Annotated in this window: 109 protein-coding genes (2 of these 109 running past the window's edge); 77 read left to right on the top strand and 32 right to left on the bottom strand. The window is 42.7% G+C overall.

All coding sequences use genetic code 11. The features are described 5' to 3' along the window. The 4 genes in view from mngB to QRN39_RS01175 are tightly spaced (at most 36 nt apart) and all read right to left on the bottom strand, a layout consistent with a single transcriptional unit that may run on beyond the window. Positions 1–447 carry the 5' end (the start) of a mannosylglycerate hydrolase gene (mngB, locus tag QRN39_RS01190; protein ID WP_284905824.1) on the bottom strand. The gene continues 2,217 nt to the left of window position 1, outside the view, so the window shows 447 of its 2,664 coding nt (coding positions 1–447); the start codon lies at positions 445–447; its stop codon lies beyond the left edge, outside the window. Between the two features lie 28 nt (positions 448–475). After that, complete coding sequence (locus QRN39_RS01185) at positions 476–1,594, bottom strand: PTS fructose transporter subunit IIC (RefSeq protein ID WP_003217114.1); 1,119 nt, start codon at positions 1,592–1,594, stop codon at positions 476–478. Positions 1,595–1,630: 36 nt separating this feature from the next. Then, a complete protein-coding gene (locus tag QRN39_RS01180; protein WP_034620720.1) occupies positions 1,631–1,960 on the bottom strand; it encodes a PTS fructose transporter subunit IIB in 330 nt (109 codons plus the stop codon). Continuing rightward, positions 1,957–2,478, bottom strand: a complete 522-nt coding sequence (locus QRN39_RS01175; RefSeq protein WP_223251400.1) for a PTS sugar transporter subunit IIA — start codon at positions 2,476–2,478, stop codon at positions 1,957–1,959. The genes QRN39_RS01180 and QRN39_RS01175 overlap by 4 nt, the downstream gene beginning before the upstream one ends. 179 nt (positions 2,479–2,657) lie before the next feature. Here QRN39_RS01175 and QRN39_RS01170 point away from each other — a divergent pair, with 179 nt between their 5' ends. Both QRN39_RS01170 and QRN39_RS01165 read left to right on the top strand, forming a co-directional pair. Beyond that, positions 2,658–5,327: a S8 family peptidase gene (locus QRN39_RS01170; protein WP_284905820.1), complete on the top strand. Its 2,670-nt coding sequence runs from the start codon at positions 2,658–2,660 to the stop codon at positions 5,325–5,327. Positions 5,328–5,434: 107 nt separating this feature from the next. Beyond that, positions 5,435–5,917: a hypothetical protein gene (locus QRN39_RS01165; protein ID WP_003217020.1), complete on the top strand. Its 483-nt coding sequence runs from the start codon at positions 5,435–5,437 to the stop codon at positions 5,915–5,917. A gap of 345 nt (positions 5,918–6,262) precedes the next feature. Here QRN39_RS01165 and QRN39_RS01160 read toward each other — a convergent pair whose 3' ends face one another. The 3 genes from QRN39_RS01160 to mmuM form a co-directional block, all read right to left on the bottom strand. After that, a complete protein-coding gene (locus QRN39_RS01160; protein WP_106032901.1) occupies positions 6,263–6,883 on the bottom strand; it encodes a hypothetical protein in 621 nt (206 codons plus the stop codon). Positions 6,884–7,006: 123 nt separating this feature from the next. Beyond that, positions 7,007–8,410, bottom strand: a complete 1,404-nt coding sequence (mmuP, locus tag QRN39_RS01155) for an S-methylmethionine permease (protein WP_050943350.1) — start codon at positions 8,408–8,410, stop codon at positions 7,007–7,009. 46 nt (positions 8,411–8,456) lie between these two features. Then, positions 8,457–9,395, bottom strand: a complete 939-nt coding sequence (gene mmuM, locus QRN39_RS01150) for a homocysteine S-methyltransferase (protein WP_284905816.1) — start codon at positions 9,393–9,395, stop codon at positions 8,457–8,459. A 332-nt stretch (positions 9,396–9,727) separates the two neighbouring features. Here mmuM and QRN39_RS01145 point away from each other — a divergent pair, with 332 nt between their 5' ends. From QRN39_RS01145 to QRN39_RS01130, 4 genes are all read left to right on the top strand, one after another. Next, complete coding sequence (locus QRN39_RS01145; RefSeq protein WP_284905813.1) at positions 9,728–10,558, top strand: YitT family protein; 831 nt, start codon at positions 9,728–9,730, stop codon at positions 10,556–10,558. 97 nt (positions 10,559–10,655) lie between these two features. After that, positions 10,656–10,973 (top strand): PadR family transcriptional regulator, encoded by a 318-nt coding sequence (locus tag QRN39_RS01140; RefSeq protein WP_012008800.1) that lies wholly within the window; start codon positions 10,656–10,658, stop codon positions 10,971–10,973. Beyond that, the gene (locus QRN39_RS01135; RefSeq protein WP_284905811.1) at positions 10,966–11,553 is read left to right on the top strand and encodes a DUF1700 domain-containing protein; all 588 of its coding nucleotides are present in this window, start codon (positions 10,966–10,968) and stop codon (positions 11,551–11,553) included. The genes QRN39_RS01140 and QRN39_RS01135 overlap by 8 nt, the downstream gene beginning before the upstream one ends. Then, positions 11,550–11,720, top strand: a complete 171-nt coding sequence (locus QRN39_RS01130) for a hypothetical protein (protein WP_170966021.1) — start codon at positions 11,550–11,552, stop codon at positions 11,718–11,720. The genes QRN39_RS01135 and QRN39_RS01130 overlap by 4 nt, the downstream gene beginning before the upstream one ends. Before the next feature lie 209 nt (positions 11,721–11,929). Here QRN39_RS01130 and QRN39_RS01125 read toward each other — a convergent pair whose 3' ends face one another. After that, positions 11,930–13,144, bottom strand: coding sequence for a multidrug effflux MFS transporter (locus QRN39_RS01125; protein ID WP_050943343.1), 1,215 nt, complete (start codon positions 13,142–13,144; stop codon positions 11,930–11,932). Positions 13,145–13,357: 213 nt separating this feature from the next. Between QRN39_RS01125 and QRN39_RS01120 the strand changes: the two genes are divergently transcribed. Continuing rightward, complete coding sequence (locus tag QRN39_RS01120; RefSeq protein WP_003217027.1) at positions 13,358–13,906, top strand: GNAT family N-acetyltransferase; 549 nt, start codon at positions 13,358–13,360, stop codon at positions 13,904–13,906. Positions 13,907–13,951: 45 nt separating this feature from the next. Here QRN39_RS01120 and QRN39_RS01115 read toward each other — a convergent pair whose 3' ends face one another. Next, the gene (locus tag QRN39_RS01115; protein WP_226804604.1) at positions 13,952–14,155 is read right to left on the bottom strand and encodes a hypothetical protein; all 204 of its coding nucleotides are present in this window, start codon (positions 14,153–14,155) and stop codon (positions 13,952–13,954) included. A gap of 115 nt (positions 14,156–14,270) precedes the next feature. On the opposite strand from QRN39_RS01115, the gene QRN39_RS01110 reads away from it, so the two are divergent. Further along, positions 14,271–14,810 carry a ribonuclease FAU-1 family protein gene (locus tag QRN39_RS01110; RefSeq protein WP_284905807.1) on the top strand — a complete coding sequence of 180 codons (540 nt, stop codon included), beginning with the start codon at positions 14,271–14,273 and terminating at the stop codon, positions 14,808–14,810. Positions 14,811–14,849: 39 nt separating this feature from the next. Here the strand turns inward: QRN39_RS01110 and QRN39_RS01105 are convergent, their stop codons facing one another. After that, positions 14,850–16,463 carry a S8 family peptidase gene (locus QRN39_RS01105; protein ID WP_284905805.1) on the bottom strand — a complete coding sequence of 538 codons (1,614 nt, stop codon included), beginning with the start codon at positions 16,461–16,463 and terminating at the stop codon, positions 14,850–14,852. Positions 16,464–16,650: 187 nt separating this feature from the next. Between QRN39_RS01105 and QRN39_RS01100 the strand changes: the two genes are divergently transcribed. From QRN39_RS01100 to QRN39_RS01085, 4 genes are all read left to right on the top strand, one after another. After that, positions 16,651–18,132, top strand: a complete 1,482-nt coding sequence (locus QRN39_RS01100) for an amidase (RefSeq protein WP_284905965.1) — start codon at positions 16,651–16,653, stop codon at positions 18,130–18,132. A gap of 37 nt (positions 18,133–18,169) precedes the next feature. Beyond that, on the top strand, positions 18,170–18,733 hold the full coding sequence (locus QRN39_RS01095) for a TetR/AcrR family transcriptional regulator (RefSeq protein ID WP_003217172.1): 564 nt from the start codon (positions 18,170–18,172) through the stop codon (positions 18,731–18,733). Positions 18,734–18,813: 80 nt separating this feature from the next. After that, the gene (locus QRN39_RS01090; RefSeq protein ID WP_284905801.1) at positions 18,814–19,836 is read left to right on the top strand and encodes a quercetin 2,3-dioxygenase; all 1,023 of its coding nucleotides are present in this window, start codon (positions 18,814–18,816) and stop codon (positions 19,834–19,836) included. A 149-nt stretch (positions 19,837–19,985) separates the two neighbouring features. Next, on the top strand, positions 19,986–21,119 hold the full coding sequence (locus QRN39_RS01085; RefSeq protein WP_284905799.1) for a zinc-dependent alcohol dehydrogenase: 1,134 nt from the start codon (positions 19,986–19,988) through the stop codon (positions 21,117–21,119). A gap of 165 nt (positions 21,120–21,284) precedes the next feature. Here QRN39_RS01085 and QRN39_RS01080 read toward each other — a convergent pair whose 3' ends face one another. After that, entirely contained in the window at positions 21,285–21,719 is a 435-nt protein-coding gene (locus QRN39_RS01080; protein ID WP_050943332.1) for a MarR family winged helix-turn-helix transcriptional regulator, read from the bottom strand. A gap of 261 nt (positions 21,720–21,980) precedes the next feature. Here QRN39_RS01080 and QRN39_RS01075 point away from each other — a divergent pair, with 261 nt between their 5' ends. The 4 genes from QRN39_RS01075 to QRN39_RS01060 all read left to right on the top strand — a co-directional run bounded on the left by QRN39_RS01075 (position 21,981) and on the right by QRN39_RS01060 (position 26,574). After that, positions 21,981–23,489, top strand: a complete 1,509-nt coding sequence (locus QRN39_RS01075) for a class I adenylate-forming enzyme family protein (RefSeq protein WP_106032908.1) — start codon at positions 21,981–21,983, stop codon at positions 23,487–23,489. Positions 23,490–23,555: 66 nt separating this feature from the next. Then, positions 23,556–24,938 carry an amino acid permease gene (locus QRN39_RS01070; RefSeq protein ID WP_137055199.1) on the top strand — a complete coding sequence of 461 codons (1,383 nt, stop codon included), beginning with the start codon at positions 23,556–23,558 and terminating at the stop codon, positions 24,936–24,938. Between the two features lie 100 nt (positions 24,939–25,038). After that, positions 25,039–25,404, top strand: coding sequence for a VOC family protein (locus tag QRN39_RS01065; RefSeq protein ID WP_003217104.1), 366 nt, complete (start codon positions 25,039–25,041; stop codon positions 25,402–25,404). Between the two features lie 309 nt (positions 25,405–25,713). Further along, positions 25,714–26,574: an alpha/beta fold hydrolase gene (locus QRN39_RS01060; protein WP_106029660.1), complete on the top strand. Its 861-nt coding sequence runs from the start codon at positions 25,714–25,716 to the stop codon at positions 26,572–26,574. 163 nt (positions 26,575–26,737) lie between these two features. Here the strand turns inward: QRN39_RS01060 and QRN39_RS01055 are convergent, their stop codons facing one another. Together QRN39_RS01055 and QRN39_RS01050 are read right to left on the bottom strand one after the other, a co-directional pair. After that, the gene (locus QRN39_RS01055) at positions 26,738–28,165 is read right to left on the bottom strand and encodes an alanine/glycine:cation symporter family protein (protein ID WP_003216901.1); all 1,428 of its coding nucleotides are present in this window, start codon (positions 28,163–28,165) and stop codon (positions 26,738–26,740) included. A gap of 33 nt (positions 28,166–28,198) precedes the next feature. Then, positions 28,199–29,179 (bottom strand): glutaminase, encoded by a 981-nt coding sequence (locus tag QRN39_RS01050; protein WP_137055201.1) that lies wholly within the window; start codon positions 29,177–29,179, stop codon positions 28,199–28,201. 516 nt (positions 29,180–29,695) lie between these two features. Here QRN39_RS01050 and QRN39_RS01045 point away from each other — a divergent pair. From QRN39_RS01045 to QRN39_RS01035, 3 genes are all read left to right on the top strand, one after another. Next, a complete protein-coding gene (locus QRN39_RS01045) occupies positions 29,696–30,982 on the top strand; it encodes an ATP-binding protein (RefSeq protein ID WP_284905789.1) in 1,287 nt (428 codons plus the stop codon). 4 nt (positions 30,983–30,986) lie between these two features. After that, positions 30,987–31,928 (top strand): response regulator, encoded by a 942-nt coding sequence (locus QRN39_RS01040; protein ID WP_251191177.1) that lies wholly within the window; start codon positions 30,987–30,989, stop codon positions 31,926–31,928. Between the two features lie 191 nt (positions 31,929–32,119). After that, entirely contained in the window at positions 32,120–33,205 is a 1,086-nt protein-coding gene (locus QRN39_RS01035) for an SEC-C metal-binding domain-containing protein (protein WP_284905786.1), read from the top strand. Positions 33,206–33,259: 54 nt separating this feature from the next. Here QRN39_RS01035 and QRN39_RS01030 read toward each other — a convergent pair whose 3' ends face one another. Then, the gene (locus QRN39_RS01030) at positions 33,260–34,300 is read right to left on the bottom strand and encodes a DUF4352 domain-containing protein (RefSeq protein ID WP_058015225.1); all 1,041 of its coding nucleotides are present in this window, start codon (positions 34,298–34,300) and stop codon (positions 33,260–33,262) included. A 396-nt stretch (positions 34,301–34,696) separates the two neighbouring features. Between QRN39_RS01030 and QRN39_RS01025 the strand changes: the two genes are divergently transcribed. Then, entirely contained in the window at positions 34,697–35,626 is a 930-nt protein-coding gene (locus tag QRN39_RS01025; RefSeq protein WP_284905783.1) for an aldo/keto reductase, read from the top strand. 30 nt (positions 35,627–35,656) lie between these two features. Here the strand turns inward: QRN39_RS01025 and QRN39_RS01020 are convergent, their stop codons facing one another. Next, entirely contained in the window at positions 35,657–36,622 is a 966-nt protein-coding gene (locus tag QRN39_RS01020; RefSeq protein ID WP_284905781.1) for a sensor histidine kinase, read from the bottom strand. Between the two features lie 11 nt (positions 36,623–36,633). Then, positions 36,634–37,335: a LytR/AlgR family response regulator transcription factor gene (locus QRN39_RS01015; protein WP_284905778.1), complete on the bottom strand. Its 702-nt coding sequence runs from the start codon at positions 37,333–37,335 to the stop codon at positions 36,634–36,636. Positions 37,336–37,495: 160 nt separating this feature from the next. Here QRN39_RS01015 and QRN39_RS01010 point away from each other — a divergent pair, with 160 nt between their 5' ends. The 3 genes from QRN39_RS01010 (at position 37,496) to QRN39_RS01000 (ending at position 39,895) form a co-directional block, all read left to right on the top strand. Then, complete coding sequence (locus QRN39_RS01010) at positions 37,496–38,236, top strand: ATP-binding cassette domain-containing protein (RefSeq protein ID WP_003217123.1); 741 nt, start codon at positions 37,496–37,498, stop codon at positions 38,234–38,236. After that, on the top strand, positions 38,236–39,411 hold the full coding sequence (locus QRN39_RS01005) for an ABC transporter permease (protein WP_253621887.1): 1,176 nt from the start codon (positions 38,236–38,238) through the stop codon (positions 39,409–39,411). Before QRN39_RS01010 ends, QRN39_RS01005 begins: the two co-directional genes overlap by 1 nt. Before the next feature lie 148 nt (positions 39,412–39,559). After that, the gene (locus QRN39_RS01000) at positions 39,560–39,895 is read left to right on the top strand and encodes a hypothetical protein (RefSeq protein WP_106032914.1); all 336 of its coding nucleotides are present in this window, start codon (positions 39,560–39,562) and stop codon (positions 39,893–39,895) included. 96 nt (positions 39,896–39,991) lie between these two features. On the opposite strand, the gene QRN39_RS00995 is transcribed toward QRN39_RS01000, so the two are convergent. Then, a complete protein-coding gene (locus tag QRN39_RS00995) occupies positions 39,992–41,050 on the bottom strand; it encodes a DUF4352 domain-containing protein (protein WP_003217128.1) in 1,059 nt (352 codons plus the stop codon). 537 nt (positions 41,051–41,587) lie between these two features. Here QRN39_RS00995 and QRN39_RS00990 point away from each other — a divergent pair. Then, a complete protein-coding gene (locus QRN39_RS00990; RefSeq protein ID WP_003217242.1) occupies positions 41,588–42,016 on the top strand; it encodes a cell wall hydrolase in 429 nt (142 codons plus the stop codon). A 119-nt stretch (positions 42,017–42,135) separates the two neighbouring features. Then, a complete protein-coding gene (locus QRN39_RS00985; protein WP_003217170.1) occupies positions 42,136–42,915 on the top strand; it encodes a glucose 1-dehydrogenase in 780 nt (259 codons plus the stop codon). Positions 42,916–42,935: 20 nt separating this feature from the next. Here QRN39_RS00985 and QRN39_RS00980 read toward each other — a convergent pair whose 3' ends face one another. Next, complete coding sequence (locus QRN39_RS00980; RefSeq protein WP_268460058.1) at positions 42,936–43,976, bottom strand: acyltransferase family protein; 1,041 nt, start codon at positions 43,974–43,976, stop codon at positions 42,936–42,938. Positions 43,977–44,195: 219 nt separating this feature from the next. Next, on the bottom strand, positions 44,196–45,188 hold the full coding sequence (locus QRN39_RS00975; protein WP_268460059.1) for an LLM class flavin-dependent oxidoreductase: 993 nt from the start codon (positions 45,186–45,188) through the stop codon (positions 44,196–44,198). 412 nt (positions 45,189–45,600) lie between these two features. Here QRN39_RS00975 and QRN39_RS00970 point away from each other — a divergent pair, with 412 nt between their 5' ends. The 15 genes from QRN39_RS00970 (at position 45,601) to QRN39_RS00900 (ending at position 60,776) form a co-directional block, all read left to right on the top strand. Next, positions 45,601–46,203 carry a TerD family protein gene (locus tag QRN39_RS00970; RefSeq protein WP_044139240.1) on the top strand — a complete coding sequence of 201 codons (603 nt, stop codon included), beginning with the start codon at positions 45,601–45,603 and terminating at the stop codon, positions 46,201–46,203. A 20-nt stretch (positions 46,204–46,223) separates the two neighbouring features. Continuing rightward, on the top strand, positions 46,224–46,805 hold the full coding sequence (locus QRN39_RS00965; RefSeq protein ID WP_003217119.1) for a TerD family protein: 582 nt from the start codon (positions 46,224–46,226) through the stop codon (positions 46,803–46,805). A 42-nt stretch (positions 46,806–46,847) separates the two neighbouring features. After that, entirely contained in the window at positions 46,848–47,426 is a 579-nt protein-coding gene (locus tag QRN39_RS00960) for a TerD family protein (protein ID WP_003216935.1), read from the top strand. A gap of 137 nt (positions 47,427–47,563) precedes the next feature. Beyond that, complete coding sequence (locus QRN39_RS00955) at positions 47,564–48,343, top strand: TerC family protein (RefSeq protein ID WP_012008834.1); 780 nt, start codon at positions 47,564–47,566, stop codon at positions 48,341–48,343. 95 nt (positions 48,344–48,438) lie between these two features. Beyond that, complete coding sequence (locus tag QRN39_RS00950; protein ID WP_284905770.1) at positions 48,439–49,629, top strand: HpcH/HpaI aldolase/citrate lyase family protein; 1,191 nt, start codon at positions 48,439–48,441, stop codon at positions 49,627–49,629. Beyond that, positions 49,619–50,950, top strand: a complete 1,332-nt coding sequence (locus QRN39_RS00945; protein ID WP_284905963.1) for a phosphoribosyltransferase family protein — start codon at positions 49,619–49,621, stop codon at positions 50,948–50,950. Before QRN39_RS00950 ends, QRN39_RS00945 begins: the two co-directional genes overlap by 11 nt. Next, entirely contained in the window at positions 50,943–52,052 is a 1,110-nt protein-coding gene (locus tag QRN39_RS00940; RefSeq protein ID WP_106029646.1) for a cysteine protease StiP family protein, read from the top strand. Before QRN39_RS00945 ends, QRN39_RS00940 begins: the two co-directional genes overlap by 8 nt. Then, positions 52,049–52,864 carry an HAD family hydrolase gene (locus tag QRN39_RS00935; RefSeq protein ID WP_226804615.1) on the top strand — a complete coding sequence of 272 codons (816 nt, stop codon included), beginning with the start codon at positions 52,049–52,051 and terminating at the stop codon, positions 52,862–52,864. The genes QRN39_RS00940 and QRN39_RS00935 overlap by 4 nt, the downstream gene beginning before the upstream one ends. Before the next feature lie 70 nt (positions 52,865–52,934). Continuing rightward, positions 52,935–54,551 carry a YceG family protein gene (locus QRN39_RS00930; protein WP_284905766.1) on the top strand — a complete coding sequence of 539 codons (1,617 nt, stop codon included), beginning with the start codon at positions 52,935–52,937 and terminating at the stop codon, positions 54,549–54,551. 14 nt (positions 54,552–54,565) lie between these two features. Next, positions 54,566–55,660: a toxic anion resistance protein gene (locus QRN39_RS00925; RefSeq protein WP_003217200.1), complete on the top strand. Its 1,095-nt coding sequence runs from the start codon at positions 54,566–54,568 to the stop codon at positions 55,658–55,660. A gap of 400 nt (positions 55,661–56,060) precedes the next feature. After that, positions 56,061–57,329 (top strand): glycine/proline betaine ABC transporter ATP-binding protein OpuAA, encoded by a 1,269-nt coding sequence (gene opuAA, locus QRN39_RS00920; protein WP_003216978.1) that lies wholly within the window; start codon positions 56,061–56,063, stop codon positions 57,327–57,329. 10 nt (positions 57,330–57,339) lie between these two features. Next, positions 57,340–58,185 (top strand): glycine/proline betaine ABC transporter permease subunit OpuAB, encoded by an 846-nt coding sequence (gene opuAB, locus QRN39_RS00915; RefSeq protein WP_284905960.1) that lies wholly within the window; start codon positions 57,340–57,342, stop codon positions 58,183–58,185. Continuing rightward, positions 58,185–59,066, top strand: coding sequence for a glycine betaine ABC transporter substrate-binding protein (locus tag QRN39_RS00910; protein WP_284905763.1), 882 nt, complete (start codon positions 58,185–58,187; stop codon positions 59,064–59,066). The genes opuAB and QRN39_RS00910 overlap by 1 nt, the downstream gene beginning before the upstream one ends. Positions 59,067–59,105: 39 nt before the next feature. Next, on the top strand, positions 59,106–59,930 hold the full coding sequence (locus QRN39_RS00905) for an alpha/beta fold hydrolase (RefSeq protein ID WP_253621883.1): 825 nt from the start codon (positions 59,106–59,108) through the stop codon (positions 59,928–59,930). Between the two features lie 123 nt (positions 59,931–60,053). After that, entirely contained in the window at positions 60,054–60,776 is a 723-nt protein-coding gene (locus QRN39_RS00900; RefSeq protein ID WP_050943293.1) for an SDR family oxidoreductase, read from the top strand. A gap of 47 nt (positions 60,777–60,823) precedes the next feature. Here QRN39_RS00900 and QRN39_RS00895 read toward each other — a convergent pair whose 3' ends face one another. Next, positions 60,824–61,951, bottom strand: a complete 1,128-nt coding sequence (locus tag QRN39_RS00895; RefSeq protein ID WP_106032920.1) for a M20 peptidase aminoacylase family protein — start codon at positions 61,949–61,951, stop codon at positions 60,824–60,826. A gap of 153 nt (positions 61,952–62,104) precedes the next feature. Between QRN39_RS00895 and QRN39_RS00890 the strand changes: the two genes are divergently transcribed. The 3 genes from QRN39_RS00890 to QRN39_RS00880 all read left to right on the top strand — a co-directional run bounded on the left by QRN39_RS00890 (position 62,105) and on the right by QRN39_RS00880 (position 66,361). Next, the gene (locus tag QRN39_RS00890) at positions 62,105–63,535 is read left to right on the top strand and encodes a YfcC family protein (protein ID WP_003217247.1); all 1,431 of its coding nucleotides are present in this window, start codon (positions 62,105–62,107) and stop codon (positions 63,533–63,535) included. A 216-nt stretch (positions 63,536–63,751) separates the two neighbouring features. Next, on the top strand, positions 63,752–64,699 hold the full coding sequence (locus tag QRN39_RS00885; RefSeq protein WP_251191164.1) for an L-lactate dehydrogenase: 948 nt from the start codon (positions 63,752–63,754) through the stop codon (positions 64,697–64,699). Between the two features lie 39 nt (positions 64,700–64,738). After that, positions 64,739–66,361, top strand: coding sequence for an L-lactate permease (locus QRN39_RS00880; protein ID WP_003216990.1), 1,623 nt, complete (start codon positions 64,739–64,741; stop codon positions 66,359–66,361). A 238-nt stretch (positions 66,362–66,599) separates the two neighbouring features. On the opposite strand, the gene QRN39_RS00875 is transcribed toward QRN39_RS00880, so the two are convergent. Next, complete coding sequence (locus QRN39_RS00875; RefSeq protein ID WP_003217004.1) at positions 66,600–67,589, bottom strand: LacI family DNA-binding transcriptional regulator; 990 nt, start codon at positions 67,587–67,589, stop codon at positions 66,600–66,602. A 109-nt stretch (positions 67,590–67,698) separates the two neighbouring features. On the opposite strand from QRN39_RS00875, the gene QRN39_RS00870 reads away from it, so the two are divergent. The 7 genes from QRN39_RS00870 (at position 67,699) to QRN39_RS00840 (ending at position 74,315) form a co-directional block, all read left to right on the top strand. Next, entirely contained in the window at positions 67,699–69,024 is a 1,326-nt protein-coding gene (locus QRN39_RS00870; protein ID WP_251191163.1) for a DegT/DnrJ/EryC1/StrS family aminotransferase, read from the top strand. Further along, positions 68,999–69,865 (top strand): HAD-IIB family hydrolase, encoded by an 867-nt coding sequence (locus tag QRN39_RS00865; RefSeq protein ID WP_284905760.1) that lies wholly within the window; start codon positions 68,999–69,001, stop codon positions 69,863–69,865. The genes QRN39_RS00870 and QRN39_RS00865 overlap by 26 nt, the downstream gene beginning before the upstream one ends. Then, entirely contained in the window at positions 69,862–70,908 is a 1,047-nt protein-coding gene (locus QRN39_RS00860) for a Gfo/Idh/MocA family protein (protein ID WP_050943283.1), read from the top strand. Before QRN39_RS00865 ends, QRN39_RS00860 begins: the two co-directional genes overlap by 4 nt. Positions 70,909–70,962: 54 nt before the next feature. Next, entirely contained in the window at positions 70,963–72,150 is a 1,188-nt protein-coding gene (locus tag QRN39_RS00855) for an MFS transporter (RefSeq protein ID WP_251191161.1), read from the top strand. Positions 72,151–72,262: 112 nt separating this feature from the next. Beyond that, positions 72,263–72,892 (top strand): LysE family translocator, encoded by a 630-nt coding sequence (locus tag QRN39_RS00850; RefSeq protein ID WP_251191160.1) that lies wholly within the window; start codon positions 72,263–72,265, stop codon positions 72,890–72,892. Positions 72,893–72,993: 101 nt separating this feature from the next. Continuing rightward, positions 72,994–73,377: a UPF0715 family protein gene (locus tag QRN39_RS00845; RefSeq protein WP_003216904.1), complete on the top strand. Its 384-nt coding sequence runs from the start codon at positions 72,994–72,996 to the stop codon at positions 73,375–73,377. Positions 73,378–73,556: 179 nt separating this feature from the next. Next, positions 73,557–74,315 (top strand): YqcI/YcgG family protein, encoded by a 759-nt coding sequence (locus tag QRN39_RS00840; protein WP_003216950.1) that lies wholly within the window; start codon positions 73,557–73,559, stop codon positions 74,313–74,315. Here the strand turns inward: QRN39_RS00840 and QRN39_RS00835 are convergent. Beyond that, entirely contained in the window at positions 74,310–75,662 is a 1,353-nt protein-coding gene (locus QRN39_RS00835) for an amino acid permease (protein ID WP_003217176.1), read from the bottom strand. The genes QRN39_RS00840 and QRN39_RS00835 overlap by 6 nt on opposite strands. 79 nt (positions 75,663–75,741) lie before the next feature. Between QRN39_RS00835 and QRN39_RS00830 the strand changes: the two genes are divergently transcribed. From QRN39_RS00830 to QRN39_RS00790, 9 genes are all read left to right on the top strand, one after another. After that, the gene (locus QRN39_RS00830) at positions 75,742–76,338 is read left to right on the top strand and encodes a DUF1989 domain-containing protein (protein ID WP_003217259.1); all 597 of its coding nucleotides are present in this window, start codon (positions 75,742–75,744) and stop codon (positions 76,336–76,338) included. A gap of 194 nt (positions 76,339–76,532) precedes the next feature. Then, complete coding sequence (gene nadE / locus QRN39_RS00825; protein WP_050943271.1) at positions 76,533–77,354, top strand: ammonia-dependent NAD(+) synthetase; 822 nt, start codon at positions 76,533–76,535, stop codon at positions 77,352–77,354. A gap of 320 nt (positions 77,355–77,674) precedes the next feature. Next, positions 77,675–78,532 (top strand): citryl-CoA lyase, encoded by an 858-nt coding sequence (locus QRN39_RS00820; RefSeq protein WP_226804624.1) that lies wholly within the window; start codon positions 77,675–77,677, stop codon positions 78,530–78,532. Continuing rightward, positions 78,529–79,962 carry an aldehyde dehydrogenase family protein gene (locus QRN39_RS00815; protein ID WP_284905753.1) on the top strand — a complete coding sequence of 478 codons (1,434 nt, stop codon included), beginning with the start codon at positions 78,529–78,531 and terminating at the stop codon, positions 79,960–79,962. The genes QRN39_RS00820 and QRN39_RS00815 overlap by 4 nt, the downstream gene beginning before the upstream one ends. Positions 79,963–79,971: 9 nt before the next feature. After that, positions 79,972–80,748 (top strand): type I 3-dehydroquinate dehydratase, encoded by a 777-nt coding sequence (aroD, locus tag QRN39_RS00810; RefSeq protein WP_050943268.1) that lies wholly within the window; start codon positions 79,972–79,974, stop codon positions 80,746–80,748. A 34-nt stretch (positions 80,749–80,782) separates the two neighbouring features. Continuing rightward, positions 80,783–82,543: a thiamine pyrophosphate-binding protein gene (locus QRN39_RS00805; protein ID WP_106032928.1), complete on the top strand. Its 1,761-nt coding sequence runs from the start codon at positions 80,783–80,785 to the stop codon at positions 82,541–82,543. 22 nt (positions 82,544–82,565) lie between these two features. Continuing rightward, positions 82,566–82,946 (top strand): cupin domain-containing protein, encoded by a 381-nt coding sequence (locus QRN39_RS00800; RefSeq protein ID WP_003216877.1) that lies wholly within the window; start codon positions 82,566–82,568, stop codon positions 82,944–82,946. A gap of 124 nt (positions 82,947–83,070) precedes the next feature. Next, complete coding sequence (locus QRN39_RS00795; protein ID WP_284905750.1) at positions 83,071–84,273, top strand: CaiB/BaiF CoA transferase family protein; 1,203 nt, start codon at positions 83,071–83,073, stop codon at positions 84,271–84,273. Positions 84,274–84,318: 45 nt separating this feature from the next. After that, entirely contained in the window at positions 84,319–85,635 is a 1,317-nt protein-coding gene (locus QRN39_RS00790) for an MFS transporter (RefSeq protein WP_106029634.1), read from the top strand. 40 nt (positions 85,636–85,675) lie between these two features. Here QRN39_RS00790 and QRN39_RS00785 read toward each other — a convergent pair whose 3' ends face one another. Next, a complete protein-coding gene (locus QRN39_RS00785; RefSeq protein WP_284905747.1) occupies positions 85,676–87,034 on the bottom strand; it encodes a hypothetical protein in 1,359 nt (452 codons plus the stop codon). A 148-nt stretch (positions 87,035–87,182) separates the two neighbouring features. On the opposite strand from QRN39_RS00785, the gene QRN39_RS00780 reads away from it, so the two are divergent. From QRN39_RS00780 to QRN39_RS00760, 5 genes are all read left to right on the top strand, one after another. Further along, positions 87,183–87,956 (top strand): IclR family transcriptional regulator, encoded by a 774-nt coding sequence (locus QRN39_RS00780; RefSeq protein ID WP_050943261.1) that lies wholly within the window; start codon positions 87,183–87,185, stop codon positions 87,954–87,956. Between the two features lie 85 nt (positions 87,957–88,041). Next, positions 88,042–88,599, top strand: a complete 558-nt coding sequence (locus QRN39_RS00775; RefSeq protein WP_003214270.1) for a shikimate kinase — start codon at positions 88,042–88,044, stop codon at positions 88,597–88,599. Positions 88,600–88,962: 363 nt separating this feature from the next. After that, positions 88,963–89,910, top strand: a complete 948-nt coding sequence (locus QRN39_RS00770; protein ID WP_284905745.1) for a dihydrodipicolinate synthase family protein — start codon at positions 88,963–88,965, stop codon at positions 89,908–89,910. A gap of 77 nt (positions 89,911–89,987) precedes the next feature. After that, the gene (locus QRN39_RS00765) at positions 89,988–90,995 is read left to right on the top strand and encodes a LacI family DNA-binding transcriptional regulator (RefSeq protein WP_003213988.1); all 1,008 of its coding nucleotides are present in this window, start codon (positions 89,988–89,990) and stop codon (positions 90,993–90,995) included. Positions 90,996–91,115: 120 nt separating this feature from the next. Continuing rightward, positions 91,116–92,489: an MFS transporter gene (locus QRN39_RS00760; protein WP_284905744.1), complete on the top strand. Its 1,374-nt coding sequence runs from the start codon at positions 91,116–91,118 to the stop codon at positions 92,487–92,489. 247 nt (positions 92,490–92,736) lie between these two features. On the opposite strand, the gene QRN39_RS00755 is transcribed toward QRN39_RS00760, so the two are convergent. Then, positions 92,737–93,510, bottom strand: a complete 774-nt coding sequence (locus QRN39_RS00755; RefSeq protein ID WP_251191153.1) for a class I SAM-dependent methyltransferase — start codon at positions 93,508–93,510, stop codon at positions 92,737–92,739. 116 nt (positions 93,511–93,626) lie between these two features. Here QRN39_RS00755 and QRN39_RS00750 point away from each other — a divergent pair, with 116 nt between their 5' ends. Continuing rightward, positions 93,627–94,523, top strand: coding sequence for a LysR family transcriptional regulator (locus QRN39_RS00750; protein WP_284905743.1), 897 nt, complete (start codon positions 93,627–93,629; stop codon positions 94,521–94,523). A 45-nt stretch (positions 94,524–94,568) separates the two neighbouring features. Here QRN39_RS00750 and QRN39_RS00745 read toward each other — a convergent pair whose 3' ends face one another. Then, on the bottom strand, positions 94,569–95,354 hold the full coding sequence (locus tag QRN39_RS00745; protein WP_050943252.1) for a carbon-nitrogen family hydrolase: 786 nt from the start codon (positions 95,352–95,354) through the stop codon (positions 94,569–94,571). Positions 95,355–95,589: 235 nt separating this feature from the next. Between QRN39_RS00745 and QRN39_RS00740 the strand changes: the two genes are divergently transcribed. Further along, the gene (locus QRN39_RS00740) at positions 95,590–96,546 is read left to right on the top strand and encodes an acetylxylan esterase (protein WP_284905742.1); all 957 of its coding nucleotides are present in this window, start codon (positions 95,590–95,592) and stop codon (positions 96,544–96,546) included. Positions 96,547–96,580: 34 nt separating this feature from the next. On the opposite strand, the gene QRN39_RS00735 is transcribed toward QRN39_RS00740, so the two are convergent. Continuing rightward, the gene (locus QRN39_RS00735) at positions 96,581–96,895 is read right to left on the bottom strand and encodes a hypothetical protein (protein ID WP_003213913.1); all 315 of its coding nucleotides are present in this window, start codon (positions 96,893–96,895) and stop codon (positions 96,581–96,583) included. A gap of 60 nt (positions 96,896–96,955) precedes the next feature. On the opposite strand from QRN39_RS00735, the gene QRN39_RS00730 reads away from it, so the two are divergent. The 5 genes from QRN39_RS00730 to QRN39_RS00710 all read left to right on the top strand — a co-directional run bounded on the left by QRN39_RS00730 (position 96,956) and on the right by QRN39_RS00710 (position 103,178). Continuing rightward, positions 96,956–97,759: a nucleotidyltransferase domain-containing protein gene (locus QRN39_RS00730; RefSeq protein WP_050943249.1), complete on the top strand. Its 804-nt coding sequence runs from the start codon at positions 96,956–96,958 to the stop codon at positions 97,757–97,759. A gap of 160 nt (positions 97,760–97,919) precedes the next feature. Continuing rightward, on the top strand, positions 97,920–98,837 hold the full coding sequence (locus QRN39_RS00725; RefSeq protein ID WP_050943247.1) for a proline dehydrogenase family protein: 918 nt from the start codon (positions 97,920–97,922) through the stop codon (positions 98,835–98,837). Between the two features lie 23 nt (positions 98,838–98,860). Further along, complete coding sequence (gene pruA, locus QRN39_RS00720) at positions 98,861–100,408, top strand: L-glutamate gamma-semialdehyde dehydrogenase (protein WP_284905741.1); 1,548 nt, start codon at positions 98,861–98,863, stop codon at positions 100,406–100,408. A gap of 125 nt (positions 100,409–100,533) precedes the next feature. Next, the gene (locus QRN39_RS00715; RefSeq protein ID WP_003214110.1) at positions 100,534–101,766 is read left to right on the top strand and encodes a PucR family transcriptional regulator; all 1,233 of its coding nucleotides are present in this window, start codon (positions 100,534–100,536) and stop codon (positions 101,764–101,766) included. A 113-nt stretch (positions 101,767–101,879) separates the two neighbouring features. After that, complete coding sequence (locus QRN39_RS00710; protein WP_050943242.1) at positions 101,880–103,178, top strand: arsenic transporter; 1,299 nt, start codon at positions 101,880–101,882, stop codon at positions 103,176–103,178. A 46-nt stretch (positions 103,179–103,224) separates the two neighbouring features. Here QRN39_RS00710 and QRN39_RS00705 read toward each other — a convergent pair whose 3' ends face one another. Together QRN39_RS00705 and QRN39_RS00700 are read right to left on the bottom strand one after the other, a co-directional pair. Beyond that, complete coding sequence (locus QRN39_RS00705) at positions 103,225–103,902, bottom strand: amino acid ABC transporter permease (RefSeq protein WP_003214368.1); 678 nt, start codon at positions 103,900–103,902, stop codon at positions 103,225–103,227. Positions 103,903–103,914: 12 nt separating this feature from the next. After that, positions 103,915–104,787, bottom strand: a complete 873-nt coding sequence (locus tag QRN39_RS00700; RefSeq protein WP_050943239.1) for a transporter substrate-binding domain-containing protein — start codon at positions 104,785–104,787, stop codon at positions 103,915–103,917. A gap of 179 nt (positions 104,788–104,966) precedes the next feature. On the opposite strand from QRN39_RS00700, the gene QRN39_RS00695 reads away from it, so the two are divergent. Continuing rightward, positions 104,967–105,296: a YckD family protein gene (locus QRN39_RS00695; RefSeq protein WP_050943461.1), complete on the top strand. Its 330-nt coding sequence runs from the start codon at positions 104,967–104,969 to the stop codon at positions 105,294–105,296. A gap of 49 nt (positions 105,297–105,345) precedes the next feature. Here QRN39_RS00695 and QRN39_RS00690 read toward each other — a convergent pair whose 3' ends face one another. Continuing rightward, positions 105,346–106,110, bottom strand: coding sequence for an MBL fold metallo-hydrolase (locus QRN39_RS00690; RefSeq protein WP_253621872.1), 765 nt, complete (start codon positions 106,108–106,110; stop codon positions 105,346–105,348). Between the two features lie 115 nt (positions 106,111–106,225). Here QRN39_RS00690 and QRN39_RS00685 point away from each other — a divergent pair, with 115 nt between their 5' ends. Both QRN39_RS00685 and QRN39_RS00680 read left to right on the top strand, forming a co-directional pair. Further along, positions 106,226–106,642, top strand: coding sequence for an Lrp/AsnC family transcriptional regulator (locus tag QRN39_RS00685; protein WP_003214483.1), 417 nt, complete (start codon positions 106,226–106,228; stop codon positions 106,640–106,642). Between the two features lie 29 nt (positions 106,643–106,671). Next, on the top strand, positions 106,672–107,478 hold the full coding sequence (locus QRN39_RS00680) for an AAC(3) family N-acetyltransferase (RefSeq protein WP_284905734.1): 807 nt from the start codon (positions 106,672–106,674) through the stop codon (positions 107,476–107,478). A 1-nt stretch (position 107,479) separates the two neighbouring features. Here the strand turns inward: QRN39_RS00680 and QRN39_RS00675 are convergent, their stop codons facing one another. The 3 genes from QRN39_RS00675 to QRN39_RS00665 form a co-directional block, all read right to left on the bottom strand. Further along, entirely contained in the window at positions 107,480–107,866 is a 387-nt protein-coding gene (locus QRN39_RS00675; protein ID WP_284905732.1) for a competence protein ComJ, read from the bottom strand. Between the two features lie 120 nt (positions 107,867–107,986). Beyond that, the gene (locus QRN39_RS00670) at positions 107,987–109,684 is read right to left on the bottom strand and encodes a methyl-accepting chemotaxis protein (RefSeq protein WP_284905731.1); all 1,698 of its coding nucleotides are present in this window, start codon (positions 109,682–109,684) and stop codon (positions 107,987–107,989) included. A 126-nt stretch (positions 109,685–109,810) separates the two neighbouring features. Continuing rightward, positions 109,811–110,239 (bottom strand): NucA/NucB deoxyribonuclease domain-containing protein, encoded by a 429-nt coding sequence (locus tag QRN39_RS00665; protein WP_003214307.1) that lies wholly within the window; start codon positions 110,237–110,239, stop codon positions 109,811–109,813. Between the two features lie 367 nt (positions 110,240–110,606). Between QRN39_RS00665 and QRN39_RS00660 the strand changes: the two genes are divergently transcribed. The 3 genes in view from QRN39_RS00660 to QRN39_RS00650 are tightly spaced (each overlapping or abutting the next) and all read left to right on the top strand, a layout consistent with a single transcriptional unit that may run on beyond the window. Next, positions 110,607–112,676, top strand: a complete 2,070-nt coding sequence (locus tag QRN39_RS00660; protein ID WP_050943229.1) for a hydantoinase/oxoprolinase family protein — start codon at positions 110,607–110,609, stop codon at positions 112,674–112,676. Further along, entirely contained in the window at positions 112,666–114,651 is a 1,986-nt protein-coding gene (locus QRN39_RS00655) for a hydantoinase B/oxoprolinase family protein (protein ID WP_212046225.1), read from the top strand. The genes QRN39_RS00660 and QRN39_RS00655 overlap by 11 nt, the downstream gene beginning before the upstream one ends. Then, positions 114,648–115,343 carry the 5' portion of an ABC transporter substrate-binding protein gene (locus QRN39_RS00650; protein ID WP_050943226.1) on the top strand. Its footprint extends 390 nt past the window's final position, so 696 of the gene's 1,086 nt are visible here — the first part of the coding sequence; it begins with the start codon at positions 114,648–114,650; its stop codon lies off the right edge, out of view. Before QRN39_RS00655 ends, QRN39_RS00650 begins: the two co-directional genes overlap by 4 nt.

Genomic DNA, 115,343 nt, shown 5'->3' with positions numbered 1-115,343 from the left:
GCCGCGCCAAAAAGCTGTATCCACAATGCCGAAGCCGCGGTAAATTTGAGGCATTTGTGCGGATTGACCAAAGGAATCAGGGACATAACCGACTTTCATCACATGACCGAACTGCTGACAGCGTTCAATTCCATATTGCAGGTTCCGTACAATGGATTCACCTGAAATGACGAGCTGGTCGGTTTGGGTATACCACGGGCCGATGATGAGACGTTTGGCTGTGACGAGCTTTTTGATTCGATTCTCATCCTCTGGACGCCATTTGAGGTAATCATCCAGTAAGGATGCTTGGGCATCGAGCATGAAGTAATGGAACCTTTCATCTGTTTCAAGAGTGTCTAAAATGTCCATTACGCTTTTCATTAAGTAGATACGGGAGCGGGAGGTGGTGAAATACCATTCCCGGTCCCAGTGAGTATGTGGAATCACATGTACATTAACAGTCATTGAGTAACGACACCTTTCTTTGTTCAAATTATCCTTCTAGCACAAGGTCAAAATCGTCTTCTTCTTTCTGCTTCTGATCATGTTCCGGCGTTTTTGGTTCTTTTTTCTCAGAGAAATTGACAAGCAGGTTGGCGCCAATACCGATGACGAGTGCGCCAGTGAGAGCTCCAATTAAATAAGCCCACCAGTTTCCGACTGAGAAGAAGCCGTATAGCCCGCCAATTGGCGGCATGATGTCATGGACACCTAATAATGCAGCAACCCCGCTTCCAGCAGCACATGCAACAACATTGAGCGGAATCAATTTCAATGGATTGACGAGGGTAAAAGGGATCGCCCCTTCCGTAATACCGATAATGCCCATGACAAGGCCGCCACGTCCTGCTTCTCTAAAGGTTGGAGAGAAATTGCGTTTTCGAATCAATGTCGCAAGCCCGTATCCAAGCGGCGGAATGACAATCGCAATATTGACGAGAATGGCAGGGAGGTAGACGCCTGATAGGAAGAGCGCGTTACCTGCCATCCAAGCAGATTTATTCACTGGTCCGCCAAGGTCAAAGCCAATCATCGCACCTAGAATGAGAGCGAGTGCGAGTGTGCTTGTCCCGTCAGCGACCATGCCTTTGATCCATTCAATTAATGCTGTGTTCAAAGCACCTAATGGCCCGCCCAGCAGAACGGACATGAGAAGTCCAGTTAAGCCAACGGTAATGAGCGGTAAGATGAGCAGAGGAACAAGTCCGGCTGCGGAGCCTTTAATTTGAATTTTTCGTTTCACAAAAAGAGCGACATATCCTGCGAAGAAGCCTGCAATAACGGCACCGATAAATCCAGCATTCGTTGAGCTGGCAAGGGCACCACCGATGAAACCGGCCGAAAGCCCTGATTTATCCGCAATCGAATAGGCGATAAATCCAGCGAGCAGGACGTTCATTAAGCCAATCCCTGTCCAACCAACCTGCTCCATTAAATAGGCGCCGTGCAGTATGCCACCAGCATCCTTATAGGCGTTTAAATCTGAAACACCAAATCCTAATCCGACTAGTTTTGCTAAACCAACGATAAGGGAGGCACCGATGATTACAGGAAGAATATAAGAAATACCGGTCATGAGATGGCCTTCAATGACTTTTAATTTTGCTTTCATTTTGCTTTGCTCCTTTCTATATGGCATTGCTCACGTTTATTGAGATTCAGATTTTTTCTTTTCAACAAGTGCTACAGCTTTTGTGATGATTTGCTCGGCATTTTTTAAGGCGCGTCCGATCTCGACACGTACTGTGGGAATGCCTGAAAAACGTTCCGCATCGTTGATATGCTGATTGGAGGCAATGATACAAAGGTCTGCCTGTCTTGCTTCCTCTGGTGTAATGCCATTCACCTGTCCCATAATTCCTTGCTGCTCGATTTTGATCTCGTGTCCGAGCTGTTTACCCGCATTTTCTAACGCTTTTGCTGCCATTGGTGTATGAGCTAACCCTGCTGGACATGAAGTGACACCGACAATTTTCATTGTGTAATCCCCTCTTTCAATTGTTGTTCAATGACTTCGTAATAATAGTCAGCGGTTTGACCTGGTTGAATCTTTTCGATGAAAGCAGGTTCCATGAGGCTTGTCGCAATGCCTGACAGTAATTTCAGGTGTGTGATGTTTGCTTCTTCTAATGGAACGAGCAGTGTAAATAAATAACTTGTGGGTAAATCGTCAAAGCTTCCCCATTCAATCGGTTGTTCTAACTCTAAAAAAAGAAGTGAAGCCGTTTGTACAGCGGAGCTTTTTGTATGAGGAATGGCGAAGCCTTGCTGAAGTCCTGTTGAGACTTCATCTTCGCGAGTCAACAAATCTGATAATAACCCCGCCTGATCGTTTGTAATCTGAAGGTCTTCAGCTTTCTCGGCAATGTATTGTAAAATCTCATTCTTTGATCGTCCGTCTACTTGTGTGAAAACATGATCTTTTTGGAACAAGCTGATCCCTTCTCTCTTGTTTGTTAAGCGCTTACAAGTTGATTGTAATGTACTTTTCGACATGGTTAAATAGCATCATTTTCCGTTTGAAATGGCAAAAAGTTTATGAAGCTATTCGTCTTGCTGTCTGTATATCTCAAATCCTAGCTTAAAACGAGTTTAATTATGTAAAAAACAGATTCTACTAAATGCATTTCTGTGATATTCTTCCAAGGTATTACAAAAGATAAGGGGGTCTTTTCATGTTCAAAAAGCAGGTCAAATCCTGTGTGATCGTACTCATGGCCATCATTCTCTGTATGGCGGCATTACCTGGATACGAGGCAGCAGCTGCCAGTAAAGGAACAAATGTCAATGAAGCCATTGGGTTAAAAAATGGTGAAGTCATCTCAGGGACATTACAGAATGAAATGGAAGAGTCATGGTACCAAATCACGCCATCAGCACAAGAGGTGGCAAAACATACACATATGAAGATTTCTGTGAAAAGTAAACAAGTATTATCCGTATCGGTCTATCCAAGTAAAGACAGAGCGATGAAGGATGACACTTATTCGAGATATCGTGTGGACACTGCAAGTGGAGAGACAGAGATCGACTTCCCGCATGCATGGGCAGGTCCTTACTTTGTCAAAGTGCTCTATTTAGGGTCGGAGGAAGACAGCCGTGATGAGGAAGAGGATGCGGCTTATACAATCGGGTATAAAGGAGCTAACCTTCCGCCCTCTGAACCCGTTTTCCCTGAAGACGATGAGCCTGGTATCATTATTATTGAGAAAAAGTACGGGCGAGAAATTCTCCAATCGATTCGTACAATCGAAGATAAACGTTTTAATGAAACACCAAATGGTCAGAAGCTGAGCCGTGTGCTCCAAAAAACAAAGCCATTTCTCAAATCGAAGCTCATCAAACAAAAAAATGAGCAGCAAAAGGTATACAATCATCTGCTGACATTAAAGTCACTGCTAAATGACGTAGAGAAAAATGGTGCATTTAGTGGTCATATCGTAACAGAAAAAGAACAACAGGCGATCAGGTCCCTTTTTGATATGCTCAAAGAAGCAAGTCCGGCTTATTTAAAAAAGGAATTAGAAGCCGTCAGTCAAAAAATTGGCATCAATCAGCTTGAAGGAAAATCAGTTGGTTATGTATTAGAGAAACAAAAGCTTGTAAAAGAAGAGAAGGTTAAAACGAATAAGATCATTTTTAAATTAAAGGATGGCCAAACACTTCAATCTGCGAAAAAGAAGATGAAAAGCTATGGCATCCAAGAAAACCGTGTGACATCACAGTCAGTCAGTCCTTTATTTAAAGGAATGTATGTCTATGATGTGCCAGCAGGGCAAGAATCAGCTGGAAAGACTTTAAAAGCAGGCAAAGCTGTCATCAAAAGCACTGCAAGAAAGCTGTCCAGCATGCCGAATGTTGAATTTGCGGAGCCTGTTCAAACCTATCGTGCACTAAGCAATGACGTGCAGTATGGTTACCAGTGGCCGCTGAAAAACAGTGCACAAAACAGCGGAAAAAAAGGCGCTGATGTGAAGTTTGAACAAATGAATACACTGATTGGCACAAGCAAAATGAAGCAAACATTAATTGCAGTTGTGGATACAGGTGTAGACAGCCGTTTGACTGATTTAAGCGGGACTGTTCGTACGGACTTAGGTGCGAATCTCATTGGAAGAAACAAAGATGCGATTGATGACAATGGACACGGTACGCATGTGGCGGGCATCATTGCCGCAAAATCCGATAATCATTACTCAATGGCAGGCCTTAACCAACATACGGGCATCATTCCAGTGAAGGTACTGGATGCCTATGGCTTTGGCGATACAGAGCATATTGCACTTGGAATTAAGCATGCAGTAGATAAAGGCGCAAAGGTCATCAACATGAGCCTTGGCGGCTACTACAGCCGGGTAATTGAATATGCAATGAACTACGCGGCTCAAAGAAATGTACTAGTGGTTGTGGCGAGTGGAAATGATGGCGTTCCAGAAATGGGCTATCCTGCGACATCAAAATACGCAATGGCTATTGGCGCAAGCAACCGTATGGATATTGCTGCTGAATTCTCAAGCTTTGGTAAAGGACTGAGCATGTCTGCACCAGGGTCTGATATTCCAAGCTTAATGCCAGATGGGAATGTCTCATACCTGAGCGGGACATCAATGGCGACACCATATGTGGCCGCGGCAGCAGGATTACTTCTTTCTAAAAATCCAACCTTGAAGCCGAATCAAGTAAGGAATATCTTGCAAAGCACAGCCGATAGCATCTCCTTTACTTCTGTTGATGGAACAGATGACGTTTTCTATGATGAAAACGATGAGCCAATTGTCGATCCGAAAATTCCAGGGATCGATTGGATGACAGGACATGGCAGACTGAATGCATTTGCTGCTTTAAGTGCTGTCGAACTGAACGCATCTGTGAGCAAAGTGGAGGATCAGCATCAAAAGGTGACAGGTAAAGCAAAGGCTGGCGCTGCTATTTCTGTGTATAGAGGCAAAACACTGCTTGGAAAAGGCACAGTAGGCAAAAATGGAACCTTTAGCGTGAAGATCAAGCATCAGAACAAAAACAAAGTCCTTCACATTAAGATTTCAAAAGGAAAGGCCGCTACAACGCTCAAAACAGTCGTCAAAAAAGGCAAAGCACCAGCTAAGCCGAAAGTGGGCAAAGTAACGGTTAAAAGTAAAACGGTCAAAGGGACTGCGGGTGCAGGATTGACCATTAAAGTGAAAAATAAATCAAAGAAAGTCATCAAAACGGTAAAAACAAATAACAAGGGCGCATTTACTGCCCAAATAAAACCGCAAAAAGCCAAAACAGTCTTGTATGTGACCGCTTCTGATGTGAGAAAAAGAGAAAGCAAAGCGGTGAAGGTTGTTGTTGTGAAAAAGTAAGAGGAGAGCTTCCCTTTCTAAAGAAGGGAAGTTTTTTTGCTTGTTACTGGAAAAATACCAATTAATGTCGATAGTAATATAGCAGGAAAAAAAAGGAGGATTTATCGATGAAAAAAATCATGTTTGCTTTCTTTCTATCATTGCTTCTCGTATTCCCAACCTTTGCACATGCAGAGGAAACAGGGGCAGTACCAGCTTCCGTTCAAGTAACAAGTGTCACCGCAGCCGATAGTGGATTAGTGAATTACGGCTATGGCAGTAAATATCGCGTGGGTTCTTATTATCCAGCTACGTTTAAAGGAACACTAAAAGATACAAGTGGAAATCTCATGCCTAATCAGCCGATTCAGCTTTATTTTGAAGCAGCAATTAAATCATATGCTCAAACAGCGACAGGCACAACAGACGTAAATGGACAATTTTCACTGACGTTTCAAGTTCCTGCAGGTGCAGGCTACCAAACATACAATAATGCAGGCTGGTCTACACATTACTACGATATCGTTCCAGTGACGTTCACTTCAAACGACATCAAGCTATCTTCAAATGTCACAAGTGTGTACCATTTGGCATATACATCCCGTTACTAATCTGCTGGAAGAAGCGACTTGGCGAAAGCCTTGTCGTTTTTTTTCATAGAAAAAAGGATGTCTTCATGTGACATCCTTTTCTTTTTGTTAGCAAACCTGCTGGGCGGCAACCGAAAGAGTCGATAAACAAACACTCATGAGCCGTGACTCCCAGATTCGATCGAGCGTTGACCTTTTAATTCTGAGCTTTGATGGATAAGAACTTTTACACTTGAACGTTGATCCTTGAACGTTCAGCGTTGAGCTTTTATCAAGGATCATCCAGAGATGATCAGATGAGGAGGGAATGACCTTTCCCTCGGAGGTGTTTAGTTCTATCGATTTTCGGCTCACTAACAAAATTGATTAATCGATCTGTATTTTCGTTAGTGTATTGCTTTCTGACAAGGAAAAATCAACTTCCATTTGAAAATCCTCAATCTCGGTCGAAAGCTTTTCAATCTTCACTCGAAGACGAAGCGGATCGATGATCGTCGCCTCATTTTCAGCGAGGAACGACTTGACGATCTCTTGGTTGGCAGCCGCTTGTGTTTTTCCGTCTTTTCCAAACAAGGTTTCTAAATGCTGGTCGAGCCTCTTCTTCACATCTTCATTGGTTTGTTCTGCTTTGTCTACTAGCTCTGTGTACACCTTTTTCAATTTCCGTAAATAACGAATATCGTATTCTATCGACGTCTTCCGTTCAATCGCTTCTGCCACCGTCATGCTGACACCCGCAACATCAATCGTTGTCGTCGCATTCGACACAACGATGGCTGATTTGATGGCATTCCGGCGCTTGATTAATGCTTGAATCGATTGGTCATCAGCCTTCGCCTTCTTTTCGATGTCTTCTTGATGTTGAAACCCGTGCTGTATATATTTCCCGATCATCAATCCACCAAGTACGGCTTCATCAACGGTTCGGTTGATTCTCTTATCTAACATTTTCAGTTCACTTAATGCTCTTGTAATGGTCATTTCCATATTAGTGACAACTCCCTTGATTCATCCTGAAAATCATAGATTCCTATCATATACCAAAGTGCGCTTCTTTTACTAGCGATATCCTTTTTTGTCAAATTGTTTACGATAGAAAAAAACCTGGCGTTATACACCAGGTTCTTCACGTTTTTTCTGAATCCAAGCTGTCACATAATAGGCAGCATAGCAGAGCGCGATGAAAGGAATGCCGCAGATAAGGGCAATCCGCTGATTTGGATCAAAGGCAATGCCAATCACAGAGGCAAGACACAGGAAGAAGGCAGCAATCGGAACCACTGGATAGAGCGGGGTTCGAAAGGAAAGATCATGGAGCTGTCCGCCTTCCTGTAAAAAACGTTTCCGAAACATAAATTGTGAGGCAGCAATCCCCATCCACACGATCACAACGGCCAGTCCAGAGATCGAAACAAGGACAAGGTATACCGTTTCTGGTGCGATGACACTTGAGAACAAAGAAAGAATCCCACCGATCATACTTAAAATCAGTGCGTTCAAAGGAATTCCTTTAGATGTCAGCTTCGCCAGTTTCTTAGGCAGTGTCCGTTCCTCAGAAAGTGACCAGAGCATACGGGATGACGCGTATAGTCCAGAGTTTGCGGCAGATAAGATCGCTGTCAAAATGACAAAATTCATGAAATCTGCGGCATATGGAATCCCGATGCGATCAAACACCACAACAAATGGACTTTTGATCACCCCAGCTTCTTCCACTGGGATCAAGCCGGCTAAGACCACGATCGTTCCAACGAAAAACAAGACAAGACGCAGTACGGTTGTGCGAATCGCTCTTGGAATGGTCTCGTCAGGATTGACGCTTTCACCCGCAGCAATCCCAATTAACTCCGTACCTGAAAAAGCGAAATTGACGGCAAGCATCGTCATTAAAATCGGTAAAAAGCCGTTTGGGAAAAGACCGCCTTCCCCGGTGAAGTTAGAAAGGAACGGAGCGGCCTCACCGCCTTTTAACGGAATCAAGCCAAACATCGCAGCTCCGCCAAGAATAATAAAGAGAATAATAGCCATTACTTTAATGCTGGAAAACCAAAACTCTGATTCTGCAAAAAACTTCACTGTAAAAGCATTGAGTAAAAAGATAAGAAGAGCAAAGACACCGCTCCACATCCAAACCGATGTGTCCGGGAACCAGCGCTGCATTAAAAGCCCTGCCGCTGTAAATTCCGATCCGAGCGCGACTGTCCATGTCAGCCAGTAGAGCCAAGCGACTGTGTAGCCTGTGCCGGGTCCAATATATTTTGTTGCATACGTATGAAAGGCCCCTGTAACCGGCATTGCCACAGACAGCTCACCTAAACAGAGCATCACGAGGTACACAATTAATGCCCCGACAAGATAGGCAAGGATCGTTCCTGCGGGTCCTGCTTGATTGATGGTATACCCAGAGCTTAAAAAGAGCCCTGTTCCAATGACGCCGCCTAGAGAAAGCATGAACAGGTGGCGGCTCGTCATTTTTCGTTGATATTGTTGTGACTGATCTTTTGCTTGTTCCATGTCTTCCCGCCCTTTTGCTTAGAAGTATGTGTGATGATTCATGATGCTATGCTGTGGTAAGTTTTAAGATGTCCGTGATATCTTCTGGGGTTGTCCTGCAGCAGCCGCCGATAATATGCGCGCCGTCTTGATACCATTGATGCGCACATTCACCAAATGTATGCTGAGGCGTATCTCCGCTCCATACCTTTTCTTCAGGATCATATAATTCCCCTGAGTTTGGATACACGACAATCGGCTTGCTCGTCCCCTTTTTCATCTCTTGAATGAGAGACGAGATAAATTGCGGCGGCGTACAGTTTACACCAACAGCAGCGATCTGTTCATAAGGTTCCAGTGCTTGTACACATTCTCTGAGCAAATCTCCTTCACTAATATGAAGGTCGTCCTTCGCGCTGAATGTAATCCAAGCAGATACACCACTGAATTCATCTTGCAGCAGCTTTGCAATGGCCGTTGCTTCAATGAGACAAGGGATCGTTTCACACGCAAGAATATCTGCACCAGCTTCTACTAATGCCTGAATCCTTGGTCTATGAAAATCAATGAGTGTCTGCTCTGTGAGTCCGTAATTTCCTTTATATTCTGAACCATCAGATAAATAAGCGCCGAATGGCCCCACAGATCCTGCGACAAATGGTTTTGTCCGCCCTTTACGACGCGCTTCATCCTGCCAAAAAAGATCGCGTGCCTCTTTTGCTAAAGTGACAGATCGTTTCATTAGTTCAATGGCTTCTTCTTTTGAATAGCCTTTTTCAGCGAAGCCATCAATCGTTGTTTGGTAGCTCGCTGTTGTGGCACAGTCAGCTCCGGCTTGGAAGTAATCCAAGTGTACTTGCTGAATCAATTCTGGCTGTTCAATCAGTATTTTGGCTGACCATAAACTGTCGTTTAAATTGCAGCCCTTTCGTTCAAGCTCTGTTGCAAGTGCACCGTCTAAAATTAAAGGTGCGTGAGCCTGTAAACGGCTTTGAATAGGATTCATCGAATTGAACACCCTCCTTTTTAGTCGGAAATGATGGATATGATATGAGGCAGTAGTTTAAATGACTAAAGTGTTTTTGTCAAGGAGAGGAAAAAGCATGTGACCGCGGAAAAACCCTGAAAACATGCGGGTTTCCATGCATAAACATGCAGTCAAAATAATAGAAAACCAAGTCATTGACAGCCTCTAAAAAGAGATATATATTATGGAAAGGTTCATTTCAGAAAGCTTCGTCAAAAGGCGCTGTCTTTTGATTTTTTTTGTTCAACGACTGTCTTCTTTCGTGCAGAAAGAGGGTTTTTTATATGCTTAAAAAAGGAGGAAAGAAGAAATTGAAAAAATGTGTAAAAGATATCGCAATGATTCTAATTGGTTCTTTTTTATTTGCCGCCGCAGTGAACATGTTTGTCATTCCGCTTAAATTTGGTGAAGGCGGTGTAACGGGGCTGTCCATCATTTTCTATTATTTGTTTGAAATTGCACCATGGCTGACGAACCTAGTGTTTAATGCCATTCTGCTGCTTGTGGGGTATAAATATTTGGACAAGAAGACGACGATTTATACTGTGGTTGCCGTCGCAAGTAACTCCCTATTTTTACACCTGACCACAACATGGGTCGTGAATGTTCACGAATTGATCATTGGGGCCATTTTCGCAGGAATCATTATCGGAATTGGGATTGGTCTTGTGCTAAGAGCAGGCGGTACAACGGCGGGTTCTGCCATACTCGGAAGAATTGCCAACAAGTATTTAGACTGGAACGTGAGCTATGCCATCTTGTTCTTTGATCTGATCGTCGTATTTGCTTCCTACTTTATTATTGGTGCGGAAAAATTAATGTTCACGATTGTGATGCTGTACGTGGCGACAAAGGTGATGGACTTCGTGATAGAAGGGCTTAACACGAAAAAGGCAGTGACGATCATTTCTTCATGCAAAGATGATATTGCCGAAGAAATCAATCACACCTTGGATCGAGGCGTGACGATTTTAAACGGACGCGGTCATTATTCAAAGGAATCGAAGGAAATTCTCTATGCAGTCATTCAAAAACAAGAGCTTATGCGTCTAAAGAAAATCATTAAGAAAATTGATCGAGACGCATTCGTTGTTGTCCATGACGTGCGTGATGTGTTCGGAGAAGGATTTGTGAATATATAAAAACGAAAGGACCCCAAAAGGGTCTTTTTTTTATATTTATACCTCTTGTCACATGATACTATGTAATGTATAGTATAAATGGTTAGGAGTTGTAATCATGAATGCACAATTAAAAAAAGGTTTACTGGAATTCTGTGTACTGGCGGTATTAAAGAAAGGCGATTCCTATGGTTATCAAATGATTAAAGATATGTCCCATTGTATTGAGATTTCAGAATCGACATTATATCCGATATTAAAGCGATTAGAGCAAAACAATTATGTGGAGACCTATTCCCAGGAACATAATAGTCGATTAAGAAAATACTACCGGATGACACAAAGCGGCCGTGAGCATATGGCGCAGTTTTTAGCGGAATGGGATCAAGTGATGGCGATTTACGACTTTATTTCTGGAGGACAGGGCAATGAATAAAAAAGAATTTTTAGCCAGCTTAGAGAAGCACCTGCATCGTCTAGGCGAAAAAGAAAGTGACCGGTTCATCGAGTATTACGATGAAATGATCGAGGATTATCAAGAAGATGGATACAGTGAACAGGAAGCGGTCGATCAAGTCGGGCAGCCTGCTATCATCGCTGAAGGGATTTTGAAGGAACAAGGAATTAAAACCGTTCAGGTGCCGACGTTTGGAGAAAAAGCCACAAGGCTCTCCATCCTCATTTTAGGCTTTCCATTATGGGGCAGTATTCTAGCAACAGTCTTCCTACTGATTCTTTCTGTGTATATGGTGATTTGGTGCATTCCGCTCGTGACAGGTACAGTGACGCTAGTTGGTCTGCTCGGCGGTTTTTGGAGCATCATTGGTTCTCCATTTGTCTTTCAGGACGGTTTGCATGTGGTGGTGACGCAAATTGGCGTTGGTATTCTTCTATTAGGTGTCGGATTATTATGCGGCATGGCCACGGTGTATTTGACAAAGCTATTTGTTCAAATGACTGTTCAAACCACTAAGGCATTCATGGGAATGTTTAAAAAGAAGGTCGTGAGAATATGAATGTGAATGATTTAAAAAAGCAATGCATCAAATGGGGGATCATCTTCACCGTTGCCGGAGGAATGATCATGGCAATTGGTTTTGGACTATCGGGCTTTGACCTAGATGCATATCACAACAATGACCAGAACAATGTGTTCCGCACTATCAATTGGAGCAAGCCATAAATGAAAAACCCGCTTATGCGGGTTCAGCGTGTAGACAAACCCTCGCATTCGGTGTCAGTCCTGCGTGCTGGTGCTCACGAATGTCAAATTCGCTTCGCGCCAGTACTCGTCCTTCCTAGACTTCAAAGGTTTTCTATCACGCTGAAAAGAAGACAAAGGGCTAAAATCAAGATCATTTTAGCCCTTTGTCAACAATCTGAAAAACCCGCTTATGCGGGTTTTTTTGCTCTGGCTACAAAGAAGAAATAACAGCAAAGTGCACCTAGTTCACAAAGCATAATGATCAGGCCCATTGGAAAGGCTGTTTGGCTTCCGGCTAGTCCGACAAGAGGTGTCATGCAGGCGCCTAGCAGCATTTGTGCCACACCGATCAGGGCAGCCGCACTTCCTGCATGTGCGCCGTGATGCTGCATCGCAAGAGACGGGGCAGAGGTGCCGACAATTCCAACGCTTGAGACCACAAAAAAGAGCGGAATGAGAATGCCGTATAATCCAGCATCAATGGAGATCATCAAAAATAAGGTGATGCCGCCTAAGGCAGCTGTCAGCAATCCAATGCGAAGAACCTTCTCTTCGCCGATTTTAGCAGCGACGCGGGCAAATACTTGTCCAGCTGTGATGATCCCAAGACTATTCACTGCAAAGGCAGCACTGAATCCTTGTGGAGAAAGGTGAAAAAGCTCCTGAAGCACAAACGGTGAGCCAGAAATATAAGCAAACATCGCTGCGAATACAAGACCTTGCGAGAGGGCATACCCAACAAAGAGACGATCACTCGCTAAAATTTTCATGGCACTTACAATCTGTTGAAAGCCTCCTGTCTGTCTGCGCTCCGTAGGTAAACTTTCTTGAAGTGAAAAAATAGATCTCAGCAGCATCAAGGCCCCGAGGATGCCTAATAGAACAAATACACCCTGCCATGTGGTGAAGCGTAACATCTGTCCGCCCACAATAGGTGCCGCTGCCGGAGCAACCCCGTTGACCAACATGAGCAGTGCAAAGAATTTCGTCATTTCTGAGCCTTCATAATGATCTCGCACAATGGCTCGTGCAATGACAATGCCTGCTGAACCAGCGAGTCCTTGAATCAATCTTAAGAGGATGAACATCCAAATTGACGAGACCACCGTGCATAAAAGAGAGGCGGCGATAAAAATAATTAAGCCGATCATCAGCGGTTTTCTTCTGCCGATCGTATCACTAATAGGACCTGCAATCAGTTGTCCAAGCGCGAGTCCAATCAGACAAGCCATCAGACTTAATTGGGACAAAGCAGTGCTTGCTTCAAAATCTCGCGCAATATGAGGCAATGCAGGTAAATACATATCCATTGCAAGCGGTGCAAGGGCGGTTAAAGAACCAAGCAATGCAGCAAGGAGAAATCGGTTTTTTTTCGATTCTTGGGGATAAGATAAAGAACTCATATGACATTACACTCCTCGTATACTTCCTCAAAACAGCATAATGAATCGAGCGTCCCTTTTCAATGGAAATTTTCAAAGAGGATTTCGTGCAAAATAATTGATCTTTCGAAGGAGACTCTTTACATTGAATGAGTAGAGAAAAGAACAAGGTCATCGACATGCAGTATTTGCATGATACGTATATCTGGCAATTAAACAACAGGAGGTGCTGACATGGAGCAGCAAGAGCTGATCATTCGTCAAGCAGTCAAAGAAGATCATGAGGCCATTAGACACGTACTAATCAAATCCTATTCACAGTATGAGCCTCAATTTACAGAGGAAGGCTGGCAAAATTATTCTGCTGCGCTTGCAGCAGCTGTAGATAATCCAAACATGGAGCTGATGCTTGTGGCGGAGCTTGAAGGTCAGGTCGTAGGGACGCTTCAAATGTTCCGGTCATCAGCGCAAGCGTATGACAAACCCGAAATGGGCATTACATCAGCCATCGTCCGGTTTTTAGGAGTAGATCCCGATGTCAGAGGAAAAGGAATTGCAGAGTCATTGTTACGTAAAAGTATTGAGCTCACGCAATCATGGGGCGAAAATGTTCTGTACCTTCATACCTCTGATAAAATGCAGGCTGCCATTCGTCTTTATGAAAGAATGGGCTTTGAGCGTGCACTAGATAAAGAATTTGTGAATCAAAATGGGACGCATGTTAAAAGCTATCAATATGTCATCCAGAAAGAACAACCAGCTGGTTCATCACATCACGCATAATAAAAGGAAGAGCACGTCCTCGATGGACAGCTCTTCTTTTTTTATTTACGCCCACAGTATAAGCGCCCAATATGATATCCCCCACGAGATTAAACCGAACATAACAAAGAATTTTAACATGCGCTCATAAGGAGATAGCCTTCGTTCTCTCTTCGTTTTCACCAGCCGCCAATAAAGGGCATAGCCGCAAAAAATGAGGATGATTTGTCCAAGCTGTGTAAGGTTTTCAAGAATCGTGATTCCGTTCATTTATTTCACCTCATCAATAGGTCTTCCATATGTGAATGTAGCAACCCTTTATTTTTTCAAAAAAAATCGGTGTATACTGGAAAGAGAGAATCTAGATGCAAGAGGGAGTTGTGACATGGTGTTTTCGCTACATGCGGATCGGTGGGATGAAGTAATCGAGAGAAAAATCAAATACGATCAGAAGATTGTGGAACATACTTGTCAGCTGTTAGACGCACAGGGACAGCAGGCTGTGCTGTTTCACAAGATTGAAGACACGTTTACGATGAGGGCAGGTGATGGTGCTCTGACGATTCCAAAAGGGAGCTATACGACCGCTTATTATTGGAAGGATCGTCCTTACAATGTGTATTTCTGGAGAGATGATCAAGGGAAGGAACTAGGTTCTTATTTTAATATTGTGGGGAATACATCGTTCAACGGCCAGTTGGTCATGTTTGAAGACCTCATTGTTGATCTTCTCGTTCTTCCGAATGGTGATTTTTTTGTATTGGATGAAGATGAGTTGCCAGAGAGTTTAGTGGATTTTGAACAAGGTTCAGTGCACCGAGCATTAGAGAGTGTGATGGCTTCGTTAGAAAACATACTTGATCAAGTGAGGGCAGATGTTGATGGAAAATATCATCACAGCTTGTTTGCACCGCTGTTAAAATAGAAAAAAACGATTCCTTTCAGCGAGGAATCGTTTTTTCTGTTACACCTTGATACGGTTTAATCGTTTTTGTAAACTGGTTTTCGTTTTAGAAGCTTTTAGCTGTTTGACAGCGGATTGCGCCGCTGCTTTTGTTTTCTTAGTTCGTTTGGTTTCCGCTTTTTTGACCTTTTGTTTGGCGTCTGTCACTTTCTTTTGATAGGCGACCTGTTTTTTGACTTTGTCGAGCCGGTTTTGCAGGCTTGTTTTTTCTTTGCCTTTGTTTAACTTTTTGATGGCCGCTTGTGCGCTTTTAATGGCGCCTTGTGTTTTGCTTTTTTCGGCTGTTTGAACCTTTGCACGTGCCAAGCGGATATCAATGGTTCCTTGTACCTTTTTCACCCGTTCAGTGAGTGCTGTTTTTTGCTTACTTGCAGTGAGTCGGCCAATTCTCGTTTTGGCTTGATTGACATCTGCCTGCTTTTTAGAAGTTTCGGCTGTTTTGACAGCGCTAGTCGCAGCCTTCAAAAAGCTTGATTGTGCTATATATTGCACGCGGCCATAGCCGAATTGTGGATCCTTTCCTTTTGCGCCAAGATCCACTGTATAGCTGCGCAATAAGGTGCGAAGCTGAACATTTGTTTTCTTCGGATGAAGCTGCTTCAACAGTGCCAGCATGCCTGTGACATGCGGTGCGGCTTGTGATGTACCTGTTGCATACCAATATTCATTTTTTAAATAAGTGCTGATGACGTTCTGACCAGGGGCAGAAAATTCAATACCTTTCCCTGTATTTGAGATAGAAGCGAGTTTGTCTTTGTCCGTCGTTGCAGAAACGGCAATGACGCTATTGTAGGCGGCAGGATAGCTGATATGATTCTTCTTCCCATCATTCCCGCTTGCAGCGACCACAAGCAGTCCTCTTTTGTATGCTTCATCCACTGCTGAACGCAAAATAGGGATATTGTCTTCAAAACCTAGACTTAAATTCATAATATCCATCTTGTTGCTAATGGCCCAATCGATTCCTCGAAGCAGACTGTACAAGTCGCCTTCTCCCTTTTTATCTAACACTTTCACAGCATACAGCTTCGCGCCAGAAGCGACGCCGACTGTGCCGTAATCGTTATTGAGGGCACCAATCGTTCCTGCGACATGTGTGCCGTGTCCTTCATCATCTTTATAGGAGGAAGTGTAGTTCACGAATGATTTACCGCCGGATATCTTTAAATCCTCATGGGGAGAAATACCAGTATCCAAAACGGCTACCTTCACATTTTTCCCCGTGACGCCTTCTTTTATCGCTTGCTTTACATTCAGCTTTTGCAGGTTGTAAGATTTTTGAACCAATGCATCCTGATTCGTAGAGGCAGCGGTTTTTTTCATCGTAGAAGAAGCGAGTTTGACCTTTATGTTTTTTGAGACATACGCGATGTTAGGGTCTTTTTTGAGTGACGTGACCGCTTGTTCATCTGCTGTCACAGCGACAGCGGGAAGATGTATGTACTGTGCGTTCACTTTTTCACTTTCTTCAATCGCTGTTTGCTTTCCTTTTTGGTTTTTATAGACGATGATGACATCTGTTTCTTTTGGCGGTGCAGCTGCCTGCGAATGGTAAGGCAAGGCAGTTGTCAACGCAAGAAGAAACGCGATGACTACGAACATTTTCTTTTTCAAGGCGATAGCCCCTTGCATACGATGACCTCCGTCTTTTTTTCTCTATTATATCGGAGAAATGAGAAGGATGGTTAGAAGAATCATATTGTTTGTCAGAAAGTTTTTTTTACAAGTAACCTGAAATTGAAATTCATACAAATCTAGTAGACAATAGAGAGAACATAATAAGAGAAAGTAGGATATGCTGATGAACGTAAAAGAGTATATGACGTATGATGCGATTGGCTTGGCGGCACTTGTACGGAATAAGCAGGTAACGCCAGACGAGCTTGTACAAGCTGCATTTGCTAGATTGAATGAGGTCAATCCTGAACTAAATGCGTTGATTCAGACAAGACAAGATCAAGTATTAAAAGAAATCAAGACATTACATACGAATCAGCCGTTTGCGGGCGTTCCATTTGTACTGAAAAATATATCGCAAGGGCTGGAAAATGAACCGCTGACAGCAGGAGCTGCATTATTAAAGGATGTAAAGGCAAAAACGGACTCCCACTTTGTCCAGCGATTGAAGCAGGCTGGATTTCTCATGATGGGACATACAAACACACCAGAATTCGGATTAAGAAATGTAACAGAACCTGCTTTACATGGTCCAACGAGGAACCCTTGGCATCCTGACTATTCTCCTGGAGGTTCAAGCGGCGGGACGGCAGCAGCTGTTGCGAGCGGCATCGTACCTGCTGGTGGAGCAAGTGATGGTGGAGGGTCCATTCGGATTCCAGCATCCTTTACAGGTTTGTTCGGTCTCAAACCAACAAGAGGAAGAACACCGGTAGGACCAGGCGCAGGAAGGCAGTGGCAAGGGGCATCCATTGACTTTACACTTACAAAAACAGTGCGGGACAGTGCAGCCCTTCTTGATCTACTTCAAGTCATTCAGCCTGAAGCGGCTTTCCAAACGCCATTATACGACGGCAGCTATCAAGAAGATCTAGTGAAACGTACATCTTCTATGCGAATTGCTTACAGTGTAGAATCTCCAGTTGGTACGAAGGTCAGTGAGGAAGCGAAGCAGGCGGTGCAGCAAACAGTGAAATGGCTGAGTGATCAAGGTCACCAAGTAGAAGAAGCAAGGCCTGCAATCGATGGAATTCATCTGATGCAGCAATACTACGTCATGAACAGCGGAGAAATGTCTGCGCTATTCACGTCCTTGAATCGTTCATTAGGACGTCCAGTCAATCCGGAGGAAACAGACATCGTGGCATGGGTGTTGGCAGAGGCTGGCAAGAATGTAACCGCTGCTGCTTACACAGAAAGTCTTGATGCATGGGATATGGCGGCTGCACAAATGGCGTCATTTCATCAAACCTATGATCTCTTTGTGACACCAGCGACTGCCTATTCAGCTCCTAAGGTTGGTGAGTTGATGCATTCGAAAGAAGAAATCACAGAACTTTTACGAGTGTCATCTCTCTCAATGCAAGCGCAGCAGGATCTCATTTATGACATGTTCTTAAAGAGTCTGACCTACACACCATTTACACAGCTTGCCAACTTAACGGGTCAGCCTTCTATGAGCGTTCCTGTTCATCTCACTAAGGCGGGCATGCCTTTAGGGGTACAGGTCACAGCACCTAAGGGGAAAGAGGATTGGCTGCTTCGGCTTGCAGCAGGGATGGAGACATCCTCGATTTGGAAAGGAACAAATCAACTCATACGTTGAAACGACATTTGTCTATGGAGGGAAAGGAGTGTCACACGTGAGTACGAAGGATAGAATTATTCAAACGGCCGCACTTCTTTTACGCAAACAGGGGTATCATGCGACAGGATTGAATCAAATCATTAGAGAGAGCGGCACGCCTAAAGGATCTCTTTATTATTATTTTCCAAACGGAAAAGAAGAGCTAGCCATAGCAGCCGTTGAATATATTAGTCAAAAGGTCATCAATCGAATTGAAGAAAGCTTTGCCTATTCGGATGATCCTTATATCGCCATCGACCGCTTTATGACAAACATCATCCGGGGATTTACGGAGCAAGAAAATGAAAGAGGCATTCCGATTGTCTTGCTGGCGGCAGAATCCAAGCCAGAACATACGCAGCTTCATACTGCATGTAAGCAAGAAATGATCCGCTGGCAAAAGCTTGTGAAAGAAAAGCTCATGAACAGCGGATATGAAGAAAACAAAGCGGATGAGCTGGCTTCTCTCCTTCATTCAATGGTGATTGGGGGTCTATCGATGACCACCGCACTCAAACAAACGACCCCGTTAGAACATGTGAAATGTTACCTTAGACACTTATTTATGCGAGAAGAGTAAAATCTCTCGCATATTGTCTATCTATTATATCAATTGGTCTATATAATAAAGATAGTCAATTAGTCATGAGGAGTGATGGGATGTCGGAGCAACCGCAATCGATCAAGCAATCCGAAGGAACCTCTTTTTATACCGTGTCTGGTTCAGGGAAGCTGTATGGGCTGGAAAATCAGCTTGTTCATGTGCTGGCAGAAGTAAATCAAACGAATCAGCTGTTTGAGCTTGTCTTAATCACAGGTGGGAAAGGAGCTTATTTTCCACTTCACTGTCATGAGCACTTATTTGAAACCATTTTTGTGCTGGAAGGAAAGCTTGAAGTGATCTTGGACGGTAAAAAATATATGGTCACAGCCTTCGATTATATTCATATCCCACCCAAAACGATCCATGGCTACAGAATGCATAGTCACAAAACAAGATTTATTTCATATACGTTGGGCGGACAAATGACAGATGTCTATCAGCAAATTGGGAAAAGGCTTCAGCGGAACGAATGGCCGATGACCGATCATGCTTTCGATGCAGACAGCTTTGAACAAGCTGAAAAAGAAAGCGATATCTTATTGATGCATGGTATCCGGCAGCTGTCAAATACAACTAAGCCCTCCGTTTTATTTCATAGTCAGCTCCCTCAGGCGGTGCAGCCCTACGTATTAGAGGCTGGTGAAGGGAAGCAATACATTATTGATGGTCAGCTTCATGAGCTGATCGCAACAACAGAAACAACTGGAGGCGGGTTCAGTCATTTTGTGATTGAAGGCGCGAAGGGAAAGTATTTTCCTCCGCATTATCATCAAGTACATACAGAAGCACTCTATTGCGTTGAGGGAAAAATGAATCTGCAATTGAACGGAGAAGATATATGCCTGATGCCGGGTGACTTTGCCTATATACCGCCGGATACAATTCACTCTTCTGAACTCGTGTCCCATTCTAATAAATTTTTGCTATTGCTGCTTCCTGGAAAGATTGAGCAGTTGTATGAGCAGTTTGAAGAATCACAAAGCCCGAGTATATGTCCTTATTTTATTCAAGAAGGGAACTTGATGATTGATCGAGAGACTTCCTCTCAATATGATTTGGTCTTTATCGAAAAAGGATAAATAGGTAACGCGTTACACATGATTGTATAAGTGCCTGTCGAACCGATCGACGGGCTTTTTTGTTTTTTAATAATCCTGATCTGATGCATGAACCATCCATTCAAGGTGAAGCTATGTACAGATGATTTTCGCTAAAGGAGGAAATGCATGTGAGAGCTGTTACTTATCAGGGGAAAAATAGCATTGCAGTGAAGAAAGTAGATGCGCCATCTATTCAAGATCGGGAAGATGTGATCATCCGAATCACATCAACAGCAATTTGTGGATCTGATTTACATTTGTATCAGGGGAATTTCCCGCTTCCAATCGGCTATGTGATTGGGCATGAGCCAATGGGGATTGTGGAGGAAGTTGGCCCGGATGTCACGGCAGTAAAAAAGGGAGACCGTGTCGTTATTCCATTTACCGTTGCATGTGGTCAATGCCAATATTGTCATCACCACTTAGAAAGCCAATGCGACAACTCAAACCCGCACTATGATTCGGGTGGACTTCTTGGATATAGTGAGAAATATGGGAACTACCCTGGAGGACAGGCAGAATATTTACGCGTGCCTTTTGGGAACTACACTCCGTTTAAGATCCCAGATGATTGTGAGCTGGAGGATGAACAATTGCTGTTCTTATCGGATGTTCTTCCAACTGCTTATTGGAGCGTGGAGCACGCCGGTGTGAAAAAAGGTGATACGGTCATTGTGTTAGGCTGTGGACCTGTTGGGTTAATGGCACAGCAATTTGCATGGCAAAAAGGGGCAGACCGTGTGATTGCGGTCGATTACATTGATTACCGTCTGCGACATGCAAAACGGATGAGCGGCGTAGAAGTATTTGATTTTACAGAAGATCCCGACATGGGAGAAACGTTAAAGGAGCTGACCAAAGGTGGAGCCGATGTTGTGATCGATTGTGTGGGTATGGACGGGAAGAAGTCGCCGCTTGAAAAAATTGAGCAGAAACTTAAGCTACAAGGTGGAACGATCGGACCGATTCAAATTGCCACAAAAGCCGTCCGTAAATGTGGAACGGTGCAGATGACGGGTGTGTACGGAGGCCTATATAATATGTTCCCATTAGGTGCCTTTTTCGCAAGAAACGTCACCCTGAAAATGGGGCAGGCCCCGGCGAGAGGCTACATGTCAAAGCTCTATCAAAAAGTGACAACCGGTGAAATTGATCCTAAAGCGATCATCACACACCAATTGCCGTTAGATGATGCCGCTCATGCATATCACATATTTAATGATAAGAAGGATGATTGTATAAAGGTCATCTTAAAGCCATAAAAAAGAAGGCTTAGGAATTCTCCTAAGCCTCAGCGTGTAGACAAACCCTCGCATTCGGTGTCAGGTCTGCGTTCTGGTGCTCACGAATCTAAATTCGCTCCGCTCCGGTACTCGTCCTTCCTAGACTGCAAAGGTTGAAAAGAGGACAAAGGCTTAGGAATGTTCCTAAGCCTTTAATGGCTCGTCCATCATTTTTTCGATTAATTCAAAAAATGTTTTTTTATCTTCTTCTGAAAGGTGGTTGAACAGCTGATTGACAAGCAGCTGGCGGTTGTCGATCATTTGTTTTGCAATTTGTTCACCTGATTCAGAGAGTTCAATCCATACAGTGCGGCGGTCATTATTATTTCGAGAGCGGATAATCATCCCTTCATCTTCTAAGTGATTGAGAGCGGTTGTTGTTGCAGAGGGAGATAATGAAACTTCCTGCAGAATATTTTTCACAGTACATGATTGATGACGATAAATGATGCGTAAAATAAACCCTTTCACATTCGTGACGTTTTTCGGAATGTTCTCTTCATCTATTTGTTTCGTCGCCTTTAAATACTTTGTCAGCGCATGGTCTAATAAACTTGCCTCTAGCTCGAAATGTTGCATTCTCCATACCTCTTTTCCTATTGCATTCGCATTTTCCGATCAATTACTAGGTCTATCTTATCATAATAGTTATCATCATTTAAACCAAAATGGAAGACGGCTATAAAATTACCTATATTATCAATTAATATAAAGAACAATTCCAAATTGAAATGATTTTACTTTCAGCTGGTTTTATTTTAGAATGTGAATGAGATAAAATCTGCCAACCCATTCACTGGAAATTGGCTATTGTAAATCAAACGTTTGGAGATGAAGATATTGAATACATTACAGGCATTACTTAACGACAGAATGGAACGCTCTTCACAAATTGAAGCGGTAACTGGCGGGGGTGTGTCTTATACATTTGAAGAATATGCAAAGCGTATTGACCAGCTCGCTCATTATTTACATCAAAAGGGGATTCGAAAAGGGGACCGTGTTTGCTTTATTTGTCAAAACCATCATCACTTTTCAACAATTATGCTGGCAGCCATTAAAGCAGGTGCAGTCGCAGTTCCGCTTAGCTGGCAGCTTACTTCTTTTGAGCTGGAAGGTATTTTGAAAAAAGCAGAGCCAAAGGCTTTATTTTTTGACCGTGAATTCCGTGACATCATTGCGGCAGTGAATGTGTCTTTAGAAGATTGTCTGATGGTGGAATCCGGTGCCAATGCGAATACAACACAGCTGTTTGAAGACATGTTGGCTTCAAATGATGGAAGTAACCTTGCTGAAGAGGTATCAGAAGAGGATCTAGCGATGATTTTATTCACCTCTGGGACAACGGGAAATCCAAAGGGCTGTATGGTCGGACATGGACGAATCTATCAATTTTTAACAAGACATGGGAATCGAGGATTCGATCTGAAAGGAAAACGGTACTTGGCGAGTCACCCTCTGTATCATATGAGTTCGATTAATCACCTGATCGCAGCTGCGATTGAAGGATATACGCTTGTCTTCTTACATGATGCAACACCGAAGCGCATTTTAGAAACGATTGAGAAAGAAAGAATTACGTTCATGATGGCTTTCCCATCAGCTTACACGTACATGCTAGAAGAAATGAAACGCGGTTCGTACGATCTCTCATCTTTTGAAATTGCGATTTCTGGCGGTACGAAGGTACCGGTACGCTTAATTAAAGATTACAAAGAAGTAGGCATTCAGATGATGCATGGCTATGGAAGTACCGAAGCATGGGTTGTGAGTGCGTGGCATCCAGCGATGGGCGAGGATAAAATGGGCTCTGCAGGTAAAGTGGATCCGGATGTAGAAGTGAAAATCATGCACCCTGAGACAGAGGAGACATTGCCAGCTGGAGAAATTGGCGAAGTCGTTATGAGAAGCCCATTCTATTTTCTAGGCTACTATCATCAGCCTGACGCTACAGAGAAGGTGCTGAAAGATGGCTGGTTCCATATGGGAGATGCAGGCTATCTAGATGAAGACGGTTTTCTTTTCATCACAGGGAGATACAAAGATGTGATTCTGTACGGTGGGGATAATATCTACCCTGACCAAGTAGAAGAGGTCATTGATCAAATTCCAGGTGTGATTGAATCAGCTGTCATTGGGGTGCCAGACGAATTATATGGTGAAGTGCCAAGTGCGTATATCGTAAAAGACGATTCTGTCGATTTTTGCGAAGAAGATGTGGTGAACTATTGCCAGGAACGTTTGGCAGATTACAAAGTGCCCTCCATTCATTTCACACAGGAGCTGCCAAAAAACAAGCTTGGTAAAATCATGAAGAAAGATTTACGTGAATTGGTTGTGAATGCGTAGTACCTATTCTGCTATAATGAAATTTGAATGATTTTTTGTTTTTCTAACGTTTTGGAGGGAAAGGGTTTGCGACATATTCTACGTAAGAAACACATTCACGATTTGTTAGAACAGAGCAGGCAGCAAAAGGTAAAGAAAACGCTAGGCGGGCTCGATCTCACGCTCCTTGGTATAGGGGCAGTGATCGGCACGGGGGTCATGGTGTTAACCGGAATTACAGCGGCTAAGGATGCAGGGCCGGCTGTCATTTTTTCCTTTGCCATCGCAGCGATTGTGTGCAGTTTGGCAGCACTTTGCTATGCAGAAATGGCTTCAGCACTGCCTGTATTCGGCAGTGCGTACATTTATTCATATACAACGATGGGTGAGCTTGTCGGGCATCTAATGGGATGGACGTTATTGTCCGTTTATATGCTGACTGCTTCAGCTGTCGCCAGTGGCTGGTCGAGCTATTTCAACAGCTTGCTTGAGGGGTTTGGAATTTCGATTCCCCATCAATTTTTAGCGGGACCTGAACAAGGCGGATATATGAATCTGCCAGCCATTATCATTGCCTTACTGATTGCGTGGATCTTATCTAGAGGAACGAAGGAAAGTAAAAAATTCAATAATATCATGGTGTTTGTGAAACTCGGTATTATTGTTCTTTTCATTGTAGTAGGCGGGTTTTATGTACAGCCATCCAATTGGCAGCCGTTCATGCCGTTTGGTGCAGAAGGCGTCATTGCTGGTGCTGCTGCTGTGTTTTTTGCCTTCTTAGGATTTGATGCGATTTCTGCTTCTGCAGAAGAGGTGAAAAATCCGCAGCGGAACCTGCCAATTGGCATTATTGGCTCATTACTCATTTGCACGATCATTTACATTGTCGTTTGTTTGATTATGACAGGTATGGTGCACTATACAAAACTGAATGTCACAGAGGCGATGTCCTATGTCTTGCAAAGTGTACATCAAAATAGTGTAGCCGGTATTATTTCTGTCGGTGCGGTCATTGGATTGATGGCTGTGATTTTCGCCAATAATTATGCAGCAACTCGAATTGCCTATGCGATGGGACGAGATGGTCTTTTGCCGAAAGTGTTTTCGAAAACAAACAAAAGCGATACGCCTGTTGCAAGCATATGGATGATTGGCGGCATGACAGCTGTTATTTCAGGGTTTATTGATTTAAAGGACTTGTCCAATTTAGCGAATATCGGTGCTTTATTGACGTTTGCAATGGTGAGTTTATCTGTCCTCATTTTGAGAAAGACACATCAGCAGCTTGAGAGGGGATTCCGGGTTCCATTTGTGCCGGTCTTGCCGATTATTTCAATGGGCTGCTGCTTGTTCCTTATGTTCAACTTACCAGGCCGGACGTGGCTTTACTTTGGTGTTTGGCTGTTAATCGGTGTCGTCATGTACGCAGCGTATTCAAACAAACATAGTGAATTAGCGAAATCTTCATGAGAAAAAGGTGCAAATCCGTTGACGATTTGTGCCTTTTTTCATACGATTTGGGATAAGCTATAAAAGAGAAGATGGACGGAACAAGAGGAGGATGAGGGGTATGATTAGTGTTAGTCCTTATATTGTGGTAGACGATGTGAAGGAATCTCTTCAATATTATCAAGGGATTTTTGGCGGTGATATTCATATTTTAAATGAACATCAAGACCGTGTGCTGCATGCAGAACTGCACCTTGGAGAATCGCTGCTTCACTTTTCAGATACGTTTGACCGCACACCAAAGCCCGAGAATCTCAGATTGATTATGCAGTTTGACAATGAAGAAGAACTAAAGGCTGTATATGAAGCGCTAGAAGCTGATGGAGATGTACTGGTCGAATTACAGGATACGTTCTTTGGCGCACTTCACGGGCAAGTACAGGACCGCAAAAATGGGTTGATCTGGGTGCTGAATTATATGAAATAAACCAAGACCTTCACCTTCTTGAAGGTTCAGCGTGTAGACAAACCCTCGCATTCGGTGTCAGTCCTGCGTGCTGGTGCTCACGAATGACAAATTCGCTCCGCGCCAGTACTCGTCCTTTCTAGGGCTGCAAAGGTTTTCTATCACGCTGAAAAGAAGACAAAAGGCTAAAATCAAGATCATTTTAGCCCTTTGTCAACAATCTGGACCTTCACCTTCGTGAAGGTTTTTTTGGGAGTGCTTTTATTTTCTGAAAAATGGGAAATATGCTATGTTGGAAGAATAAAGAACAAGGAGAAAGGTGGCAAAGGGATGGAGCAAATTGAATTTCAATCAATCCAAACAAATGGTGTAACACTTCACACAGCAATGGCTGGACCTGAGGATGGCCCGCTGCTTATACTGCTACATGGATTTCCTGAGTTCTGGTACGGCTGGAAGAATCAAATTATGCCCCTAGCCGAGGCAGGTTATCGTGTCGTCGTTCCTGATCAAAGGGGCTACCATCTAAGTGATAAGCCAGAAGGAATCGAATCCTATGTATTAGATCAACTGAGAGATGATATCGTAGGGCTGATTAAGACGCTTAGTCCGAATCAAAAGGCGATTGTGGGTGGTCATGATTGGGGCGGAGCAGTTGCTTGGCATTTGGCATCCACACGTTCTCAATATGTAGAGAAACTAATCATTGTCAACATGCCGCATCCGCGGGTGATGATGAAGGTTCTTCCATTTTATCCCCCGCAGTGGAAGAAGAGCTCCTATATCGCATTCTTTCAGCTTCCGAATGTGCCAGAGGCAGCTCTTCAGGAAAATCACTTTCAAAAGCTGGATGAAGCCATTGGGCTGACTGCAAGACCCCATTTGTTCACGAAGGAAGATGTATCAAGCTATAAGCTGGCTTGGACGCAGCCAGGTGCCATGACCTCAATGCTGAATTGGTACCGCGCCATCAAAAAGGGCGGATTTGAAAAGCCGATATCAAAGCGCATTTTAGTACCTGTTCGCATGATCTGGGGGATGGAGGACAAGTTTTTAAGCAGAAAGCTGGCGAAGGAAACGATGAAGATTTGCCCAAATGGACAACTAATTTTTGTCGATGATGCTTCTCATTGGATCAATCATGAAAAACCAGAAGTGGTGAACAAACTCATACTCGAATTTTTGAACTAAAGAAAAAAGCTCTGATCAGAGGGGGAAACTCACTCTTGTCCCCATAGAAAAAACACCTCCATATTTTATTTCGGATCACAACGATCCGTTTTCAAACTTGAAGGTGTTTTTTATTTGTCTCATCTTATGGGGTCAGTCCCAAGAGGACCAGAGCTTTTTTGATTTAACCGATTCGATTCTTTTTCAACGAAGCAGGTTCGTCGTCCCAGCATTCAATTTTCTCATTGTTTGGAACGACATTTTTATAAAAGACAGGATCCTTGCCTTCTTTTTTCTGTCTCGTATAATCCTTCAATGCTGCAAAGGCGACCTTAGACAGCATGGTGATGGCGATGAGGTTGACGATGACCATGAGTCCCATGAAGAGATCGGCTAGACCCCACACGAGAGGAACAGTAGCAACTGCACCGAAAAGAACCATTCCAATAACGGCAATTCGATAAATGTTAAGCCAAACTTTGTTGGCTCCAAGGAATTCAATGTTCGTTTCGCCGTAGTAATAGTTACCGATTAATGTACTAAAGGCGAATAGGAAAATCATGATAGCAAGGAATCCAGAGGCCCATGGTCCAATGTGCTGACTGAGTGAAGCCTGTGTTAATTCAATTCCTTGCAGGTTCGTTGTTTTGTATGCATCAGAGAACAGGACAAGGAAGGCTGTGCTTGTACAAATAATTAATGTATCTGTTAACACGCCAAACGCCTGAATTAATCCTTGTTTTACAGGGTGACTTGTCACAGCTGTTGCTGCTGCGTTAGGTGCACTACCCATACCAGCCTCATTCGAGAAAAGACCGCGTTTAATCCCTTGTAATAATGCGCCGCCTAATGTTCCACCAGCAAACTGTTCAAACCCGAAGGCGTGTTTCACAATCGTACTGATGACACCAGGAAGTTCAGTGATATTTGTCACAATAACAAAGAATGCAATTCCGATATAGGCTAGAGCCAGCACAACGACAATGTATTCAGAAGCTTTTGCAATGGCTTGGATTCCCTTGAAAATAATTGCTGCAAAAATAACAGCCATCACAATACCGACTGTTAAACGGTCTAATCCAAAGGAGTTTTCAAAAGCGACAGTAATTGTATTTGATTGCACCGCATTAAAGACGATTCCAAAAGAAATTGTAATCAGAATCGCAAATAAAATTCCCATCCAGCGCTTGTTTAACCCTTTTTCCATGTAATAAGCAGGTCCACCGCGGAATCCTGTTTTATCCTTCACTTTATACACTTGGGCTAACGTACTTTCAACAAAGCTTGAGGCAGAACCGATAATCGCTACGATCCACATCCAAAAGATTGCCCCAGGTCCACCAATTGCAATGGCGATGGCAATCCCTGTGATATTCCCTGTTCCTACACGTGCCGCCATACTGATGGCAAATGCTTGGAACGGTGATATCCCTTCTTTTTCTTTTCTTCCTTCTTTCAGGACACGCACCATTTCTTTAATCATTCTCACTTGCAGGAAGCGTGTTCTATATGTGAAGTAGACACCAACTCCAAGTAACAGAGCAATGACAATATAAGTCCAAATAAAATCATTTGTATGTGTTAAATAAGATAGCAAAGCTTTTTCGTTCATAACATCACCTCTTCGAATTCATGACTGTTCATTTTAAAAAATACTGAGATCCCACTCTTTTGCGAGCTTTTTCAGCATCATGACACCGGTAATACTATTTCCGCAATCGTCAATGGCGGGACCATAAATGCCGATTCCGCAGCCTGTTTGAAATGGGAATTCTCTTCTTGCGCTTGGCGGAACGCAAGCCATAATTCCTCCAGACACACCACTTTTGGCTGGAACGCCTACGAAAGCAGCAAAATTACCAGACGCATTATACATGCCGCATGTCAGCATCAATGCCTTTGTTAGTCTTGCGATATCCTTTGGAATGACTTGGACCTGTTTAAAGGGATGATAGCCATCACTTGATATAATCAGCCCAATCAAGGCGATGTCCTCTGTTGTAACCTCGATGGAACATTGCTTTAAGTACACTTCTAATGTGTCCTCGACATCTGATTCTAAGTAATTGGTTTCTTTTAAGTAATAAGCAAGAGCACGGTTGCGGTGCGCAGTTGCCCATTCTGATTGATAAACCTCTTCATTAACAGAGGGACGCTTACCTATTAAGTTTTCGATTAAATCGAAAATATATGCTAGCTTTTCTGTAGAAGTCTTTCCGGGAAGGATGGAGGATACGGTAATAGCTCCAGCATTAATCATTGGATTAAAGGGCTTCCCTGGTTTATGCATCTCAAGACGGTAGATGGAATTAAATGCATCACCAGTTGGCTCTACATCTACCCGATCCAAGACGTATGGTACGCCTCTTCCTAAACAGGCAGCTATAAAGCTGATGACTTTTGAGATACTTTGCAGAGTAAAGGGAATGTCCCAATCACCATATCGTACAGATGATCCATCTGGGCCTATCACGCTGATACCAAGTTGAGAGGAATTCACTTTTCCGAGTGCTGGAATGTAGCCAGCATTCTGTCCGTTTTTGTAATACGGACGTATTTCTTCTGCCCATTGATCAACAGAAGACTGGCATGCGTGTTGTGTATTATTAGAAATTGCTGTTTTCATACGATTCCTCCAATCAAAAATCAAAAAGTACCCTATTGAATTGGCGGATGACAAAAAATGCGATCAAATAGGCACGAAAACATGTTACACATCTTCAAAGAACTTGTCATGCGCTGCTTGTACCACTCCTTTACACCTAAATATATGTTCAATGAAGGCTTTGGCGGCGAAAAAACAAAAAGGGTTTTTAGTGAAAATTCAGAAAACGCTTACATATAGTTTCACTAAAATTGTTCATTCAATTTATCTTGGAAACTACACAATCTGACGAAAATCTACAGAAAAACTTACAAATAAAAATCGGTTTGTCGATCATTGTCTAAACAATTCCCATTATTGTAGACAATCACCAAAATGCTGAATAGCTGAAAGGTCACCATGGCGCCTCGGTGAATAGTCATAAAAAAGGATTTTGAGGAAAGAAGGAGCCGTGAAAAATATTTTTTTGTACGTTGTGAAGAAAAGAGTCTCCTTGTATACTGTGGCTATGCAAAAAGGGGAAGGGATGTCAGTCATTTGAGTTTAAACCAGCTTGTTAAAAAAGACGCATTCATATTAATTTTTATGGTGGTTATTGTGCCGCTTGCAGGAGAACTGAAGTTTTATCCTGTGAATGAAACGTTCCGGATCAGCTTTGGGGCACCTGCGTTTTTCTTTTGTTTATTACTCTTAAGGAAATCTAGACCGTTCTTGCCCGGGTTTTTAACAGGCGCAGCCATTGTGCTTTTTCGAGTAGGTTTAGATCTGATGCAGCATCATGCTGATCTCGCTGCATCATTTTATCAGCAATTCCCAAGTTTCTTTTTCTATTTTACATATGCATTCCTGTTCTTTGCCGTCCGTACGGGACGTTTTAAACAGCGTTCTATTTTTATTGGGATCATTGGTCTCATGATTGAATTAGTGGCTGATTTTGTTGAACTGTTTGTACAATTTTTAGTGTTTGATACGACGATGACGCTATCAAAGCTGAGTGATATGTTTCTCATTGCGTTTGCTCACAGCTTTGTCGTAATCAGCTTTTTTAATATGATGAAGCTGTATGAGGCACAATCAAGAGAGAAGCAGATCATGAAACAAAATGAGCATATGATGATGGTCATTTCAAATTTATATGAAGAAACGGTTCATTTAAAGAAAACGTTAAAACATACAGAGCATATTACGCAAGAATCATACAGGCTTTATCGTCTCTTGCATGAACACGAAGCAGGGAAGAAAGTGAGTCAGGAGCTGTTGAAGCTCGCAGGAGAAATCCATGAGGTGAAAAAGGACAATCAACGTATTTATGCTGGGCTTTCGAAGCTGATTTCTAAGGAAAATATGCAAGACTATATGAAGGCGGAAGAGCTCGTTCAAATTGTCCTTCGCATTCAAGAAAAGTATGCGCTCTCTCTAGGGAAAAACATCTCCTTTACATCTGATATAAGAGGCATTCATTTGCATGATTATCATGTGTTCATTTTCTTATCGCTCATTAATAATTTAATGGCAAATGCGGTTGAAGCCATAAAGGATGACGGAATGATCTCACTCGTATTGAAAGGAAGTCATGATAAAATAGAGATTCGGATTGAAGATGATGGCCCGGGGATTCCTGAAAAAATGAGAGAAATAGTATTTGATCCAGGCTATACTTCTAAATTTGATGCATATGGAACACCATCAACTGGGATTGGCTTATCCTATGTGAAAGAGCTGGTTAAAGAGCTTGGCGGTACAATTAAAATCGAACAAAGAGAAACAAAGGGAACGGCTTTTCAGCTACTCCTTCCTATAAAAAATTTAATACAGAGAGGGTGAGTGTATGCGATTTTTCATTGCAGATGATGATCGTGCAATACGCTCGATTTTAGGTCAAATCATAGAAGATGAAGATTTGGGAGAGGTCGTGGATGAAGCCGATGACGGAGTGGGATTAGAAGCACATTCATTGAACCTAAAAAAAATAGACATCCTTCTGATAGACCTTTTAATGCCTGCTAGAGATGGCATTCAAACGATTCGTCATATTCACCCTGAATTCAAAGGTAAAATCATGATGATTTCCCAAGTAGAGGCGAAAGAGATGATGGCAGAAGCCTATGAATTAGGGATCGAATATTATATTCATAAACCTGTCAATCGAATTGAGATCGTCAGTGTGATTCGAAAAGTCATAGAGCGGATCAAGCTGGAGAAATCGATTTACGATATTCAAGCTTCCCTTCGCCATGTGCTGCCGTTAGAGCCAGTGACTTCTCATAATACAACGGGTGCTGGGTTGAAGAAAAGGACGATGAAAGAGGCGGGGGAATTTCTCTTATCCGAACTAGGAATTGTTGGAGAGAGCGGATCTAAGGATTTACTAGAGATCCTGATCTACTTATATGAAACACAGTCAGCCAATTCTCATGAGGTCAATTTCCCGCCGCTAAAGCAGCTCTTTATCAAAACAGCGGAGAGGAAGCTGGATCATGGGGCGACCGATGTAGAAGTGATGAGGGAAGTGAAAGCGGCAGAGCAGCGGATTAGACGCGCTATTCATCATTCCTTGAATCATTTTGCTTCACTAGGATTAACAGATTTCTCGAATCCTAAGTTTGAGCACTATGCGTCGAAGTTTTTTGACTTTACCGATGTCAGCCAAAGAATGAAAGAAATGCAGAAAACCTCTTCATCCGCAGGATCAACTGGCAGAGTCAATACGAAGAAGTTTGTTCAAATCTTTTATTTTGAAGCAAAACAGTTATTTGAGGGAATGAGCTGAAGAAAATCTATTGGAATGATTGGAGAAAATAAACAGAAAAAGACCGCTATTCCTATGATCTGTCGTGATCTTCAAGTGTCTTTATTATTTAACTGATCATTCTGATTTTTCTTTTTTCTTGAAAATAAAACTCTCTTGTGCAATCGTTTGTTAAAATAGTGAGGTTAGACTAGAATGTCGGAGGTTTTATTTTGGGAAAAATTAAACGAAATGCGCTCTGCCCTTGCGGAAGCGGAAAAAAATATAAACATTGCTGTGGTCAAAAGTCAGGCGGAGAACAAACGTCTGAGCTTGTGTTTAAGGAAGCTGTACAAGTTCAAAAGGATTTAATGAATTACGCATTCTCTAAACATCAGAAAGCCATCAATCAATTCATTAATGAGTTTTCTTTTCTTGCAGATATGGATAAAGAAACGCAACAAATCTCAGTCTTTCATTTGAGTGTATGGGGCATCTTCTTCCGTCCATTAACGGATCAGAAAGAAACCATCTTCCAAGAATTCCTGACAAAGAAAGCGGAGGATATTACCCGTCCGAAAACAAAACAAGTGGTTCAATCATGGACAGACATGGAGCCATCTTTGCTTTTATTAAATGAAAAAACGGACGAGTCTCTTTACTTTGAGAATATGGTGACAGCTGAAAAGGTTGAAGTAGATGTAAAACCGGATCAAACAGTGCTGCCTGAAAAGGGAAGTCTCGTGCTTGGATTCCCTGTTCAATTTGAAGAAAAAGCAGAGTTTTTCATTCAATATACGATGTTTGCGAAAGAGTTTACAGATACGCTTCTTCTTCAAGTTCGTCAGCTTGTTGAAGCATTTGAAGCAAATGGAGGAACGCGCAGCACATTTATGAGAGAATCATTCCCTGACGTGTTGAAGTGCATGTTTGCAAAGCAAGAAGTAGAAGAATCAGAAACATCTGCTGAAACAGAAGGCGATACAGGTCTAACAGCAGATCGCATGGACTGGGCAAATGACGTTCAACTGGAAACAGCTAAGCTGATTGAAGACGGAATGAAGGAACACGGGGACCAAAGCTTGACTGATGGCGCTTTAACTGTGTGGAAAGCCTATTGTGATCAGAAATCACCTGTGATCCGTAAAGCAGCATCATTTGCTGCGGGAATCGAATATTACATTCACTCACTTGCAAGCGATGCCCCGCTTTCTCAAGCGCAAATAGCGAAAAAGTATGGCATTAGTGCATCTACTGTATCGAGCCGTTTCAAAGATATTGAAAAAGCGGTGAAAGAAGAACAAGAGGCGACTGTATAGCATAAGAAAAGACGCGGCACCTTCATTGGGCCAGCGTCTTTTTTTAGTTCATGATTATCTTGTTTTAATAAAACCACTCATGTACTGAGATGTATTATAATCGTTAAGGTCAATTTTCCACTGACCATCCCCATTACGTTTCATTTTCACTTCGTATTCAGCCGGGCTGGAGACTGGAGGAAGCTTTTCGAATTCAGATGCGTACAAGTTTAAGCTTTTCTTATACAATTCTTCTTTAGAGCGGATCTTGCCGTTGTAAAACTCGTCTCTTTGCTTGTCTAGCTTGTCTTTTAAGTTAGAGGCATCAATACCTGTTACTTGAGCGACAACCTTCGCCTCGTCATTAGAGATAGTTTTTACACTTGTTTCTACTTTGGTTTTATCCTTCATGGTGTCTTGAATCCGTTTGTACATCGACAGAATATCACGGTCACTTACTTCATTGCCGTACATGCCGGCGGTTCTTTTGAAGTCTTTTACGAACATATCGTGGTATTTATTCACGACATCGGATTGGTTGTCACCTGTTAAATCTGCAAATTGATCGTTCTTTTTGTCAAATACAATGATATCCGTATAAGCGGATAGCGCTTTTGCAGGGTTATCCAGCTTTTTCGCTGTATCCAATATTTTGTTTCCATCTAGGTTGATTTCAATCGAATCACTGTTTTTCTTGATGCTGTCTTGGTACACGAACTGATATTTTTTCCCTTTGTCTACTAGGAAATAAAGAGCACCTGTTTGAGATTTTCCTTTGTTCAATGAACCGAGGTCAAGACGGTCTTTACTGCCGTAAAATTTTAAATCAGATACTTTGGCATCGTCCTGATAAAGGGAGAAGTCAGAGCTATATAATGATAGAGCTTTGTCACCTTTGTTTGTAATCGTCAGGTTGACTTTTAGCACCAATTCATTGTCTCTTAGCGTAGTTGTTGAGTCTTCTGGTAACGTATATTCGTAGCTATCGACTTTTACCTCTGCTGTTTTTGTTGATTTTTGATCAGCGTTACTTGATTTTGCTGAGCTCTGGCAAGCTGCAGAGATGATCATCACGAACGAAATCATGAGGAGTGCACTTATTTTTTTAAGATTCACAGTTGATGCTCCTTTGCTTTTCTTTCGTCAATTCGTTCCCGCTATCTGGCTATGAAAAAAGAAACAGATAGAATGGTATATTCGGGTGTTACAGGGGAGAATCTCCTTATGACGATTTGCACTTTTCATTCTATCGAAATTCAATCATGATGAGGAATAGGTTTTAGTCCCTATCTTTGAAAGGAATTTACACAAAAGCCAATAATAAAAGGAAATGCGTAAGTCTAATATACCGGTCAATAAGAATTAATTTATAGATTTATTATCAGTTTTAAATGTTTTTTAGGTAAAAATCTTGAAGTGAGGGTGTTGGTGCTTCAGAGAGCAGGATACTTGAATGTTGGAAAGGATTCATGGGAAAATAAGGATGATTAAGCAGATAAGGGAGATGAGCTTTTGAAAAAGGTAACGCTTGGACGAACTAATTTACAGGTGAATCCGATAGGGTTTGGTACGAATGCGGTAGGTGGACATAATTTGTTCCCGAACCTGAGTGAAGATGCCGGACGAGAGCTTGTGGAGACAGCTCTTGTTCAAGGTGTCAATTTCTTAGATTCTGCTTTTATTTATGGGCTGGGCCGTTCAGAGGAATTGATTGGTGAGATTATTGCCAAAAGAGGCGGTAGAGAAAACCTTGTCCTTGCGACAAAGGGGGCTCATAAAGAAGTAAACGGACAAATTGAACTGGATAACAGCCGAAACTTTTTAAGAGAGCAGGTCGAACATAGCCTGAAACGACTGCAAACAGATTATATTGATTTATACTATATGCATTTCCCGGACGGCCGGACGCCGCTGGAAGAAGTAGCAGGCACATTAAAGGAATTGAAGGATGAAGGGAAAATCAGGGCCATAGGTGCATCAAATCTTGATTTTGAACAGCTTCAAGCCTTTAATCGAGATGGCTACTTAGATGTGCTTCAGTCAGAGTATTCTTTGCTGAAACGTGAGGCAGAGCAGGATCTTCTCCCATACTGCGTCGAGCATCGTATTTCCTTTATTCCGTATTTCCCGTTGGCGTCAGGTTTGTTGACTGGTAAATTTACGAAGGATGCCACATTTGATGATATTCGAGCAAAAGATCCGCTTTTCCAAGGCGAGGCGTTCCTTCAAAACCTCGAAAAAGTAGACAAGCTGAAGGCAATTGCACAATCAAAGAACGCCGAAACGGCACACGTCGCACTCGCTTGGCTTTTAGCACAGGACGGCATCGACGCCATTATTCCAGGTGCAAAACGAGCTGAGCAAGTTCAGCAAAACCTAAAAACAAACGAAGTTCAATTAACAAAAGAGGAAATCAATCAAATTGACCACATTTTCTCTTAATCAAAAAAGGTGCTTAGCTGCACCTTTTTTTTATGACATCGTGAGAGGGATTTTGATGACAAGCCGCAAATATGGAGAACGGTAAGTGAAATCAAGAGTACCGTCTGCCTTTTCAACAAGCTGATGAATGATATACGTCCCCATTCCTTGATGATCCCCGCCTTTTGTCGAGCGGCCAAAGTTTTTGAACAAATGGTCTAACACGTGTTTTTCCATTCCTTTTGTGCTGTTCTCACAATGGATTAAAAAGAGCCCGCTCCGAATAGAGGTCGCAATCGAGATGCTGCCCTCTTTCCCGGCTTGCTTCGCTTCAATCGCTGCGTCTAGGGCATTATCAAGCAAGTTTCCAGTGAAACTAACCTGATCCGCCTTAGAAAAGGGAAGCGATGAAAAAGGTGCTTGAAGGTCTAGAGAAAGGGCAATGTCCTCTTTTTCAGCCCGTTGGAAAAAGGAATGCAGGGTTGAGGCCAAATAGGCATTTTCTCCTTTCATCCAAGGGAAATGTTTTACGTATTGCTGAATCAAATCCTTGATCTCGTGCTCGTCGTTCGACGCGGAAAAGGCATTTAAATGTCTAGCTGTTTCATGATGTTTACTGCGCAGCTCAAGCAGCAATTCATTGGTTCTTGATTCTGCATTGATCAGCTCTTGAAGCCGCCCGTTTAATCGTCTCTCCGTCTGCATCATCTTCAATGAAAGGATATCTGTTGTCATGATGATGATCAAAACTAAAAGAGAGCTCAATCCATTTCCTTGCGTCAGAAAAAGGGAAAGACCTGCACAGGTAAAGAGCACAAAAGCGCCCAACATCACATAACCACTCACCTGAGGCAAAAACCTTTTGTATATGAAAAATGTATAAAGACAAATCACACAAAAAGTGAGGAGCCACAGCACTCCTGATGATAGCGGCAGAATAGCTTCAGCAGCTGCATGAAACGCAAGACCTAGCCATATGAGAGCATACATGCGGAATCCAAGATAGAAAGCGTTCACGTTCGTTCTCCTTAAAAATAGTATTTCTTAAAGTATTCTAATTGCTGCTTGGTTATCATGGCTTTTTTATCTGTACCTTCAAAAGACACGATAAATGAATTTTTGGCATACGCCGAGAAGTTTTTAATGTAATGAATATTGATGATAAACGATCGGTGGGAGCGGATAAAATCTTTTTCAGCTAGATCGCCCTTTAACTCGTTTAATGTCTGATATGTTTGGATATCTCCTGTTGTTGTGACAATGGTGGTTGACCGGCCTGTTCGCTCAACAAAAATGACATCCTTCTTTTGCAGCACATGAATATCTGACTGCTGTTTAATGAGAAGCCGTCCATGAATGCTTTTCTCCTGCTTGGTGGACATGTAGCGTTCTAAGGATTTGGCAATTCGATCGGCTTGGTAGGGCTTCATAATATAATCGTGAACATTTAAATCAAACGCATGGACCGCATATCCGCTGTTTCCTGTCACAAAGACAACATCGACATTCAGTGCATGAGAGTGAATGAGATCCGCTAATTCATAACCGGACATTCCGGGCATTTCAATGTCTGCGAACAACAGATCAATATCTCCTTTTTTGACCTTCTCGTAAGCATCCTCTGCTGACTGCGTGACAAAGACAATCTCCACAGCCTCCATTCTGCCTACAATGGCATGCAGTTTTTCTAAATCTACTCGGTAATCGTCAACGAGACCTACTTTTATCATAAAAATCACCTATGACTCATCGTATTATTTGTCTATTTTATCATTTGTTTTTTAAAATAGATCATTTCAAGACAGAAAAAGGACGTTTCGCGACATTTTTATGTCAGGGAAGCTTTATTTTTTCTATCATAGACTTAGAAAGTTGAAAGGGGCGAACCACATGATTACTCTCAGCGATTGCAGCTGCTGGTTTAAAGATAAGAAAAAAGTCGTGAAAGCGATGAAACATATGACGTTCTCCGTGAAGGAAGGGGAAGTCGTTGGCATCCTAGGAGAAAATGGTGCAGGGAAGACCACATTATTACGCGCCGTAGCCACATTATTAGAACCTACGCACGGATCAGTCACTGTCGCAGGCTTTGATACGGTGAAAGAATCTACGGAAGTGAAAAAGCGAATTGGTGTCTTGTTTGGCGGTGAGACGGGGCTTTACGATCGTTTAACGGCACGAGAAAACCTTGAATACTTTGGCAAATTGTATGGCTTAGATCAGCATGAAATCAAAGCAAGAATAGAGGATTTGGCAAAGCGTTTTGGGATGAGACAATATATGGATCGAAAGGTGAAAGGATTCTCAAGAGGAATGAAACAAAAGGTGGCGATTGCCAGAACCTTGATTCATGATCCTGACATTATTTTATTTGATGAGCCGACAACAGGCTTGGATATTACATCAAGTAATATTTTCAGAGACTTTATTCATCAGCTCAAGCAGCAAAATAAAACCATCCTTTTTTCAAGCCACATCATGGAAGAAGTCAGCCAGCTTTGTGACAGTGTCATGATGATCCATCAAGGAGAGCTTGTGTATAAAGGGACACTTCCAGAATTATATACACAGGAACAAAGTGATGACTTGAACTATATCTTTATGTCGAAGCTCGCTAGGGGGATTTCATAATGTGGAAAACCGTATTTTTAAAAGAAATGACAGATGCGCTAAGAGACCGAAAAACGCTACTCTTAACAGTGCTGATACCTCTTTTGACGATGCTTGGATTGGTGTTCTTTTATGAAAGCATGATTGCAGATCCAGGAAATGAAACCTATACGGTCGCAGTGAATGAACAGCTTCCAACTGAAATGAATCAAATGATCAAAGAGGTCAAAAACCTCACACTTGAAACATTTGATGACCCGCAGCAAGCTGTCAAAGATGGAAAGGCGAATGCTTATCTGGAAATGCCGAAAGAGGCAGACGACATGCTTCAGCATCAACAATCATTTGCGATTAAAATTCATGGGTACACAACAGATGATGATTCGGTGATAACGGTTCAAATGCTGCAATCCTTACTGGAGCAGTATCAAAACCAAGTCGTAGAAAAGCGTTTAGCCGCTGATCAAATCAATACGTCTGTTGTTCATCCATTTCAGGTGCAGGCTGTTGATGTAGAAGAGGGCGATGAAGGAGAAAATGGCATGACCTCTATGCTTTTGTCGATTCTTCTTCCAATGATTTTGGTGACCTCCGTCATCTCAGGTGCTTTGCCAGCTGCGCTTGATATTGTAGCGGGTGAAAAAGACCGAAAATCCATTGAAGCGTTGTTCCTGACACCTGCCAGCAGACTCCAAATTCTCATCGGAAAATGGCTGGCTGTCTCCATGTTCGGGATTTTAAGTGGAATTGTGGCGATCGGTATGCTGCTACTATCCACGCTGCTCTTTACAGAAAAGCTAAAACAAGCACTGAACTTTGGTGATCAAATGTGGAGTATTATCGGCGTCATGTTTGCGGCGCTCATCATCTTCTCCTTCATGGTATCGATGATTGAACTGCTACTCAGTGTCGTTTCAAGCTCAGTGAAAGAAGCGCAATCGTACATGTCCATGATCATTACATTAGGTGTGATCCCAATGTTCTTTACCATGAGAGCAGGTGCTACGCAGCTAGATACGTATTACTTTGCGGTCCCATTCCTCAATATTCATGCGCTCTGTAAGCAATTGATGTTTGGCATCATTGATCCGATGGCCGTTACTCTGACACTCGGCTCCTCAGCCCTCGCAGTCGTCATCTTGTTTGTCATCGTGAGAAGCTTGTTTATGAAAGAAAAATGGATGCTTGCAAAATAAAGAAAGTAAAAACTTGTAGATTTTATCTGCAAGTTTTTTATATCCAGAGATTTATATAAAAGAGATTCACGATCGGGTGAAAGGAATGGCATAATGGAAGGGGGAACTTACATTATTATCCTAATTTATTTAAAGAGGTGATTCGTTTATGTCTTATCAAACAGAAGACGATGATGTGCTAGAGCTATGTAATATATATGCTCAACAAACACACCATTTTGAAGCTTTTATTTTGGGAAACAGGAAAGGGTTATTGGAATTAAGAAAAGCGATAGATGAGGCATTAGAAACGGGTAGTTCCGTTGCACATTTATATCCATCTGATTTTGAAGGATATGAAACGTATGTTGCTTTAGTAGACGATGAGCAAAAGTTTGAGAAATTAATGGATCCTTATGTAGAGGAATACGGACAAGAGGAGGATGCGGTTGATCCGGTTGAAGTGATAAAAGAGTATGAAGCTGTAAAAGAAAATTCTTCATAATAGACCGTATCTTGCTTTCTGTGCTGTAATTCGGAATTAAATATAGGATCAAACGAAAAACGTTAACAAAAAACCCCCGGCATCGGGGGTTTTTCCTTAGTTCTTGATGAACTTTTCAACTAATGAGCTTGTTTTGTAATCGTTCAAATCAAGTTTCCATTGGTCGATGTCATTTTTCTTCATGTTGACTTCTACTGTTTCTTCAGAAGATGATGGTCCTAATTTTTTGAACTCTTCTGGGTAGATCGAGAGTAGGTATTTTTGAGCTTCATCGTAAGAAGCTGAACGGTTTTTGCTGTAGAACTCAGTCGCTTTTTCTTTTAAACGATCGACAAGCGGGCTTGCATCAATTGGTGTAAGAGTTACAGTCACAACAGCTTTATCACCACTGATCGCTTTTGTTTTTGTTGATACTTTTGATTTTTCAGCTAATGTTTCTTTCACAGCTTTTAGAAGCTTATCAAGGTTTTCGTCCTTCGCTGAGCTAGAAGAAATACCTGATGACGTGATGTAGCCTTGTTTGAATGATTTATCAAATTGGTTGACAACAGTTGATTTGTTATCACCTGTTAGTTTTTCGAACTCGTCGTTATTCTTACCGAAAATCATGACATCAATATAAGAAGAAAGGGCTTTTGCAGATGCTTGAAGTGTATCTGCTTTTTTCATTAAGTCCTTACCTTTAATATCGAATTCTAGTGTTTTGTCATCTTTTTTAGAACCACTACCTGGCTCATTGTACACAAGCTGATAGTCTTTGTCTTTATCAACAACAAAGAAAAGACCGCCTTTTGATACTTTGTCTGCATTTAGAGAGCTTGAAGATAATACTTCATTGTAGTCATCTGGAGAGATCGTAGACACCTGTGAGTCATCTTGGTAAAGCGTAAAGTTGCTTTTATCAACATTTAGAGGCTCTTTGCTGATATTTTTTACAGATACGTTCACTTTTAGTACATACTGATCATCCTGTACAGATGTATCGTATTGAGGTGGTAATGTGTACTCAGCACTTTCTACCTTTACCTCTGCTGCATCAAGAGATTTTGTATCTTTTTCCTTTGCAGCTGACTTTTCTTTTCCACCACTACAAGCAGCAGCGACAACAGTGACACATAAGATCAGAAGAAACAGGGATAATTTCTTTTTAAACATGACGTGTTTTCCTCCTCGGGTTTATGATGAGTTTCATTGAAAAGCTTTAGTTCATATCATTCTTTTTGCACAAAAAGAAAAATACTGTATGTTTTTTACTGTAGAATGAAGCGAAAGTACTGTCAATACTTCAGTGCGTTTCTAAGGTCGCACAGCTTCAAGTAGTAAAAATGACACTAAGTTGAAAGGAGAAACTTGTAAAATATGATTTGATGTCTCCTGTAAAAACTCAATATTTTATATTTTAAGGTTTTGAGTCGGATTGTTGAATAGGTTCAAATGACTGTTTTTGATGCTGATGTCGCAATTAGAAGGATTTTTATGACTTGTAAGTGAGTCTATAGTAATGAATATTTTTTCCTGTAATGTGCATGATCACTAGGTTTGTGTGTTGTTGGCAGAGAGACACATGTCCAGCAAAATGTTGAGGTGTTTAGACAGGCTCTCGACACGGAATGTGTCTTTTCCCTTCAAAATGGCAGTCATCTACACAGAAACCCTACATAAAATAAAAGAGAAACGAATGGAGGTGGATGTATGGCAGTGGTAAGAGCGACAAGCTCTGATATTGACCTCATGGCCAGACTGCTGAGAGCGGAGGCAGAAGGTGAAGGGAAGCAAGGGATGCTGCTTGTAGGAAATGTGGGCATCAACCGGTTGCGTGCCAACTGCTCTGACTTTAAAGGGCTGCGTACGATTCCACAAATGATTTATCAGGAGCATGCATTTGAAGCAGTCACGCATGGTTATTTTTATCAACGAGCACGAGAAACAGAAAAAACACTTGCACGGAGGAATATTAACGGAGAACGATTTTGGCCAGCAAAATTCAGCCTTTGGTATTTTAAGCCGCCTGGTAATTGTCCACCGACATGGTACAATCAGCCGTTTGTGGCAAGGTATAAGTCTCATTGCTTTTATCAGCCAACCGCTGAAACTTGTGAAAATGTCTATAACACCTTTTAGCTTGATGAACAGCACAATCCTCTTAGTCAACGATTGCAGAGGATTGTGTTTTTCTTTTTTTCAAAATGGGTAACCATTGTGTATCAACAAGATGAAGCACGTGATAGGAGGAAATAAAGATGTATCAAGATTTAAAAGGGAAAACAGCCATTGTCACAGGTTCTTCAAAAGGAATCGGACAAGCCATCGCATTACGATTTGGACAAGAGCAGATGAATGTGGTTGTGAACTATAAAGGTGATGAAGAGGGTGCTGAAGAAACGGTCCAAGCCATTCAGCAGCGCGGAGGTAGGGCGGTGAAAGTACACGCAGATGTCTCCAAAGAGGAAGGAATTCAATCCATCATGGATACAGCACTGGAGCATTTCGGAACAGTCGATGTGTTCGTCAATAATTCAGGCTTTAATGGTGAAGAAGCGATGCCGCATGAGATGACGCTCAAGCAATGGCAAAAAGTCATTGATGTGAATATCACAGGCGCCTTTTTAGGGGCAAAGGCCGCAATTGCCTATATGATGGAGCATGACATCAAAGGGTCTATTTTAAATATATCCAGTGTCCATCAGGAAATACCGCGCCCGTTCAATGTTCACTATTCCACTTCCAAAGGCGGAATGAACATGATGACAAAAACGCTGGCTCTTGATTATGCAGAAGCAGGGATTCGGATCAATGCAATTGCACCAGGTACAATGGCGACCGAATCAAATGATGATTTGCAGGATGAACAGAAAAAACAAAAGCAGCTTGAAAAGATTCCGATGAGAGCATTTGGCGAACCGAAGGAGATTGGGTCTGCTGCTGCATTTCTCGTATCTAAGGAAGCTTCGTATATCACAGGCACCACTTTATTTGTAGATGGAGGAATGACGCTTTACCCTTCTCAAATCAATGATTAATCCAAAAAACATCTGCCCGATCAGCCGGCGGATGTTTTTTGTTCGTAGCGGTGTGCGGCTTTGGCTGGTTTGCCGAGCAGCATCGGGTACTTGCTCAGGAAGGAGATACACGGCACCATAAGCAGCAATGTCCCAATCGTGTAAAAGAGAGTCCAAGAGAGCTGCGCTGTATCTGCAATATTGATGCCAAGTCCATAATAAACAAATGCTTTCATGATATCGATGCCGGCAAACTGCAAGACAAGAATGACAATGGAATTTCGTCCGAGATACGTCAAAATTGGGGACGACTTGAATTTGAAACTTAAATAAATCACGGCAGCTGAACCGAGCAGTGCACATGCATAGAAAAGAAAGAGATCACCATAGTCATTCACGCGCATATCGATCCGTGAATTAAAGCTTTGCATGTAAGCCGTCAGTACAAGCAGGCCCGTACATAGAAGTAGGGTTGGGTCTGTTTTTAATTCCACAAACCATTGCTTTGCCAAAAATCCGATTGAATAAAACACAACAGCCGTCAAGGCGACATTGGCATTCCACGGCAGACTTTGGTCTAAAAGCAAGGTTGAGGCATATCCAGCACCTCCGCAAAGGACGGTCAGTAAGATCAAGACAGCATGTTTCCCTTTTGTCAGACGGTGCATAAAGAAAAAGATCACTTCCACTAAAAAGAGCGTCGTTAAAAACCAGATGGCTGGGTTATGCGTGAGTCTAGCTTCATCTGCATTGGATATAAAAATACCTGTAAACGGAACGAAAGGGTCAATATCCGTTTGTCCCTTAAAGGCAAAAAAACGAGTAACGGTGAACCAGAAAACATACGTAATGATGGAGAAATAGAGATAGGGCAAGAGTAAGCTCTTGGCTTTCTTCTGAATAAATGACAGAGCAGGGCGTGAGGATGATCGAAACATCATGCCTGATAGTAAAAAGAAAAGCGGCATATGAAAAGAGTAAATGAATTGCTTGAGCGGATCTGGAATGGGCACATGTGCCATGACTACGAGCAGAATACCAATCCCCTTAGCTGCATCGACCCATTCGAGTCTCTTATTCATGGCCTGTCATCTCCTTCCTTCTAGCGTCGTAAACGTGTCTTTCATATGTACCTCTACTATATAAAAGGTACACGCCTTATGCGTTTACAGTTCGCTAACGATTAGAAGACACATTTGCGATCAGATGACAGGCGGAAGGATTTTGACATCTTGATGTTACATTTCCCATTTCGGATCGTTGACAAAGGGCTAAAATGATTTTATTTCAGCCCTTTGTCTTCAAAATAATTCGGCAATTCGTTTGAAGGAGCGCTGTTTTTCGATCGGATCAAATGAATTGTTTAAAATCATGATGTCATCCGTTTGATAGCGGTCCATCAAGCTAAGTAATTGCTCTTTCACCGTTGCCTTTGAGCCGACGATCATCCGCTGGCGGTTTAGTAACACTTTTTTCTTTTCCTGCGAGGTGTAGTGATAGGTACTGGCTTCTTCTATAGAAGGTACGCGGCTGTCTAGTCCTTTTTCAACACGCAGCAGCCATAAATCTGTACTGCTGGCGATCCGTTCGGCCTCTTCATCGGTTTCACTACAAATGACAAACACGGCAAACATAGCGTGCGGCTGGATGGAAAAGACAGATGGAGAAAAGTGAGACCGATACGTCTCAAATGCTTGTTTGCCACGTGCAGGGTGGATAAAGTGACCAAAAATATAGTTGATCCCAAGTTCCGCTGCCTGCATAGCGCTATTTTCTCCTAGACCAAGCAGCCAAACTGACGGACGAGCATCAACAAGCGGAGAAGCCTTGACCCCTGCATGCGGGTGCCCAGAAGGCAGGCTGTCTGATAAGTAAAATAGAAGATCCTTCAGCTGGCGGTCAAACTGAGACAGGTCTTTATGCACGCCGTCTGTCAAAGCCAGTCTCGTCCTTTCAATCCCGCCCGGAGATTTACCGACACCGATTTCAATTCGTCCAGGATACAGAGCCTCAAGCTGCCGCGTGACCTCTGCTACTTTCAAGGGGCTGTACTGCGGAAGTAAAATGCCGCCAGACCCGGTACGTAAGGTCGATGTATGAGCAGCAATATGTGCCATTAATATTTCAGGTGCTGTACTAGCGAGCCCTCTTGTGCTGTGGTGTTCAGCAAACCAATAACGCTCATACCCAAGCGTTTCCGCAAGCTGAGCCAGCTGCGTTGTGTGAATCAATGTCTCTTGCGCTGTCTGACCTTTAGGAATAGCGACTTGATCTAATATGTGAAGTGATGGCATCATCAACATCCTTTCGATAATACGTTGGATATAAGTATAAAGAAATCCACAGATGGAAGGAAACGAAAGGGTTTATCCTTTGATCTCATGCTTTATCTTTTCTATATCAACATATGAAACCACATCAATACACTATTTATCAGCAAGAGCTGTGGACAAGAATTTTCGACAATGTTTCACATGAAACACTTCATTTACGACATGAACCATTTTCAACATGGATCTTTCGTTAAAAAAATATCATCTGTTTGAAACCTATCTTGAACGTAGATCGTATATACTAGTAAATAGAAAAAAGAGTAAGAGGCTCCAATGTCATTTCATGAATTTTGTCGAATTTTCATGTATGATGATTTTAATAGGGTCCATCGCTTAATAAATAGATTTTTATTATGCTGGAGGAGTGATTGATTTGGCGATTACATTAGAAAAAGGTCAACGTATTGATTTAACAAAAGGGAAGGCAGGACTAACGAATATCCTAGTTGGACTTGGCTGGGACCCTGTATCACAAGGCGGCGGATTTTTAGGAAAGCTGTTTGGCGGCGGAGGCGGCGCTGATATTGATTGTGATGCTTCAGTGCTCATGCTGAAAAATGATAAGTTTACGGAAAATAAAGATTTGATTTATTTTGGCAACTTGAAAAGCAAATGCGGCAGTGTCGAGCATACAGGTGACAACCTGACTGGTGAAGGAGACGGAGATGATGAACAAGTCCTCGTCAACTTGAGCAAGGTGCCGGGCAATGTGAATAAATTGGTGTTTGTTGTGAACATCTATGATGCACTAAGAAGAAATCAACACTTTGGTATGATTCAAAATGCGTACATTCGCATCGTGGATCGTTCAAACAATCAAGAATTAGTGAAATATAATTTAAAAGATGAGTATGCAGGGAAAACATCATTAATCGTCGGAGAGCTTTATCGTCACGAGAATGAGTGGAAGTTTGCGGCTGTTGGGGACGGTACAAATGATGCGAAGCTTGCCGATATTACGAGAAACTACATTTAATTAGAAGGGAGAGGTTCCTAGTGGGAATTTCTTTAGCGAAAGGTCAAAAAATTGATTTAACAAAAACAAATCCAGGTTTAACAAAAGTGGTCGTTGGTCTTGGCTGGGATGTCAATAAGTATGACGGTGGACAAGACTTTGATCTAGACGCAAGTGTATTTCTTTTAGATGCGGCAGGTAAGGCAAGCTCACCATCTGATTTTGTCTTTTACAATCAAACAACTGGCGGTGGCGGCAGTGTCGTACATACAGGCGATAACCGCACTGGTGAAGGTGACGGAGATGACGAGCAGGTCAACATCGACTTATCAGCTGTACCAGCGAGTATTGAGAAGATTTCATTTGTCATCACGATTCATGATGCAGAAGCGCGCAGTCAAAATTTCGGACAAGTCACGAACGCATATGTGCGTATTTTAAATGCAGCATCAAATGAAGAACTCATTCGCTATGATTTGGCGGAAGACTTTTCCATTGAGACAGCGATTATTGTAGGTGAATTATACCGTCATGGCGGAGAATGGAAATTCTCGGCTGTTGGATCGGGCTATCAAGGCGGACTTGCCCGCATTGCAACAGACTTCGGTTTAGATATCGGGTAACGACCCGTTTTCATATTTTCAGGAGACAGGAGAGATACGAATATGGCGATTCAGCTTTCAAAAGGACAACGTGTCGATTTAACAAAAACCAACCCAGGACTGACGAAAGTGATGATCGGTCTTGGCTGGGATACGAATAAATATTCTGGCGGAGCCGAATTTGATTTGGACGCTTCGGCATTCTTAGTGGATGCAAACAATCGTTGTCAGCAAGACACAGACTTTGTTTTCTATAATAACCTTCAGCACCCAAGCGGCAGTGTCACTCATACAGGTGATAACCGGACGGGTGAAGGAGATGGAGATGACGAGCAAATTCTCGTTGATTTCTCAAAAATTCCTGCTAACATTGATCGTATCGGAATTACAGTGACGATTCATGATGCAGAGACGCGCAGTCAGAATTTTGGACAAGTCTCAAATGCATTTGTTCGTGTTGTAAATGAAGAGGGCGGGGAAGAATTGATTCGCTTTGATTTAGGGGAAGACTTCTCAATTGAAACGGCTGTCGTAGTGTGTGAATTGTACCGACACGAAAGCGATTGGAAGTTTAACGCTATCGGAAGCGGATTCTCTGGCGGACTTGCAGCTCTTTGTCAAAATTATGGGTTAGAAGTATAAACGAGAGAAACAAAATTCAAGAGGCGCTGCCAATGACTCATATGAGGGCCTTTTCCAAAGTGAGAAAGAAACAGCGATCAAGAATAACAGCAGGCGAAAGCCTGCTGATGCTTCTACACTTATAGGAGGAAAACCAGTTGGACATTTTGAAACATATGTTGGACACGTATGCCTCGTTTTTTGATTGGCATATGTGGGCAGAGGTATTAACAAACCCTGTCTCTTGGGGGCTCATTGGGACCCTTGTTGTGCTTGAAGGATTGTTATCAGCAGATAACGCACTTGTATTAGCTGTCATGGTGAAACATTTACCAGAAAAGCAGCGTAAAAAGGCATTAACCTACGGATTAATTGGCGCTTATTTCTTCCGTTTTCTATTCATTGGCGTGGGGATGCTGCTTATTAAGTTCTGGTGGATTAAGGTTCTCGGAGCTGCATATTTAGCATGGCTTGTCATTAAGCATTTCTGGTTAGGTGACGGCGATGACGAAGCGAAGGAATTGAAAAAAGAAGGCTGGATGATTCGCGTATTTGGCGTGTTCTGGGCAACCGTTATTTCTGTGGAAATTATGGACCTTGCCTTCTCGGTGGACAGTATTCTTGCGGCATTCGCTGTATCTGAGGAAGTATGGATTCTTCTATTAGGCGGAATGCTTGGCATTCTCATGATGCGTACAGTGGCACAGTTATTCCTTGTCCTCATTGACCGTATTCCAGAGCTTGAGAATACCGCGTTTATTCTCATCGGGATTATTGCTATCAAAATGGGCTTAAGTGCTGCACATATTGAAATTCCGCATCTTGCATTCTTTGCGATTATTATTCTAGCGTTTATCGGAACGTTTATTGTTCATAAAATCAATAAGAAGAAACATCAAGATGTGACAAATGAAGCTGCGGCTTCAAAAGAAGAATAGGACGATCAAAAAGGAATGGAGTTGAACTAGCGGCTCCATCCTTTTTTGAATCATCAGGTTATTGATTTTCTCTAAACAACAGGAGGTGGCACAGCATGCGGTATTTTCGTTTTTTATCAGAGGCGAGGCAGCACGATCTTTTTTTCAAGCGGCCGGGGGCGATGCATTCACTGACACCGAGGCATGTACTTGCGCATGCATTAGGTGCTACTTTGTATATGCCTGCGACAAGACAAGATATAGCAGATATGCTGCTGTCGCAGAAATATGAAGCGCTTTGCTCTGTTGTATTTTGCTTGGAGGATGCCATCGGTGATCAAGAAGTGGACATGGCTGAACAGAATCTAGTGGCACAACTGGCCAGTCTCAAAGAGAAAGTCACGTATGCGCCTGAAACGGCTGAACATTTGCCTCTTATATTTATTCGCGTTCGTTCGCCGAAACAGCTGCTCAAAATGGCAGACTTGCTCGGTTCCTCTCTTCAATTACTTACCGGTTTTGTGTTCCCGAAGTACTCGGTTCATAATGCGAAGGATTATTTGGACAGTCTGAAACAGGCATCGTCCCAAACGCAGACAACACTTTATGGGATGCCCATTTTGGAAACACCTGATTTACTAGAAAAAGAAACAAGATATACGGTGTTGTCAGAGTTAAAGCAGATCTTGCTGAATGACGAGGAATATATTTTGAATATTCGCATTGGGGCAACAGATCTTTGCGGTTTGTACGGGATTCGCCGTGATCGTGACACGACCATTTATGAAATTAATTTGATTGCTGATCTGATCACAGATATCATCAATTATTTTGGCCGTTCCTTTGTGGTATCAGGTGCTGTGTGGGAGCATTTTGGCCCTGCACGAAAGGAACAAAAGCCATTCATCCGGGCACTTTCTCATAAGAGTGGCGAATCGTCTTCATCTGAATTTGATGACGTACAAGGTTTACTCAAGGAGACAAAACTCGATGTGGCTAACGGCATTCATGGAAAGACGGTCATTCATCCAACACATCTCAAGCCGGTTCAAAGCATGTATGTTGTGACGAAGGAAGAGTATATGGATGCATTAAGCATTCTGGAACATGCAGACGGCACAGTTGGCGTAATGAAGAGTACCTTCTCTAATAAAATGAATGAAACGAAGCCGCATTACCGGTGGGCAGAGCACATTTTAATGAAGTCAGATATTTACGGGGTGTTTCATGAAAATAGAAGCTATATCGACATACTCACAGAAACAGAAGCCGCATACGCTGAGCATCTTGGAACATATGGAAGTTGAGCTTGTTCTCAAAGAAGGTGCGCTTCAGCTAGAAAAAGAGCATCTTTTTGACATGGCTGCAAGGGTGAACAAAAAAAGAGCCTTTTTATTCGTTAGTAAGGTGCTCGGTAAGCACATTCCTGTTCATCCAGTAAAACCGCTCCTTGTCTCGGGACTTTTAGCCATGGCGTATGCCAAAGAGCAAACAGGCAAGACGTCTCCATATCAAGAGCTTTTAGTAGAAGCACTCAAGACGGATGACCACACGGTATTAACTAAAGCCTACGAAGCGCTCAAAAAAGAGAAGCTTTCAACAGGAAAACAGCCGATCGTGATCGGCTTTGCAGAAACAGCCACAGCTCTTGGTCACGGTGTGTATGACGTATTAGAAGGAGCATCTTACATTCATACGACACGTGAACAGCTGCTGGATCTTGATCCTTCATTGGTATTTGAAGAAGAGCATTCGCATGCAACGGATCAGCTTTGTTATGCAGACGAAGCATTACTTCGCACAAACCGTCCCATCGTGCTAGTAGATGATGAAGTCACGACAGGTCGTACGAATATCAATATCATTCGGGACCTTCATGCAAAGCATCCGCGGCATTCTTACACGATTCTTTCTATTTTAGACTGGCGGACAGAGGAGCACGAGAAAGCCATGTGTGAGCTTGAAAAGGAGCTTGGTATTCACATCACCTCATTGTCTTTATTAAAAGGGCAAATGGTTTTTCAAGGCAAAACGCTCGATGAACCAGCTTATTCGTATGAGATAGCTGAGCAAAAGGATCTGCCAAGTCTCTCTGTTCACTCCCTTCAATCTTTCTTTCAGCAAGAGCCATATGCACGTTCTCATGCAACCAATTCGGCTGGTCATTCGCCATATATACATGAAACGGGTCGTTTTGGTTTAAACGCAGCAGATACGGCAGCCATCGACCAAGCAGCTGCAGAGGCTGGACTGAAACTAAAGAAGGAACGCAAAGGAAAGCAGACACTTTGTTTAGGAACAGGTGAGCTGATGTATGTGCCGATGAGAGTGGCTGCACATATGGGAGAAGGTGTTCTCTTTCATTCAACGACGAGAAGCCCAATTCATCCAGTTGAAAAGGATGGATACGCTGTTCAAAACGGGTTCACCTTTGTGAGTCCAGAGGATGCTCGAATCCAGCATTACGTGTACAACATACCAAAAGGTCAATACGATGATGTATTTCTCTTCTTTGAGAAAAATGTCTCTCAGGAGGCATTGCTTCCGCTTGTTCATTTATTTGCCGAGCGGCATGTGAAGCATGTGCATATTGTGACTTTATCAGACGAGGTGAAGGTGAATGGCTAATGTGTATACAAAGATGGGAAGCTATCCAGAGCAGGATGTAACCTTCTTACTCAAAGATTTATCATCCATTGAGATGGAGAAAAGTACAGAGGAGCGGGAACGTTCGATTCAGAGTGGTGCGCATTATTCAGAAATGCTGCCGATTGAATATAAACCAACGGAATCTTATATGGATTTATTCTATGAATCTCTGAAAGAAAGTAAGGAGAAGGTAGCAGAAGCAGTAGCTGTTGTAGCAGAACAGATTGTGAAAAAGCGAGGCTTCCAAACGGTGCTTTGCAGTTTGGCTAGAGCGGGAACGCCGATCGGGGTACTTATCAAACGATATATTCGAAAGACATATGGTCTTGAACTGCCTCATTACAGCATCTCGATTATTCGTGATCGAGGAATAGATGAGAATGCGCTACATTATATGCTCAAGGAACATCCGGGCTATGAGATTGCCTTTATTGATGGATGGACCGGAAAAGGTGCGATTTCGAGAGAGCTCCAAAAAGCGGTGATTGATTTTGAAAGAAAGTACGGTATTCGTCTTTCTAGTGAACTAGCTGTACTCGCTGATCCTGGCTATTGTACACATGTCTACGGAACGAGAGAGGATTTTCTCATTCCAAGTGCTTGCCTGAATTCGACTGTATCTGGACTTGTTAGTCGTACCGTACTAAACAACCGCTGGATCAATGCCGATGATTTCCATGGGGCAAAATATTATGAAGAGCTGCTTGAAGAGGATGTATCCAATCTGTATGTGGATACAATCGAAGAAGCATTTTCTAGCCTCGAACCAAATGTAGAAGAGAAAGCAGAAACCATCCTCGCGCACGGAATGCCTGCGGATTGGCGAGGGATGGCGTCCATTGAAGCGATCGGTCAGGAGTTTCAAATTGAAAACACCCATTTGATTAAGCCGGGTGTTGGTGAGACGACTCGTGTGCTGCTGAGAAGAATCCCTTGGAAAATCTTGATTCAGCCTGGGTCTCAGGAGAAGCTAAAGCATATTTTGCTTTTGGCAGAGGACAGAGGCGTTCCTGTCATTGAATATGCCAATATGTCCTATACGTGCTGTGGACTCATTCGTCCGCTGGAGCAGACGTCATGAAGACAAGTGCGTTTGCCAGCGATTTAGACCGGACACTGATTTACTCACACCGAGTGCTGGATCAGTATGAGTATGAAGGAGATTATGATTTAGTTGAGATGCTGGATGAACGTCCGCTTTCCTATATGTCGGTTGAAACGAAAAAATCCTTGCAGAAGATTCATCAATTGGGCTGGTTTATTCCAGTGACGACAAGAACGACCGCTCAGTATGAACGGATCACCTTCTTTCAACAAGAGCTCAAACCGGAGTATGCCATCACGACAAATGGGGGCTGTATCCTGCATCACGGCAAGCCGCTTGAGGATTGGCAGGTCATCGTTGATGAGAGGCTCAAAGCGTGTATGTCAGTCAGAGAGATGCTAAGAGCCATCTCCGAACTTCCAGTTGCAGCATGGGTGAAGCGTACCCGGACAGCAGAGGGAAGATTTCTTTATTTGATTATGAAAGATGAGTATCTGTCTCGCATTCCACTTGCTGAATTGAAGCAGTGGGGCGAGGAGAGAGGCTGGCAGGTGTCTCTACAAGGACGGAAGCTTTACTTTATTCCGTCACCGCTCAATAAGTGGGATGCTGTTGCTTTTCTAAAGGAGCGGCTGGAGCTTGAATATGTATACGGTGCGGGTGATTCCCTCTTAGATGCAGGTCTCATTCGTCAGGCAGATATGGGCTTTGCCCCAAGGCATGGAGAAGTGCTCGACTTTGATCCATTGCTCGAGCCGACAGCAGCATCTGGCATGGCAGCAGCAGATGAAATCACCGCTTGTGTCATGAACCAGATGACGACCGCAAAAAAGCCTTCGATTCGATAGCAGAAGTAGAAGGGTGAATGATATGATAGTAGTAGCTTTCGAGAAAATATAGGAGAAAGGAAGGAGCGGCGTGAGTTATAAAGAAATCAATGTTAACCAAACACGGGCGGAGCAGGAAGCCTGGAAAAACGTGCTGAAAAAGCCGCTCCCTGAAAGAGACGGTTATGTAAAGGACGAGCATACATTGTCCTTGCCGCGTCTCGCCGCCCGGGTCCTTGGAACTCCGCATGATGCAACCGATTATTTTATTTATTTACATGAATTATATGAAACAGATGGCGTTCACATTTTAAGTGAAACGCTCAATCGTCATATTGAGCCAGAGCATTTTCAAGCGCTTCAACGCATTCATTTGATTAACCAAGAAGAAAAAGGATTATCTGTGAATCGCTTTGTGGCTTTCTTAGATGGTGAACAGCTGATTGTACGCCATCCAAACCCTGTGATGAACCGGCATATCCGCCTTTCATTGATCAAGGTGTTTGAGCATTTCAAACAGCTGCATGAAGGGGGATTTCAGCATCCCGATTTCCGCCGGGTACTCCTGGATGTAGTGAAGTTTTCAAATAATCATCTAGGTCCATGGCTGAAGGAAGTCAATATAGAAGAAAAAATGCCGGCTGTCATTTGGTATGGAGAGGCGAATAAAAGTCAGCTTTATTTTCTTTACTATGTCATGCTGATTGGCTGTGATGTTGTGCTATTTCATCCAGAGGGCGAGGATTCGTTCCGCGAACTAGACCCAGAAGAAAAGCTGACTTTTATTGATCAGTATCCGGGGACTTCAAAGCTGGAACCGTTCCCTACTGAAAAGCCTGAGAGGAAGTCAACGGTGGCGTACCGCTCGACAAGAGAGCTTGAAGAGGTGCTCCACACGGAAGATTCAATGCTGTATAAGCCTTGGCAATTCAGAGATCATACTCCTCATTCTATTACGCTGAAGACAACGTATGATGAGCTGTTTTTAATTGCAAAGGAACGTTCCTTTATCCGCCCTAATTTTCAAGCAGACCGCGACACGATACAGATTCCGAACCTCTTTGCGAAAATGATGGGAGTCACACGAGACAAACGTGAATACTGGGATCGTATCCACACGTTAATGGAATGGAAAGAGACGAAGACCATTCGCCATTTTCCTTTTACGAAAGAAGTGTCTTCGAATTATCAATTTCATTATCAGCATGCCCTTTCGTCTGCTGGAGAGATTGATCCTGAATTATTAATGAAAAGCAACGTGTGGCAGTTTTCTCATCTATATGAGGGGACGCAGCGTGCGGTAGCAGAGGCGATATCTCGAATCTGTCAGCATCCGAAGCTATTAAAAGAAGGCAATGAGACTGAATTAGATGTCCGTATTTATTTATTCAAACAGGTACTGCATATCGGCCAGGAGCTCATTGAACTCATTCAAACCTTTGATTATGCACAAACCGTACCGAAAGTGATTTTATATCATACGGAATATAATGGTGAGCTGACTCGTTCTGATGCGGCTGCCCTGATTTTTCTAAATGAAATGGGTGTGGATCTCTTCGTGTATCATCCGGCGGGATACCAGTGTATTGAGCGGTATATAGATGACCAATTATTTGATACCCATTGGCTTGATGAGATGGTTATGAACCAGGAGTTTAAAGAGCCGTCCATCGTTAGAAAATTATTTCAATCCATTAAAAACAGATAAGGAGATCAAAGCTTATGACAAATACAAACGGAAATGACATCATTTCAATTGATAAAGAGGAAATCTCCATTGAGAAGGCAGACGATATTCGCGTTCAGCTTCGAAATGAACCAGAAGTGCAAAATATTGCGAGACAGATCGATGCGAAAAATCAGCTGGAGCTGCTTGAATACGGAAAACAGCCGGCCGTTGAAATCTCTAAGTTCTCTGATCGTATTCTTTCGATGATGCGTTCAACTAGTGTCACTGACTCAGGAACGATGCTGACGCAGCTTGGAAAAATTATGGATCGTTTTGATAAAAATGATTTTGACGAGCCAAAGGGTGGTTTACTGTCAAAAATCTTTAAACGCGGCGGCAGCATGATTGAAAAGATTTTCAGTAAATATCAAACGCTCGGTGCAGAGATTGAAAAAATTAATGTGGAAATCAGTAAATATAAAGATGAAATGACCAAATCGACTGTGACGCTTGAAGAAATGTATGAGCATAACATTCAATACTATATGGAGCTTGAAAAGTATGTCGTTGCAGGTCAAATGAAAATCGAGGAATTAAAGCAATTGGTTCCTTCTTATGAAGAAAAAGCAGCTAGTGGAAACCAGCTCGCACAAATGGAGCTTGATACACTTCGTAACGGCATTCAAGCGTTGGAAGAGCGTGTATATGACCTTGATATGGCACGGATGGTGGCTCTTCAAACAGCACCGCAAATTCGTTTGCTGCAGCGTGGGAATACGAAACTAATCGGTAAAATCAACTCAGCGTTCATTATCACGATTCCGATCTTTAAAAATGGCATCATTCAAGCTGTGACAGCGAAAAGACAAAAGCTTGTGGCTGATTCAATGAGTGAGCTGGATAGAAGAACAAATGAAATGCTGAAACGAAATGCTGAAAACATCTCAAGCCAAAGTGTAGAGATTGCCAAATTGTCTGGACGTCCAAGTATCGACATTGAAACGATCGAATCTTCCTTTAATACGATTGTACAAGGGATGAAAGAGACAAAACAGATCGAAGAAGAAAACAAACGATTACGCGAAGATGGAACAAAGCGTATGCTTGAATTGCAAGATAATATTAAGCGAGCTGCACTAGAGTCCTAAAAAATAAGCTGTCTGTAACTAAAGTTGCAGGCAGTTTATTAATATTTTAATTAAAATTTGAATGAAAAAGGTTTCTATGTGACCATTTTCGGGTAAATCCTGTTCAGGGGAATGGTTCACCCATGTTCGAAAAAGTTCGCTATGGTGAGGATTTGAGTTATTTTTTAGCACAATTAGGAATTTCCAGTAAAATATTGTCTGATGAGAGGAAATACCCCGTAAAATATGTTGTTTATGAAGCATTCTATAGGATTTACGAGTAATACGGCGTATAAACTCTAATCACCAGACCTCTTATATGGAATTCATACATATTGTGCAGAAATAAGCGAATTCTAAAGATTGTTCGCATCATAACGCTTATGTTACGGTTATAAAGATGCTAATTTGGAGGGAAAATATGAATTCTGAAGAGAGAAATATCAAAATCAAGATAAATAATGTATCTAAAATTTTCGGTAAAAATGCTAAAAAAGCAACTCAAATGCTTGAAAAAGGAAAAACAAAAAGAGAGATCCTAAAAGAGACCGGCGCAACAGTTGGTGTCAATCGAGCAAATTTTGATGTGTATGACGGCGAGATATTTGTCATCATGGGGCTATCAGGGAGCGGAAAGTCCACACTTGTGCGGCTGCTAAATAGGTTAATCGAACCAACCTCCGGCGAAATATATATTGATGGGGATATGATAACAAATATGTCAAAGGATCAATTGCGTGAAGTCAGACGGAAAAAGATCAGCATGGTCTTCCAAAACTTCGCATTGTTCCCGCACCGCACCATTCTTGAGAACACAGAGTATGGTCTTGAATTACAAGGTGTAGACAAAGAAGAGCGCCACTCAAAAGCGCTTGAATCTTTAAAGCTTGTTGGACTTGAAGGCTTTGAAGAGCAATATCCAAACCAATTAAGTGGTGGGATGCAGCAGCGTGTTGGATTGGCACGTGCATTAGCAAATGACCCTGACATCTTATTAATGGATGAAGCATTCAGCGCACTCGATCCATTAATTCGTAAAGACATGCAGGATGAATTGCTTGAGCTTCACACATCTGTAGGAAAAACGATCATTTTCATTACCCATGATTTAGATGAGGCGCTTCGGATTGGCGACCGCATTGTGCTCATGAAGGACGGGAATATCGTCCAAATCGGAACACCAGAAGAAATTTTGATGAACCCATCGAATGAATATGTTGAACGTTTCGTTGAAGATGTCGACCTTTCTAAAGTATTAACCGCTGGTCATATTATGAAACGTGCAGAAACAGTCCAGCTCGACAAAGGGGCACGTGTTGCGCTCACGCTCATGAAAAACCTTGGAATTTCGTCAATCTATGCAGTTGATAAGAAAAAGCATTTATTAGGTGTTATTTCTGCACAAGCGGCGAAAAAGGCGGCAGAAATGGGAGCATCGCTTGAAACTGTTCTTGATAAAGAATTCACGACAGTATTGGAATCTACGTATTTGACAGAAATCTTTGATGCAGTGTCTGATGCGGCAAACATTCCAATTGCCGTTGTCGATGAGAAAAACAGAATGAAGGGTATTGTGGTCAGAGGTGCATTAATTGGTGCGTTATCAGGTAATGATGAGTATATCAACATGTCTTCTAACAAGCTTGAGGAAATTAAAACACAAGAGCCTTCTGCACAGGAGGTAGAATAAGATGTTTAGTATGAGTGATTTACCTAGAATTCCGTTCGCGGATTACATCGATCAATTTGTTGACTGGTTAACATTAACGTTTGGCGGTTTCTTTGATGGCATCACAAATGCATTAGCAGGTACAGTAAATGGAATTGTGGCAGTACTTGGTGTGATTCCATCCATTATTTTAACCCTTATTTTTGCCGGCATTGCTTGGTGGATCAGTACAAGAGGAATTGCTCTTTTCACACTTATTGGATTCTTGCTGATTGACTATTTAGGCTACTGGCATCCAATGCTTCAAACCCTTGCGCTCGTTTTAACAGCTGTGGTCATTTCCATCGTAATCGGGGTTCCGATCGGTATTTGGGCATCACAGAAGGAAACTGTGCGTAAAATTGTGACACCGATTTTAGATTTAATGCAGACAATGCCTGCATTCGTTTATCTATTACCAGCCATCTTCTTCTTTAACATTGGCGTTGTGCCTGGAGTTGTGGCATCGGTTATTTTCTCTATGCCGCCAACGATTCGTATGACGATTCTCGGTATTAAACAAGTACCAGCTGATTTAATTGAAGCAACAGAAGCATTTGGTTCAACGACATTCCAGCGTTTGTTCAAAGTTCAGCTTCCACTTGCAACAAAAACCATCCTAGCTGGTATTAACCAAAGTATCATGCTTGCTCTATCAATGGTCGTCATTGCGGCAATGGTAGGTGCACCAGGACTTGGTTCAGAAGTATATAGTGCGGTAACGCAGCTGAAAACAGGAATTGGATTTGAAGCAGGTATTGCCATTGTCATTGTGGCAATTACACTTGACCGTATTACACAAAACATTAAAACGAAAAAAACCAGGGGGAATGCTTAATGTGGAAAAAGTCTCTCTACATTGGGATGACCGCCCTGCTTGTCTTTTTACTAGCCGCTTGTGGCGCAAAGTCGGACTCAAATGCGAGTGCAGCACAGCAGGTGAATAAAACCATTATCGGTATTGATCCTGGTTCAGGGATTATGGCGCTAACGGATCAAGCGAAAAAGGATTACGGATTAGAGGATTGGACGGTTGTGTCTGCATCAAGTGCAGCCATGACTGCAACGCTCAAGAAATCTTACGACCGTAAAAAGCCAATCATCATCACTGGCTGGAATCCACACTGGATGTTTTCTCGATATGATTTAAAATATTTAGAGGACCCAAAGAAATCTTACGGTGAAGCGGAAGAGATTCATACGATTTCACGTAAAGGGTTTGCAAAGGATCAGCCGGATGCAGCCAAAATGCTTGGTCAGTTTAAATGGTCTCAAGATGACATGGGCGAAGTCATGATGGATATCCAAGATGGTATCAATCCAAAGGATGCCGCCGTTAAATATGTGAAGAAACATAAAGACCAAGTAGCGAAATGGACAAAAGGCGTGAAAAAGTCGAATGGTGAAAAAGTCAATCTTGCCTACGTTGCGTGGGATAGTGAGATTGCAAGTACCAATGTTGCTGCAGAAGTACTGCGTGAGCTCGGATTTAAAGTGACCTTGACTCAGGTGGAAGCAGGTCCAATGTGGACAGCAATTGCAACTGGAAGTGCGGATGCCTCGTTATCTGCTTGGCTGCCAAATACGCATAAAACGTATGCAGCGAAGTTTAAAGGGAAATATGATGATCTAGGCACAAGTATGAAAGGTCTTCGCATGGGTCTAGTTGTTCCGACATATATGAAGAACATCAACTCGATTGAGGATTTGAAAAAATAGCTAATTATGATGAGGTTCCCTTATAATAGAAGGGAGCATATGAAAAAGCAGTCTGCTCAAAAAGCGGCTGCTTTTTTCTTATATATAAGGAAGGTGGACGAGTTGTCGATGATGGTTAAGCCAATCATGATTTTCCTGCATGGCGGAGGAGTAAGTAGCTGGATGTGGCAGGAGCAGATAAAAACATTCAAAGAAGCGTATGAATGCTATACGCCTGACCTCATTGGTCACGGGACTAGAGCAGATGAACAGTCCTTTTCCATGCGAGAAAGTGCTCTTGAAGTCATCTCATGGATCAAGCAGCATGCGCACGGACATAAAGTAATACTCGTTGGCTTCTCTCTAGGTGCACAGGTTGCCGTTGAGGTGTTATCAAAAGAGCCTGACATCGTAGACATAGCCGTCATCAATAGTGCTCTTGTAATGCCGCTGCCATGGCTTTACTTGATGGTGAGACCTCTTTTACCTCTTACGTATCCATTATTAAAGAAAGATTGGTTTATCGAGCTCCAAGCTGAAAAAATGGGGCTTCCAAACGATGTACTCAATCACTATGTGGCGGATTCGAAGAATTTGCAGAAGAAAACCCTTCTGACGATGTTTCAAGAAAATCTCCATTACAAGCTCCCAGACACGTTTCAACAAGCGAAGGCACGAATTCTTGTCACAGTGGGGGAAAAGGAAAAAGGCATCATGAAACGGTCAGCAAAGAAAATAACGAATTCACATCCGCAGGCAGCAGGTGTCGTCGTTCCCTCTATTGGACATACATTTACGTTTGAGAAGAAAGAACTGTTTATGGATATGGTTCAATGCTTTATAGAGGAACGCGCATTACCAGTGGAATTAAAGGAAATCAAGTAACCGAAAGTAAAGACAGGCATAAAAGAGGCAGCCAAATCTTAGAACCTATATGATAGAGGTATAAAACGCTTACAGATGAGCTACTGTCTGACTGAAAGCTCATGAGACGTAGAAGGAGGAGCTATGAGTAAAAACTATATCATATTCGGTGCAAGTCAAGGATTAGGGGATGCTTTTGTTAAAGGTCTTCCTTCAAGCGGAGATACAGTTTGGATTGTGTCTCGAAGTGAACCGAGCAGTTTGAAATTAGATGACGGTGTACATAGAATTTGGCTGAAAATTGATTTATCAAGCCAATCTCATATCCCATACATGATCGAAGCATTGGGGGACAAAACCATTGATGTCCTGATCTATAACGTCGGCTTATGGGAAAAACGAGGCTTTGAAGATGATTATTCATTTGATCACGATCAGCCAGAGGATATCGCTCATTTAATCAATGTGAACGTCACGTCTACGATTACTTACATCCAAGCACTGCTTCCGCACGTAAGAAAATCGGAGAATGGAAAAATCATCGTGATTGGTTCAACGGCGGGACTTGATCATACAAACCTACCGCAAGTTTCTTTTGTTGCATCTAAATTTGGCCTGCGCGGAATTGTGAATGCACTAAGAGAGCATGTGAGAAAAGATAAAATATCTGTCACCTGTATTAATCCAGGAGAGCTGGCGGCAGAGGTACCATATGAAGATGGTGCCGAAAAAGCCATCGCTCTATATGATGAAACGAGAATTCCTGTACAGGATATAGTAGAGCTTGCGAGATGTGTGATTCATTTATCAAGGGTATCCTGTGTAAAAGAAATCAACGTCCCAGCCATGACAGATTTGAATGCGTAAAACAATCAGACCACCCGTTTAAAGAAAAAACGGGTGGTTTTTTGATTTTATGATGAATGCTGCTGAAGGGTTTGATAAACAGCTTCAGTCAAAATCTCAATGCCTGTAAAAATAGCAGAGCGGTCGAATGTCATATACGGATGATGTAGACCCGGCTTTAGATCACAGCCTAAACCAAGCATCGTGGATTTGATATGCGGAACCTTTGCTGCATAAAAGTGAAAATCCTCTCCGCCTGTCGTTACGATCGGAGGATCAAGCTGTTCTTTCCCTAAAATCTTTTCAATGGCTTGAGACATCATCTGAACGGCTTCCTCATTTAAGGTAGCGGCAGGCAGACGATGATCTGTTGAAAGGGTAATGGAAGCGCCAAAGGCATCCGCTACAGCATGTACGGCTCTTTCAATTTCTTTTTCTAGTTCATCCATCACTTCATTTGTTTGTGCTCTGACATCTAATGTAAAAGAAGCTTTGCCAGGGATGATGTTTGAACTACCTCCGCCAGCATGTAGGTTGGTCATTTTCACAGAATGTGCAACTCTTGGGTCGACATGAATATGCGCGAGTCTTTGCACGAGGGTAGAAGCGACTTCAATGACGTTGACCCCTAGATGCGGGCGTGCACCGTGGGCTTCCTCACCAATAATTGTGCCGATGTAATGATTACTCGATCCATGTAAGATCGCAGGTGCGCAGCGTCCGTTTAATGTTTCTTGAATTGGGCGCACATGCACTCCGTATAAGTAATCAACGTCTGCTAGCACACCTTTTTCAATCATTTTCAGCGCACCGCCGCCTTTTTCCTCAGCAGGCTGAAAAATGAAGCGGATGGTGCCGTTTGGGAGCTCCTTTTCTTTTAATGCCATGAAGGTGCCGAGAGCCATTGTCATGTGTGCATCGTGACCACATGAATGATTGGCTTGAAACTCACCATCTACTTCCTGCCAAAGTGCATCAATATCGGCTCTCACAGCGACCACTGGTGAACCTTCTCCCATTTCACCGATCACTCCTGTACAGTCGTCAAATGTTCGAGTTTGACAGCCCATTTTCTTTAATAAGTCCTCAAGATAAGCCGTCGTATTCGTTTCTTCCCAGCTGATTTCAGGGTGGGCGTGCAGGTGATCAAAGATGTCTTTCACCGTTTGCTGCATGTCGTTTGTCAAAGTTGTCATGAATAGCCTCCTTGCTGACAGAAAATCTGTCAAAATATTCTTTTAGTGAAATAATATTGATCTTAAATATCATCAGTGTTTATAATATAACACATCATTTGATTATTCAGAAAATTAAGTGAAATTCCAATCGGGACAAAGGGGTTTTGACACATGAAAACAGCAGCAGTATTACCACCAGAGAAACAAAAAAGAAAACTTCAAATGCCGGATGCGTATGTTCTCTTATTTATCATTGCGCTCATTTGTACCGTTGCAACGTATTTTGTGCCAGCAGGTGAATTTGACCGAAAGACGTCAGGGGAAATTACAACAGCTGTTCCTGGCAGCTATCACCGCATTGATCAATCACCCGTAAGTCCAGTGGGCTTTTTTACAGCCATTCAGGAAGGGATGGTAGGGTCTTCTTCTATTATTTTTCTCATTCTATTTACTGGTGGAACCATAGCCATTTTGGAGAAAACAGGTGCCATTAACGGAATGATTCACCATGTCATCAGCAGATTTCAAACAAAGCAATTATTGTTTATTTGTATTGTTGGAGGATTATTTTCAGTGCTTGGAACGACCGGAATTGTCGTGAACTCTGTTATAGGATTTATTCCAATCGGGATCATTGTGGCAAGATCCTTGAAATGGGATGCTGTGGCAGGAGCTGCGGTCATTTATATCGGCTGTTATGCCGGGTTTAACGCAACCATATTGTCTCCATCTCCACTGGGGTTATCTCAGACGATTGCAGAGCTGCCGATTTTTTCTGGCATTGGCCTGCGTGTCATTATTTATCTTTGTTTTCTTATATCTAGTATTGTGTACATCTATTTATATACAAGACGCCTAAAGAATAAAGAAAAGGGAAGTCTTCTTGGAGATGAATGGTTTCCTGCGAAGGGACTTGGCGGATCTGATGCAGAATCTGTGGACAAGCCTGCATTTACGGGCAGGCATAAGCTGATTTTAGCAGTGTGTGGATTGTCTCTTGGGGGCTTCTTATATGGCGCGCTTCAGCTTGGCTGGACCGATAAGGAAATGGCAGGAGTCTTCATTTTCATGGCCATTGCTGCTGGATTGCTTGGCGGATTAGCAGCCAATGATATTGCGAAAACGTTTATCATCGGCTGTCAAAGCCTTGTTTACGGCGCACTCATTGTTGGGATGGCACGCTGCATTTCTGTCATTTTGGAAAACGGTAAGCTGCTTGATACTGTGGTTAATGGCTTGGCGAGTATGCTGACAGGATTTAGTCCAATTGCTGGTGCGATCGGGATGTATATTGCGAGTGCACTTCTTCACTTTTTGATTTCATCAGGATCAGGAGAAGCGGTTGTCTTTATTCCAATTCTTGCGCCGCTGGCTGACTTAATGGGCATCACAAGACAGGTCGCTGTAGAAGCGGTGATGCTTGGTGAAGGGGTGGTTAACTGTATCAATCCGACGTCAGGTGTGCTCATGGCTGTGCTCGCTGCAAGTGGTATTCCTTATGTGAAGTGGCTTCGTTTTATGGTGCCGCTTGCGCTCATTTGGTTTGTCATTGGCCTTGTCTTTATTTGCATCGGCGTGATGATCAATTGGGGACCTTATTAACATGTATAAAGCTGCTGACAATGGCTTGGCAGCTTTTTTCTTGTGGAAATATGCATGGAGACAGCGCTTTGAAAGCACAATAAGTGTGTTCACAAATTCGCTACATATTTTTTTTCAGAAACACCCTTGCAAAAGTTTGTGAAGTGTTGCACAATAAGAATGTGAAATACTTCACAAACAGAAAACAACCTAGTTTTACTCAGGAGGATGAGATAAATGACAAACGAAAAAGTAAACAAAGTAGCACTTATTGGAGCAGGTTTTGTAGGTAGCAGTTATGCCTTTACATTAATAAATCAAGTGATCACAGATGAATTGGTTGTCATCGATTTGAATCAAGATAAAGCAATGGGTGACGTCATGGATTTAAACCACGGGAAAGCATTTGCTCCGCATCCGGTGAACACATGGTATGGAGATTATGAGGATTGTAAGGATGCGGACATTGTGTGTATCTGTGCTGGAGCGAACCAAAAGCCAGGTGAAACGAGACTTGACCTTGTTGAAAAAAACTTAAATATATTTAAAGGCATTGTAGACAATGTGATGGAAAGTGGATTCGATGGTATTTTCTTAGTCGCCACAAACCCTGTTGATATTTTAACATATGCGACTTGGAAATTCAGTGGACTGCCAAAAGAACGAGTGATCGGCAGTGGAACTACACTTGATACTGCAAGATTTAGATACATGCTTAGTGAGTACTTTGACGCAGCGGCACACAATGTGCATGCGTACATCATTGGAGAGCATGGGGATACAGAGCTTGCTGTTTGGAGTCATGCGAATATCGGAAGTGTACCGATTACAGAATTAATGAAGAAAAATGATCAATACAAACAAGAAGATTTAGATGAGATGATGGAAAATGTCCGTCATGCCGCTTATCAAATCATTGAGAAAAAAGGCGCTACTTACTACGGCGTAGCGATGAGTTTGGCCCGCATAACAAGAGCGATTCTGCACAATGAAAACAGTATTTTGACTGTCAGCACTTACTTAGATGGAGAGTACGGAGCAGAAGATGTCTACATTGGTGTACCTGCCCTTGTGAATCGAAATGGCGCAACAGAAGTGATAGAGCTTGCACTGAATGATACAGAAAAAGAACAATTCGCGCACAGTGTGAATGTGTTAAAAGAGATTTTGGCTCCTCATTTTTAATCAAAAGCAACCTATCTGAGCAGAAAAGGATGAATCACTATGTGGCAGCAAATATATAATCCGTTTGGTAATGAGTTCGTGAGTGCATTGGTAGCAATGCTTCCAATTTTGTTTTTCCTACTTGCATTAACCGTATTTAAGTTAAAAGGTGTTTTAGCCGCTTGTTTTACCTTAATCGTCAGTTTTGTAACAGCGGTTTTCTTCTTTCATATGCCAATTGAAAAAGCATTATCTGCTGTGCTGCTCGGTATATCTAATGGGCTGTGGCCGATTGGATATATCGTCATCATGGCGGTGTGGCTCTATAAAATTGCTGTGAAATCTGGTAAATTCGATGTTATTCGTTCTAGTATTGCAGGAATCTCTCAAGATCAACGTCTTCAGCTCTTATTAATTGGTTTTAGTTTTAACGCATTTTTAGAGGGAGCCGCTGGGTTTGGTGTACCGATTGCGATTAGTGCCGCTCTCTTAACAGAGCTTGGGTTTAAACCGCTGAAAGCTGCGATGCTCTGCTTAATTGCCAATGCTGCGTCTGGCGCATTTGGTGCTGTGGGTATCCCAGTCATTACAGGGGCGCAAATGGGCAATATGACGCCGCTTGCATTATCTCAAACCCTTGTGTTTACGATTCCGTTTATTTCATTCTGTATTCCGTTCCTACTCATTCTCATTGTGGACGGATTCAAAGGGATTAAAGAAACGCTCCCTGCCTTGCTTGTTGTGAGTGGAAGCTATGCCATTTTGCAAGCTGTCACAATGGTGACAATGGGTCCTGAGCTTGCCAATATTATTTCAGCTTTAGCAAGTATGGGGATTTTGGCTTTATTTCTTCGAAAATGGCAGCCGAAACATATTTATCGTGAAGAAGGGGCACCAGACATTGAACAGAAACAAACGTATCGCGGCGTTGAAGTGCTGAAAGCATGGTCTCCATTCTATATTTTAACTGCCGTGATTACGGTATGGAGTCTGCCAGCATTTAAAGCATTGTTTGCTGTAGGAGGCCCGTTCAACTGGACAACCATTTTAGTAAAAATGCCATTTTTGCATCAGCAAATTGTAAAATTACCACCAATTGCACAAACAGCAACACCTATTGATGCGATCTTTAAAATTGATGTGATCAGTGCAACGGGTACTGCCATTCTGATTGCGGTGATGCTGACAGGTTTGTTTAGCAGACATATTACATTAACAGAAGGCGCTGCCTGCTTAAAAGCATCAGTGAAAGAGCTTTGGGTACCAGTTCTCACTATTTGTTTTGTCATGGGCTTTGCCAACTTGGCGAACTTCGCTGGACTAAGTTCAGCCATTGGGCTTGCACTTGCCAAAACAGGCGATTTGTTCCCGCTTGTCAGCCCAGTGCTTGGCTGGATCGGGGTGTTTATTACAGGATCTGTCGTGAGTAACAACGCCTTATTCGGTAACCTTCAAGCAGTTACTGCTTCTCAAATCGGCTCTCAAGCAGGTTTGTTAATCGGAGCAAATACAACAGGCGGGGTCATGGCGAAATTAATTTCTCCACAATCTATCGCCATTGCTACAGCAGCAGTTGGAGAAACAGGTAAAGAATCTGAGCTCTTCCAAAAGACTGTGAAGTACAGCTTCATCCTGCTCGGCATAGTGTGTGTATGGACATTCATTCTTGCTCAATTTATATAGGTTTAAAAAAAGACTGAGACAGCTCTCAGTTACAGCGTGTAGGCAAACCTTCGCATTCTTTGTCAGGCCTGTGCTCCGGTGCTCACGAATGTCAAATTCGCTCCGCTCCGTTGCTCGTCCTTCCTAGACTGCAAAGGTTTTCTATCACGCTGAAAAAAGGAAAACAAAGGGCTAAAATAAAGATCATTTTAGCCCTTTGTCACCAAAAAAGACTGAGACAGCTCTCAGTCTTTTTTGTTTATGTCGATTCCCTTGTTACGAGCCGGGTAGGCAGTTGGATATGTTCACGCTGTAATGGTTTTTGGTCTTGCAGGATCTCGATTATTTGCTGCACAGACCGCTGGCCAAGCTCTACGATCGGGATGTCGATTGTGGTGATCGTTGGAGCCGTCACCTCGCAAATGTCTTGATTGTCATAGCCAATCACCGCTAGATCCTTAGGAATTTGATAACCGTATGAAATGGCCTGTTTAATGAGTCCTGCTGCGACTTGATCATTACCGGTGAAAATGGCATCAGGTGCATTCTTCATGTCATGGATGACATCCATTAAGCGAAAACCGTCTTCAATGGTGAAGGCCTCGCCGAACAGCCAATCGTCATGCAGCGGCAAGCCGTGTGCAGAAAGAGCATCGAGATAGCCCTGTTTCCTTTGTTTCTGTGCTTCACTGCTTTCTGTATCAAAGCAAAACCCGATCGATTTCCGCCCCGACTGAATCAAGTAGTCAACTGCTTTATAGGCAGCTTCCCGCTCATCGTATCCAATAATCGGGATGTCTGCTGTTTGATGATATTCATTCGCCATGACGATAGGGCCGTTCGTTAAAAATGGCTCGATCTTTTCCCACGGATTTTCTAATGCCCCTAATATGACCCCATCTACTTCTCTTCTTTTTAATAATTGAAGCCCTTCAAGCTCTAATGATTCCTGATAAAACGTCTGAAGCACGATGGCTTTATAGCCTTGATCCAGTGCTTCTTTTGAAATTCCTTTAATGAATTGTGCAAAAAAAGGATGGTCCACAGCCGGGACAGACACAGCAATGGTTTTTGTCTGATGTGAACGAAGGGTGCGAGCCGCTGAACTCGGTGTATATTCCATTTCTTTCATCACCTGTAAAATGAGCTGGCGCTTTTCCTCTGACACATATGGATGATGATTCAGCACTCTGGAAACGGTGGTGGTTGAAACCCCGCAGCGTTTGGCAATTTCATAAATTGTACACATATTAACAAATCCTTTACACAAAGTTATTGTTCTGAAATCGATAACATCATTTACAATGTGAAACAAGTTAAATATTAACAAATGGAATTGATTAATTGGAGGGAATGGAATGCAAATATTGACGAAGATATCAGGTAAAAGCAAGGATTATCTTCCTTTGCTGGATATGATCAATCAAGGTGTTCAAGTAAAGTCTGATTCAGTTGAAAAGCACCTAGCAAATGAAAAGCTGGTGACGTTCCTCGAGCAAGATATAGGGCACACAGGATTGGAAAAAATTCTCTTCCATTATAAACAAAATAAGGAAAAAAAGATACCGTTTCTGCCAGTTGATAAACTGATTTCAGAGGATGAAATCGATGATATTATGCAGGTGCTGAAAGAAGTATTGAGTTCTGGCCGTTTTACTTCAGGGCCATATATCCCGGCGTTTGAAAAGCAGCTCGCTGAGTACTTAGGGAAGAAATATGTCATTGCCACGTCAAGTGGAACAGATGCCCTAATGATCAGCCTTATATCAGCAGGCGTCACTCCAGGAGATGAGGTCATTTTGCCAGCGAATAGCTTTGCTGCAACAGAAAATGCAGTGCTTGCGATTGGGGCTGTTCCAGTCTATGCCGATATTGATCCAGATACTTACTGCTTGGCACCGAGTGAAATAGAGAAGCATATCACAGATCAAACGGCATGCATTCTTCCGGTTCATTTATATGGAAAACAAGCGGATATGAAGGCCATTTCGGCGATTGCAAAAAAGCATGGGCTAAAAATCATTGAAGATGGCTGTCAGGCGATCGGGAGCACTGGTCTTGGAGCATATGGAGATGGGCTTGTTCTCAGCTTTAATCCATACAAAAATCTTGGTGTCTGCGGCAAGGCCGGAGCCATCGCGACAAATGATGAAGCCTTAGCGGAAAAATGCATGGAGATCAGCTATCACGGCTTTGAAGTAGGAAAGAAAAATGTCAAACGCAGTGACTACGGCTTTAATTCGAAAATTGATAATTTGCAGGCAGCGATCGGACTCGAACGTATGAAGTATTTAGGGTTACAAAACTTTAAACGTTTCTACTTAGCAAAGCGATACATTGACCAGCTGCAAACGCTTGAGGAAGAAGGATACTTGAAGCTTCCGAAGCTAACGGATGACCACGTCTGGCATCTGTTCCCAATTAGAGTGCTGAAGGGAGAGCGAGATGAGCTTGCAACGAGATTGCTGAAAATGGGCATAGAAACGGATGTTTATTACCCAATTCTATCGCATCAGCATCAAACAAATCTTGTTTCTCAAAAGTATAAACAAACGACACTTCCACAAACGGAAAAAGCAGCACAGGAATTACTTCACTTGCCGCTGTATCCAGGCATGCCGCTGCAAGATCAGGAGAAGGTCATCGAGGGGGTTCATCATGTTATCAAGTCTTCCATTCAATAAAAAGCTGCTGAATCAGCCGGAAAATCCGAAATGGATCGTCTTCTGTGACTTTGATGAAACCTATTATTCTCACAAAATGACCGATGAGCAGAGAGAGGATGTCAAGCGGCTGGAAGCCTTTGTGGCAGAAAAGAGTGAAGCAGGACAGCTCATGCTTGGCTGGGTCACGGGAAGTAGCCTCGATTCTGTCACAAGTAAAATGGAAACAGGCGGTTTTTATCAATTCCCGCATTTTATTGCGTCGAACTTAGGGACTGAGATTGTGTATACATCGGATGCTCGTTTTGGACAGCCAGATGCGGAGTGGATGAAGCGGCTGGATGCACAGGGCTTCTCAGATGAAAAAATTGAAGACATCCTCGAAACCATACGTGAAAAGGGAATTCATCTCAGACCGCAAACGCAGCTGGGCAGCTCAGGGTATAAGAAGAATTTCTATTATCAGGAGCAGGATGAACGGACAGATCTTCATCATCTATCATTCATCCAAACACTTGCCAAAGAGCGCGGGGTGGCGGTCAACATCAACAAATGCAATCCGCTCGCAGGAGACCCTGCTGACTGCTATGATGTCGATTTTTTACCAGTCGGCACAGGGAAGGATGAAATTGTCCGCTTTATGCTGAAGCAATATGATTTATCGAAAGATCAAGGCTTTGCCTTTGGAGATAGTGGGAACGATTTGCGGATGCTTCAATCCGTCACGCATGGTTTTCTCGTCCAAAATGCGACGGCCGAAGCCAAGCGGCACCATCATCAAATTTGTCATCATGGGTATGCAAAAGGAATCTATGAAACACTGAAAACAGTGATGTATAAACATGAGGAGGCACATTCATGAAGAAAATTGGAATTGTTGGAGCAGGGAATATTGCAAAAGCACATGCAAGAGCATTATCAACGATCAAAGGTGCAGAGTTATCCGGTGTCTATGATTTACATGAATCAGTTGCACAGGGATTCATTAAACAGTATGGCGGACGCGTGTATTCAAGTATCGAAACTTTAGCAGATGCATCTGATGGGTTGATCATTGCCTCCCCTAATTTTTGTCACAAAGACCATGCCCTTCAGGCACTAAGAGCAGGACAGCCCATTTTATGTGAAAAGCCGATGGCTGTGTCGCTGAAGGAAGCGGAGGAAATGGTGGAGACAGCCAAACAGTTCCAGGTTCAAGCCAGTATGGGCTTTAACTATCGTTACTTATCCTTTGTGAATATTTTGAAGAACTTGATTGCCAATGGTGAATTAGGCCGCATTTTGACTGTCAGGACTCATTTTAAGAAAAACAGTGCCCTCAGAAGAAAGACATTTTCATGGAGAGACAGCGGTGAGAGTCTGCGCACGAGCGGCGCATTAGGAGATCTTGGTATTCATTTAATTGATATGCTGTGGTACTTATTTGGCAGTGACATGAAGAAAGAATCACTTAATACGAAGATGCTGACACATGTAAAGGAAAAAGAAGAGAAAAAGGTGCAGGTGGATGATCATACCGAAATTTTCGGTCAGATGGAGAATCAAGTGTTCTTTCACTTGGTCACATCCAAAAGCACGCAGCCTGAGGAATGCGGATTTAGTGTTGAAGTCGTTGGTCATGACAAGGTATTCAAATACCATACGAACATGAAAAACGAATACGAGATCAGTGATGGCTTGTGTGTGGAGCGTCATCAAATGCCGCAAACCTTGCTGACAGATCCGCCAAACGAATTTTACGGATGGTCTGATACGTTCCGTGATCAGCTGATGCACTGGGTGAATACAGATCCATATCCATCTCATATGAAAGTCGCTGATTTTGTAGACGGGTATCGCGCGCAAGCAGCGCTTAATACGTGCTTCGAGAGGGAAGAGGCTGTCGAGTCTGCCCAGACATATTAAAGAGGTGGAGCGGAGGATGTCAAAACTCCGCTCCTTTTTAGAGGAAGTGAAAAGATGAAAAAAGTATTTTATTTTGGCTGTGTCTTTTATTTTTTTATTGGGACCATTCATGTGTTTTTTGGCAGCTTAACTCCTTATTTACTGTCTAGTTACGATAAGGGTCCTGGGGAATTATCTTCTTTAATCTTTTTTCAGTTTATTGGTTTTTTGACAGGGGTTCTGTTATCCCCCATCCTTGTGAGGAAAAAAGGCTACGGCGCTGTTCTGACCATGGGTCTTTTGCTGATGATCGGGTCACTTCTGCTCGGGCTTTTGGTTCCTGGCTGGTCAACACTTGTGCTGGCAGGTTTTTTTCTTGGGAGCGGGGCAGGCAGTCTTGAGACAACAGCCGGAGCGTATGTGATTTCGATGGCAAACAGTGCGAAGCGAATCAGCATCATGGAGGTCTTCTTTGGGTTAGGAGCACTGTTATTTCCACTTGTGATTTTACTAACTGTCAATGAACAGACGTGGCACTATGTGTTTTTATTTCAAGTCGGTTCACTGACATTCTTCCTGATGCTCTGGCTTGCCTTCATGAACAAATTGCCTAGTGGACAGATGACTGCTCCTTCCAATGGGGTAAGAAAACCGTCCTTACTTGTTGATCGAAACAATCGAATCATTGTGGTGATCATGATTTGCTTTGCCTTTTTCTACGCAGGGATTGAAACGAACTTTGCGAACTTTTTGCCGTCGATCATGCTGGAAAAAGGGGGAGACAATTGGGGTCTCTTTGCGGTCTCTACCTTTTGGACAGCGATCGTCATTGGCAGAACCGTGATTGCGAGAAAAGCTGATAAGTTGCACCCGCTGCGTTTTTTAAAGCTAAGCGCAGCACTCATGATTCTGCTGCTCGTTGTATTTGCTCTGACAACCCACATCGCCGCGCAGCTGCTTCTCATCTTTTTCATCGGTCTGTGTGCAGCTGGTATGTTCCCAATCGCACTGACTGCATCTGCATTAATGATTGAAAATGCCATCGACGAGGCCACAAGCTACTTTATTGCAGCCGCAAGTTTAGGCGGAGCCTGCTTGTCCTTCTTGATCGGCTTTAGTCTTGAATGGGCAGGAGCAGCAAGTGCCGTCTTTGTTTTCGCCTTCTTAGCTGTTCTTCTGTTTGCAGCTGCGATTCAAATGAAACGTGCTACGAAAAAGGAAACGGTCCTGCCGCAACAATCGGCGCTGAAAGCCGATCGTTAAGCAATATCCAATGTCTCCTTGAATCCACCTGAAAAGATGGCAAAGGACTTGTACTAAACCATAGAACGTTTGAATAATATGTACAAGTCAGCATCAAAAGGAGGACGTCTATGTGGCGGTGTTTTTTGGTTATATCTTTTTAGGGTTGTCACTTTCAGCGCCTGTTGGGCCAGTCAATGCAGCTCAAATCGACAGAGGGATTAAAAGTGGATTTTGGCACGCGTGGATTTTTGGTGTGGGGGCAATGGCTGCGGATATTGTCTATATGCTCCTCATTTATTTTGGTGTCGCCCAGCTTTTGACCGCACCTCTTGTGAAAACCTTTTTGTGGCTGTTCGGCTTTTTTGTTCTGACCTATACCGGCATTGAGAGCCTGCGTAAAATCAATTTGCAGGAGAGTCCGAAAAAGGATGGAGGAAACACTTCGGTGGGTCAGTCATTTATGACGGGGTTTTTCATTTCTCTTTCCAATCCGCTCAGTATTTTATTTTGGCTTGGCATCTATGGCAGTATTTTGGCCAATACGATCGAAAAGTATGGGACATCTCAAATGCTGATGTACAGCTTGGCTATTTTTATCGGCATGTTGATCTGGGATTTCAGCATGGCGCTGCTTGCTAGTTCGTTTAGGCGCTATTTAAGTGAACGTGTCTTACATGGCTTGTCCGTGCTTGCAGGCTTATCTTTACTTGGTTTCGGCGCTTATTTCGGGTATCAAGGGATCATGGCGTTGATTGGGTAGAAAAGCAGACTCATGTCAGTCTGCTTTTTTTGTAAGGATTGACAGACATAACACATTCTTGAATAATGGTGAGATATAAAATGGATTCAAGGAGCTTTGCCATGCGTATTTTTCTTCCAGTATTCAACTATTTGTGCATGCTGATCTTATCAGTCATCACAGCAACATTCGTATATACCATGCTATTTATCCCGACTGAATCAGGCTTTGGTTATGTGGAGATGACAAGTCTGCTGATTTTAATCGCTTATGTAGTGTTTGCTGCACCGATTCAGCTTGTTTTACACAGGCATCCTAGAAGGTTTCGAGGCCGTGACTTACTTGTTTATTTTCTTGCGGCGTGGGTGATTTGCTCTGCGTTAGCGTTATGGATTGATTATGGACTGGTTGTGTTCATTAGCTACAAAGTCTATCTGTTTAGCTTTTGCTCAGCCCTCATTTATTGGGTGCTCGATTCTGTCTTTTTGATGAAGAACCGATCATAGGGAAGATACAAAAGCGCTCTATTAAAAGAAGCAGCATGGAGTGAAAGACGCACATACATGCTGAATTTGAATGAGAACATCCACCTCTGGAATGCGCAAGGAAAGTCGCTTAGGGACAGTCACCACAGCCTTTTTTTCTCATAGGCTATGGAGAAGACGCTAAAACGAGGTGGAAGGAAATGGCCCAGTTGTATGCAAAAAGTTGCCTTGATCAAAATCTACGATCACTAGAAGAATGGAAGCAGGATGCTTTTACGCTATTTGGAGAGATGGTAGGAGATGAGGCAGATACATTCCCTTGTGTCCCAGGAAGACAGGGATTTTTTCTCGATCATTTACGCTATGGGTTTGTGGGTGATCCGAGAAAAGAGGAAGCTGTTGAGGAATTAGCGCAGCTGCTGAGAGAATATCAAAGCTGTGCGAAAGAAACGGGTCAATATGCTTCATTTATATGCTTTTTTGAAACACCGCAGGATTTAAAGGAAAGTTCGCTTGAAGAGCTTGAGCAGCAGTTTTGGTCATTGCTTCAACGACTGCACCAGAAAGATGAAGTGCCATGGCCTGAGGATATTCCGCTAGATGCTCATCATCATGAGTGGGAGTATTGCTTTCACGGGGAAGCGTATTTTATTTTATGCTCCACACCGGCTCATAAGCTCAGAAAAAGCCGCCACTTTCCTTATGTCTTAATGGCATTTCAGCCTAGATGGGTGTTTGAGAAATTGAATGGATCGACTAAGTTTGGTCAAAAAATGAGCCAGCTCGTTCGCAAGCGGCTCAAAGCGTATGATGAGGTCGGCGTTCATCCATCATTAAAATGGTACGGTGATCCGACCAATCATGAATGGAAGCAATACTTTCTCCCAGATGAAGAGGCGGAGAAACCAGCCTCCGCCAAATGTCCTTTTACTGCATTAAGAAACATGATGAAATTATGATGCGGTCTGATCCTGCTGCTTCCACTTTTTCCTCATAAATAGCACCATGATGGCAATCACTGCAATGATCCCAAGGCTGATAAAAAAGCCAGGTCGTCCGCTTGCCTCTGTTAAAGTGCCTGAAATGGCGGCTCCAATCAGGAGCAGTGCAAGAAACATTTCGCACGTTTGGCGAGTGGATGGCTTTGATAGCTTTTTACTTGAGAACAGAATGAAGACCCACGTGTACAGAAGGGTAAGGCCGGCTGCTGTTGTGAGGTGCTCGTAGATGTGTTTGGACAAAAAGAGCGCAAGCAAAATCGAGACAATTAATCCAGCAGCAGTTAAGATAATCGAAGACCATCTGACATGAGATGGGTCTTTTTGTTTAAAACAAGCAGGTGCATCTTGATGCTCTGACATCGTGCCAAGCAGCGTCGTGACTGCATAGAGAGAGGCAACCAATGTCGAAAAGCCGGCAATAATGAAAATGCCATTAAAGATATGAAGAAAGATCGATAAATGAAATGGCTCTAATGATGTAATAAAGGGACTGCTGTTCTCATTAAAGGCTGTCACTGGGACAAGCAAGAGAGCAAGTCCAATTGAGACGATATAGATGACCGCTAGAATGATCAGCATGACGCGTCCAGACTTTGCTGCATCCTTCGGGTCCTTTAAATGAACCGCCATCAGCCCCATGACTTCAATTCCCCCAAATGCATAAAACGCGTAAATCAATCCATTCCAAAGACCAAGTGGACCGAGCGGCATCCATTCGTGATCTTTGTTTGGGAGGTGAAGGGTTGGTTTATGATCTGTCAGAATCCCGAATAACACAAGCACAGCAAGGATCATAAATAGAAAAATCGCCGCTGTCTTCAGTACCGCAAGGACATTTTCTGTCTTTTGAAAAGAAGAGAGCCCTATGATAATCACGAGCAGGGCAAGAGCGGAATAAATTGCAGAAAACACCCAGAGCGGCACAGATGGAAACCAGTGGCGGGTAAAAAGAGAAATCGCTGTTAACTGACTTCCTGTAATCAGCATTTCTGCGAACCAATACACCCAGCCATTGCTAAACCCTGCCCAGCGTCCATATGCTTTACGAGCATAGGAACAAAATGACCCTTTATCAGGATTATCGGCTGTCATCGCAGCCAAATGCTTAAAGACGAGATAGGTTCCAACCGCAGCAAGTAAAAAAGAAATGCAGACGGAAAAACCGGACTTTGTAATGGCAATGCTGGAACCAAGGAAGAAACCAGTGCCAATCGTACAGCCGACTCCGATGAGAGAAAGCTGCCACCAAGATAAAGTTTGTTCTTCTTTCAATGCATGCGCAACACCTTTCTGTTTCAATGACATTAGCTTGTGACCGCCTCTTTTTTTTATACATGATCAAGAGGACGTTTTGGGCATACTGTCAAGGAAAGGAGTGTATGTGATGAACGGAGAATATGTCATTTTACCAAAGGGCAGACTGGGCTTTCGTTTAGGAAAAGGTCAATGTATGCGGGTGGTTGATGTTGAAGGCCAGCAAGTAGCAGATGTCATGGCCTATCACGAAAAGGATTTTTATGAAAAATTTGACCAAGGCGCGACAATGGACAGCCTATTTTCGTCCAAAGTGAAAAAAGGCGATAAGCTCTATTCTAATTTATACAAACCGATGTTTACGGTCATTGAAGATACAGTCGAGTGCCATGATTTATATATGCCCGCCTGCCGGCAAGAAATGTACCAGCTTTTATACGGACGGACGCATTTAGAGGTCATGCATACATGCTACGATAATTTAAGGACTGCCTTTGAACCATTTGGGATTCCGAAGGAGGATATGTACTATCCTTTTAATGCCTTTATGAATACAGTCATTGATGAAAAAGGAAAGCTGTCTGTGGAGCTGCCAAAATCTCTTCCCGGTGATTACATTCGTCTGCGAGCCGAAATGGACCTCATTGTGGCCGTATCCGCATGCCCTGCTGATATTGGGAAGTGTAATGGCGCAAGCTGTACATCTATACGGGTAGAAATTGATTGAAAAAAAGGCCAGTCCGTATCGACAGGGTCTTTTTCATTTGTGAATGTTTGATCATTGATGAAATAGGGGAACGTCTTACAAAATGTTCTTCCTGAAAACATGGTATAATGAAGATTCAAAAAACGTTGTAAAATCAATGAATTTAGAGTAAAACCTGTTCTCTTCATGTAGAGGATGCTTAGGAGGAAAAGTGTATGAGTTTGCAAAAAAAGATCAGCCAAGAGTTGCATGTGCAGCCCTCAATTGACCCGAAGCAGGAGATTGAAAAACGGGTTGGATTTTTAAAGGACTACTTGAAAAAAACCGGCGCGAAAGGATTCGTTCTCGGCATTAGCGGCGGACAGGATTCAACGCTCGCTGGCCGTCTTGCACAGCTCGCTGCATCTGAACTGCGTCAAGAAGGAAAGGAAGAGGTAGTCTTTATTGCGGTGCGTCTCCCGCATGGCGTGCAGCAGGATGAAGATGATGCCCAGCTCGCTTTATCATTTATTCAGCCGGACAAGTCGTGGAAATATGATATTGCGCCTGCCGTGACGGCATTCAGTGAACAATATCAAAAAGACACAGGCGGACCGTTGTCTGATTTTAATAAAGGGAATGTCAAAGCACGCATGCGAATGATCGCGCAATATGCTGTTGGAGGAGAAGAAGGATTACTTGTCATTGGTACAGATCATGCAGCCGAAGCAGTCACTGGGTTTTTCACGAAATATGGTGACGGCGGTGCAGACGTTCTCCCGCTCACAGGTCTGACGAAACGCCAAGGCCGGACACTGCTAGAAGCGCTGCAAGCACCAGAGCGCCTATACTTAAAGAAACCGACAGCCGATCTGCTTGATGACAAACCTCAGCAAACGGATGAAACAGAACTAGGCATTACGTACAATGAAATTGATGATTACTTAGAAGGTAAGCCCGTGTCAGAACAAGCAGCAGAAGCGATTGAAAAGCGCTATGTTCAATCAGAGCATAAACGCCAAGTACCCGCTTCCATGTTTGATGACTGGTGGAAATAAAAAAGCGACCTCTCCAGTAGACGGAGAGGTTTTTTTATGGTGAATTTTTAAATGGGTTTGACAAAATAACCAAAAATTCATTAAATTAGTAGAACGATCTACTCAAGTCCATTTAACTAAATAAAGATTTTTTTGATCAAAAAAAGCAAGCATAATTAGTTCGATTCACTTAATTTCACTGCTATTTACAGTATTTTCAGAAAAAATGATTGACGAAGAAAAAGAATGCGCTTACAATGAAACCACATTCCGAAAAGTGAAATTAGATTCCACTGAATGGAATAAAGGGGTGGTTCACCTCCAAATAAGAAGCTAAAGGAATGATTGACACAATGAAAAATCGAAGTGCACTGGAAATCTACAAAGAGGGAGGCGCTTGGTGGGAAACTGAGATTAGTCATATTCAAAAAAATTCAATTGAACTTCGAGGTTATCCGATTGAAGAACTGATTGGCGAACTGTCGTATCCACAAATGCTTTATTTACTGCTTGTTGGTGAATTATTGGATGATTCAAAAGCAGCTCTTTTTGAAAGTGTTCTTGTCGCAGGCGCGGACCATGGACCAAGAGCGCCATCTATTGCAGCTGCCAGAATGGCGGTGACTTGCGGCATTTCGTTTAATTCCTCTGTTGCAACAGGGGTGAATTTATTAGGTGATATTCACGGCGGAGCCGGAGAGAAGGCCATGCGTATGTTATACGAAGCCAAAGCGATCTACGATGATCAAAAGGATATACAGTCTGCGGCCAAGCAAGTATGTCACACATGGTTAACTCGCAAGGAAAAAATCCCGGGGATCGGCCATCAGCTTCATGATGATGATCCGAGGGTTCGACGTCTATATGAGCTAAGTCACACATATGTCCAGCAAGGTCTTATCAGTGGGATATATTTACGGTTAGCCGAAGCGATTAGACATGAGCTTGAACACCTGAAAGGGAAGAAAATCACGATGAATATAGACGGTGTATCTGCTGCAATCCAATGTGAATTAAACATTCCAGCAGAAGCAGCAAAAGGCATTTTTTCCTTATCTAGAGGAATGGGCATCGTGGCGCATGCATATGAGGAGCTGAGAAAGGGAGCCCTCGTGAAGGGACCTTGTCCAAACGAAGAAAGATTGGTTCGTTATGCAGGACATGGAACGCGGCACCTCAAGGAGGGAGAGAAAATTTGAGCAGTTTAAAAGCATTATCATATATAAACGGCGAGTGGATGGATACCGATCGTGTGAAAACAGATATCATCAATCCTTACTCAGGAGAAAGGATCGGTACATCATATCTCGCCTCATCAGAAGACATAGAACAGGCACTTTCTATTGCGCAGCATGCTAAAAAACAAATAGCGGGAATATCGGCAATCGAACGCTCAAAGCTTCTAACGAAAGCAGCCACCTTGCTTGAAGAACAAAAAGACCATTTCGCAAAACTGATTTCGTTAGAATTAGGCAAACCGCTTAAAAATACAAGAGATGAAGTCTCACGATCAATCGAGACGCTAGCGCAGTCGGCGGAAGAAGCGAATCGATTAGTAGGTGAGACCATTCCAGGCAATGTATCATCGCGTGGGCAGGGAGCAATGGCCATGACATTTAAAATACCAGTCGGAGTTGTGCTGGCGATTACTCCTTTTAATGCACCGCTCAACTTAATTTGTCACAAAGTTGGTCCAGCTTTTGCGGGAGGGAATGTCATTATTTTGAAGCCTGCACCGCAAACATCAGCTGTTGCTACAGCGTTTGTCAAACTCCTTCTCGAAGCAGGGTTCCCTGAGGCAAGTTTGCAGCTTGTGATTGGCGGGGTCGAGGCTGGGAAACAGTTAGTCACTGATGAAAGAACGAACCTCATCTCTTTTACCGGTGGGGCTGCCGGAGGAGAGCATATTACAACCTCTGCGGGATTAAAAAAAGTATTGCTCGAACTCGGAGGGAATGGCGCGACGATTGTTCATCACGATGCTGATATTGAACAAGCCGCATCCCTTTGTGCCAAGACAGGCTTTAGTAATTCTGGTCAAAGCTGTATTTCTGTTCAAAGAATTTATGTCCACCAGGAAATAATGCCGTCGTTTACTGAGGTATTAAAACAAAAAGTAGAGCAGCTTGTCGTTGGAGATCCGCTGTCCAGTGAGAGTGATATCGGCTGTATGGTCGATGTACAGGCCGCGCAGCGTGTTGAGACATGGATACAAGAGGCAGAGAGTATGGGGGCACAGCTTTTATGTGGGGGAAAAAGAAATGGAGCGAGCATCACACCGGCTATTTTGCTGAACCCTCCGAAACAGGCCAAGGTCGTCTGTGAGGAAGTATTCGGCCCAGTTGTCAGCATTCTCCCTTATGCGGAGCTGGAGGAGGCAATTAAAGAAGCAAATGATAGTCGATATGGTTTGCAGGCAGGGATCTTTACGAATCAGCTGGATGTTGCGTTACACGCAGCAAAAGAGCTTGAAACTGGCGGTGTTGTCATCAATGGGACATCAAATTTTAGACTGGATCATTGGCCTTATGGAGGAATTAAGCGAAGTGGTCTTGGAAGAGAAGGTCCGCGTTTCGCTATTGAGGAGATGACCGAAACCAAAATGATCGTGCTTCCACAGGGTCTGTGAAAGGGGCGTTTGGATGTGAATGCATTTCAGCAAAAGGTAAAAAGTGTGCAGACAGGCGGTCAGCCAATGATTTGTACGCCGCTCATCGGGCAAACAAAGGAAGAATTGTTTCATGAGGTCGAGGTATTAACTGAGAAGAAGCCTGATGTGATAGAGTGGCGGGCGGATTTTTTTCATCACCTTCATGACAAGGAACAAGTCATAGAAACCCTTAAGGGAATGGTAGAAAAGGCAAAGGGCATACCATTTTTATTCACCATCCGCTCTGAAAAGGAGGGCGGCGAAAGTATATCACTCTCAGAAAATGAGAAGGTTTCTCTGCTTGTCGAGCTTTGTTCCACACAGCTTGTGGACGCCGTTGATTATGAATTGATGCATGATGTGACACATTTACAGCAAGTCAGTCAGGCGGCTAAAAGTAATGGGGTCACCTTAATTGTGTCGTATCACGATTTCCAGCGCACCCCTGAGTTGGATCGTCTCGTGCAGCTATTCGTCAATGCAGAATCAGTCGGCGCCGACATCGCAAAGATTGCAGTGATGCCGCATTCCTATGAGGATGCATTAACACTGCTCTCTGCGACCAGCCATGCGAACAAGCAGCTGTCGATTCCCGTTATTTCGATGGCAATGGGGGAATATGGGGCTTTTACAAGAATGGTTGGTGGACTTTTTGGATCTGTCATGACCTTTGCTGTAGGGAAAGAAAGCTCAGCTCCCGGGCAAGTGGCAATACAGGATTTGAACAGCGTTCTATCTATTGTTTTTCAAAGAATAAGAGAGTAGCAGATTCATAGCTGCACCGTGAGAGGAGAGAAACATGAAGAAGAATATTTCTACACAGGTTATTCAGTATTTAGAGAATCGGGGAGTCGAGCATATTTTTGGTCTCTGCGGTCATACGAATATTGCTTTTTTATCAGCGCTTGAAAAAAGCTCGATTCAATTTGTAAATGTCAGACATGAACAGATAGCGGCACATGCAGCAGATGGTTATGCGCGAGCAAAGAAACAGACAGCTGTTGTTCTCAGTCATCTAGGTCCTGGACTCACCAATGCGGCAACAGGGGTAGCGAATGCAGCACTTGATTCCATTCCAATGGTTGTCATTGCAGGAGATGTCCCGAGTCATTACTACGGAAAGCACCCACATCAAGAGATCAATCTTCATTCCGATGCCTCTCAATACGAAATTTACCGGCCGTTTGTGAAAAGAGCATGGCGAGTCGATATTCCAGAATTATTTCCAGAGATTTTATCAAAAGCATTTCAGTTAGCTGAAAGCGGCCGTCCTGGCCCAGTGCTGATATCTGTTCCAATGGATGTGTTCTCAAAAGACCTAGATGTGTCCCTGTTTGAACAAATCAACCATCATACACAGACCATTGAAAAGCCTTCAATTGATGATCAAACGGCCAATCGGATATTAGATCGATTGCTGCGGGCAGAAAGGCCGCTTTTATATGTAGGGGGAGGCATTTTACTAGCTGACGCAGCTGAAGAATTAAAGGCATTCTCTGATCATCTAAGTATCCCTGTCGCCCATTCTTTGATGGGGAAAGGAGCCATGCCAGATGATCACCCAATGACCCTTGGAATGACAGGATTTTGGGGGACAAAATTTATCAATGATCAGTGCAAAGCGGCGGACTATATATTGGCTTTAGGCACCCGTTTTGCTGAAGCTGATGCGAGTTCGTGGGAATCAGAATATACGTTCCGTTTCCCATCAACCAAGCTCATTCATATTGACATTGATCCGAATGAAATTGGACGTAACTATCCTGTTGACATTGGAGCAGTAGCTGATCTGAAGCAGGCCTTGACTGTACTCAATCGAGTGGCGAGAGAAAGACTGCCAGAAGGGCTGAATCGACCTGAATTGAAAAAGGAAATTGCGGCATATCGTAAGGAGTTTCAGGCGAGCAACCTGACGAACATTCAAGATGAATCCTTCCCAATGAAGCCGCAGCGTATTTTGCAGGAAGTGCGAGAAGTATTACCGCCAGATGCCTTTATTACAACGGATGTTGGCTGGAATAAAAATGGGGTGGGACAGCAATTTCCTGTGCTCACGCCAGGGACCATTCTAACACCAGGCGGCTTTGCAACGATGGGATTTGGAGCACCTGCCGCACTTGGGGCAAAGATTGCCCAGCCTGACCGTGTCGTTGTGTCACTCGTTGGGGACGGCGGATTCGGTCAAAATCCATCCGTTCTCGCAACAGCCGTTGAAGAGAACATTCCTGTTGTGTGGATTGTGATGAATAACAGTGCGTTTGGAACAATAGCTGGCTTGCAAATGGCGCACTATGAAACGACGTACGGTACTGTTTTCAGAAAAGGTGGAGAAAGCTATTCTCCGGATTTTGCTGCCATTGCAAGAGGTTATGGGATGAAGGGGATTAAAATCACCTCTGCTTCTGAATTCAAAGAAGCTTTAGCTGAAGCAATTGCATCTCAAGAGCCTTGCGTCATCGATGTAGCAATGAAAAATGATCCTGTCCCTACGGATGGACATTGGAATATTAATGATATTTATTCACCAAATTCAAAGCGCTCACATGTCAGCGTGAATTAAACATAACGAGGAGGAAGTAACAATGAAAATTAAAGTATTGAATCCGTTTCAAGATGGGAACCCATTATGGTTAGGTTTAGATCATCCAGAGGAGCAAATGATTCGAAAGGTATTTCAAACCATTACACCAGATACTGTTGGGTCAGAGCATATGATGGCAGGTCTCACCATTTTTGAACCGGGAGAAGCAAGTTCAGTGCACAATCACCCAGGTTCAGAGGAATTTGATTATGTGATTAAAGGATCTGGCGAAGTCATTTGTGATGGAGAAAGGCAGTCCTTTAAACAAAATGATTTCATGTTCATTCCAGACGGTGTCTCGCACCAGCATGTAAATACAGGAGATGAACCTTTATGGCTGATTTGGCTTTACACACCGCAAGGGCAGCTTCCGAAGGATTAACAAACTGCTCCGGTAAGCCCTCCTTTTGAATCATCAGGGTCTTCCGGGTCAATCAGAAAGATGACAAGGGCTAAAATAGAAAGTTATTTAGCCCTTCATCACTTGAATGAAAGGGAGTCAAGCAATGAATATGAATACACCGCTCGAAGGAATGAAAATATTAGACGTCTCTACGATGATCGCTGCCCCCTATGGCGCGGTGCTTCTAGGGGATTTTGGTGCAGAGGTCATCAAAGTCGAGATTCCTGGTAAAGGCGATACGCTGCGGCATGTTGGCCCTTTTGCAGAAGGTGAACCACTTAGATGGTCAGGTCTCTCACGGAATAAGAAATCTCTAACACTGGATCTGCACAAAGACGAAGCAAAAGACATTTTTAAAAAGCTTGCAGGTCAGGTCGATGTGTTGATTGAAAATTTTCGCCCTGGAACTCTCGAAAAATGGGGCGTAGGGTACGACGTATTAAAAGAAATCAACCCTCAATTAATTATGATTCGTGTATCGGGTTATGGACAAACGGGTCCGTTTAAGGACAAGGCCGGATTTGGAACACCTGCGACGGCGTTTAGCGGATTTACATATATTCAAGGGTTTCCAGACCGGCATCCAGTCAGTCCTTCCTTTTCTTTAACTGATTATATTGCAGGCATATATGTGGCGTTTGCTACTGTGACAGCGATGTATTACAGAGATACACATTCAGAAGGAACTGGGCAAATGGTGGATTTGGCCCTCTATGAATCTGTGTTTCGTATGTTAGAATTTTTGGTTGCAGAATATGACAAGCTTGGGAAGGTGCGTGAGCGTTCACCGGGGTTAAGCGGTCATTCAAGCCCTGCCGGCACCTATGTGACAAAGGATGGGCATTATTTGGTTCTTGTGACGAGTACGGATTCGACCTTCAATCGATTGGCAGAGGCGATGAATCGATTAGATTTATTAGAGAATGAAAAATTCGCGGTCAATGCATCTAGGCTGAAGCATAACAAAGAGATGGATGCGATCGTCTCTCAATGGATCGCGTCGAAAACAAGGGATGACGTATTAGAAATTCTAGATACTCATGGCGTTCCTGTGAGCCCAATTTTAAGTATTCAGGATATTTTCGAGCATCCGCAATTTAAAGCACGAGAGAATATCGTCGAGGTGCATCACCCCCGTCTTGGAAAAGTAAAGGTGCCTGGGATCATTCCAAAGTTTGAAAAAACACCCGGAAGTATCCGGCACATTGCACCTGATTTAGGCGAACATAATTATGAGATTTTAACAAATATGCTTGGCTTAACAGAAGAAGAGTGTAAACGATTGGAGGAAAAAGGGGTTATTTAAGGCGCTCAACCGAACCGCACGCTGCGGAAACAAAGGAGGATGGTTATGAAAGTGCATTCAGAACTGAAGGGGAATGAATTGCGGCCCGCTTATATGAAGCCAACGAAAGCCCGTTTTGGCATATTGATTCTGTTGTTTTTTATTACCGCCATTAATTATATTGATCGAGCCAGTGTATCTATTGTTGCACCTGCTATTCAATCTTCATTGCAATTAAATCCTGCCTTATTAGGCCTCATTTTTTCAGCATTTAGCTGGACATATACAGCGATGCAAATACCAGGCGGTTTTATTCTCGATAAATTTGGCTCAAAGGTAACGTATGGGATATCACTCATTACCTGGTCTATTTTCACAGGCCTGCAGGCGTTTGCGAACAGCTTTGCCTTTTTATTCGGCTGTCGTTTGTTTATTGGGATTACAGAATCTCCCGCATTTCCTGCGAATAACCGCATTGTCACCACATGGTTTCCAAGGCGGGAACGGGCTTTTGCGACAGGTGTTTATACTGCTGGAGAGTATGTGGGTCTTGCATTTGCGACACCTCTTCTTTTTTGGATCATGACGACTTTCGATTGGAGAACCGTCTTTATTACAGCAGGTGCGCTCGGTATCATATTTGCTTTCTTTTGGTACAAGTATTATCACGAACCGAAAGAGCATCCGAAGATGAATGAAGAGGAGTTAGAATTGATTCGGCAAGGCGATGGACTGACAGTAGCATCACAGGGGAAGCTGAAATGGGCAGACTTTGCCGCCCTTCTAAAATATCGTAAATTGATTGGGCTCTATATTGGCCAATTCTCTGTAGCGTCTACACTTTTTTTCTTTTTAACATGGTTTCCGACCTATTTAGCAGAGGCGAAAAATATGGCATTTCTTAAGGTAGGTTTTGCGGCTTCTCTTCCTTATATTGCTGCATTCTTTGGGGTATTGTTTGGAGGTTATGTGTCTGATTGGCTGCTTAAAAAGGGCGTATCCGTTAATGTAGCGAGGAAGCTGCCGGTAGTGGTTGGCTTGCTTCTGACGAGTACCATTGTTTTAGCGAACTTTACAACAAATATTCCGCTTGTGCTGACCATTTTATCCATCGCTTCATTTGCACAAGGACTGTCTAATATCTCTTGGACGATGCTGTCTGAAGTGGCACCAAGGGAAATGGTTGGTCTGGCTGGCGGTGTATTTAACTTTTTTGCTAATTTAGCTGGGATCATCACTCCGCTTATTATCGGATTCATCGTGTCGGCGACAGGCTCATACAACGGGGGTATTTTATTCGTCAGTTTAGTCGCATTAGGCGGGGCATTGTCGTACATTTTTATCGTAGGGAAAATTGAACGTATTCAATTAAAACCAGAGTGAGAAAGCAAAAGAGAACTCAAACCAAGTTGAGTTCTCTTTTTTATGAATAAAAGATAATAGTGATGATCGTTGCACATGCGATACCCATGCTGATATAAAAGCCAGCAAACCATATATTCCAGCGAGTGATACGGTAAGGGTTGACCTTCATCAAATCAGCTAACAGGGAGACAGAAACATTAAAAGGACTAAACATGACAGTTGATGTTCCAGCAACGATAAGCATGATGGCAATGGGAAGAGCAGGAAGTTCTTGGATGACAGGTGCCATCATGCTGACTAACAAAGCAAGCGAGACGAGCGGGTGAAAACCGCAAAGAGCGGTGATCAGAAAATATAACCCAATGACACAATAAACCAAAATGGCATCGTCTGATATACTGACAATAAATGCTTGAATCGGCTGCATACTGTTTGTGGCAAGCAGCATATCGACAAAGAAGCCAGCACTTAAAAATAGACACATATAGTTGGAGAACTGACGGGTTCTTTCTTTCCAATGAGGGACAGAGACGGCGATATATTGTTTTCTTTTTTTGATGACAGAAGAGAATAATAGAGCAAATGGAATAATGGTTAGCACAACAGCGAATAAATAGCCTTTCCCAATCCATGCATCGACAAGTGAGACGGCTGTCATAAAACTCAGCAGCATGAAAGCAAGCTGAAGGGTTTTTCGCTTAATTCGACGAGGATTGGAGTTTGTTTCTGCGGACTGAATGATGTTTGGGAATCGTTTGCTTTGACGAGAAAAGAGCATCCAATCTGTCGCCAGCACGATGACCATTAAACCAAAAGTAACGGGTGCGATTTGATAATATTTGAGTTTGGTTGCATCAATGGTGACGCTTACGAGCACTTCAACAGGGCTCCAGCTTAAACATAATGCATATGACCTTAAAAGGTTGCGTGTATAAAGATGTTGTCTCACTTGTTCTTTTAGGGAATCCAGCGACGGTTTGAGCGATGTATATAGTAAGGGGATCGTCGCGATATTTAAAAACATGCCAAGAATATGAGTGACAAATGAACTCTTGCGATAAAGCTGGTTTGTGCTCGTTGTATGCAGTGTGAGCAGTTTATTTAATTGTGTATCGAAATGTCCAACATGTATGAGAGAATGAATAAAAGGCAGCATGAAAAATAGAGAAAGCAAGCCTAGCATGGAATGAAAGTGAAGAAAAAACGTGTGCAATGGCTCGTCGGATAAGAAAAATAAGAACAAGCCAATCATGAGAAACATAGCACCTGTTTTCAAATAAAGCCCACTTGCTTTCTTAAAAGAAATGATGAGCGAAGCAGCGGCCAGCAGACCAACAAAATAGGAGAGTATGGGAGCGGGAAATAGTTGATGAACAATATATAGGCTAATAAGAAGTGTAAAAACGAGCAGGTACATTCAAATATCTCCTCCATCAAACCTCTCCAATCGTTTTTATTCCGACTGGTGGAATTTGTTTTCTTTTAGTGGAACGTTTAAAATGGATTATAGCAAAATCGATCGTTTATGTCGATAAGAAATCAAAGGGGAAAAGGAGAAAGTGAACATGGCTGATAAGAAGTCAAAAGAAGAATCAGGACTGCGTACGGTTCAGCGCGCTTTGGATATTCTTTATTGTTTTAGTGAAGAACGTCAAGAGCTGACGCTAACGGAAATTTCAAAAGAGATGAATTTAGCAATGTCTACTACAACGAGACTGCTCAAGGCACTTGAAATGAATCATTTTGTGGAAAAGAATCCAGACACAATGAAATACCGATTGGGTCAAAGACTTTATCTCCTTGGATACATTGCAGGAAAGTCCATTAAATTGAGAGAACTGGCTAAACCACTCATGTACGCACTTCGTGATGAAACAAAAGAAACCGTCAACCTGTATGTACTGGATGCAACAAGCAGGGTTTGTATTGAACAGGCGGAAGGGCTGCAATCGATTCGACATCTTGTCAAGGTTGGTGAGAAGCTGCCGTTGTACGCAGGTGCAGGCGGAAAGGTATTATTGGCATTTCAAAGTGAAGAATTTCAACAAAAAGTATTAGCGTCTGAGGCTGATCATGTGATGAGAGATGACTGGCAAAAGGAATGTAAACATATTCTTGACACGTATACTTCTTGCAGCATCGATGAACGAGAGGTAGGCTCTGCGGCAGTAGCGGCACCAGTCTTTAACATTCATGGGGAAGTGAAGGCTTGTTTATCCATATCTGGTCCAACCCAACGGTTTACTGAAGAAGTCATTCCCAAGCTGCAGCAAAAAGTGAAAGAACAGGCACAAAGGCTTTCTGAACAGCTCGGCTACGTCGTCAAACACAATTTTTAAGATTGCCTATCTTTTCGCGCTCCATTTATCATATAATAGAAACGTTATGTAGCATTCCTTGTCGTAAGGAGGACGTGTCACGATCATGAAAATCAATAGAGAAATCCCTGTAAGACAGCGGAATATTGTTCTCATTGGCTTTATGGGTGTTGGGAAAACAACCATTGGGCAGCTAGTTGCCAAAAAGCTATATCGAGATTTTATTGATGTCGATCAGGAGATTGAAAAAAAATACAACATGACGATTCCAGAGATGTTTCAGCAAAAAGGAGAAGCATTCTTCAGACAGGCTGAAAAGGATTATATCGTCGATTTATGCGAACATACACAACTCAAGATCGTCTCACTTGGAGGCGGTGCATTCAAACAGGAAGAAATCAAACGTGCCTGCTTGAAGCATTGTACGGTTCTTTTCCTTGACCTATCTTGGGAGAATTGGAAGCAGCGGCTTGATATTTTAATTGAAAACCGCCCTGTTCTTCACAACCGGACGCTTGATGAAATGAAAGAGCTGTTTGAAGAACGCCGGGAGATTTATTCTCTTCATAACTCCAGGGTGGAAACAGATCATTTAGAGGCTGAGGAAGTCGCCAATTATATTGTGGACACACTCAAGCTTGGCTGGGATTTATATTCGAAATAAAAAAAGTCTACCATTTAGGGTAGACTTTTTTCTATTGATGTCTTTTTCTTCGTAGATAGGATGATGTTTTGACAGTAAAATTTATTTATCCTTTTTTTGGTGTGTTGACGTTTGGGAAAAGAGGTATCATACTTCAACCAGTTCATGAAGATGAGGGTTTTTTTGGTTGATATGGTAAACAAAATTTATCCCTTATTTTATTTTTTGGAAAAATAAAATAGTATCTAAAATTCAACAATAGTTTTTTGAATTATTATAATTTTAAAAAAATAATGTTGACACCTCCGGCAATATCATTCTATGATAGTTTACGTAAACGCTTACCGTAAACGTTTACTATAACGAATGGGGAGGAATTTGTTTATGAAAAATAAAGAAAAATGGAGCGGTGTATTCCCGGCTGTCTTAATTCCTTTTAAAGATGACTATTCAATTGATGAACCTGCTTTTCGTAAGCTTGTCCGTTGGGTGGCGGATCACAAAGGGATTAACGGGATCGTTGTCAATGGACATACTGGCGAGATTATGACTTTACTGCCACATGAACGAGCTGAGGCAGTGCGCATTGCAGCCGACGAATTAAAAGGGGAAGTACCTGTCATTTCTGGGGTTTCTGCAGAAGGGACAATTGAAGCGATCCAGCATGCAAAAGCCGTTGAAGAAGCTGGTGGTGAAGGTATACTTCTCATGCCGCCACATTCATGGCTAAGATTCGGTATGCAGCCTGAGTCACCTGTCCAATTCTTTAAAGATGTTGCAGCAGCGATTGATATTTCAATCATCGTTCATCAATATCCAACATGGACAAAAACCTCATATACAACCAGTCAATTACTAGAAATGTCGGAAATTGAGAATGTTGTTTCGTTTAAAATTGGTCAAAGAGACATGGCACAATACGAGGTCGATGTACGGGCATTGAAAAAACATGCACCAGATGTATCGTTACTCACATGTCATGATGAATATTTATTGCCAACATTGGTTCAAGGCATTGATGGAGCACTTGTAGGTTTCGGCTGTTTCGTGCCAGATTTGATCGCTGAACTTGTGAAATGTGTGGAAGAAAAAGACCTTGTAGCGGCTAATAAAGTTTACGATAGAATCTTTGAATTAAAGCATGCTGTGTATAAAATGGATGAACCTTCATCTACTTCTCATCTGCGCATGAAGGAAGCGATGTATCAGCGAGGTTTGATCAGTAGTTCGCTTGCTAGGAAGCCGGTACTACCTTTAACTGATGAGGAAAAAGAAGAAATTCGCCAGGGCCTTCAAAGTGTTGGTTTGCTTAAGGAAAACGTCGGTAGATAACAGACCATTGATTTCATGATGAAGGTGAGTCAGGTTATAATAGTGTATAAAACAACAGACTCCCGGAGGTATGAAATGTGTCAGTAAGTATTAAAGATGTCGCATTGAAAGCTGGAGTGTCTATCGCCTCTGTTTCCAGAGTATTAAGTGGTAAACCAGGAGTAGGTGCTCAAACGGCTGAAAGAATCAAACAAGTGATTGATGAGTTAGGCTATCGCCCTAATTTAGGAGCTAGAGGGCTCGTTAAAAGAAAGACTGGCAATATAGCTGTCGTGGTTCCGCGTGGTTCATATATTTTGAATAATCCATTTTTTTCGACGATTTTAGATGGTATTGCGAAGGAATTAGATGAAACTGAATTCAATATGTTGATGTCATTTACATCTATACAGCAGCAGCGATTACTTGAAACACAGGCTGTAGATGGTGCCATTTTATTTTCTCCAAGAAATGAAGAATTGAGTATGGATTGGTTAAAAAGTTTAGCTATTCCCATTATTGTTGTTGGAAGTTACTTAGAGGATTCTCCTTTCCCATGTGTCAGGCCAGATGATGAAGAAGGTGTGTGTCAATCCGTAACGGCCTTATTTGAGAAAGGTCATCGAACCATTGGGCTGGTCAATGGTCCAATGAGTTCGATGCATAGTGTGAGGTACTACAAGGGATATGAGCGCACACTTAAAAATTTAGGGTTAACAATGAACAAAGAACTTGTGTTTGAGTTAGATGAATTTGATGGGGGAAAAGTAGTAGAAGTGGTTTCTCAATTTCTCCAAGGAAACCAGCACATGACTGGAGTTGTTTGCTCTTCAGATTTTTTGGCGATGGGGGTCATGAAAGCTGCAGATCACGCAAATGTGTCCATACCTCATGACTTGTCAGTCGTTGGTGCCGATGATGTGCCCATTGCAAGTTTTCTAACCCCTTCTTTATCTTCAGTTCATGTAGATTTAGTTGGAATGGGGAGAAAAGCTGTTTCTTTATTAACACAGGTATTAGAAGGAGAACAGTTAGAGGCGATGGAACATATCTTCCCTATGTACTATATAGATCGGGGCACCACGGGAACGCCAAAAAAGAAATGATAGATGCTGAAAACTCGTATGAACGCTCTAGAATGTCTCTTGATTTAAAATGTAAGCGATTTCTTTAGCGCTCTTCGGCATGTACTTTTGCATCATTTCCTCTAATAAGGAGGAGATATCATGACGTTAGAAGTCAGCGAAAATTCAAATTCTCATGATGGGCAAGTTGTTGATAGAGCTTCACAACTATTGACGAGAATGGAAAGTGTACCTTTTTCTAGATGGCATTTAAAGCCTCGTATCATTATGGGATCTGCCACCTTTTTTGATGCTTTTGATGCTCTGTCTTTAGCGTTTGTTCTCCCAGTTCTCATCGGCATGTGGAGTTTATCACCTGCTCAAATTGGTCTTCTTATTGGGTCTGGTTATATAGGACAAGCGATTGGTGCCATTTTCTTTGGATGGTTAGCAGAAAGGCGTGGCCGTGTTTTTAGTGCAAAGTGGACTATACTCCTCATGTCCGTCATGAGTATTGCATGTGTGTTTTCAGGTAATTTTATGGCACTGTTTATTTTTCGTTTTATACAAGGGATTGGGGTAGGAGGAGAGGTGCCGGTAGCAGCCTCATATATCAATGAGCTATCCCGTGCTCAAGGGAGAGGCAGATTTTTTATGCTTTATGAGATGATTTTTCCTTTAGGGTTAATGATCTCAGCTCAAATCGGCGCATTTGTTGTACCTAGCTTTGGGTGGAAGTGGATGTTTTTAATTGGAGGCATTGGAGGTCTAATCGTCTTTGTATTCTTTTTTATGTTACGTGAATCTCCAAGATGGCTTATTTCGAAAGGCAGATTAGATGAGGCCGAAAGAATTATTGAAGAAATTGAAGCTAGTACTGAAAAACGAATGCCTGTAAAACAAGTATATAATAGTACTGAAAAGGGCGATTGGAAAGAGCTTTTTTCAACTTTTTACCGTAAAAGAACATTGATCGTATGGGGACTATGGTTTTCTGCCTACTTTGTATCGAATGGTTTAAATAACTGGTTACCAAGTCTTTATAATACGGTTTACAATTTGCCAGTTGGAGATTCATTAAGGGCAGCCTCTCTGACAAATATTTTACAGACCGTAGGTGTATTCGCTTGTGCATTTTTAATTGATAAAGTAGGACGAAAGCGCTGGGCAACCATTGCATTTATCGTAACAGGTGCTTTATTAACGGCTTTATGGATCAGCGGAGCGAGTTCTCCAGAAAGTGTGATCTATTTAGGGTCCGCTGCTTACGGAATGATGGGGACAATTACAGTTCTTCTCTATTTATATACACCTGAAATTTATCCAACACGTATGAGGGTGATTGGAACGGCATTTGCTACTGCTTGGCTTAGGCTGGCCTCAGCGATTGCTCCTATTATGATAGGCTTTATTTTAGAGGTGAGCGGTGTTTCAACTATTTTTATTCTTTTCGCAAGTGTGACTGTAGTGGGAGCAATTCTTGCTTTTAAAATGATCGAAACGCGTGAGAAAGTATTAGAGGATATTGCACCGTGATTGACGCACGCAGTGAAGAACTTATTCCAAAGAGGGTAGGTTCTTTTTTTATTCAGAGGATCTACGTACAATTTTTAAAATGCCTAACCTATCTCCGTTCTTTTATCTTATAATAGAAACACGATGTAGCACTCCTTGTTGTGAGGAGGGACGTGTCACGAACATGAAAAGCAATACCTGTGAGACAGTGAAGATGTATATTCGAAATAAAAAAGTCTACCGATGAAGGTAGACTTTTTCTATAAGTTCAATTCTTGATTCCTTGAATGAGTGCAGCTTTTAAGCAGAAGGAAATAGGCTGCTGCTGTGCATCGAATTGAAGCTGAAATAGCTGCATTGTATCAGGGTCTGCGGCTTGAAGATGGGAAACGATCTCCTGTTGGACATTTTCTGGTGTGCGTCCACGTGTGATCCAGTCCTGATAATCAATTTGCAGATCCCAGTAACGAACCTCTTTTTGAGTCAGTTTGTTGGCAGCGAAAAGCTCTTCCCATTCTGATAAAGAGCTTTCTCGCACATGAGAAGGATCTCTGAGTCTGTTTAATTGATTAATGAATGAATCCTGTGCCGCATTCTCAGGTGCATAATGGTCGACGAGCAGAAATGCGCCGCCTTTTTTTAAGACCCGGCTGATTTCGGACATGGCTGCGGGAAGGTTTGGAAAGTGGTGAGCGGCAAACCGGCACGTCACAATATCAAATGATTCATCAGCGAATGGCAATGCTTCTGCGGCTGCCCGTTCAAAAGTAATATGTTCCAGCTGGCGTTCTTTTGCAAGTGCTGCTGCAACCTCGATCATTTTTTGCGTGACATCAATGCCGATCCCTTTAGAAATAATGTCTGAAAAGGAAAAAACGGTATGCCCTGCTCCGCAGCCGATATCAAGTAAATGCTCATGACCCTTCGCATTTGCTGTCGCTTTCATCCATTCCAGCTCTTCTCCGGCTGAAAATATAGGTGAATCTCGATAGTTCTCGGCATTTTGTGAGAATTGGTTTTCAGCTTTAGCATATGGATTCATTTCTTCTCCCCCTTTGTTGTCTCTTTATCGTAAAATTCCTTTTGTTATTTGTCTAAGACATAAAAGATATGACATGAATAGTTAAAACCTATGAGGTGATGTAAGTGGATATACGAATGATGGAATATGTCATGGAGGTGTACCGGCAGAAAAGTTTTACAAAAGCAGCGGACCAGCTTCACATTGCACAGCCTTCTTTAAGCCAACAAATTAAGAAGCTGGAAGAGGAATTAGATACACCCCTATTTATTCGAAAATATGGACAAGTCACGCCTACACCTCAAGGGAGTCGGTTCATTAAAAGGGCTGAGAACATTTTGAAGGAAAGAGATGACTTGCTGCGTGAAATGGGAGAAGCTGCTTATGAGGTGGGGAAAGAGCTGAACATTGGAGCGCCAGCAGTCACAGGAGGATATGTCTTGCCCAGTTTATTAAAAACCTTTTGTCAAACGTATCCCCATGTTCACGTTCGACTAATAGAAGAATCACCTCGTGAGCTAGAAAAACTTCTATTGGCTGGTCAGCTGGATTTGGCTATTTTATCTATGCCTGTCGAGCATGAATCATTGAAAACGAAACAAATGCTGACAGAGCCGCTTCTTCTCGCAGTTCCGCAAACTGCTCAGCCCTGGTTAACAGATGAATTGAACGAAATCATCAATCAAGCAGATCAGAAAGGGGCTGTTCCGTTTCGCCTTCTGGAAGACGCAGCATTCATTATGCTGAAAGAGGGATACGGCTTTCGGCAAGTGGTCACGGAACTATGTCTTCATCATGGTTTTCTGCCGAAAATTACCTTTGAAACAAGTCATATTCAAACAGCGCAGGCATTGGTCAAAAATGGACTAGGTGTGACAGTTGTGCCGAAAATGGTGGCACAAGAGGATAGGAACGAAGTCACTTATTTGAAAATTGATTCATGCCCAAACCGCACTCTTGTGTTTGCATATGTGGAAGAAAGGTATTTAACGAAAGCAGCTCAAGCCCTAATGGACCTTTATCAAAAAGCTTAAACAAACGTTTAATTAAATGCAAAAAGCAGGGGAGCACCCTGCTTTTTAATAAATATCCAGACGCTGATCTGTCATCACAGGAATCTGCTGTCTCACTTCATCCACTAGCTGAAGGTCAATTTCCGCATAATAAATGTCTTCCTCATGACTTGTTTCAAGCAGAATACGGCCAAGTGGATCAATCACCATGGAGTGTCCAGGGAATTCAGTGTCTCTGCTTGTGCCTGTTCTGTTAACAGCAATCATAAATGACTGATTTTCTATTGCTCTTGCGATGAGCAAGCTGCGCCAATGATCCACTCTTGCTGACGGCCATTGCGCCGTATTGATAAGCACCTTCGCCCCTTTGTTGACAAGTGTTCTGGAAAGCTGCGGAAAGCGAAGGTCGTAGCAGATCATCGCCCCGATCTTCACATCCTCATCATAGTCAAATAAACCAAGCTGATCACCAGCGGTTAAATAGTTGTGCTCATCCATTAAGCGGAACAAATGAATTTTGTCATAATCGACTAAAAGCTCACCTTGGCGGTTAAATCCATACATCGTGTTGGTGATCCTCTCAACTTCTGTACGCTTGTTCAATACACTTCCTGCAATGAGAACGACTTGGTGCTTACGGGCAAAGGAAGAGAAAAGCTGTTTTGTTCGTTCACCGTTTACATCCGCCAGCTGATCGGCTTTTTCAAGAGCGTAACCAGTATTCCACATTTCGGGTAAAATGATCAGATCAGGCTGCTCGCGGATCGCTTCTTCTAAAAATGCTTCTGCTTTTTGAAAGTTCACATCAGGTTCTCCAATTTGTACGTCCATTTGGACAAGGGCGATTTTCATACAGGTTCCTCCTTTATTCGATGATTGCAAATATGAAATCCATGAATGGATCGATCGATTTTTTTGACTGAGAATCTCTAGTTTTCAAGCCAGTTTCTTTATCATAAAGGTTTCAATCTTCTTTGCCAATAGAAATGTCAGAAGGTTTTGTCTTTTGTAGTGAAAATGTCTTTCTTCGTCAAGAAAACAGTGATATGATACACACAACTAATAAAACAAAGGGGGATAGTAGGATATGCAATTGTTTGATTTACCGTTAGATGAGCTAAAAAAGTATAAACCGAAGAAAACAGCACGTCCTGATTTCTCAGACTTTTGGAAGGAGTCGCTTGAAGAACTGAACCAAGTGGAGGCAGAGCCAGCACTTGAACCTTATGATTATCCAGTAAAGGGCGTTAAGGTGTACCGCCTGACGTTTCAAAGCTTTGGTCAATCTCAAATTGAAGGCTGGTATGCGGTACCAGATCAAACAGGTCCGCATCCAGCACTCGTTCGTTTTCATGGCTATAATGCAAGCTATGACGGCGACATTCATGACATCGTCAATTGGGCACTGCATGGCTATGCGACATTTGGTATGCTCGTCCGCGGTCAAGGCGGCAGTGAAGATAAGACAGTGACACCAGCAGGGCAGTCTCTGGGATGGATGACAAAAGGTATTTTATCGAAAGAGACCTACTATTATCGGGGTGTTTATTTAGATGCGGTTCGAGCGCTCGCCGTGATTCAGTCCTTCCCAGAAGTGGATGAACACCGGATCGGCGTGGTGGGCGGGAGCCAGGGTGGTGCACTAGCGGTTGCAGCTGCAGCACTTTCAGACATTCCGAAGGTCGTCGTGGCAGATTATCCGTACTTATCAAATTTCGAACGTGCGGTAGATGTGGCATTGGAGCAGCCTTATTTAGAAATCAATTCATACTTTCGCAGAAACAGTGATCCAGAAGCGGAAGAAAAGGTATTTGAGACGTTAAGCTATTTTGATTTGATCAATTTAGCCGGATGGGTGAAACAGCCCACGTTGATGGCGATCGGTCTGATCGACCAAATCACCCCGCCATCTACTGTGTTTGCGGTATACAACCATTTAGAAACAGATAAAGATTTAAAGGTGTACCGTTATTTTGGACATGAGTACATCCCGGCTTTTCAAACAGAGAAGCTTGCCTTCTTACAAAAGCATTTAACGAATTAAAAGAAAAGAGGCCACTCTCTAGGAGGCCTCTTTTTTAATAGCTCGTATTCTGTCTCGTTTTTTCATCAGGCACTAACGCGGTGATAATGAGGGCAAGGGCAGTGATGATATGAAGAATGAATCCGAGAATCGGAATCCATGCAAGACAGGATGTGACAATTCCAATGATACTTCCAATCATTGGTCCCTGGTCTCGCTTCGATAAGACGAGTGTGATAATATGCAGAATAAGCATGACCATGAGCGGTGTATAGCCATTACTGATAACGAATAGACCTCCGATCACAGGGATGGCAAGGCAGGCTTCAAAAATCCCAGTGATCCATTTCATAATGCGAGATATAGACATTAGATCCAACTCCTTTTTCATATATGTCTTATTCGTATTTTCCCAAAACGTGAAGAAGTCATGCAGAATTCTATAGAAAGAGTTGATGGACGCTTGAGAGAGAGAATTAAGGAAGAGCTGAAAATCATTGAAAAAACGTATGACGTAAAGATTTGCCTTGCCGTCGAATCAGGCAGCAGGGCATGGGGATTTCCCTCGACTGATAGTGATTATGATGTTCGTTTTTTATATGTTCCCCGGAAAGAATGGTATTGGGCAATGGAAGAGCATCGTGATGTCATTGAACGACCGATTGATGACATGCTTGACATCAGCGGCTGGGAGCTTAGAAAGGCACTGCGCCTATTCAATAAATCAAATCCGTCCATTATGGAATGGCTGTCTTCTGATATCATTTATGCTGAATCTTTCTCTTTGGCAAAGCAGCTAAGAGAATTAAAAGATCGAGCGTTTTACCCTGCGGCTTTGATGTATCATTACCTCAATATGGCGAAGCGGAATGAGAGTCGGCATTTACGAGGAGAGCAGGTGCGAATCAAGAAGTATTTCTATGTGCTTCGTCCGCTGCTTGCCTGTCAGTGGATTGAGCGTTACCGGACAGTTCCACCGATGGACTTTCATGAATTGCTCAAAGAGCTAGTGGAGGAAGGCCCGCTTTTAGCAGAAATTCACGAACTGCTCAAACGTAAAATGGACGGAGAAGAAATGGATGTAGAGAACCGTCTCGCTCATGTCCATCCATTTATTGATCAAGAGCTGGCGCGTTTTGATGAATTGGTGAAAAGCTACAATCAACCGAAAGACAATCTGATGCAAGAATTAAATGAGCTGCTGCAGTCTACCCTTGATGAGGTGTGGGCGTAGGAGGGAAGAGCCAGCCGGATAGCGGCAGGCTCTTTTTTATCTCTTATTGTGATAAAACCACAAAAAAAGTCAGAATTTTTGTCATCTTCAAATATTGTAGCGGACAGCTTATGAGCCTTACAATAAAGACATAGCTTACAAAGAGTGGGAGGTGCCCTTTATGGAGTCGGTCACAAGAAATTTCTTCTTGTTTTTGTCAAAAAGCAGTCTCTTGAACCATATTGCTCGTAATTGGGGAAGTGCTGTTGCATCTAAGAAAATCATCGGTGGGAAAGATTTTGAGAGCGCTATCTCTGTCATTAAACGATTAAATGATCAAGGAATGGCTGTAACAGTCGATCACCTTGGTGAGTTTGTCACAAAGGCAGAGATTGCAAATGAGCGAACGGATGAGTGTATTCAAACCATTCAGCGGATTGCAGAGGCCAAGCTCAATTCCCACGTGTCACTCAAAATGACATCACTTGGACTAGATATTGACGATGACCTTGTGTATCGCAATATGAAACGTATTTTAGATACGGCAGAAAAACACCGTATCATGGTGACAATCGATATGGAGGATGAACAGCGCTGTCAAAAAACGCTGGACATTTTTAAAGAGATGAAATCTCAATATGAGTATGTCAGTACGGTCCTGCAGGCGTATTTGTACAGAACAGAAAAGGATCTTGATGACCTCAATGAGCTGCAACCATTTTTACGACTTGTAAAGGGTGCCTATAAGGAATCCGCCGAAGTGGCGTATCCGAACAAAAAAGACGTTGATCAGAATTACAAGAAACTGATCGAAAAGCAATTACTTACAGGGAACTATACAGCCATTGCGACACATGACGATCAAATGATCGAGTTCACGAAAAATATTGTAAAAAAACACAATATACCGACAAGTCAGTTCGAATTTCAAATGCTGTATGGCATGAGATCAGAAACGCAGCAGTCACTTGTGAAGGAAGGCTATCAAATGAGGGTCTATACCCCGTATGGACGAGAGTGGTATGGCTACTACATGAGACGTCTTGCAGAACGGCCGGCAAACATTGCCTTTGCTTTAAAAGGAATGACGAAAAAATAATTTGAAACGGGAGCGTGACAAAGATGACAACACCTTACAAACATGAACCATTCACGGATTTTAGCCAGGAAGAAAACCGTAAAGCGTTTGAACAAGCATTAGCAAAGGTAACAGAATCACTGGGTCAAACCTATCCGCTCGTGATTAATGGCGAAAGAATCGAAACGAAAGACCAAATTGTCTCGATCAATCCAGCGAAAAAGGATGAAGTTGTTGGAACCGTATCAAAGGCCGGGAAAGAAGAGGCAGAACATGCGGTTCAGGCTGCGGCCAAAGCATTTGAAACTTGGCGCTATACGTCTCCAGAAGAAAGAGCCAGCGTCATATTCCGTGCTGCGGCAAGCATTCGCCGTAAAAAGCATGAGTATTCAGCCCTTCTTGTCAAAGAAGCAGGTAAGCCTTGGAACGAGGCGGACGCAGATACAGCAGAAGCGATCGACTTCCTTGAATATTATGCTCGTCAAATGCTGGAGCTGGCGAAAGGCAAACCAGTGAACAGCCGCGAAGGAGAACACAATCAATACGTATACACACCAACTGGCGTGACGCTCGTCATTCCGCCGTGGAACTTCTTGTTTGCCATTATGGCAGGAACAACAGTAGCACCAATCGTTACAGGGAACACAGTTGTCTTAAAACCTGCAAGTGCAACTCCTGTCATTGCGGCACGTTTTGTGGAAGAGCTTGAGCAAGCAGGTCTTCCAAAGGGTGTGGTGAACTTTGTACCAGGAAGCGGAGCTGAAGTTGGAGATTACTTAGTCGATCACCCGAAAACAAGCCTGATTACATTCACTGGCTCAAGAGAAGTAGGGACACGTATCTTTGAACGTGCGGCAAAAGTACAGCCAGGTCAGCAGCATTTAAAGCGTGTCATTGCTGAAATGGGTGGTAAGGATACAGTGGTTGTAGATGAGGATGCAGACGTCGAATTAGCGGCTAATGCCATTTTCACATCAGCCTTCGGTTTTTCAGGTCAGAAATGTTCAGCTGGATCTCGGGCAGTCGTCCACGAGAAGCTGTATGACCAAGTGATCGAGCGAGTGAAGGAAATCACAGAAACGAAAACAACAGCGAATCCTCTTTCTGCGGATGTCTACATGGGACCTGTCATTGATCAAGCGTCCTTTGACAAGATCACGGATTATATCGAGGTTGGCAAACAGGAAGGCCGCTTAGTCACTGGCGGAACGAGTGATGATTCAGAAGGATATTTCATTCACCCAACCATTTTTGCAGATCTTGAGCCAACATCTCGCTTGATGCAAGAAGAAATCTTTGGACCTGTCTTGGCCTTCTCGAAAGTATCTAGCTTTGATGAGGCACTTGAAGTAGCCAACAACACGGAATATGGTTTGACAGGTGCTGTCATTACCAATAATCGTGATCATATCAACCGTGCGAAGCAGGAGTTCCACGTAGGGAACCTCTACTTTAACCGTAACTGCACAGGAGCCATCGTGGGATACCACCCATTCGGCGGATTCAAAATGTCAGGAACCGATTCAAAAGCAGGCGGTCCAGATTACCTAGCTCTACACATGCAGGCAAAAACGATTAGTGAAATGTTTTAAGTTGGAAAAGCATGAACCTGTGCACACGGGTTCATGCTTTTTTTGCTTGTCTACGACTTGTTTCTATGCAAATCTGTCCGGAAAGAAGTATGATAAATGTATTACTTAATCAGGGAGCAATCGGGATGGAAGAGATATTAGAAAAGCTTCATACATTTTTTGATGTCGATAAATTAATTGCATTTATTAGCGGGTATTTAAAAAAACCAGTCATTTTAGAAAGCACAGAGTGTCAGCTCCTTGCTTATAATTCTTACAGCATTCAGCAGTTTGACCCAGTCAATCAGCAAACGATTTTCTCAAAGGAATGTCCGGGGTCTGTAGTCGATTGGTTAAAGAAAACAGGGGTCATCGAGCGGCTTCACAAGGAGTCAAAGCCTTTTTATGTGAGCGGTCATGACGAGCTCGGGTTTAATCGGCGGGTGGCTGTGAGCGCCAAGCACAAACAAGAGGTTGTGGGCTTTATTTGGGTGCAGGACATTGAGGATTCTCTCACGCAGGAGGAGCTGCAATTTTTGCATGAAGCTTCCTTTCAAGTGGGAAAAGTGATTTATAAGAATAAGAAACAGCTGGAGAAAAAGGAAGGCAAGATTGAAGAATTTTTCAAAAAGGTCATGGATGATCATTTTTATACAGAAGAAGAACTGAAGTGGGAGGCTGAGAATTTAAGCATCCCGCTGCCAGCGGTATTTACTGTCATGGTCGTACACGCTGCCGATAACAAAAGTGAGACGGCAGAAGATGTAAAGGACGTCATTCGGACGTATTTGCAGCTAGAAGACAAGGTGAATCACGTATACTCCGTTCAAGCCGACATTGTCGTGATATTGGGCAGCTTGTCAGACCGGCACTCACCGAAAGCGACTGCGGCTGACGTCATCGCTCATCTACAATCGAAAGCGCATGCCCATCCTTCCCCATTGTATATTGGAATGGGAAGAGAGTATCGAGATGTCATGAAAATGAGCACAAGTCGATTTGAAGCGATAGAGGTCGTGAAGGCTGTGAAAATTGTGGGGGGACAAGAGCTGATTCCATATGATTACGAGAATCTGGGGGTTTTCCGGTTCTTAGACTCAATTTACAGTCATCAAAAAAAGAAAAATGACTTCAATCCAGATTTATTACGTTTGAAAGAAAAAGACCGTGACAGCCAAACCTCATTTTTAAAAACGCTTGAAGTCTACTTATTGAATAACTGCAAGCTAAAGCCAGCCGCGGAGCAGTTGTTTATTCATCAAAATACATTAAATTATCGAATGAAACAAATCTTTGATATGACCTCAATCGATTTAAGTCACTTCAGCCAGCGATGTGAGTTATTTATTGAATTAATGCTGATGAAAAAAGATCAATAGTCATCGAATCCGCAGGTGCCCGGGATCACCTGCGGGTTTTCATGTGAAAATGGCATACAACGGCTGTGTTTCGTTGTATGATAGATAAGGATTTTATGAAAGGGGGGCCACCTTTGGGAGCAGTCACCTTGGCCATTTTGATTTTCATCCTGACCCTCGTCCTTGTCATTTGGCAGCCAGGACGTTTAACCATTGGATGGTCAGCATGTGGAGGCGCCATTCTTGCACTTGCCTTTGGTGTCGTTCATCTGGGCGATGTGTGGGAAGTGACGCAGATAGTATGGAACGCAACATTTGCGTTTATTGGCATCATTATTATTTCGTTAATTTTAGATGAAATTGGGTTTTTCGAATGGGCTGCACTGCATATGGCAAAAGCCGCAAGAGGGAACGGTGTCCGCATGTTTATTTATTTAACATTGCTCGGCGCTGTCGTGGCTGCTTTTTTTGCGAATGATGGAGCGGCACTGATTTTGACCCCGATCGTCTTGTCTGTAGTGAGAGCGTTAAAGCTGGATGAGCGGATGATCCTGCCTTTTGTGATGGCGAGCGGCTTTATTGCAGATACAACCTCCTTGCCATTTGTTATTAGTAACTTGGTCAATATCGTATCAGCTGACTATTTTCATATTGGGTTTCTAGAATATACAGCAAACATGTTCGTGCCAAACCTTGTGTCGCTTGGAGCAAGCATGCTAGTGCTTTATGTGTTTTACCGAAAGCTTATCCCAAAAACATACGATGTATCACAGGCGAAGGAACCGGCATCAGCGATCCGGGATATCCGCATGTTCCGCTTGTCTTGGTATGTGCTTGGCTGTTTGCTTGTCGGTTATTTTGCAGGGGAACTCATTGGGGTTCCGGTCTCCATCATTGTGGGCGGTATTGCCCTTGTCTTCTTGTGGCTGGCAAGAAGAAGTCCGCAAGTGGCGACAAAACGTGTCGTAAAAGAAGCACCGTGGTCCATTGTCTTTTTCTCAATCGGCATGTATGTCGTCGTATATGGACTGAAGAATGTCGGTCTCACAGAAATATTGGCGGCATGGATCGAACAAGGAGCATCGCATGGCTTGCTTGCGGGAACGATGTTTATGGGCGTGCTTGCCGCAGTGCTGTCCTCTGTCATGAACAATCTGCCTACCGTATTGATTGATGCGATAGCAATCGGTCATACAGATACAGCAGGCGTCATGAGAGACGGACTGATTTATGCCAATGTCATCGGCTCCAACCTTGGTCCGAAAATGACCCCTATCGGCTCATTGGCGACATTGCTGTGGCTTCATGTTCTTAAGAAAAAAGGCGTCCATATCTCTTGGGGTGCATACATGAAAGCCGGAATCATCCTGACCATCCCAACCTTGATCCTTACTTTACTGGGGTTATATGCGTGGTTATGGCTAATACATTAAAGCTGAATCTAAAAAAGAGCAGGTCGATTGGATCTGCTCTTTTTTGTTACAGATATTTTGCATAGTGTTTTTCTAAAAAGTCCTGAAGCAATGAGACTACGCTGCAAATGCCCCAGTAAATGAGGGCGACCAAAATATACATGGTCATATAATCGAATTCGCGCCCACCTACGATCTTTGCTTGCTGGAAAAGCTCGGGTACAGTAATCATCGCAGCCAGTGAGGAGGCTTTGATTAAATCGAGCATGACATTGGTCAATGGTGGCAGTGCGATGCGGACGGATTGAGGCAAAATGACACCGCGCATCGTTTGCCAATAGCTGAGCCCTAGTGATTTGGCAGCTTCCACCTGTCCACTTGGAACAGATGAGAGGGCCGCCCGATTGATTTCTGCAATATAGGCAGCGCTATTGAAGCTGAATCCAATAATGGCAGCAGTGACCGCTGTAAACTCAATGCCGATATAAGGAAATCCAAAATAAAGAATAAACAAAATCACCAGAATGGGCACGCCACGCATGAATGAGATATACAGCCGTGCAGGCAGCCAAAGCATCCACGTATTCGCCATTCTGGCAAGCGCAATAAAAAAGCCAAGAATGGTGCCAAAAAACATGCTCACAAAGGAAATGAGCAGCGTCAGCCAGATGCCTTTCATGACAAATGGAAATGACGCCTTTGCCAGTGCAGGATTAAATATATATTCTAAATGAATATCTCCCACGCTTGCGGCTCCTTATTTAGAAATGTCGACATCTTCGACATCAGCATTTATTTTCTTTGAGACGTCTGCATGATTAAAGAATTTTTCGGAAATCTTTTTCATGGTTCCGTCTTTTTTCATTTCTTTTAAGACACGATTTAATTCTTTTTGAAGCTCTGTGTTGTCTTTCTTCATCACAAAACCTTGTTCGTTTGGCATGTATTTTAAGTCAGGGTGAATCGTAATATTTAATTTCGGGAATGCAGCTAGAGCTAGTGTCTGCAAGTAATAATCATTTAGAATGACATCTGTACGACCGTTAGCGACATCCTTTAAGTATTGCTCGTTTGTCGCATTATCATAAATGACTTCCTTCGCACCGTACTTGCGAGCGACATCCATGTAAATCGTTGTGGCAGCACCAGCTGCTTTCTTTCCTTTTAAATCTTTTAACGTTTTAATGCCAGACAAATCATCTTTTCTTACGATCGCCGTGCCATAAGAATATTTATAAGGAGTTGAAAAGGCGAACTTATCTTTTCTGTCATCTGTGATGTCAATGTCATTTGCAGCGGCATCCACTTGACCAGAATTAATGGCGCTCAGCATGCCATCATAGCCCATTTCTTTAAATTCTACTTTCACATCAAGGCGTTTAAATGCTTCTTTGACCACTTCCACTTCATAACCAGTCAATTGATCCTTGCCATTAGCGGTATCATGATATGACGTTGGATAAAGGGTGCCTGAAGTAGCAACCACGATTTTCCCTTTCTTTTGAATCTCATCCCACTTTGAATCTCCAGACTGAGAAGAGCCTGATTGACTGCAAGCAGACAAGACAAGTATGAAAGCAGACACAACAAGCATTACCCAGATCGATTTTCTATGATAAAAACGACTCATTTAAGAATCCTCCTCTATTTTTTATACAAAACAAAACATAGCACGCTTTTTCTGTTAGGACAACGTTTTCAGAAGAAAAGCGAAAAAGTAAGAATATTATGTGCAATTTGTGTGATGGAATATGTATAAAAAAGGAAAGTGTGCACAAAATAAATGCGAATAAAGGAGGGAATAAAATGATGAAAAGAATAAGTGGATTGATCATATTATCGATGATGCTGTTGTCTGGTTTTTATATGGAAACAGCTCATGGAGAAACACCTCAAATGGAAAAGCGTCCAGTAACGCATCAAGTAAAACTAACGACAGAACAACAAAAACAAATTGAAACGCTTGAGCAGCAAATTCTTTCTAAACGAAAAGAAGTGATTGAGAAGTACGTCCAATATGGTGTGTTAACAAAGGAACAAGGTACACATATTACGAAACGGATGGATGAGCATTACAATCATTTGAAAAACAACGGATTTGTGCCATTGCTGAAAAAACCACAGCACCATCGACCATAAGGATGAAACCGGCAGCGAGGTGCCGGTTTTTTATTGTTTATCAATCTATTCAAAAGGAGAGACTTTCACCATCGTTTGGGACAAAAATGGCTTGTGCTGCTTGATGCTCCTGAATGTAAGCTTGTAAAGAGGCTCTTGTTAGTAAGCAATGATTCACTGCCTCAAGGTGAGTAGCGACAATTTGTGCAGTTGGGTGAGAACGGTGAACGTCTAAAATGTCTTCCTTCGTCATCGTAATCGGATCGCCCTCTAAAAATTGAGCAGCTCCGCTATTGACCACAATGACATCTGGCTTGCAAGTATTGATAACCTCCTTCGGCTCATCACACCAAATGGTATCACCTGCAATGTAAAGGGTAGGTTCATCAGGGTGAGAGAAAACAAAACCGCTGACCTGTCCCATCCGCTTTGCAATTTCTCCTGTCCCATGCTGTCCACCTGTCCGCTGAATATGAACACCATAAATGTCTATTTCATCTTCAATGCATGTGACATGCTGGAAACCAGCCTCTTCAACTTCTTTTTTGTCATTATCCGATTGCGTATAAATGGGTTGGTCTTGGTCTAATTTTTGTTTCGCCTCGTCATCAAAGTGATCCACGTGCAAATGAGTGAGTAAGACAGCATCTGGGTGTAGCATGTTGTCTAAGTCAATGTTTACAGGCAGATCAACAATCGGATTGTTCAAATGTTGATTGGCTGTATGAGGAAACGGTGGATATGTTCCTTTTGCTGCTAAAAAGGGATCAATGAAGAAAGTTGCCTGACCATATTCAAGGTAGAAAGTAGCATTCCGAATGAGTGTGATTTTCATGAAAAGGCCTCCTTTTTTTCTGCTTAAGTTTACAGTATATTAAAAGAGTTCCATGTGACAGAGGGTAATGAAAGTCTTTCATCAGAAGGACTTGATTTTTGAAAGAGGTGAGCCAATGTTAGACCAAACCGATTTGGATATATTAAAAGAGCTCTCAAAAAACAGCCGATTAACTATGAAAGCGCTAGGTGAAAAAGTTCATTTAACGGGTCAAGCTGTTGCAAATCGTGTGTTAAAGCTTGAAGAAGAGGGTGTGATTGAAGCATATACCATTTCGATTGACTGGCGGACGCAAAAGACCATTCAAACATTTATGCAGCTCTATACCCGCAGTCATCATCACGAACCGCTTCTGTCCTTTCTCGACCGACAGGAAGAGATCAAGAATTTATTTAAAATAAGTGGTGAGGGCTGTTATATGGCTGAAGGTCATTTCTCCAGTCATGATGAACTGGATCTGTTTTTAACGGAGCTGACAAATTACGCAAATTATAAACTGTCTATTGCGGTTAAGCGTCTCATTCAGCAGTAAGAAAAGAGACGCAGGAGGATAAGGAAACGATGAAAAAATTAATCGAAAATCAAGCTGGACCGGTGACAAAGGAAAAAATCAAAGCAGACTTGGTTCAACTTGGTGTGAAAAAAGGCATGATTTTATGTGTTCACTCATCTTTATCATCTATTGGATGGGTAAACGGAGGCGCTGTTGCCCTCATACAAGCATTGATGGAAACCTTAACAGAAGAGGGGACACTAATCATGCCGGCACAAACGTTAGAGCTTTCTGAGCCCGCTGATTGGATCGATCCGCCTGTTCCTTTTTCATGGTGGAAATCGATCAAAGACACAATGCCTGCATTTGATCCAGCTTACTCGATGCCAACAGCAATGGGAAAGGTAGCAGAAACGTTTTGGAAATACCCGGGCGTGGCGAGAAGCAATCATCCTCATTTTTCATTCACGGCTTGGGGGAAAAAGAAACATGAGCTTCTGAAACACCACGCACTTTCTTTTGGATTAGGAGAACATTCGCCTCTAGCCCGCATGTATGAGCTTCAGGCTCAGGTGCTGCTGATTGGTACGTCTTTTGAAAGTCTGACAGCTTTCCATCTGGCTGAATATCGCATCCCTCAGCAAGACCTCATGACAAGAGGAGCTCCCATCTTAGAAAATGGATGGAGGGTATGGAAAGAATACCAAGATATTATCACAAGAGAAGAACTATTTGAGCAGATCGGCCGTGACTTTCTTCTATCAGGAGGCACTCATCATCACGGTCAAATCGGGCTTGCCAGTTCATATTTATTACCGGTGAGAGAATCAGTAGACTTTGCGGAAAATTGGCTTGATTTGTACGATCAGTCGTGACCTACACCGTTTGGAAATTCATATGATAAAGGTCTTGATCAGCCTGCTGAGAAGTATAGCAGGTGAGCTGATAGTCTCCCTTTGGAATAGGGAAAGACAGCACCTGAGCCATGACGCTTGTGATATAAACTTGATCGTTTGCATGCGTAAAAGGCACTGTGACCGTTCTATCAGCCGAAGCTGGGGGCATATTGCTATTTAAAGTTACGGTAACAGATGCTTTTCCGTTGTTGACCCCTTCAAAGGATACACCGTGATCTCCTATGGCGAATCCTTGAAGAATGTCATCATCTGACCAGTCAATCACAGGTGGTGTTTTGCTTCCGGTGTATACGGTGATTTGGTGATAGGAGATAGATAGGGAATAGGCTTGGTTTAAGTTATTCATTTAAAAAACTCCTTTATACATAGATTTTCGTTGGAATGTGAATGGTTGAAAGAGTGATTCTTGAAGAGAATGTTAGGCAGCAAGACGATTGTCGCCGTCTTGCGCTTCTATATGAGGAATCTAGATGTGAAATTGTGAAACCATTGCTTTTAAATCTCCTGCTAAATGGGCAAGAGCTTCTGATGAAGCAGTTACTTCTTCCATTGCGGCAAATTGTTCTTCTGTTAAACCGGCTACTTGCTGTGAATGTTCACTTGTTAGTTTAACCCCTTCTGTAATAGTGGCAAAGGATCGTTTCGCATCGTTTGTATAAGCTACGATTTTTTGTGATGCACTAGATAAATGCTTGATACCATCTGCCATTTCTCTCATTGACTGCTGAATATCAATAAATGATTCTTCTGTATGAGAAATAAGTACAGTCCCTTGAGTCGCTTCCTCTCTTACTCGTTTAATCGCATTAGTTGAATGAGTCATCTCTTTTTGGATTTCAGAAATGAGATGGGAAATCATATTTGATGATGATTGAGATTCTTCAGCGAGCTTTCTTACTTCGTCTGCGACAACTGCAAATCCTTTCCCATGCTCGCCTGCTCGTGCTGCTTCAATTGCTGCGTTAAGAGCAAGCAGGTTGGTCTGGTTAGCGATGTCTGTAATAACATGGGAAATATGATCGATTTCAGCCGAACGTGTTTCTAATGCTTGAATGGCTGTCCCATTTTCCTCTATTGATTTTGCAATAGATGTCATTTGTGAGTTTACTTCCCCAATATTCTGTACACCTTTTAGGGCGATTTCTTGTGCAAATTGACTTCTTGAAGCCATTTGCCCCGCATTTTCCGTGATGTTTGCCAACTCGTTAGATACTTGAATCATCGTGTGCTCACTTGTTGTCATTTGAGCTGACTGTTCTTCTGATGATTGAGCAACTTCCTGAATACTATGGGTGATTTTTTCGGATGCTGCACTTGTTTCTTCTGCACTAGCTGACAGCTGTTCAGATGAAGTTGCCACTAATTCAGACGTGTTCATCACATTAAGAATGGTGTGATTTAGTTTTTCCCGCATTTTATTGAAATGATCAGCCAGATCAGACAGTTCGTCGCCTGCTGTATTTGTCACATTGATGGTTAAATTTCCTTCACCTGCACTTTTAATGGCAGAAGCCATACGCTTGAGACGGGTTTGAATCCGCTTTGTGAAAATAGAAATAATGATCACAGCAACGATTAGGCTTAACAACAGAACTATGAAAAATTGAATGTAGAATGACTGAAGCATTTGTGAAATCATGCTTTGGTTGGCGCCAGTATAAAAAATACCGATCGTTTCGCCTGCATCATTTTTGATCGGCATATAAGCCGTTTGGTAGTCTTTCCCTGCAACATTTGCTGTGCCGTAATAGTTTTCACCTTTATCTAATACAGTGGCCTTCACTTCTGGTGAAACTTGTGTACCGACAGCTCGTTTTCCGTTTAACATGACATTTGTTGCGACACGGGTATTTCCTTGGAAAATTGTGACGGTATCATCAGTGTATTCTGCTAAATGGTCGACCAATGTATCATGATCATTGATTTGGGTATTCCCTTTGTAAAGCTTTCCATCTTTTATCTGCCACGAGCCTGCTACTTTTTCATCTAGGTAGGCATAGCCTAGCTTTAAATCACCTTTTGCTTTTTCAGTGGCCATGTGCTTGATGTTTTCTGTCATTTCGCGATTCACCACATAACCAACAATTGCTGAAAAGATGATGATGACACTTAAAAAGATCAGCAAAATTTTGGCACCAAGCCTCAGTTTTCCCTTTTTCTTCATGCTTTTTGACTCCTTTAGGTATAAGGTAGGATAAACCTCCTTAAGGATTATCGGCATGAAAAAAATGTTTGAAATACCTGAATGCAGTTACGAGGAAATTTTTTTAGATAGAAAAGGGAAATGGCGTTAATCGATGATAAATTGTATTCTTGTGCCGTCAGGATCATCCGATAATTGATGACCGACCCATGAGCCGGCTCCTCTATTATCTGAAGGACTAATATATTTGACTGAAGCTCCTGTTCCTCCTTCCTTACACATCGCCATCGGCCATTCGTCCCGATCATACCCGCGCTTTGTTGGGATGCCATGAAGTGATTGTTCTCTTTGTTCATCGCTATGTTTACGGTCAATCGTGCATACGGATGAATGCCCTTCATCAATTGCCTCTTCTATGTGCTTCGCGGTTTCAGGGTAACGTTCTGATGGGAAGTGAATGGTCTTGTCATAAGATGAATTCGTCGTCTCTTGTTTACTTTGCTCCAGCTGAATATAGCCTGTTGCTACACCAACGACGATCAGTAAAAGCAAGAGAATGATTTTAAGAAGTTTCATAGATGCTAGCTCTCTTTCTTGTTTGCGTATTTTGTAAACAGAAGTATAGCAGAATTACTTACCAATTTCTCCTGGTTTTGAAAAAACGCCTTTTAAAGTTCGAAAAACGGTTTTTATCCGTTTTCTTGCTTTTCACATTTGTAAAAATTCATAAAAATTTTAATTTTTCAGTTCATAAAAAGATTATGCTTTATCAAAATGGCTTTATCACTGCTTTTTGGGCTAATTTCAAGAATTTAACACACAGAAATTTTAAAAAAATAAAATTGACTAGACCGATATGCTTTAATAATATGGAGTCAAATATCAAAAAATGTCGTAATTTATCAAAATATCGTTCTATTTACATTGTAGGAGGGAAGTACAAATGGCGGATGTCTCTTATCGGCTTGGCATAGACATAGGCGGAACATTTACTGACTTATCGCTGATGAATGAAGCAACAGGGGCGCTAACTGAACTCAAAACACCCACAGTGACTGACGACCCAGCTCAGGGAATTATCAATGGGCTAAAACTTCTAAAAGACAGAGGTGTTGATTTAGCTAAAATCCAATATCTCGTACATGGCATGACAATCGGTCTTAATACATTATTGCAGAGAAAAGGAGCAGATTTGGCCCTTTTTGTGACGGAAGGCTTTCAAGACATATTGTCACTACAGCGTTTACGATTACCCATTCCTTATGACTTCAATTCTCGTTTGCCAGAACCATTGATACCACGAAAGCATGTATATCCAATCTCTGAAAGGTTGATACACGATGGTACGATCAAAAAACCTCTCCATCTGCAGCAATTAGATCAGGCTGTCCAGCAGGTCATGTCTAAAGGGCTAGCAGGTATTGTCATTTCTTTTTTACATAGCTATCAAAATCCAGTTCATGAATTACAGGCAAAAGCCTATATCAAACACCATTATCCGCAATTAGAAGTCCTTACTTCATCTGAATTATGGCCCCAAATGAGAGAATACGAGCGTACTGTGATGTCTGTTGTCAATTTGTATATCCAACCAAAGGTGAAACAGTATTTACAAACATTGAAAAGCCGTTTGAAAGAAGAAGGTGTACCAATTTCTCCATACATTACACAATCAAATGGTGGTTTAATGGATGCAGAAAGTGCAGCAACTTCACCTGTTAAAACACTTTTTTCTGGTCCGGCAGCTGGTGTCATTGGTGCGGCAAGAATTGCAGCCGCTGCAAACGAATCCAATCTGATCACGTTTGATGTGGGGGGGACGAGTGCAGATATCTCCATTATTCAAAATGGACAGCCTACAATGGCTCAGTCAAATCAGCTTTCAGGTTTTCCGATCATTCTTCCATCTGTTGCGATGTATTCAATAGGGGCAGGCGGGGGTTCTGTTGCATGGATTGATCAGGGCGGGCTTCTCAAAGCAGGACCAGAATCAGTTGGCTCACAGCCGGGACCAGCTTCGTATGGAAAGGGAATGAAAGCCGCCTTAACTGACGCGTTCCTCATATGTGGTTATCTCAATCAAGAGCGTTTTGCCGGAGGACATTTACAACTACAGCTGTCCGCGGCGGAAAAGGCCTTTCAGCCAATTGCTGACCAGCTCAACAAAACGGTAGAAGAAGCGGCTGACCAGCTGATTCAAGTAGCTGTCGCCAATATGTACACAGAATTAAGCAATGTCATGGAGCAGCAAGGGTTTGACCCAAGAGATTTTAGTTTACTAGCGTTTGGCGGAGCAGGACCGGTTGTAGCGAATTTCCTTGCGCGAGAAATTCATGCGAAAAACGTGGTCGTTCCTCCAAGTCCAGGAACATTATGTGCATTAGGTGCCCTGAACGCTGACTTTATTCATGATGCGGTACTGTCGAAGAAAATATGTTTACAAGACTACTCGATAGATCAACTAAAAAAAGATTATGAGATGCTTTCTCGAAAAGCGACTGATTGGTTCAGTCAGCAGAACATTCAGCATATTAAACAGACATCCATACTATTATTGGCAGATGCACGTTATCAAGGACAAGCCTTTGAGATTGAATTACCATTATCAGCTGAATGGCTGAAGCAAGAACAAGATATCCATCAACTCATTGAAGCCTTTCACAAACTACATCAGCGTCAATATGGTCATAGAGATGATCAGGCGAACATCGAGTTTACTCATTTACGAGTTCGAGTCATAGGCGAGACGCCGCCGCTGCCTTTCACAACTGTTCATGAAAGCAGCGGACAATCTTTGAAGCCACATGAATTTAGGCGAATCTTTATGGAAGAAAAAGAATATGAAGCAGCTATTTATTACAGAGATACTTTGTCAGTAGGCTCTGTCATTAATGGACCTGCCATCATTGAGCAGGATGATACGACAATATTGATTCTGCCAAATTGGGCAGGCAGCATTGATCAATCAGGGAACTTGGTGATTTCAAGGGAGGCGGCTTTACATGAGAACTGATCCAGCAAAGCTTGAGATGATGCGTAGTTATTTTAATGCAATTGCATCTGGCATGGGACATGTCATTGAGCGGACGTCTTTTACGACTTTCGTCAAAGAATCAGCTGACTTTGCGACAGCGTTAGCCACGCCTTCTGGAGATTTCTTTGTTTATCCGAAGACAGTGGGTGTCACGATCTTTTTAGGGCTGAGTCTTAAGAAAGCGATTGAAGAGAGCGGACCGATGCAGCCAGGAGATATTATCATCACAAATGACCCTTATACGACAGATGGTTTAGCAACTCACCTGCCAGATGTCCATATCATTAAGCCGATTTTCGTAGATGGTGAAATTGTCAGCTATGCTTGGTCTTTTGTTCATGTAAGTGATGTGGGCGGACTTGTGCCCTCAAGTATTTCACCGACAGCGACAGATGTTCATCAAGAAGGATTAAGAATACCGCCAGTGAAAATTTATGAAGGCGGAAAAGAGAATCAGGTCGTTCGTACTTTTTTAAGAGCCAACAGCCGAGCCAGTCATTTAAATGATGGGGATATCAATGCAATGATTGCTGCAGTAAATACAGCAGAAATTCGGTTAAAAGAAATGATCGGGAAATTTGGAATAAATGAAGTGAAACAAGGAATGATGGACCTCCTGAAACAATCTGAGGTTCGTGCAGGAAAGGTCATTGAAGCCATTCCGGACGGAACGAGTGAATTCGCTGATTATTTAGATGATGATATGATCTCGGATGTGCCGATCCGGTTGAAAATCAAGTTAACGGTGAAAGGAAAGCGGCTGACACTTGATTTTTCTGAGTGTGACCCGCAAGTGAAAACAGCTTTTAACCTTGTCACCAATGGTCAGAAGCATTCCTTCCTATATCAAGGATTGATTAATTACATTATTAGTAAAGATCCCTTTATACCGATTAATGGCGGAATCACATATCCGATTGAAGTGATTTCACCTAAAGGGACGTTAGTGCATCCAGAATACCCGGCTTCTGTTGGTATTCGGCATTCAATTACGATGCGGCTGTTCAATGTCGTGCTAGGCGCCATTGGTAAGCTGTTACCTGAGGCGGTGCCGGCAGCAGGTGCAGGTCAATCAGCTATTGTTGTTCTCTCCGTTCCTGATAATCAAACAGGTGGCAGGAAAATGTCTGTTGTCGAACCATTAGGCGGAGGCGGCGGTGCTCAAAATGGAACGGATGGAGTAGATGGTATTGATCATTCGTCTGGCTTTTTGAAAAATACACCCATTGAGAGCTTAGAACAGCATATTGATATTCATGTTCACCGATATGAGCTTTTGCCAAACACAGGCGGAGCAGGAGAAAACAGAGGCGGACATGCGATTGGTTTGGAATTTGAAATGATCAAGCCTGAATCCATGGTGACCGCACGAGGGATGGAACGGATGAAGTTTCAGCCTTGGGGGCTAATGGGCGGCCGCGCGGGAGCTATCGGTGAGGTCAAGCTAGTCACAGCAAAAGGTGAAAAACAAGACCAGCCGAAAATAGATGTTCTACGTCTTGAAAAAGGCGAAATTGTGCAATTGATATCACCAAGTGGAGGCGGTTGGGGAAATCCATTTGCAAGAGAGAAAGAAAAAGTCCTTCATGAAGTGGAAGCAGGTTTATTAAGTGAAGAAAGAGCGCTGCAGCAATATGGCGTTAAAGTGTATGTAGACCAAAATGAATGGAAGATTGATGAGGAGCAAACGAATCAGCTTCGTGAAAAGGGTAATCATCCTGCTAATACCATGTGGGATGTTGGAGAACACAGAGAAGCTTATGAGAAAGTATGGACGGATGAAGCCAGCAGCGAGCTTGCTGTGCGGCTGCGTTCCTACCCAGCCAATGAACGTACACATTATAAACATGCAGTTCATCAATATTTCAGTCATAGAAATGAGCCGTTAACAAAGAAAGATATTATTCAAGCACTTCGTCATATGGATGGACAAAAAGGGGGAAATGAATCATGAAAAGAAGATTAATCACTATTTTTGCAGGTGCTCTATCAATGATTCTACTGCTGACAGCTTGCGGTGGGAATGGACAGGATCAAGGTAAACAGCAGCAGACTGTAATCGTTGGCGTATACGGAGGCGATTGGGAAAAGAATATCAAACCGATCCTCGAAAAGTTTGAAAAAGATACGGGAATTAAAGTCCAAACCGTCTCTGGTGCGGATTCTGAATGGTTTACAAAATTAAAAGCGTCAAATGGTAAAAATCCACCGTATGACCTGCTTATTTTACAGCCTGATACGATTCAAAGAGGCATTGCAGCAAACGTTCTTGCGCCTATCGATGAAGATCAAGCACCGAATGTCAAAAAACTTTACCGTTCTGTTCAAAAGAAGCTCACTGTTGATGGAAAACAATATGCAGCAGGCTTTAGTATGGGTCAGCTTGGAATTGCTTATCGAAAAGACCTCGTAAAGCAGGAACCAAACAGCTGGACAGACCTATGGAGCAGTCAGCTAAAAGGGAAGGTAGCGATTTCATCCCCGACTTATTCAGCCGGGCTGCAATTTTTCTCTGCGCTTGTCCATGCTCAAGGGGGGACAGAATCAAATCCTAAGGATATTGATAAAGCCTTTAAAAGCCTTTCGCAATTAAAAGGGCATGTAGCTGCTTTTCCAGACAATCCAGGGTCTATTCAAACCTTGTTA

Origin of the sequence: Bacillus sp. lyk4-R2A-2 (genome assembly GCF_030209735.1) — a bacterium.
In the GTDB taxonomy this organism is placed as follows: domain Bacteria; phylum Bacillota; class Bacilli; order Bacillales; family Bacillaceae; genus Bacillus; species Bacillus pumilus.
The sequence above is the reverse complement of the archived record's forward strand: the minus strand, read 5'-3'. Positions and strand labels throughout refer to the sequence as shown.

What these genes read in the sequence shown, in the direction of transcription:
- QRN39_RS01185 (WP_003217114.1), bottom strand. Translation starts at nt 1,594, where the DNA reads ATGAAAGCAAAATTAAAAGTCATTGAAGGCCATCTCATGACCGGTATT.
- QRN39_RS01180 (WP_034620720.1), bottom strand. Translation starts at nt 1,960, where the DNA reads ATGAAAATTGTCGGTGTCACTTCATGTCCAGCAGGGTTAGCTCATACA.
- QRN39_RS01175 (WP_223251400.1), bottom strand. Translation starts at nt 2,478, where the DNA reads ATGTCGAAAAGTACATTACAATCAACTTGTAAGCGCTTAACAAACAAG.
- QRN39_RS01170 (WP_284905820.1), top strand. Translation starts at nt 2,658, where the DNA reads ATGTTCAAAAAGCAGGTCAAATCCTGTGTGATCGTACTCATGGCCATC.
- QRN39_RS01165 (WP_003217020.1), top strand. Translation starts at nt 5,435, where the DNA reads ATGAAAAAAATCATGTTTGCTTTCTTTCTATCATTGCTTCTCGTATTC.
- QRN39_RS01160 (WP_106032901.1), bottom strand. Translation starts at nt 6,883, where the DNA reads ATGGAAATGACCATTACAAGAGCATTAAGTGAACTGAAAATGTTAGAT.
- mmuP (WP_050943350.1), bottom strand. Translation starts at nt 8,410, where the DNA reads ATGGAACAAGCAAAAGATCAGTCACAACAATATCAACGAAAAATGACG.
- mmuM (WP_284905816.1), bottom strand. Translation starts at nt 9,395, where the DNA reads ATGAATCCTATTCAAAGCCGTTTACAGGCTCACGCACCTTTAATTTTA.
- QRN39_RS01140 (WP_012008800.1), top strand. Translation starts at nt 10,656, where the DNA reads ATGAATGCACAATTAAAAAAAGGTTTACTGGAATTCTGTGTACTGGCG.
- QRN39_RS01135 (WP_284905811.1), top strand. Translation starts at nt 10,966, where the DNA reads ATGAATAAAAAAGAATTTTTAGCCAGCTTAGAGAAGCACCTGCATCGT.
- QRN39_RS01130 (WP_170966021.1), top strand. Translation starts at nt 11,550, where the DNA reads ATGAATGTGAATGATTTAAAAAAGCAATGCATCAAATGGGGGATCATC.
- QRN39_RS01125 (WP_050943343.1), bottom strand. Translation starts at nt 13,144, where the DNA reads ATGAGTTCTTTATCTTATCCCCAAGAATCGAAAAAAAACCGATTTCTC.
- QRN39_RS01120 (WP_003217027.1), top strand. Translation starts at nt 13,358, where the DNA reads ATGGAGCAGCAAGAGCTGATCATTCGTCAAGCAGTCAAAGAAGATCAT.
- QRN39_RS01115 (WP_226804604.1), bottom strand. Translation starts at nt 14,155, where the DNA reads ATGAACGGAATCACGATTCTTGAAAACCTTACACAGCTTGGACAAATC.
- QRN39_RS01110 (WP_284905807.1), top strand. Translation starts at nt 14,271, where the DNA reads ATGGTGTTTTCGCTACATGCGGATCGGTGGGATGAAGTAATCGAGAGA.
- QRN39_RS01100 (WP_284905965.1), top strand. Translation starts at nt 16,651, where the DNA reads ATGAACGTAAAAGAGTATATGACGTATGATGCGATTGGCTTGGCGGCA.
- QRN39_RS01090 (WP_284905801.1), top strand. Translation starts at nt 18,814, where the DNA reads ATGTCGGAGCAACCGCAATCGATCAAGCAATCCGAAGGAACCTCTTTT.
- QRN39_RS01080 (WP_050943332.1), bottom strand. Translation starts at nt 21,719, where the DNA reads ATGCAACATTTCGAGCTAGAGGCAAGTTTATTAGACCATGCGCTGACA.
- QRN39_RS01065 (WP_003217104.1), top strand. Translation starts at nt 25,039, where the DNA reads ATGATTAGTGTTAGTCCTTATATTGTGGTAGACGATGTGAAGGAATCT.
- QRN39_RS01060 (WP_106029660.1), top strand. Translation starts at nt 25,714, where the DNA reads ATGGAGCAAATTGAATTTCAATCAATCCAAACAAATGGTGTAACACTT.
- QRN39_RS01055 (WP_003216901.1), bottom strand. Translation starts at nt 28,165, where the DNA reads ATGAACGAAAAAGCTTTGCTATCTTATTTAACACATACAAATGATTTT.
- QRN39_RS01050 (WP_137055201.1), bottom strand. Translation starts at nt 29,179, where the DNA reads ATGAAAACAGCAATTTCTAATAATACACAACACGCATGCCAGTCTTCT.
- QRN39_RS01040 (WP_251191177.1), top strand. Translation starts at nt 30,987, where the DNA reads ATGCGATTTTTCATTGCAGATGATGATCGTGCAATACGCTCGATTTTA.
- QRN39_RS01015 (WP_284905778.1), bottom strand. Translation starts at nt 37,335, where the DNA reads ATGATAAAAGTAGGTCTCGTTGACGATTACCGAGTAGATTTAGAAAAA.
- QRN39_RS01010 (WP_003217123.1), top strand. Translation starts at nt 37,496, where the DNA reads ATGATTACTCTCAGCGATTGCAGCTGCTGGTTTAAAGATAAGAAAAAA.
- QRN39_RS01005 (WP_253621887.1), top strand. Translation starts at nt 38,236, where the DNA reads ATGTGGAAAACCGTATTTTTAAAAGAAATGACAGATGCGCTAAGAGAC.
- QRN39_RS01000 (WP_106032914.1), top strand. Translation starts at nt 39,560, where the DNA reads ATGTCTTATCAAACAGAAGACGATGATGTGCTAGAGCTATGTAATATA.
- QRN39_RS00995 (WP_003217128.1), bottom strand. Translation starts at nt 41,050, where the DNA reads ATGTTTAAAAAGAAATTATCCCTGTTTCTTCTGATCTTATGTGTCACT.
- QRN39_RS00990 (WP_003217242.1), top strand. Translation starts at nt 41,588, where the DNA reads ATGGCAGTGGTAAGAGCGACAAGCTCTGATATTGACCTCATGGCCAGA.
- QRN39_RS00985 (WP_003217170.1), top strand. Translation starts at nt 42,136, where the DNA reads ATGTATCAAGATTTAAAAGGGAAAACAGCCATTGTCACAGGTTCTTCA.
- QRN39_RS00980 (WP_268460058.1), bottom strand. Translation starts at nt 43,976, where the DNA reads ATGAATAAGAGACTCGAATGGGTCGATGCAGCTAAGGGGATTGGTATT.
- QRN39_RS00975 (WP_268460059.1), bottom strand. Translation starts at nt 45,188, where the DNA reads ATGCCATCACTTCACATATTAGATCAAGTCGCTATTCCTAAAGGTCAG.
- QRN39_RS00960 (WP_003216935.1), top strand. Translation starts at nt 46,848, where the DNA reads ATGGCGATTCAGCTTTCAAAAGGACAACGTGTCGATTTAACAAAAACC.
- QRN39_RS00950 (WP_284905770.1), top strand. Translation starts at nt 48,439, where the DNA reads ATGCGGTATTTTCGTTTTTTATCAGAGGCGAGGCAGCACGATCTTTTT.
- QRN39_RS00945 (WP_284905963.1), top strand. Translation starts at nt 49,619, where the DNA reads ATGGAAGTTGAGCTTGTTCTCAAAGAAGGTGCGCTTCAGCTAGAAAAA.
- QRN39_RS00940 (WP_106029646.1), top strand. Translation starts at nt 50,943, where the DNA reads ATGGCTAATGTGTATACAAAGATGGGAAGCTATCCAGAGCAGGATGTA.
- QRN39_RS00935 (WP_226804615.1), top strand. Translation starts at nt 52,049, where the DNA reads ATGAAGACAAGTGCGTTTGCCAGCGATTTAGACCGGACACTGATTTAC.
- QRN39_RS00925 (WP_003217200.1), top strand. Translation starts at nt 54,566, where the DNA reads ATGACAAATACAAACGGAAATGACATCATTTCAATTGATAAAGAGGAA.
- opuAA (WP_003216978.1), top strand. Translation starts at nt 56,061, where the DNA reads ATGAATTCTGAAGAGAGAAATATCAAAATCAAGATAAATAATGTATCT.
- opuAB (WP_284905960.1), top strand. Translation starts at nt 57,340, where the DNA reads ATGAGTGATTTACCTAGAATTCCGTTCGCGGATTACATCGATCAATTT.
- QRN39_RS00910 (WP_284905763.1), top strand. Translation starts at nt 58,185, where the DNA reads ATGTGGAAAAAGTCTCTCTACATTGGGATGACCGCCCTGCTTGTCTTT.
- QRN39_RS00905 (WP_253621883.1), top strand. Translation starts at nt 59,106, where the DNA reads ATGAAAAAGCAGTCTGCTCAAAAAGCGGCTGCTTTTTTCTTATATATA.
- QRN39_RS00900 (WP_050943293.1), top strand. Translation starts at nt 60,054, where the DNA reads ATGAGTAAAAACTATATCATATTCGGTGCAAGTCAAGGATTAGGGGAT.
- QRN39_RS00895 (WP_106032920.1), bottom strand. Translation starts at nt 61,951, where the DNA reads ATGACAACTTTGACAAACGACATGCAGCAAACGGTGAAAGACATCTTT.
- QRN39_RS00890 (WP_003217247.1), top strand. Translation starts at nt 62,105, where the DNA reads ATGAAAACAGCAGCAGTATTACCACCAGAGAAACAAAAAAGAAAACTT.
- QRN39_RS00885 (WP_251191164.1), top strand. Translation starts at nt 63,752, where the DNA reads ATGACAAACGAAAAAGTAAACAAAGTAGCACTTATTGGAGCAGGTTTT.
- QRN39_RS00880 (WP_003216990.1), top strand. Translation starts at nt 64,739, where the DNA reads ATGTGGCAGCAAATATATAATCCGTTTGGTAATGAGTTCGTGAGTGCA.
- QRN39_RS00875 (WP_003217004.1), bottom strand. Translation starts at nt 67,589, where the DNA reads ATGTGTACAATTTATGAAATTGCCAAACGCTGCGGGGTTTCAACCACC.
- QRN39_RS00870 (WP_251191163.1), top strand. Translation starts at nt 67,699, where the DNA reads ATGCAAATATTGACGAAGATATCAGGTAAAAGCAAGGATTATCTTCCT.
- QRN39_RS00865 (WP_284905760.1), top strand. Translation starts at nt 68,999, where the DNA reads ATGTTATCAAGTCTTCCATTCAATAAAAAGCTGCTGAATCAGCCGGAA.
- QRN39_RS00860 (WP_050943283.1), top strand. Translation starts at nt 69,862, where the DNA reads ATGAAGAAAATTGGAATTGTTGGAGCAGGGAATATTGCAAAAGCACAT.
- QRN39_RS00855 (WP_251191161.1), top strand. Translation starts at nt 70,963, where the DNA reads ATGAAAAAAGTATTTTATTTTGGCTGTGTCTTTTATTTTTTTATTGGG.
- QRN39_RS00845 (WP_003216904.1), top strand. Translation starts at nt 72,994, where the DNA reads ATGCGTATTTTTCTTCCAGTATTCAACTATTTGTGCATGCTGATCTTA.
- QRN39_RS00840 (WP_003216950.1), top strand. Translation starts at nt 73,557, where the DNA reads ATGGCCCAGTTGTATGCAAAAAGTTGCCTTGATCAAAATCTACGATCA.
- QRN39_RS00835 (WP_003217176.1), bottom strand. Translation starts at nt 75,662, where the DNA reads ATGTCATTGAAACAGAAAGGTGTTGCGCATGCATTGAAAGAAGAACAA.
- QRN39_RS00830 (WP_003217259.1), top strand. Translation starts at nt 75,742, where the DNA reads ATGAACGGAGAATATGTCATTTTACCAAAGGGCAGACTGGGCTTTCGT.
- nadE (WP_050943271.1), top strand. Translation starts at nt 76,533, where the DNA reads ATGAGTTTGCAAAAAAAGATCAGCCAAGAGTTGCATGTGCAGCCCTCA.
- QRN39_RS00820 (WP_226804624.1), top strand. Translation starts at nt 77,675, where the DNA reads ATGATTGACACAATGAAAAATCGAAGTGCACTGGAAATCTACAAAGAG.
- QRN39_RS00805 (WP_106032928.1), top strand. Translation starts at nt 80,783, where the DNA reads ATGAAGAAGAATATTTCTACACAGGTTATTCAGTATTTAGAGAATCGG.
- QRN39_RS00800 (WP_003216877.1), top strand. Translation starts at nt 82,566, where the DNA reads ATGAAAATTAAAGTATTGAATCCGTTTCAAGATGGGAACCCATTATGG.
- QRN39_RS00795 (WP_284905750.1), top strand. Translation starts at nt 83,071, where the DNA reads ATGAATATGAATACACCGCTCGAAGGAATGAAAATATTAGACGTCTCT.
- QRN39_RS00790 (WP_106029634.1), top strand. Translation starts at nt 84,319, where the DNA reads ATGAAAGTGCATTCAGAACTGAAGGGGAATGAATTGCGGCCCGCTTAT.
- QRN39_RS00785 (WP_284905747.1), bottom strand. Translation starts at nt 87,034, where the DNA reads ATGTACCTGCTCGTTTTTACACTTCTTATTAGCCTATATATTGTTCAT.
- QRN39_RS00780 (WP_050943261.1), top strand. Translation starts at nt 87,183, where the DNA reads ATGGCTGATAAGAAGTCAAAAGAAGAATCAGGACTGCGTACGGTTCAG.
- QRN39_RS00775 (WP_003214270.1), top strand. Translation starts at nt 88,042, where the DNA reads ATGAAAATCAATAGAGAAATCCCTGTAAGACAGCGGAATATTGTTCTC.
- QRN39_RS00770 (WP_284905745.1), top strand. Translation starts at nt 88,963, where the DNA reads ATGAAAAATAAAGAAAAATGGAGCGGTGTATTCCCGGCTGTCTTAATT.
- QRN39_RS00760 (WP_284905744.1), top strand. Translation starts at nt 91,116, where the DNA reads ATGACGTTAGAAGTCAGCGAAAATTCAAATTCTCATGATGGGCAAGTT.
- QRN39_RS00755 (WP_251191153.1), bottom strand. Translation starts at nt 93,510, where the DNA reads ATGAATCCATATGCTAAAGCTGAAAACCAATTCTCACAAAATGCCGAG.
- QRN39_RS00750 (WP_284905743.1), top strand. Translation starts at nt 93,627, where the DNA reads ATGATGGAATATGTCATGGAGGTGTACCGGCAGAAAAGTTTTACAAAA.
- QRN39_RS00745 (WP_050943252.1), bottom strand. Translation starts at nt 95,354, where the DNA reads ATGAAAATCGCCCTTGTCCAAATGGACGTACAAATTGGAGAACCTGAT.
- QRN39_RS00740 (WP_284905742.1), top strand. Translation starts at nt 95,590, where the DNA reads ATGCAATTGTTTGATTTACCGTTAGATGAGCTAAAAAAGTATAAACCG.
- QRN39_RS00735 (WP_003213913.1), bottom strand. Translation starts at nt 96,895, where the DNA reads ATGTCTATATCTCGCATTATGAAATGGATCACTGGGATTTTTGAAGCC.
- QRN39_RS00730 (WP_050943249.1), top strand. Translation starts at nt 96,956, where the DNA reads ATGCAGAATTCTATAGAAAGAGTTGATGGACGCTTGAGAGAGAGAATT.
- QRN39_RS00725 (WP_050943247.1), top strand. Translation starts at nt 97,920, where the DNA reads ATGGAGTCGGTCACAAGAAATTTCTTCTTGTTTTTGTCAAAAAGCAGT.
- pruA (WP_284905741.1), top strand. Translation starts at nt 98,861, where the DNA reads ATGACAACACCTTACAAACATGAACCATTCACGGATTTTAGCCAGGAA.
- QRN39_RS00715 (WP_003214110.1), top strand. Translation starts at nt 100,534, where the DNA reads ATGGAAGAGATATTAGAAAAGCTTCATACATTTTTTGATGTCGATAAA.
- QRN39_RS00700 (WP_050943239.1), bottom strand. Translation starts at nt 104,787, where the DNA reads ATGAGTCGTTTTTATCATAGAAAATCGATCTGGGTAATGCTTGTTGTG.
- QRN39_RS00695 (WP_050943461.1), top strand. Translation starts at nt 104,967, where the DNA reads ATGAAAAGAATAAGTGGATTGATCATATTATCGATGATGCTGTTGTCT.
- QRN39_RS00690 (WP_253621872.1), bottom strand. Translation starts at nt 106,110, where the DNA reads ATGAAAATCACACTCATTCGGAATGCTACTTTCTACCTTGAATATGGT.
- QRN39_RS00685 (WP_003214483.1), top strand. Translation starts at nt 106,226, where the DNA reads ATGTTAGACCAAACCGATTTGGATATATTAAAAGAGCTCTCAAAAAAC.
- QRN39_RS00680 (WP_284905734.1), top strand. Translation starts at nt 106,672, where the DNA reads ATGAAAAAATTAATCGAAAATCAAGCTGGACCGGTGACAAAGGAAAAA.
- QRN39_RS00675 (WP_284905732.1), bottom strand. Translation starts at nt 107,866, where the DNA reads ATGAATAACTTAAACCAAGCCTATTCCCTATCTATCTCCTATCACCAA.
- QRN39_RS00670 (WP_284905731.1), bottom strand. Translation starts at nt 109,684, where the DNA reads ATGAAGAAAAAGGGAAAACTGAGGCTTGGTGCCAAAATTTTGCTGATC.
- QRN39_RS00665 (WP_003214307.1), bottom strand. Translation starts at nt 110,239, where the DNA reads ATGAAACTTCTTAAAATCATTCTCTTGCTTTTACTGATCGTCGTTGGT.
- QRN39_RS00660 (WP_050943229.1), top strand. Translation starts at nt 110,607, where the DNA reads ATGGCGGATGTCTCTTATCGGCTTGGCATAGACATAGGCGGAACATTT.
- QRN39_RS00655 (WP_212046225.1), top strand. Translation starts at nt 112,666, where the DNA reads ATGAGAACTGATCCAGCAAAGCTTGAGATGATGCGTAGTTATTTTAAT.